This is a genomic window from Rhizobium sp. GN54 (assembly GCF_021026345.1).
Lineage (GTDB): Bacteria > Pseudomonadota > Alphaproteobacteria > Rhizobiales > Rhizobiaceae > Mycoplana.
In genome coordinates this window covers 843,557-956,830 of record NZ_JAJNCZ010000001.1, presented here as the reverse complement: position 1 = coordinate 956,830, position 113,274 = coordinate 843,557, and the positions used below count along the sequence as shown (strand labels likewise).

Below are 113,274 nucleotides of genomic sequence, written 5' to 3'. Positions count from 1 at the left end.
GACTTCAAGGGCCGGACCCGAAACCGCAAGCTCGAAGATCCGACCATGCTGGCCGACCGGATCTTCCGGATCGGCCTGGAGCTTCTGAAGAAGGAGGCGGACGGGACGAAGTTCCGCCTGATCGGCATCGGGGTCAGCGATCTCTGCGACCCGCAGCGCGCCGATCCGCCGGACCTCGTCGATCCGCAGGCCGGCCGCCGGGCGGCCGCGGAGGCCGCCATCAACACGCTGCGCGACAAGTTCGGCAAGAAAAGCGTGGAGACGGGCTACACCTTCGGCAAGGACCGCCGATAGCGCGCCCTGCCGGGCATAAAAGGATTCTTAAAATCCAGGGCCTATCCTCGGCGCCTTCCCATGTATTGCGTCAGGGACGGGAAACATGCTTTTGCGCCTCGCAGCCGGGTTCGGCCTTATCGCCCTCCTCTCATCCACGGCACTTGCCGGAACGATCGAGGGACCGCTGCAGATCATCGTCTCGCGCGACCGGCAGACGCTGAAGGTCTATGACGGCGACACCGTCGTCGCGAGCTCGAACGTGTCCAGCGGCAAGGAGGGGCATGCGACCCCCACCGGCATCTTCTCGATCCTGGAGAAGAAGCGCATGCACCATTCCAACATCTACGACGACGCCCCGATGCCGTTCATGCAGCGGCTGACCTGGTCCGGGATCGCCCTGCACGCATCCGGCCACGTGCCGGCCTATCCGGCCTCGCACGGCTGCGTGCGCATGCCGGACAACTTCGCCAGGATGCTCTATCGCCTGACCCGGCGCGGCGGCCATGTCCTCGTCAACAGCGCCGACGTCGCACCGCACCGGGTGGAGCACCCTGCCCTCTTCCAGCCCGAAGGCGCCGAGCCGGAAAGGCAACTGCTCTCCGATGCTCCCCTGCGCCCGACGATCCTGGGTCCGACGATCCTGGGTCCGACGATTCCGGACCTGACGATCCCGGGCCCGACTCTGCCTGACCCGACCGGCGACAGCGTCGAGGTGGCGATGCGCGTCGCCGCACCGCCGGTGCAGGCAAAGCCGATGTACCGGCCGTCCGGAGACCCAATCCGCATCCTTATCACGCGGGCGACGCCGCGCGATACCATGAAGGACCTGCAGGCCCTGCTCGGCGAACTCGGCCATGACGCCGGCCCGGCCGATGGCGTGGCGGGCCAGCAGACCGCTATTGCCATCAAGGCTTTCCAGACCGCGGAAGGGATGACCGCCGACGGGGCGGCGAGCCCTGCCCTGATCGAGGCCGTCTTCCGCAAGGCCGGCCGCGACCTGCCGGCAAACGGCCAGCTGTCGGTGCGCAAGGACTTCGTCACCCTGCTGGAGGCGCCGGTGACGATCCGCGAGGAGCGCGCAGAACTCGGCACGCATTTCCTGCTCGCCCGCACATCCGCCGGCGGCGACGATCTCGACTGGTTCGGGGTGACGATGGACAATGCGCTTTCGACCCCGGCGCGCAAGCGCCTCGGCATCGCCGAGCCCGGATCATTCTCGGCACGCGCGTCGGATCCGATCCTGGAAGCGCTGGGGCGGATCGACATTGCCGCAGAGGTGCGCGGCGAGATCGAGGGCCTCGTCGGCGACGGCGCCTCGCTGACGATCACCGACACCGGCACCGAAGGCGAGACGGGCAAGGGCACCGACTTCATCACGCTGACGCGCCCGGGCCCCGCCGGATCGGGATACGCATCCTCGAGCGCCCGCTGGAAGAAGGAATCCTCGATCGTCGTGATCGAGTGAGGCGGGCGGGCACGGCAGCGCTCCGGCCGCCGTCTCAGGCCTTCGGGTGGTTCGGCGCGAACTCCGCGACCAGTTCGTGGCTCTCACCCGGATAGGTCAGACGCACATGCGTCACATAGGCGCCGCCGCTCCAGGTCCGGCGCTCGATGACGAGGCAGGCCGCGCCGTCGGCGATGTGCAGCAGGTCGGCGACGCGCCGGTCGGCCGCCACGGCGCGGATGCGATGCTCGGCAGCGCTCCACGGCACCTGGCTCAGCAGCCATTGCCCCGGCGGCGCCTGCTCGAATTCTTCCGCCGCCGCCTCCGGCACCGCCGAAAGGCTGATCGTGCGCTCCTCCAGGCAGAAGGGGCGCGCACCGGCATGGTGGACCACGACGAGATCGACGACCCGGGCGCCGGCCGGCAGGTCCAGCAGCTTGCGGTCCGCCGCCCGCACCGTCCGCTCCGAACGGGAAAGCCGCTGGTAGCGGTATGGCAGGCCCAGCGAGCGGACCTCCGCCTCGATGTCGTGGATCTCCAGGATCGCCGACTGCGCATGCGGGCGGGTGACGAAACTTCCCGACTTGCGCCGGCGCTCGATCAGGCCGCGCTTGACCAGTTCCGTCAGCGCCTTGTTGACGGTCATGCGCGAGCAGCCGTATTGCGCGGTCAGTTCATGCTCGAAGGGGATGCGATACCCCGGCGGCCATTCGCCCGACATGATCCGCCCCTCGACGTCCTCCATGATACGCCGGTGCAGCGAGGGCTCCTTCGGCGTCAGCGCAGGATCGGTGGTGTTGTCCATGCCCCTGTTCCATCCGCATTCTTCGGGCGCGCCACGCTCGGCGTGAGATCTCCGGCGGCCGCAACGACGGACGCCGCCGTCGCCGGCCATCGTATCCGCGCGAGGCCACCGAACGAAGCATCACGATTCTGGGCCGGCCTGCAACCACGGCGGTGCAAAACGGCGCTCAGTCGAGGCGTCTTGCGGTGCCGGGAGGCATCAGATAGAGGTGAACCCTTCTTTTTCAGGCATGAGGTCATCGGCATGGGAGCCGGCAAGTCAGCAGACAAATAGGCCGCAACGACATTTTTGTTGTTGCGGCGTTCTGTGAAGCCAGTCACATCCGATTGCTGACGAGCAGACGCCGCCGGTTTTTCCAATCGAGCGGATGATTCGTCATGACTATCACGCGCCCCAGGTGGGCCTATACCTTGCCGGCAGCGCTGCTGCTGATGGCACCCTTCGACATCCTCGCCTCTCTGGCGATGGATATCTATCTCCCCGTCGTTCCAGCGATGCCCGACATCCTCGGCACGACGCCATCCGTGATCCAGCTCACGCTCAGCCTCTATATGGTGGTGCTGGGCCTGGGTCAGGTGATCTTCGGGCCGGTCTCGGACCGCATCGGCCGGCGGCCGGTCCTGCTTGCCGGCGCGGCGATCTTCATCGTCGCCTCCCTTGGCGCTGCCTCGTCGTCTGGCGCCGCAGTCTTTGTCGGTTTCCGCATCCTCCAGGCAATCGGCGCGTCGGCGGCGATGGTGGCAACGTTCGCGACGGTTCGGGACGTCTACGCCGATCGGCCGGAAGGCGTCGTCATCTACGGGCTCCTTGGTGCCGTTCTGGCGTTCGTGCCCGCACTCGGCCCCGTCGCCGGAGCGCTGATCGGGGCGTATTTCGGCTGGCGCGCGATCTTCGTCACGCTGGCTGCGCTGGCGCTGGTCGCCATGGCGAACGCCGGGATCCGGTGGCACGAAACGGTTACTCCGGACCGGGCGAGCCCGCGTCGATCGGTGCTGCCGATCTTCGCCAGTCCGGCCTTCTGGGTCTACACAATGGCGTTCAGCGCCGGGATGGGCACCTTCTTCACCTTCTTTTCGACGGCGCCCCGCGTTCTCATCGGACGCACGGGCTTTTCGGAGATCGGTTTCAGCATGGCGTTCGCCACCGTCGCGCTCGTCATGGTCGCGACGACACGCTTCGCCAGGGCTTTCGTCGCCAGATGGGGCATCGCCGGATGCGTGGCGCGCGGGATGCTTCTGATCCTTTGCGGTGCGGCCCTTCTGGGCATCGGCGAGCTTTCCGGATCGCCGTCCTTCGTCAGCTTCATCGTTCCAATGTGGGTCGTCTGCATCGGGATCGTCGTGACCGTCTCGGTGACGGCCAACGGCGCGCTGGCGCAGTTCGATGATATCGCCGGCTCGGCGGTCGCCTTCTATTTCTGCATCCAGAGCCTGATCGTCGGCATCGTCGGAACGCTGGCGGTGACGATGCTGGATGGCGACACCGCCTGGCCCATCATCGGCTATGCTGCGACGCTGGCCGCGCTGGTGCTGCTCGGCCTGCGGCTGCTCCGGTCGCGCAGGCCGGATCCGGCGAGCCCATCGGCCTGACAGGCAGGTCGGCCAGGCGACGGGCGGACACATACGGGCCTATGCCGCAAGCTCTCGCATGACTTTTGCGAACCGGTCTGCGATCGCCGCGCGTGCGGCATGGTGGCCGTTTTCGACCAGCTTCTTCCCCGCCACCCAGACGGTGTCGGGGAAGGCGCCGCCCGAGAACACAAGCGCGTCGAGCAGCCTGTCGCCGGCAAGGTCGAGGTCGTGTCGGGCACGGAGGCTGACGAAATCGGCCGGCGCGCCGGCTGCGAGCCCCGTCCCGACGCCGAGGGCGGCCGCACCGCCGGCGGCCGCCCCGTCGAACAGGGCGCGGCCGGTGGAGCCGCCCGGCGCGGCGATCATGTTGCGGCCCCGGTGCAGCAGGCGCTGCGAATATTCGAGCTGGCGCAGTTCGTCGCCAAGGCCGATCAGCACGTTCGAATCCGAGCCGATACCGAAGCGGCCGCCACCGGCGACGAAGCGGATCGCGGGGAACGTCCCGTCGCCGAGATTGGCCTCGGTGATCGGGCACAGCCCGGCGATCGCGCCCGACGCCGCCATCCGGTCGGTCTCCGCGTCGCTCATGTGGGTCGCATGGATCAGGCACCAGCGGCCGTCGACCGGGGCATTGTCCAGAAGCCATTCCACCGGCTGCCGGCCGGACCAGGCGATGCAGTCCTCCACCTCCTTCACCTGCTCGGCGATGTGGATGTGGACGGGAGCGTCGCCGGCCATCGCGACGACGGCGGCCAGTTCCCCGGGGGTGACGGCCCGCAGGCTGTGCGGCGCCACGCCGGTGATGCCGCCCGGCAGCGCGGCGGTCAGGTCCCGGCAGCGGGCCAGAAGGCGCGCATAGGCATCGGGATCGTTGACGAAGCGGCGCTGGCCTTCGCCGGGATCGGCGCCGCCGAAGCCGGAATGGGCGTAGAAGACCGGCAGCAGCGTCAGGCCGATGCCGGTCGCCGACGCGGCGGCCACGATACGCGCCGCCAGTTCGGCGATGTCCGCATAGGGCCGGCCGTCGGCATCGTGGTGCAGATAGTGAAACTCGCCCACGCGGGTGAAGCCGGCTTCCAGCATCTCGACGTAGAGCTGCGCCGCCACCGCCTCGACCTGCTCCGGGGTCATCGACAGCGCGAAGCGATACATGACGGTGCGCCAGCTCCAGAAGCTGTCGCCGCCGGGCCCGCGCGTCTCGGCGAGGCCCGCCATCCCGCGCTGGAAGGCGTGGCTGTGGAGGTTGGCCATCCCCGGCACGATCGCACCATGGCGCTCGTCGTCCGGTTCGGCCGCAACGCCCTTCTCGACCGATGCGATCAGGCCGTCCTTCAGCGTCATGCGAACATTGCTGGCCCATCCCTCAGGCAGCAGCGCCTGCCCGGCGAAAATTGCTGTCACGGCATCGTCCTCCATCCTCGGGCGCAAAATCAGCCTTGCGTGATGATTAATATGTATATACATTATCTAGCATCAAGGAAAGAGCGAAACGATGTCCCAGATGCCCGCAGAGACGACATCAGCGAACGGCAGCGACACGGCGAAGCTGTGGCGGAACGCGAAGCTCGCGACCTTTTCCCCCTCCCTTCCGGGCATGGGGATCGTCGAACGGGGCGTGATCGCCGTGCGCGACGGACAGATCGCCTATGCCGGCCCCGAGGCGGAGCTTCCCGCGGCCCTGCGGCTGGCAGAGACGGTCGATTGCGAGGGACGCTGGATCACCCCCGGCCTGATCGACTGCCACACCCATCTCGTCCATGCCGGCACCCGCGCCAACGAATTCGAGATGCGCCTCGAAGGGGCGTCCTACGAGGAGATCGCCCGCGCCGGCGGCGGCATCGTCTCGTCCGTCAGCGCATTGCGGGCGTCCTCCGAGGACCGGCTGGTCGAGGAGAGCCTGCCGCGGCTCGACGCGCTGATCGGCGAAGGCGTGACCACGGTCGAGATCAAGTCCGGCTACGGGCTGGACCGCGACAACGAAACGAAGGCGCTGCGCGCAGCGCGCCGCCTGGGCGCGTTGCGCGACGTCACCGTGCGCACGACGTTCCTCGGCGTGCATGCGCTGCCGCCGGAGATGAAGGGCGACAAGGCCGGCTACATCGAGAAGGTCGTCTCCGACATGCTGCCGGCCATCGCCGAAGCGGGACTGGCCGACGCTGTCGACGGCTTCTGCGAGGGTATCGCCTTTTCGCCGGCGGAGATCGCCCGCGTCTTCGATGCCGCGAGCGCACTCGGGCTGCCGGTGAAGCTGCATGCCGACCAGCTTTCCAATCTCTCGGGTGCGGCCCTTGCCGCCTCCTATGGCGCGCTTTCGGCCGACCACCTAGAATATACCGACGCCGACGGCGCCATGGCCATGGCGCAGGCGGGCACCGTCGCGGTGATCCTGCCCGGCGCCTTCTATTTCATCCGCGAGACGAAGAAGCCGCCGATCGCGCTGTTTCGCGAACATGGCGTCCGGATGGCGATCGCCACCGACAACAATCCCGGCACCTCGCCGCTGACCTCGCTGCTTTTGACGATGAACATGGCCGCCACCCTGTTCGGCATGACGGTCGAGGAATGCCTCGCCGGCACCACGCGCGAGGCAGCGCGTGCACTGGGACTGCTTCATGAAATCGGGACGCTCGAGGCCGGCAAACGGGCCGACTTCGCGCTCTGGGACATCGGCCAGCCGGCCGAGCTCGTCTACCGCATGGGCTTCAACCCGCTTCACCGGCGCGTCTATCGCGGCCGCTGAGATCGAATGGCGGCCCTTCCGCCGCACCGGAGAGAACGCAATGACCATCATCCTGCACCCCGGCTCCGTGCCGCTGAAGGATCTCGAGACCATCTACTGGACGGGCGAACCCGCCCGCCTCGATCCCACCTTCGACGCCAGGATCGAGAAGGCCGCCACCCGCATCGCCGAGATCGCCGCCGGCAATGCGCCGGTCTACGGCATCAACACCGGCTTCGGCAAACTCGCCTCGATCAAGATCGACGCCGCCGACGTCGCGACGCTGCAGAAGAACCTGATCCTGTCGCATTGCTGCGGCGTCGGCGCGCCGCTGCCTGACAACATCGTCCGGCTGGTCATGGCGCTGAAGCTCGTCTCGCTCGGGCGCGGCGCCTCGGGCGTGCGCATCGAGATCGTCCGGCTGATTGAAGCGATGCAGGACAAGGGCGTCATCCCCGTCATTCCCGAGAAAGGCTCGGTCGGCGCCTCGGGCGATCTTGCGCCGCTCGCGCACATGGCAGCCGTGATGATGGGTCACGGCGAGGCCTTCTTCGACGGCAGGCGGATGGAGGGCGCGGCGGCGCTGGCCGCAGCCGGCCTCGTCCCGGTCGAACTCGCGGCCAAGGAGGGGCTGGCGCTGATCAACGGCACGCAGGCCTCCACCGCACTGGCGCTCGCCGGCCTCTTCCGCGCCCACCGCGCCTCGCAGGCAGCCCTGATCACCGGCGCGCTTTCGACGGATGCGGCGATGGGCTCGTCCGCGCCGTTCCATCCCGACATCCACACCCTGCGCGGCCACCGCGGCCAGATCGACACCGCCGCCGCCCTGCGCGCGCTCTTGGACGGCTCGCCGATCCGCCAGAGCCACATCGACAACGACGAGCGCGTGCAGGACCCCTATTGCATCCGCTGCCAGCCGCAAGTGGACGGCGCCTGCCTCGATCTCTTGCGCTCGGTCGCCCGCACGCTGGAGATCGAGGCCAATGCGGTGACCGACAACCCGCTGGTGCTGTCGGACAATTCGGTCGTCTCCGGCGGCAACTTCCATGCCGAACCGGTCGCTTTCGCCGCCGACCAGATCGCGCTCGCCGTCTGCGAGATCGGCGCGATCTCGCAGCGCCGCATCGCGCTCCTCGTCGATCCCGCCCTCTCCTACGGCCTGCCAGCGTTCCTGGCGAAGAAGCCCGGGCTCAATTCCGGCCTGATGATCGCCGAGGTGACCTCGGCCGCGCTGATGAGCGAGAACAAGCAGCTTTCGCACCCCGCCTCGGTCGATTCCACGCCCACCTCCGCCAACCAGGAGGACCACGTCTCCATGGCCTGCCACGGCGCGCGGCGCCTGCTGCAGATGACGGAGAACCTGTTTTCGATCATCGGCATCGAGGCGATCACGGCGGCACAGGGCGTAGAGTTCCGCGCGCCGCTTTCCACGAGCCCGGAACTGCAGAAGGCGATCGACGCGCTGCGGGCCGTGGTGCCGACGCTGGAGGTGGACCGCTACATGGCGACCGATCTGGCAGCGGCGGGCGAACTGGTGAGGACCGGGGCGCTGAACGGCGCTGTCTCCGCCGGCATCCTGCCGGCGCTGGAGGGGTGAGATGGTTGCCGTTGTGCCGTCAGGCCCCCCTCATCCGACCCTACGGGCCACCTTCTCCCCGCCGGGGAGAAGAGGGAACGGGCTGCACCGGCCCATTCCAATGCACCCGCTCGATGCGCAAGACGGCGATCTCATGCGCAGCCGCTCCGGCAAGCACCCTCTTCTCCCCAGCGGGGAGAAGGTGGCCGCAGGCCGGATGAGGGCGACTTTCCTCCACCGGTTCGCCAAGGAGACTTCCGCATGACCACCCCCGTCGTCGAAACCCGCCGGGGCACCTCTCCCGTCATCCTCGGCTTTCCGCATACCGGCACGGAGGTCCCCGCCGACATTTGGGCGCGCCTCAACGGCACCGGCAAGATCCTCGCCGATACCGACTGGCACATCCACGACCTCTATGACGGCCTGCTGGACGGCGTCACGACCGTCCGCGCCACCTTTCATCGCTACGTCATCGACGCCAACCGCGATCCGGCGGGTGCGAGCCTCTATCCCGGCCAGAACACCACCGGCCTCGTGCCGGAGACCGACTTCGACGGCAACGCGATCTGGAACGAGGGTCAGGCGCCGACGAGCGAGGACATCGTGGCGCGGCTCAGCGCCTTCCACGCGCCCTACCACGCGGCGCTCGCGGCCGAGATCGAACGGGTGAAGGCCATCCACGGCGTCGCCATCCTCTACGATTGCCACTCGATCCGCGCGCACATTCCCTTCCTCTTCGAAGGCAGGCTGCCGGACTTCAACATCGGCACCGACATGGGCCGGACCTGCGCGCCGGAGGTCGAAACGGCCGCCGTGGAAGTCGCAACGCGCGCAGAAGGTTACACCGCGATCCTCAACGGCCGATTCAAGGGCGGCTGGACGACGCGGCACTACGGAAAGCCGGAAACGGGCGTCCACGCCATCCAGATGGAACTGGCCCAGTCGACCCATCTTGCGGCGGAAGCACCGCCCTTCGCCTACGACGCGGGCAAGGCGGAGCGGCTTCGCGGCCACCTTCAAACCATTCTCGAGCGGATCGCGCGGATCGCGCCCGACCTCAAACCCTGAGCCGGAGGAAATGATGACCAATCCCCGACACAACATTCGCGACGTGCGCGCCCCGCGGGGCAACGAACTGAACGCCAGAAGCTGGCTGACCGAGGCGCCGCTGCGGATGCTGATGAACAATCTCGATCCGGACGTGGCGGAGAACCCGCATGAACTGGTGGTCTATGGCGGCATCGGCCGGGCGGCGCGGACATGGGACGATTTCGACCGGATCGTCGCGACGCTGAAGGACCTGAACGAGGACGAGACCCTGCTCGTCCAGTCCGGCAAGCCGGTCGGCGTGTTCCGCACGCACAGGGACGCGCCGCGCGTTCTGATCGCCAATTCCAACCTCGTGCCGCACTGGGCCACCTGGGACCACTTCAACGAGTTGGACAAGAAGGGGCTTGCCATGTACGGCCAGATGACGGCCGGCTCGTGGATCTATATCGGCACCCAGGGCATCGTGCAGGGCACTTACGAGACCTTTGTCGAGGCCGGCCGCCAGCATTATGAAGGCAATCTCAAGGGCAAGTGGATCCTGACCGGCGGCCTCGGCGGCATGGGCGGCGCGCAACCGCTTGCCGCCGTCATGGCCGGGGCCTGCTGCCTTGCGGTGGAATGCGACGAGACCCGCATCGATTTCCGCCTGCGCACCCGATATGTCGACGAGAAGGCCACGTCGCTGGACGAGGCGCTCGCGATGATCGACCGCTGGACGAAGGCCGGCGAAGCCAAATCCGTCGGCCTGCTCGGCAACGCCGCCGAGATCTTCCCCGAACTGGTGCGCCGTATGAAGGCCGGCGGCCCGCGGCCCGACATCGTCACCGACCAGACCTCGGCCCACGATCCGTTGAACGGCTACCTGCCGATCGGATGGACCGTGGCGGAGGCGAAAGCCAGGCGCGAGAGCGATCCGAAGGCGGTGGAGGCCGCGGCACGCGCATCGATGAAGACCCATGTCGAAGCCATGGTCGCCTTCTGGGATGCCGGCGTGCCCACCCTCGACTATGGCAACAACATCCGCCAGGTCGCCAAGGACGAGGGACTGGAAAACGCCTTCGCCTTCCCCGGCTTCGTGCCGGCCTATATCCGTCCGCTGTTCTGCCGCGGCATCGGTCCGTTCCGCTGGGCGGCCCTGTCCGGCAATCCGGAGGACATCTACAAGACCGATGCCAAGGTCAAGGAACTCTTGCCGGACAACAAGCATCTGCACAACTGGCTGGACATGGCGAAAGACCGCATCGCCTTCCAGGGCCTGCCGGCGCGCATCTGCTGGGTCGGTCTCGGCGACCGCCACAAGCTCGGCCTCGCCTTCAACGAAATGGTGCGAAACGGGGAACTCTCCGCCCCTGTTGTCATCGGCCGCGACCATCTCGACTCAGGCTCGGTCGCCTCGCCCAACCGCGAGACGGAGGCGATGCAGGACGGCTCGGACGCCGTCTCCGACTGGCCGCTGCTGAACGCGCTGCTCAACACGGCCTCGGGCGCCACCTGGGTGTCGCTGCACCACGGCGGCGGCGTCGGCATGGGCTTCTCCCAGCACTCCGGCATGGTGATCTGCTGCGACGGCTCTGATGATGCCGACCGGCGGCTGGAACGCGTGCTCTGGAACGACCCGGCCACCGGCGTCATGCGCCACGCCGATGCGGGCTACGACATCGCACTCGATTGCGCCAGGGACAAGGGCCTGCGCCTGCCCGGTATCCTCGGGAACTGACTGAAAACCGCGATCGTGCCGGGCCTCAGATCGTCATGAGGCCCGGATATCAAGGATCGAGCATGTATCAAGCGGAACCGAAAATCCTCGCCAGCGCTCGTCATCGCCGCATGCCGTGGAAGAACGGCGGCGGGGAGACGGTGGAGGTGGCCGTATACCCGGAAGACAGCGACCTTGCGGGCTTCGGCTGGCGGGTCAGCATGGCAACGGTTGCAAGCGACGGGCCGTTCTCCCTCTTTCCCGGCATCGACCGGACGCTCGCGCTCCTCTCCGGCGACGGCATGGAACTAGAGATCGAGGAAACGGGGCGGCATTTGCTGGTGCCGGACAGCACGCCCCTCGCCTTTCCGGCCGACGCGCCGACATCGGCGCGACTGACCGGCGGCGCGATCACCGACCTGAACGTGATGACGCGACGTGGGTTGTTCCGCCACACGCTCGGGCGCATTCGGCCCGGATCGGGGCCGAAGCTGGACACCGCGCATGACTGGACCCTCGTGCTTGCCCTCGCGGATCTGGAGATCGTGGCCGCGGGCACGCCGTTCAGGCTGGAACCGCTGGACGCGCTTCTCATGGAAGGCGGCCGCGAAACCGCCATCGACCGCCCCGGAGGCGATGCCTACCTGATCGGCATCGACAGGGTCTGACCGAAGCCTTTCGATCTGGCCCGGCTCCCGGGCTTGTCGGCCGGATGCGACGGCGCTACACCGGCGCATCGAAAGATGGGAGACGAGAGATGAGACACCGGCAGTTCGGACGCACCGCCTTCACCACCACGGATATCGGCTTCGGCGCCTGGCAGATCGGCGGCGCCTGGGGCGACGTCAGCGAGGCGGACGGGCGCTCCGCCCTCAACGCCGCGCTCGACGCCGGCATGACCTTCATCGACACCGCCGACGTCTACGGCGACGGCCGCTCGGAAAAGATCATCGCCGACGTCCTGAAGGCGCGCGGCGGCACGCGACCGATGGTGGCGACCAAGGCGGGCCGCCGGCTGTCGCCGCACATCGCCGACGGCTACACCAAAGCCAATCTCGAAGGCTTCATCGATCGCAGCCGCCAGAACCTGCAGGTGGACCGGCTGGACCTCGTCCAGCTTCATTGCCCGCCGACCGAGGTATTCTACCGGCCGGAGGTGTTCGAGGGGCTGGAGGAGATCAAGGCTTCCGGCAAGATCGCTGATTACGGCGTCAGCGTCTCGACGGTCGAGGAAGGGCTGAAGGCGATCGAATATCCGGGCGTCGTCAGCATCCAGATCATCTTCAACATCTTCCGGCAGCGCCCGGCGCACCTGTTCCTCAAGGAGGCTGCGCGCCGGAACGTCGCGGTGATCGCCCGCGTGCCGCTCGCAAGCGGCCTGCTGTCCGGCAAGATCACCCGCGAAACCGCGTTCGCCGCTGACGATCATCGCGCCTTCAACCGCCACGGCGAAGCCTTCGACGTCGGCGAGACCTTTGCCGGCGTTCCCTTCGAGGTGGGGCTGCAGGCGGTCGAGGAGGTTCGCAAGCTGGTGCCGGCGGGTGCGGGCATGGCCGCCTTTGCGCTTAAATGGATCCTGATGAACGATGCGGTCGGCGTCGTCATCCCCGGCGCCCGTAACGCGGCGCAGGCGGAGGCCAATGCGAGGGCCGCCGATCTGGCGCCGCTCTCCGCCGAGGTGATGGCCGCGACCGCCGACATCTACGACCGGCTCGTGGCGCCGCACGTCCACCATCGCTGGTAGGCGATCGATCCCGGTTCCCGCAAGGTCCACAGGGGCGGAATGCGGGTCCGGCCCTGCACGAGGCGCATAAACGTGAATGATATCCGCTATCATGCCTATCTATTTCGTTTATACTTCGTGCAGCGCTAGGCTCGCCTCACCCGTTCAAAAAAGCACTGGGAAAAGGGGAACGATCATGAACATGAGCATTGCCGCGCTGGCGCTTGTCGCTGCCAGCCTTCTCGCCACGACCGCATCCGCCGAGACACTGACGATCGGCACGGAGGGCGCCTATCCGCCCTTCAACTACCAGGAACCCTCCGGCAAGCTCGGCGGCTTCGACGTCGATATCGGCCTTGCGCTCTGCGAGAAGATGAAGGTCGAATGCGAGGTCGTGGCGCAGGACTGGGACGGCATCATTCCCGGCCTGCAGGCGAAGAAATACGACATGATCATCGCCTCGATGTTCATCACCGACGAGCGCAAGAAGCAGGTGTCCTTCACCGACCCCTACTATCTCGCCGCCATGACCCATGCCGCACCGAAAGGCGCGGGCATCACCGACTTCACCAACGAGGGCATGGCGGGCAAGACCATCGGCGCCCAATCCGGCACCACGCAGGCCGACTACGTCGCCGCCGTCTATCCCGATGCCGACATCAAGCTCTATCCGACCCAGGACGAGGTCAACCTGGACATGGCGAACGGCCGCCTGGATCTGCAGGTGGGCGACATGATCCCGCTGCTCGACTGGGTGACGAAGAACGACGACGGCAAGGCCTGCTGCGAACTGATCGGCGAGCCGATCACCGACAAGAAGTTCGTCGGCGAAGGCGTCGGCATTGCCGTGCGCCAGGAAGACACCGCGCTCCGCGAGCGGATCAACCAGGCGCTGAAGGATATCCGCGCCGACGGCACCTACCAGAAGATCAACGAAAAATACTTCAGCATCGACGTCTATACGATGAAGTAGAGGCCGCTTCGGGCCGCCATCCTCCTGACGCACGGGAGGATGGCCGCCCGGCGCCCGCCACCAGATCGGGCCTCTGTCTCCATGCCGACCAATCGCCTCGAACGCTTTGCCCATAACCTCGACTGGAACCTGCTCCGCACCTTCATCGTGGTGGTCGAGGAAGGCAGCATCACGCGGGCGGCAAACCGGCTCCTGCTGCAGCAGCCGGCCGTCAGCATGGCCTTGAAGCGGCTGGAGCAGACCGTCGGCCACAAGCTGATCGACCGCCGGCCGGGGCGCTTCGAACTGACCGAAGCGGGCGAGCGGCTGCATGCGCTGTGCCGCGACATCTTCACCGCCGTCGTGCGCCTGCCCGAGGCGATGGAGCCGACTGGCCACGACGTCACAGGCCACATCACCATCCACACCGTCAGCCACGCACTGAACCCGGACTGGGACCGGGCGCTCGCCGCCTACTTCCGGCTGCATCCGCGGGTCACCGCGGGCGTGAAGGTGGAAACCACCTCCGACGTGATCCGGTCGGTGGAACGCGGTATTGCCACGCTCGGCATCTCCGACGGCATCATCCCCGCGGGCCTCGCCTGCACGCCGTTCTGCATCGAGACCTACGCGCTCTACTGCGGCCGCGACCACCGGCTGTTCGGCAGCGAGGACGTGCGCATGGAGGCCCTGCGCGGCGAACCCTATGTCAGCTTCATCTCCGACGTCCTCGGCGGACCGCACATGGGGCCGGTCACGGCCGTGCGCGCGGTGGGTTCGTTCGGCCAGCAGGTCCGGGCGATCGCCTTCAACGTCGAGGAGGTGCTTCGGCTCGTCATCGCCAATGCCGGCATCGGCATGCTGCCGGTGCATCTCGCCCGGCCGGCGCTGTCGGCCGGCGAACTCTGGCAATTGCCGCCCTACCACGACCTGCCGCAGACGGAGACCTTCCGCATCACCAATCCGGGCGCGGCCCTCAACCCGGCCGAACGCGCATTCCTGGCGCATATCGCAAGCGTGCCGCCCTTCCGGCACCCGTCTTCATAAACGAAATCGATAACCGCCTTCATCCCTATAAATTTGAACGGGGGTAAAAGCTCGCGTAGATCAGGCCCGACACAGCTGGCCGGACGTCCGGCGACCTCACTCCAAGGGGATCAGGAACATGCAGCACCATGACGTAGCCATCATTGGCGGCGGGATCGCCGGCCTGTCGCTGGCCTCTTTCCTGGCGCCGCATCGTTCGGTCGCCGTGCTCGAGCGGGAGGCGGCGAACGGCTATCACAGCACCGGGCGCTCGGCGGCCGAGTTCACGCTGCGCGACAACGCCCCGCCGGTGAACGCGCTCGCCCGCGTCAGCCATGCCTTCATGGCGGAGCCGCCGGAGGGGTTCGCCACCGTTCCGCTGCTGACGCCCCGCGGCAGCCTCTGGATCGGCACGACCGGCAAGGAGGACGCCGTGGAGCGCGCCCGGCTGGCTGCGGAGGACGCCGGCGTCGCTGTCGTGCCCTTGACCATCGAGGAGGCCGTCCGGCGCGTGCCCTTCCTCGACCCCGCCTATCTCGGCGCCGCCTATTTCGATCCCGACTACTGGGACATCGACGTGGACCAGCTGCTGCAGGGCTATGCGCGCTCGGCCCGCCGGGCGGGGGCGGTCCTGCTCTCCGGCGCCGAGCTACTGAATGCGCGCCACGACGGACGGCGATGGAGCCTCGAGACTTCGGCGGGCGCGATCACGGCCGATCTCGTCGTCAATGCGGCGGGCGGCTGGGCGGACACCGTTGCTGCCCTTTGCGGCGTCAAGCCTGCCGGCATCGTCCCGCACCGCCGGACCGCCGTTACCGTGGAGCTGCCGGCCGGGATCGACGCGGGCGCGCTGCCGGAGATCAACGAGATCGACGACACCTATTATTTCAAGCCGGATGCCGGCCGCCTGCTGGTCTCGCCGGCGGACGAAACGCCCTGCGAGCCCGCCGACGTGCAGCCGGAGGAACTCGACGTCGCCTATGCCGCCCACTATCTCGAGGAGGCGACGACCCTGACGGTCGGCCGTATCGCCAGCAGCTGGGCCGGGCTGCGCAGCTTCGCAGCCGATCGCCTGCCCGTCATCGGCCCGGCCAGAGACAATGCCACCTTCTTCTGGCTCGCCGGCCAGGGCGGCTTCGGCATCCTGACCTCGCCCGCGATCGGCCAGCTCGCCGCCGGCCTGATCGCCGGCCTGCCGCTTCCGGACGCCTTCGCCCAGGAGGGTATCGATCCGGCCGTCTTCTCGCCCCGCCGCCTCGATTGAGGCCGGGCACGCGGCAGAGCCGAAAATGCGAAGGGGCGCCGAAGCGCCCCTTTCTTATTTCTGCCCGATGGCCTGTCCCTCGGGACCGGCCGCGGCCGGAGCGCGGGCGCCCTCGCGGTCCTTCCACCAGCGCGACAGGAACAGCAGGATCGGACCGCCGATATAGATCGACGAGGACGTGGCGACGACGACGCCGAAGATCATCGGCCAGGCGAACGGCTTGACCGTGTCGCCGCCCCAGATCGCCATCGGCAGCAGCGAAACAGCGACGGCGACCGAGGTGAAGATGCATCGCATGATCACCTGGTTGATCGACAGGTCGATCAGGTCGGAGAACGGCATCGACTTGTACTTGCGCAGGTTCTCGCGCATGCGGTCGTAGACGACGACCTTGTCGTTGACCGAGTAGCCGATCAGCGTCAGCACGGCGGCGATCGCCGTCAGGTTGAAGTCGATCTGCATCAGCGCGAAGAAGCCGATCATCTTCGTGATGTCCAGGATCAGCGTCGCGATCGCGCCGACGGCGAAGTGCCATTCGAACCGCCACCAGATGTAGATCAGGATCGCCAGCATGCCGAGACCGACGGCGATGAAGCCGGAGCGAGCGAGCTCGGTGCTCACTGTCGGGCCGACGACTTCGGTGCGCTCGAAGCTGGCGTCCGGGATGACGTCGACGACGCCCTGGCGGATCTGGTTCAGGGCCGCGGTCTGCGCTTCCTCGCTGCCGGGCTGCCGCTGGACGCGGATCAGCACCGAGGCCCCGTGGCCGAATTCCTGCAGCGCCACCTCGCCGAGGTTCAGCCCCTCCAGTTCCTCGCGCAGCGTGCCGAGATCGATCGGCGTCTTCGAGGTCGCCTCGACCTGGATGCCGCCGACGAAGTCGATGCCGTAGTTCAGGCCGGGGGTGAAGAACAGGATGATCGAGCTGATCGACAGGAAGGCCGACACGCCGATCGCGATGAAGCGACCGCGCATGAAGGAGAAGCTCGGAATGCTGCGCACCGCGCCGATGATCGAATGGATCTCGATCTTCTTCATCTTGCGGCGGACAACCGCCTCGCGCATCAGCAGTCGGACGACGGTGATCGAGGTGAACATCGAGATCGCGAGACCGATGATCATGGTGATCGCGAAGCCGCGCACCGGGCCGCTGCCGAACATGAACAGCAGCAGCATACCGACCATCGTCGTCATGTTGCCGTCGACGATCGTCGCATAGGCCTTGTTGAAGCCGACGTCGAGCGCCTTCATCGCGCCTGAGCCGGAAGCGGTCTCCTCGCGGATACGGGCATTGATGAGGATGTTCGCATCCACCGCCATGCCGATGCCGAGGATGATGCCGGCGATGCCGGGCAAGGTGAGCGTCGATCCGAGCAGGCCGAGGACACCGATGGTCATGACCGTGTGCAGGACCAGGCCGACGACGGCGATGATGCCCCAGGCGCTGTAGAGGCCGACCATCAGGGCGATGACGAAGGCGAGACCGGCGAGACCGGTGTAGAGGCCCATGCGGATCGAGTCGCTGCCGAGGTTCGGGCCGACGGTGCGCTCCTCGATGATGGTCAGCGGCGCCGGCAGGGCGCCCGAGCGCAGCAGTGCGGAAAGAACCGTCGCCTCCTGCGGGGTGAAGTTGCCGCTGATCTGGCCCTGACCGCCGAGGATGGGCTCGCGGATAACGGGCGCGGTCAGCACCTTGCCGTCGAGGACGATGGCGAAGGGCCGGCCGACATTGGCCTTGGTAATCTCGCCGAACTGACGCGCGCCGGTGGTGTCGAAGGTGAACGAGACGATCGGCTCGTTGGTGCGCTGGTCGAAACCGGCCTTGGCGTCGGCGAGGCGGTCGCCCGAGATCGCCACGCGATCCTCGACCGCGTATTTCTGGCCGTCATTGGCGCCGGGCAGGATCGACACGCCGCGCGGCGGCACGCTGTTCGGATCGGCGGAGGCATCCAGCATGTGGAAGCTCATCTGCGCGGTCGAGCCGAGAAGCTGGCGGAGCCGGGTCGGATCCTGCAGGCCGGGCAGCTGGACGAGGATGCGGTCGCCGCCCACGCGCTGGATCAGCGGCTCGGCGACGCCGACCTGGTCGACGCGGCGGCGGATGATCTCGAGGCTCTGGTCGACGGCCGCGGTCATGCGGTCGGCGACCCCGGCCTCGGTCAGCGTCACGGCGACGGTGTCGCCCTGCTGCTGGACGTCGATGTCGGCGGCGGTCGCGCCGAAGCCGAGCGTGCCGGCGGGGGCTGCGAGATTGCGGATCTCCGGCAGGATCTTGTCGCGCGCTTCCGGCGAGGTCGGCGTCACAACGATGGTGGTGCCGTTCAGCCGGGCGGCCGAGGCGCGTTCGCCGGCGGTGCGCAGGATGCCGCGGACGTCGTTGAGCAGGACGTCCATGCGCGCCTTGGTCAGGGCGGCCGAATCCACCTCCAGCACGAGGTGCGAGCCGCCCTTGAGGTCGAGGCCGAGCGTCACGGGCTTGGCCGGCAGGAAGCTGCCGAAGCGCTCGAGCTGCGAGGGCGTCAGGATGTTCGGGACGGCCGTGAGGACGCCGAAGATGATGATGACGAGATAGGCCGCGAGGGCCCATTTGGATGTGCGCATGGAAAAATCCGCTTCAGGTGCGAGGGAGCGTCGGGCCGGGGGCCGCAAGGCTCGGGTATCGTCGGAAATGCGGCGCGCCATGGCGCCGGATGCGGCCCCGGGGGGGCCGTCAGAGGACGCCTTGCGGGGGCGCCCGCCCGTCAAAATGATGCCGGGGCGTGGCGGCGTGGACTGCCTCGTCCGGCAATAGGCGGCCTGCGACGTCGGCGAGCTTTGCCGAAGGCGACGGCCGGCTGGAGAGCGGCAGGCCGAATTCCGGCCACGGATCGCCGCCGCCGGACGCCTTTGCCTTGGCGGCGCGCCGTTCGGTGGCGCTTGCCGTCACATGCCAGCTGTCGCTGCTGCCCGATCCGCCGCCGGCGGACAGCGGGCGCGACCCGGCATTGCCGGAAGCCTTGTCGGCCGCCGTGCGCGACACCGCCGGATCGGCGGCGGAGCGGACGGAAACCTTGCGTTCGAGGGTGACGAACTGGCCGACGACGAGGGCGAGCATGAGCAGGAACGCCCCGAGGAAACCCCGCTGCCGTTCCGTCACGCCGCTCGAATGTCCAACCGTCATGGCCCTCGCCCGTTGAAGCTCCGGCACCGGGCCGAAGCACCGTGCCAAGAACCATCGGCGTTGCGTCAAGTCAACCCCGACGGCCGAGATTGCATGCGGGACCGGCATTCTTGCCGGTGCCGCAGTCCGATGCATGTAGGCCGCAGACCCCTGCCCTGCCGGACAGGTCCGACCCCGGCCAGAATCCTCCTGTTGGCCCGGAAATGCAAGAAGGACCAGCACGGACGACGACGCAAGCTTCCGCCGGCGCTGTTACACGCGGGTCATTTTGGCCACGTAGCGTCCCGTCACGGCCAACGATTCCCCGGAGGCAGGTCCGCATGATCGACGAGCGCCAAGACGAGGACCGCCCCGGCAGCTCGGCATTCGACGATGCGTCCGCCCGCCGGCGGTTCTCCACCATCCTCGCCGAGCTTGCCGACGATACGGCGCGCGAGCGCATCAGCGTCGGCGACATTCTTGCCGCCATGGGCGACCGTGCGTTCGGCGCGCTGATGTTGATCTTCGCGCTGCCGAACATCCTGCCGACGCCGCCGGGCACGTCCGCGATCCTCGGCGCTCCCCTGGTGGTGCTCACCGCCCAGATGACGCTCGGACTGAAGCCGTGGCTGCCGAAGATCATCGCCGCTCGGTCGATGACGACGAAGGACTTCGCAACCATCGTCGGCCGGCTGATGCCGCTGCTTGTGCGCGCCGAGCGCCTGCTGCGCCCGCGGCTTGCCTTCCTGGCCGCGCCACCGGCGGAGTATGCGGTCGGCGCGGTCTGCTTCGTCCTCGCCGTCGTGCTGTTCCTGCCGATGCCGCTCGGCAACATCCTGCCGGCGCTGGCGATTTCGCTGGCCGCCTTCGGCATCTTGGAGCGCGACGGGGTCTGGGTCGTCGCCGGCCTCGTCTGCGCCGTCGTCGCCCTGACCGTGGTGGGCGGGGCCGTCGTCGCCGCCACGCTCGCCTTCATGCTGGTCGTGCAGCATCTCCTGCTCTGAGCTGGGGCCTAGAGCTCGTGCACGGTCACCCCGGGGCAGGCCCGCCTTGCGATGTCGCACAGGTGCTGGTGGTGCGTCAGGTAGACGACCTGTCCGACCGTCGCCATCTCCGCCATCAGCCGGAAGGCGTTGAAGGCGCGGCCGTCATCGAAGGTCTCCATGATGTCGTCGGCGACGAAGGGCAGGATCTCGCGGTTCGCCGCGACCTCGTGATAGCCGGCGACGCGCAGTGCCAGGTAGAGCTGGAAGCGCGTTCCCTTGGAAAGCTCGCGCGCGAGCTTCGATCCGCCGGCGGCCGCGGCCGCGACGAGGATCTCCTGGTCCTTCTCCACCACAGTCGCGAGTCCCGCATATTCGCCGCCGCTGATCGTGCGGAAGGCGTCCGAGGCGTGGCGCATCATGGCGCTGCGATGGCGTTCGCGATAGAGCCGCAGCGCCGCCTCCGCCGCCTGGATGCCGGCGCGGGTGGCAAGATAGCCCCTCGCCCGCTCGGCGAGATCGACGATCAGCGTCCGCCGCCGCTCCTCGATCGCCGCGACCGTTCCGTCCGCGCCGATCGCCGCCAGCGCATCGGCGGCCTTGATCCTTGCCGCATGCGCCTCGCGCAGCTCCCCATCCTGGTCGTCGTGCAGGGCCCGCAGCCGCTCGCGCTCGACGCGCAGTTCCGCCTCGTCGCTTCCGGCAAGCGCCGCCTCGGCCTCGTCGGCGGTGGCGGTCAGCATGGCGCGCGCGAGGTCGAAGGCGATCTCGTCGGCACGCTGGCGCAGGTCCTCGCGCTCGCGCAGCCTCTCCAGCACCCGTGCCGCCTCCGCCAGCGTGTCGCAGCCGAGTGCTGCGCAGATGTCGCCCGTCTGCCGGCGGTGCACCGACAGCCGGTCTTCGAGAGCGCTGCGCTCCGCCTGAAGCCGCTCCAGATCGGCGCGCAGGCTTTCGCCGCGGGCGTCGACATCGCGCGCACGCTGCAGCCGTTCGCCCGCGCGCCGCAACAGCGCCAGCGGATCGTCGGCCTCCTCACCGAGCCTTTCGGCAAGATCGCCGGCGATGCGGCGGAAATGGGCCTCGTCGCGGCGCATGGCCTCGATCCGGCGGTCCAGTTCGCGTTTCGCATCGACGAGCCGGGCAATGTCGTGGACCACGGGCAGGAGCGCGCCGGCGCGCGCCGTGTCGGCGGCGGCGCCAGTGGCCGCAAGCCAGGTGCCTTCGCAGGCTGCGTCCCATTCCGCCTGCCAGGCAGCAATCGCCGCCTCAGCCTCCGCCCGGCCCGCCTCGCGCTCGCGGTGCCTGATTTCCGCCGCCGCAAGCGCCGTCCGCGCATTGCGCCCGCCGGCGATGGCCTCGCCGAGGGCGGCGGCGCGATCGTCGGCGCCGAGCAGCAATTCCTCGAGGACGGTCGCGGAAACGTCCGCCGGTGCCGCCCGCCCGAGCGCCGAAGACAGCCGGCCGGCGCCCTCTGTCGCCTCCTGCTTCGTCACCGACAGGGCGGCGCGGCGGCCGGCCAGAAGGTCGGCGGCGGCGATCGCATCGTGCCACTGCTCCACGGCACGCTCGATACCCTCGATTTCCGCAAGCGCGCCCGCAAGCCAGGCCGCGGCCGGCTCGCCATCCGGCTCCGGCAGCGCTACTTTCCGTGGCGCCGAGGCGGCTGCGCCCAGCGAGACGGCGGCAAGACCCGTAGCGGACGGCCTTGCCCGGCCGGCGCCGGCGTTGCGGCCGGTCGCGGCTGCGCGCCCTCCGGGTCCTACCCCGTCGGACAACGTCCTGATCCGGTCGTCCAGCCCGACACGATTCCTGGCCGCGCGTTCGAGGTCGGCCTCGAGCGTTTCCAGCCGCGCCTCGTTGCCGGCAAGCATGCGCTCGGTCAGGCGCAGCTCGGAAAGCTGCCCCGCCTGCGCCAGCCGCTGGTCGGCGGCGTGGTCACCCTTGCGGAGCAGGGCCTCGAAGCGCTCGGCCGTCCCGGCATCGAGCGCCGCCCGATGCGCCTGCCATGCCTCGTCGCGGGCGCGGCGCAAGGCGCCGGCCTCGTCGTCGCCCACCAGCGTCTCGTTCCGGCGCATGCGCTCCAGGCCGGCGCGCTGGCCGGCAAGTTCGCGGACGAGATCGCGCGCCTGCGCCTCCATCCTTTCCGCAGCCTCGGCATGGCGGCGAACGGCGGTCTTGAGGCTTTCGATTGTGTCCCGACCGGGAATGTCCGCCGCCCGCACGGCTTCGACGTCGTCGCCCCAGCCGAGATGGTCGAGGCTTGCCGCCAGCGTCGCCTGCGCGGTCGAGACCTCGCGCTCGCCGTCGCGCAGCCTGTTCGCAAGGCCGTTGGAGCGCAGGGTGCGGGTCAGCGTCACAAGACGGTCGCGGGTCCCGGTGGTTTCGTCCTCCTGCCCGCCGTCCCCCAAGGCGGCAAGCGCGGCCGCTGCGGTCTGCCGGCTGCCGTCTGCCTCGACCTCCTCGCGCCGTGCCGCCAGCAGCCGCTCGTCCAGCCCCGCGCGCGCAGCGACCAGCCCGGCGAGCGTCGCGGCGCGGTCGGGCGGCAGCACGAGATCGGCAGCCTCCGTGCCGGTCGGCAGGGCGATGCGGGCGAGCTTCCCGGCAATCTCCCCCTCCAGCCGATCGCGCTCGGCGATGCGGCCGTCGAGATCCATGCCGGCGGTGTGGTAGCGCGCCTCCAATGGCGAGCCGGCGAGTGCGGCGATATCCGCCTCCACGCCGCGGATCGCCGGATCGCCGACAAGCGCCTCCAGCGCCTCCTGCCGCTGGCGGCTCTCCGTGGCGATCCGCTCGCTGCGGGCGGCAAGCTCGGCCTCCTCGCGCATCAGCGTTGCGACGAGGCCGTTCCATTCCTTCGGCGGCGCATCGCCGGAGGCGAAATCCGCAAGCTGCGCGCGCACGCCGCGAAGCCGCTCCAATAGCGGGATCGCAGCCAGCCTGCGCTCCAGCGCATCGAGCCCCGCCCCGGTCGCGGAGCGGGCACGCAGCGCCTCGTCATAGCGGGCGGTCGAAGCCTCCAGCTGGCGGGTCAGGCCGGCATAGTCGCGCGCGGCGACGTCGAGCGTCCGGCGCTCCTCGCGCAGCGCCTCCATCTCGGACTTGAGCGTCGCCAGTTCGTGCTTGCGCGCCTGCGGGCGGAAGAAGGCGTCCGCCTCGGCCTTCATCTTCTCCAGCCCGGTCGCAATCCCCGAAAGCCCGGAGCTGGCGGAAAACAGCAGCGCGCCGAGTTCCCCCTCGCTCTTCAGGATGCCCTCGCCGCCGCGCTCGATGCTCTCGTCGTCGAGCGAGAACATCATCTGGTAGGCCTGCCGGTCCATGCCGCCGAGAACGGACGCAAAGAGCGTATCCGGCAGGACCCGGTCGTCGGGATCGACGAGCGATCCCTGCCGCCGCTTCAGCCGCACCACCTCGTGGCGCTCGGCACCGATCGTCACATCCGCGCCGATCCGCATGGTCGGATGGGGATGCAGGAAATTGTAGGTGCTGTGCAGCTCGATGCCGAAGAGCAGGTCGAGATAGGCCGAGAACAGCGTCGACTTGCCGGCCTCGTTGGGGCCGTAGACGAGATGGAAGTCCGGCACGCCGGCGCGCGCGGTGCCGAAATCGAGGCGCCGGTCGGTGAACTTGCCGTAGCGCGCGAGGTCGAGGCGGTTGAGACGCATCAGGCGCGATCTCCTTCCCGCTCGGCGGCAAGCCTGGGGATGACCTCGGATGCGCCGCGCAGGGCGGCCGCTGAAAGCAGCGCCTCCTCCTCCGCCTCGTCGGTCCCGAGCAGGTCGCGCACCTCGCGCGGCAATTGCGACATCAAGGCCGACAGCGTCTCGCGCAGTTCGGCGCGATAGGCGTGCGAGGCCAGCACGTCCTGTTCCATGATGGCGGCAAGCTCGGCGAGCGCGCCGAGATCGTCCTGCCCACCCGCCTGCGCCGCCGGGCGGACGTCGAGTTCCACCGCCTCGATCCAGCAGGCGCCCACGCCCTCGGCCACGGCCTGCAGTTCGGCGGCCAGCAGGTCGCGATCGCGCTGCAGCCGCCAGGCAAGCGCGGTCGCGCCGGACAGCGTGACGCGGCAGACGATCTGGTCGGCCGACAGTTCCTGCCTCGCCTGCTCCAGCGCGGCCCGGACGGCGCCCAGCATGGCGGTCCAGTCCTCCATGCCTGCGACATCGACCGAGAGACGCTGGAATGCCGCCACCGCCAGGAAATGTTCCTCCAGGCCGAACGTGCCGTCGTCGCCGACGGTCACGAGCGTGACGGATTTCGACCCGGCCTCGTTGATGTCGCGCCCCTGCGGAATGCCGGGCATGACGACCGGCGGGTTCCGGCTGTGGACCGCGCGCTGGTGGATGTGGCCGAGCGCCCAGTAGTCGAAGCCATGGGCAAGGAGATCGGCGAGGCCGACGGGAGCGTAGTTGTCGTGCCGGCTGGAGCCGGCGAGGCTCGTGTGCAGCATGCCGATGTTGACGGCATCGGCAACCGGCGGCTTGTAGCCCGGCAGCAGGCTCGCCGGTGCGTGCGGCTGGCCGAAGCTGATGCCGTGCACATGCACCTCGCGGCCGTTGCCGAGCGCCCCTGCCCTGACGGGGCGGCCGCGGCCGTCGAAGACATGAACGTTCGGCGGGAAGGTCAGTTCGCGCGTGATCTGCGACTGGGCGTCATGATTGCCGCGGATGATGAAGGCGCGGATGCCCGCGGCCTCCAGCCGTCGCATCTGGGCCGAAAGAAACAGCGCCGTCGCCATCGACGTCTGCGCGCCGTCGTAGAGATCGCCGGCGACCAGCAGCGCATCGACCTCCTCGGTGATCGCAAGATCGACGATGCGCTCGAAAACCCGGCGCGAGGCGCCGCGCACGAGATCCGCCAGGTCGCCGTTGCGCAGGGCAAGCGACGCGATCGGCGAATCCAGATGCAGATCGGCGGTATGCAGGAAGCGGAAAGGCATGGCCGACCTTTCCGCGCAGGGGCACCCCGGTCAATGCTCTTTCAGGCCGTCCCGGCGCTTATTCACCAATGAATTTCGACAGGCCGTTGAAGAAAGCGAAATGATTGTTCAATAAATGAAGCCGGTTCCCAAAAAGAACCTTCAAATCTTTTGACATGGTACCTCAATATAACTATATTGGACCTCATGACCGATACGCTCGAAATCGCCCAGGGCATGTTCAAGATCTATCACCAGGTGAGCCGCCTGGTGAATGAATGCATGATGGACGAAGGCGTGTCGCTTGCACGCAGCAAGTTCCTCTTCCTTTTGTCCTGCGAAGGCCCGCAGCGCTCGACCGACATCGCCGCAGCACTCGGCTTCGCGCCGCGGACGGTCACCGAAGCGATCGACGGGCTGGAGCGCGACAAGCTGGTCGTGCGCGAGCCGGATCCGAAGGACCGCCGCGCCAAGATCGTATCGATCACGGAGACAGGGCTTGCGGTCATGAACGCGGCCATGGAGCCCAAGCACAAGATCGTCAAGGCGATCTTCGAGGTGCTGGACGAGGAGCAGAAGGCGCAACTCGCCGAGATTCTCGAATGCCTCAGCGCGCAGACGCTGGAGCTCCAGCGGGCGCGGGACGAGGCCGAAGAGGTCCCGGGCCGCCAGGCGAACTGATCCCGCCAGACCGCGGCTGTCGCCAGCCGGAGCTTTTCATCCACTCCTTCCGTCACCCCGGACTTGATCCGGGGCCTAGCTGCGTCGCGTCTGCGGCGCCGGAAATGCTTTATCGCGCAAGGACTTGCGCGGGCTGGATACCGGCTCGGGGCCGGTATGACGGGAGTGCTGGTAGCGGCCCATCCGAGGACATGGACGCCGAGACAAGCCCGTGTCAAAAAGCCGAAAAGGCCGGGAGCGGTGCCCCCGGCCTCTTTCATTTCGCGTCCGGCCGATCACATGGCGTTGACGGGGCCGATGCTGAAGAACAGGGTCTCGCCGGAGGAGTCGTCGACGCCGTCATTGTCGGTCACGACATAGCCGTTGCCGGCGGCGTCGATGGTGAAGCCTTCGACCTTGTCGACGACGTAGCCGTTCAGCGCCTTCAGGTCGGGGATGAGGTCGCGGACCTCTTCCTTCTTCACCGTCGGCAGCGTTTCGCCGAGCTTGCCCGGCTTCAGGTCAGCGAGCGCGACGCGGTAGAGCTTCTTCAGCTTCGCGTCCTTGCCGAGAAGATTGTCGCGCTCGATGATGTAGGCGTAGTCGCCGTTGACGGTGATCTCCGACAGGCCGACCCAGCCGGCCTCAGCCTTTTCCAGCGGATAGCGGACGGCACCCCATTCCTCGGTCGAAGGCTTGTAGGAGACGAGCTTGACGAAGCCCTTCTCGTCGTCCTTCCACTCGCGCTGGACGGCCATCCACAGCACCGTGTCGTCGCCCTCGCCGACCGTGGTGATGCCCTCGAAGCCGAAGCGGATCTCGTGGGCGCGCAGTTCGGCCGGGATCGCGATCTCCTTCTTGATCTCGCCCTTCTTGTTCACATGCAGAATCGCATGGGAATAGAGCTTGTCGGAATTGCCCTCGGAAGCGAGCCAGAAACCGCCCTCCCCGTCATTGGCGATGCCTTCGATATCGAGCTTCTGCGCCGGAGCGCCGTCGCGGGTGATGCCGAGCTTTTCGGTGATCAGGGCCGGCTTCTGGGTGGCGTCGATCGTGAAGATCGCCGGATCCGATGAATAGACCGAGTCGCTGACGGCAAAGAGCTTGCCGGGTTCGTCCTTCGCCGCGGCGAGGCCGGAGAGCGCGCCGAAGCCGACCGGCAGGCCGTCCTTGTCGGCGGACTTGATCTGCGGATAGGCGGCCGTGCCTTCGGCCCGCTCGTAGATCATGACGTGCGAACGCGCCAGGTTGTCCTCGACGAGATCGGTCTCGTTCGCGGTCACCAGCAGGTTGCGGGACGGGATCGCGACGGCGCCCTCCGGGCCGATGCCCGACGGGAGGAGCTGCAGCAGTTCCGGCTCGGCGCCGGTGTCCTTGTAGACGCCGACGATCGATGCGCGCTCGGCGAGCACGAAGAAGAGGTTGTCTTCGCCGAAGGTCGCAGCCTCGAGGCCTTCCGGCTCGACGCCCTTGGAGTTGCGCTTGTCGGGGTAGTGGCCGATCGAGGCGATCGCGTATTCGAGCGACGGGCCGCTCTCGTGGACGACCTTGCCGGTCGTGTCGAAGATGGTGAAGCCGCGGCTGCCGCCTTCCCAGTCGCCCTCGTTGGCCACGACCAGCCGGTCGTCGCCCAGCCACTTCACGGCGTCGGGCTCCCGCTTCTGGCCTTCCTTCTTGCCGGTGAAGGCAATCTTGCCGTCCCGCTTGGTGTCGATCTTGTCCAGGTCGACGGCGCCGGCGGAGAAGTGCGACTTCACCGTGCCGGTCTTGCCGTCGAGGATGACGATGTAGTTGTTTTCCTGCAGCGTCAGCGCGATCTCGTCATTGCCGTTGAAGGAGACGAATTCCGGTTCCGGATCGTCGCCGGCGATATCGGCAAGCCCCGTCAGCGCGACGTGCTTGACGCTCGCGCAGTCCGGCGCGCCGTCCTTGAGCGAGACGAGCACCAGGTCGCCCGCCGGCATCTGCGGGATCGCGCCGTCGTTCACCTCTTCGTCGCGTTCGTTCTCGATCGCAATGGCGGCGATCGTCCTGTCCTTGTTGAGCGCGATCGAATCCGGCTGACCGCCGAGGTCGCAGGTCGTCTCGATCGCCTTCGTGGCGATGTCGACGACCGCGAGGAAGCCCGACGGCTTGACGTAACTCTCGCTGGTGTTGACGGCGACGAGCGCCTTGCCGCCGGCGACGCCGACCGAGGTCGGCTCGCCTTCGAAGGCGACGGTGCCGGCCGCCTTCGGCGCCTTCGCATCGGTGATGTCGATGAAGCCGATCGCCTTCAGCGGGCTGTCGGAATAGACGAGCGTGTTGCCGTCCTCGGTCGCCGCGATGATCTCGGAGGACGTCGGCGTCTTCGGATCGGTACCATCAGGCATGTTGTCGGCGACGGCAAAGGAAGCAATGCGATTGAAGACGGGCTCGGCCTGTGCCGCGGTCGCGACCGAGGCGGCCAGCACGGCTGCGAGGCCGGCAATGATGGAACGGGATTTCATCTGATCCTCCGGAGTGTGCGTCAAGGAATGCCGGGGTTTGTGGTCCCCGCCCGTTACAAGGCGATGACGATCAGATGACAGATTGACGACAGTCCACGGCAACGAAAAAGGGCCCGGAAAACCGGGCCCTTCCGTCGGCACGAAGCCGAAATGATCGCTGGAGGATCAGCCGTTGACGGCGTCCTTCAGGCCCTTGCCGGCCGAGAACTTCGGCACGTTGCGGGCCGGAATGTCGATCTCTGCGCCGGTCGAAAGGTTGCGGCCCTTCGATGCTTCGCGGCGGGAGACGGAGAAATTGCCGAAACCGACGAGGCGGACGTCGCCACCGCTCTTCAGTTCGCCCTGGATCGTCTCGAATACAGCATCGACAGCCGATGCGGCATCCGTCTTCGACAGGCCGGACTTCTCAGCGACTGCGGAGACGAGTTCGTTCTTGTTCATGTTTCCACCCCTTTCAATACGGTTCGAAACGACTCATGTACAAGTCGAGGGCAGAATACGCATCGACCCTTCCGCCGCAACCGGATTTCGTCCGTAAATGCTGATATTCCGGGCTTTTCACAGGCTTTTTCGACAGAAAAGAGGCCGGCATTGCTGCCGGCCTCCCGAAACTCCCCTCTATGGGGAGAATTTCTTCCTAGCTGTCGACCGTCAATGGGCCACCGCGGAACCCGCTTCGTCGGTCGATTCGACCGCGACCGGCTTCGTCTCGGCCGCCGCCGCATCCCATTCGATCGGCTCGGGCGTGCGGACGAGCGCATGCCGGATCACCTCGCCCATACGCGAGACCGGGATGATCTCCATGCTGTTCTTCACGTTGTCCGGAATGTCGGCCAGGTCCTTGGCGTTCTCTTCCGGGATCAGCACCTTCTTGATGCCGCCGCGAAGGGCCGCGAGCAGCTTTTCCTTCAGGCCGCCGATCGGCAGCACGCGGCCGCGCAGCGTCACCTCGCCCGTCATCGCCACATCCTTCGAGACCGGGATGCCGGTCATGATGGAGACGATGGCGGTCGCCATGGCGATACCGGCCGACGGACCGTCCTTCGGCGTCGCGCCTTCCGGCACGTGCACGTGGATGTCGGTCTTGTCGAAGCGCGGCGGCTCGATGCCGAAATCGATGGCGCGCGAGCGGACATAGGAGGCCGCCGCCGAGATCGATTCCTTCATGACGTCCTTCAGGTTGCCCGTGACCGTCATGCGGCCCTTGCCGCCCGGCAGGCTCACGCCCTCGATCGTCAAGAGTTCGCCGCCGACCTCGGTCCAGGCCAGACCCGTGACCACGCCGACCTGATCGTCGCGTTCGGCTTCGCCGTGGCGGAAGCGCGGAACGCCCAGGAAGTCGTGGATGTTGTCCGCCGTCACCTCGACCTTGGTCGTCTTGCCCTTGATGATCTCGGTGACCGCCTTGCGGGCGAGCTTCATCAGTTCGCGCTCGAAGTTACGGACACCAGCCTCGCGGGTGTACTGCTGGATCACCGCCATCAGCGCGCCGTCGGTCACGGAGAATTCCTTCTCCTGCAGCGCATGATCGCGGATCGCCTTGGGCAGCAGGTGACGCTTGGCGATCTCCCGCTTCTCGTCCTCGGTATAGCCGGCGATGCGGATCACCTCCATGCGGTCCATCAGGGGTGCCGGGATGTTCAGCGTGTTCGCCGTCGTCACGAACATCACGTTCGACAGGTCGTATTCGACCTCGAGGTAATGGTCCATGAAGGTCGAGTTCTGTTCCGGATCGAGCACCTCGAGCAGGGCCGAGGACGGATCGCCGCGGAAGTCCATGCCCATCTTGTCGATCTCGTCGAGCAGGAAGAGCGGGTTGGACTTCTTCGCCTTCTTCATCGACTGGATGACCTTGCCGGGCATCGAGCCGATATAGGTGCGGCGGTGACCGCGGATCTCGGCCTCGTCGCGCACGCCGCCAAGCGCCATGCGGACATATTCACGGCCCGTGGCCTTGGCGATCGACTTCGCAAGCGAGGTCTTGCCGACGCCGGGAGGACCGACGAGGCACAGGATCGGACCCTTGATCTTGGTGGACCGGGCCTGCACGGCGAGATACTCGACGATGCGCTCCTTGACCTTGTCCAGGCCGAAATGATCCTCGTCGAGGATCTTCTCGGCGTTGTTGAGGTCGGTCTTGATCTTCGACTTCTTGTTCCACGGAATACCGGTCAGCCAGTCGAGATAGTTGCGCACGACGGTGGCTTCCGCCGACATCGGGCTCATCTGGCGCAGCTTCTTCAGCTCGGCGTCCGCCTTCTCGCGGGCCTCCTTGGAGAGCTTGGCCTTGGCGATCTTCTCTTCCAGTTCGGCCATCTCGTCGCGGCCGTCCTCGCCGTCACCGAGTTCCTTCTGGATCGCCTTCATCTGTTCGTTCAGGTAGTACTCGCGCTGGGTCTTCTCCATCTGGCGCTTGACGCGCGAGCGGATGCGCTTTTCGACCTGCAGGACCGAGATCTCGCCTTCCATGAAGCCGAGCGCCTTTTCAAGGCGCAGCTTGACGCTGGTCGTCTCCAGCATCTCCTGCTTCTCGACGATCTTGATCGACAGGTGCGAGGCGACGGTGTCGGCCAGCTTCGAGTAGTCCTCGATCTGGCTTGCGGCACCGACGACTTCCGGGGAGATCTTCTTGTTCAGCTTGACGTAGTTCTCGAACTCGGAGACCACGGAGCGCGACAGGGCCTCGATCTCGACCGGATCCTCTTCGGGCTCCGGCAGCACATGCGCCATCGCCTCGTAGAAGTCCTCGCGGCCGGTATATTCCTCGATCTCCGCGCGGGCGCGGCCTTCGACCAGCACCTTGACGGTGCCGTCGGGCAGCTTCAGCAGTTGCAGCACGTTTGCGACCGTGCCGACCTTGTAGATCGCATCGGGTTCCGGATCGTCGTCGCCGGCATTGATCTGGGTGGCAAGCATGATCTGCTTGTCCGTGCCCATCACTTCCTCGAGCGCGCGAATGGACTTCTCGCGGCCGACGAACAGCGGCACGATCATGTGCGGGAACACCACTATGTCGCGCAGCGGCAGAACCGGGAAGGCCAGGTTCTCTTGCGCGCCAGACGTTTTCTTCGTCATGTCATGTCCTTTCCAACTTCCCGTTGCCGGGAGCTGATGCCGGAGCGCCCTGTTGCGCCGAGCCGGCTAACTTTCTTCCACCCTCAAGTGGATTTCAATCGACCACTTTTCAACCCCGCGCACCCCGGGGCCCCTGTCGCCCGGTGACGCCGGGCGCCTCATGCAAGGGAAGCCACACTAGGCCCGCCCCTGTCGCGAAGCTTGCCTGTCGCGCACCCCGTGCGCCGGGCATTCCTCAGTAAAGTCCTGAAATCCCGTTCGATTCCCGGCGCCCGGTACCACCGTCCGGGACACCGCCCACGGGCTGCCTGCATTCCTGTGCCGAGAAAGATCGCGCCAGCCGAGCGGCAGGCGCAGCCATGCCATGCGATATTGCCGCATCCTCCCTGCTGCCGGGCCGTCTGCCCGCCTGCCGAAGCCGGAGCCGGCAGACCGGACCTGCGGCGAGAGGACCCGCCCCTGGCGGATCCCCGGTAAGCGAAATCCCGATCAGGCCGAAACGTTCGCCTTTTCCTCGGAACGGTCGGAGTAGATGTAGAGCGGGCGGGCGGAACCCTTGACCACCTCGTCGGAGATGACGACCTCGCGCACGCCTTCCAGCGTCGGCAGCTCGAACATGGTGTCGAGCAGGATCTTCTCCATGATCGAGCGCAGGCCGCGCGCGCCGGTCTTGCGGATGATGGCGCGGCGGGCGATCTCGCGCAGCGCGTCCTCGTGGAAGGTCAGTTCCACGTCTTCCATTTCGAACAGGCGCTGGTACTGCTTGACGAGTGCGTTCTTCGGCTCCGACAGGATCTGGATCAGCGCGTCCTCGTCGAGGTCCTCGAGCGTCGCAAGAACCGGCAGACGGCCGATGAACTCCGGGATCAGGCCGAACTTGACGAGATCCTCCGGCTCCAGCTCGCGCAGCACCTCGCCGACGCGGCGGTCTTCCGGGGCGCGGACCATGGCGCCGAAGCCGATCGAGGTCTTCTCGCCGCGGGCGGAGATGATCTTGTCGAGGCCGGCAAACGCGCCGCCGCAGATGAACAGGATGTTGGTCGTGTCCACCTGCAGGAATTCCTGCTGCGGATGCTTGCGGCCGCCCTGCGGCGGAACCGAGGCGACCGTGCCTTCCATGATCTTCAGCAGTGCCTGCTGCACGCCCTCACCCGACACGTCGCGGGTGATCGACGGGTTGTCGGACTTGCGCGAGATCTTGTCGACCTCGTCGATATAGACGATGCCGCGCTGGGCGCGCTCGACATTGTAGTCGGCTGCCTGCAGGAGCTTCAGGATGATGTTCTCGACGTCCTCGCCGACATAGCCGGCTTCGGTCAGCGTCGTCGCATCGGCCATGGTGAAGGGAACGTCGATGATGCGGGCGAGCGTCTGGGCAAGGTAGGTCTTGCCGCAGCCGGTCGGGCCGACCAGCATGATGTTGGACTTCGCCAGTTCGACGTCGGAGCCCTTGGCGGCATGCGCCAGGCGCTTGTAGTGGTTGTGCACCGCGACGGAGAGGATGCGCTTGGCCTGCTGCTGGCCGATCACATATTCGTCGAGGACCTTGATGATGTCCTGGGGCGTGGGGACGCCGTCGCGGGACTTCACCATCGAGGTCTTGTTCTCCTCGCGGATGATGTCCATGCACAGTTCGACGCATTCATCGCAGATGAACACCGTCGGTCCGGCAATCAGCTTGCGGACTTCGTGCTGGCTCTTGCCGCAGAATGAACAATAGAGAGTGTTCTTCGAGTCGCCGCCGTTGCTGCCGCTGACCTTGCTCATATCACTTTCCTTCCGGCACTTCGCACAAACGAAACGTCTGCGCGGACCACTCAACCCGCCCCGCGGTCCGGCTCTTATGCCGGCCCATCCGGGCCCTTCGGGGTACTGACCGGTCGAGACGATCGACCGGTGGCAACGAAACCCCCACCCTACCGTCCGCCGCATCACGATATGTGACCACGGCGTGACGGCCATTATTAACGTCTTTGGCGCGCGGATAAAGCCCTTGGACCATTACAAATGCGTCATTGCAGATCCGACCCACGCCCAATCCCCCGCAATCAGTCGGCCTGCGCGCCCTCGACGGCCTCGCGCGTGGTGATGACCTTGTCGACGAGACCCCAGTCGAGCGCTTCGTCCGCGCTCATGAAATGGTCGCGATCCAGCGTCTGCTCGACTTCCTCGTAGGTGCGGCCGCAGTGCTTGACGTAGACCTCGTTGAGGCGGCGCTTCATCTTGATGATGTCCCTGGCGTGGCGCTCGATGTCGGAGGCCTGGCCCTGGAAGCCGCCGGAGGGCTGGTGCACCATGATGCGCGAGTTCGGCGTGGCGAAGCGCATGTCCTTGTGGCCGGCAGCGAGCAGCAGCGAGCCCATCGAGGCCGCCTGGCCGATGCAGAGCGTCGACACGGCCGGCTTGATGAACTGCATGGTGTCGTAGATCGCCATGCCGGACGTGACGACGCCGCCCGGGGAATTGATGTAGAGCGCGATCTCCTTCTTCGGGTTTTCGGCCTCGAGGAAGAGGAGCTGCGCGCAGACGAGGGTCGCCATGCTGTCTTCCACCGGCCCGGTGAGGAAGATGATGCGTTCCTTCAGCAGGCGGGAAAAGATGTCGTAGGAGCGCTCGCCGCGGTTGGTCTGCTCGACAACCATGGGCACGAGGCCCAGCGCGGTATCAACGGGATTTCTCATATCAACCCTTTTCAATGTGCCCGAAACCTTTGCGAAGCGCCGGGAATCAACAGTTCTTCATAGTCCCTACATAGAGTGTCCCGGTGCCCTACTTCAAGACGCGCAGGAACTTTGGGTCCGGTCAATGGCAGATTGGGGTTAACCGGCGAAACCCTTTGGCCGATATCCACAGCGCAATGGGCCCGGAGCGTAAAGGAAGCCTGCCTTCCGCCGCTTCGCCGCTCGCAACCTGATGCCCCTGTCCCGGGTGCTGTCGATTGCCACGCGGGTCGCACGGAGCCATAGTATTGCGGCCATTTCGAGGGGGATTCCATGCCGAGGAAGCTTTTCGCCTACGCCGTCGCCGCACTCGCGTTTGTTGCCGCTCCCGCCACATCGCAGCAGGCCTCGGATGCGACCGCACCGGAGGCTGCGACGCAGGCCCCGACCCAGGCGACGACGGCCAGGCTCGTCACGGCGAAATCCTACATGGTCGCCGCCGCCAATCCGATCGCAGCCGCTACCGGCGCGGAGATCCTGAAGCAGGGCGGCAGCGCCATCGACGCGGCTGTCGCCGTCCAGACGGTGCTCGGCCTCGTCGAGCCGCAATCCTCCGGCCTCGGCGGCGGCGCGTTCCTGGTCTATTACGACGCCGGCCGCAAGCGGCTCGTGACACTCGACGGCCGCGAAACCGCGCCGCAGCGGGCGACGCCGAAGCTCTTCCTCGACAAGGACGGCCAGCCGATGGAGTTCATGGACGCGGTCGTCGGCGGGCGCTCCGTGGGCACGCCCGGCACGGTGCGGCTGCTGCAGGAGGCCCACAACCGCTACGGCCGGATGGACTGGAGGCGCCTGTTCGAGCCGGCGGCGGCCCTTGCGGAGGCCGGTTTCGCGGTCTCCCCGCGCCTCGCAGCCCTGATCGCCGAAGAGGGCGACGGGCTGAAGACGTTCGAGGCCACGCGGGAGTATTTCTTCGACGCCGCCGGAGCGCCGCTGAAGGCCGGCGCCATCCTGAAGAACCCCGCCTATGCCGCCACGCTGCGCGCGATCGCGGACGGCGGCGCGAACGCCTTCTATTCCGGCCCGATCGCCGAGGCGATCGTCGATACCGTGCGGATGGCGCCGGGCAATCCCGGCGTGCTGGTGCTGAACGACCTTGCCGGCTATCGCGTGCGTACGCGCGAACCGGTCTGCATCGCCTATCGCGCCTTCGACGTCTGCGGCATGGGACCACCGTCGTCCGGCGCCGTCGCCGTCGGCCAGACGCTCGGCATGATCGAGAACTTCGACATCAAGGGCCTCGGCCGCGACAATCCGCAGAGCTGGCGCATCATCGGCGACGCGCAGCGGCTCGCCTTTGCCGATCGCGGCCGCTATCTCGCCGATACCGATTTCGTGCCGGCCCCGATCAAGGGCCTGCTTCAGAAGGACTATCTCGGCAAGCGTGCGGCCCTGCTCGACGGCGACAGGGCGCTGGCCGGCGACGCGGTGAAGGCGGGCGAGCCGGAATGGGACCACGCGCTCCTGTTCGGCCGCGACACGGCGCTGGAATTGCCCTCCACCAGCCACTTCGTCATCGTCGACCGCGATGGCAACGTCGTGTCGATGACGACGACGATCGAGAACGGTTTCGGCTCGCGGCTGATGACGGGCGGCTTCCTGCTCAACAACGAACTGACCGACTTCTCCTTCACCACCCACGACAACGGCGTGCCGGTCGCAAACCGGGTCGAGCCGGGCAAGCGGCCGCGCTCGTCGATGGCGCCGACGATCGTGATGAAGGACGGCAGGCCGCTGCTTGCGATCGGCTCTCCCGGCGGCAGCCAGATCATCGGCTATGTCACCCAGGCGCTCATCGCCTATATCGACTGGGGCATGGACGTCAGCCAGATTGTCGCAATGCCGCACCTGCTCAACCGCTTCGGCCCCTTCGAGATCGAGGCCGGAACGGATGCGGAAAAGCTGGCCGGGCCGCTTCAGGCGCTCGGCTATGAGGTGAAGACCGGCGACATGAGCTCCGGCCTGCACGCGATCGAGATCACCGCGGACGGCCTGAAGGGCAGCGCCGACCCGCGGCGCGAGGGCGTGGCCGTGGGCGAATAGCGGGAGACGCCGTCCCGCCGGTCGCCGCTCTCTAAGACGCGCTTTTCACCTTGCGCGAAATCGACTAGGTCTTGGCGCATGTCCAAGCCGTTCGCCTTCCTCTCCATCGACGCCGCCAGCCGCCGCGTCTCCCTCGATGCCCGCGACCCCGCCTTCTACCGCGATCCGAACCCGGTCTATGCGGCGCTGCACGCCCATTGCCCGACCTTCTACTGGGAAGAGCAGAAGCAGTGGTATTTCACCGGCTACGACCAGGTGAACGCGCTCCTGCGCGATCGCCGCTTCGGCCGGCAGATCCTGCATGTGGCGAGCCGCGAGGAACTGGGCATGGCCGCGCCGATGCCGCATCTGAAGCACTTCGATGCGGCCGAGGCCTGGTCGCTGCTGGAACTGGAGCCGCCGGAGCACACGCGGCTGCGCACGCTGGTCAACCGCGCCTTCGTCTCCCGTCAGATCGATCGCCTGCGACCGGAGATCACCGCGCTCGCCAACGGGCTCATCGACCGTTTCGAGACGGACGGCAAGGTCGAACTGCTCTCCGCCCTGGCCGACATCGTGCCGGTGACGATGATCGCCCGGATGATCGGCATCCCCGATGCTATGGGGCCGCAGCTCCTGAAATGGAGCCATGCCTATGTGCGCATGTACATGTTCGGCCGCACCGAGGCCGACGAGCGCGCCGCCGACAGGGCAGCCGAAGAATTCGCCGACTACGTCCGCACCGTCATCGCCGAGCGCCGCGCCGAGCCGCGCGACGACCTTCTGAGCCACATGATCCACACCGAGCACAAGGGCCAGTTGCTGACCGACGACGAGCTGATCTCGACGACGATCGTGCTGCTCAATGCCGGCCATGAGGCGACCGTGCACCAGATCGGCAACGCCGTCCGCGTCATCCTCGACAGCGGGCTGCCGCCGCAGTCGATGTTCGCCGACGAGACGGCGACCGGGCGGACGGTGGAAGAGTGTCTGCGCATCTGCGCTCCGGTGCACATCTTCCAGCGCTATGCGCTCGAGGACGTCGAAGTCGAGGGCATCCCGTTCCGGCGCGGCGACAAGGTCGCGCTCATCCTTGCGGCCGCCAATCTCGATCCACGGAAGTTCGACGATCCGCTCGCCTTCCGCCCGGACCGCGACGAGGGCGCCAACCTCTCCTTCGGCGCCGGCATCCATTTCTGCATCGGCGCGCCGCTCGCCCGGCTGGAGCTGAACATCGTGCTGCCCCTGCTCTTCCAGCGCCTGCCGGGACTGCGGCTGGCGCAGACGCCGACCGTGAAGGACGTCTATCACTTCCACGGACTGGAGCGGCTGGATCTCGAATGGTAGGCGCCCTCAGGGCGGGCCGGCAGAATTTCTCCGGATGCTCGGTGAATATGCGGCGCGCCGTCACCACGCCCCGTGCGGTCGATCCGAAATTGGACCGATCGCGAACCCCACGACGCTTCCGGTCAACCGGGCCTCACCCTAAAGCCGGATCACATAGTCCTTGCGAGTCGTTTCAACGACTTCCCAGGTTCCCTTGAAGCCCGGTCTGAGGATCAGCCGGTCGCCGGCCTGCAGGTCGAACACCTCGCCCGTCTCCGAGGTGACGATCGAACGACCCTCGAGGAGGTTGAAATACTCCCACTCGTCATATTCGATGCGCCACTTGCCGGGCGTCGCCTCCCACACCCCGCAATAGAGCCCGCCCTCCGCCTCCTCGAGGTTCCAGGTGCGAAACTGCGGGTCGCCCGCGATCAGCCGGTCGGCGGCCGGGCGGCCAACCTCGGGCTCGATGGCGGAAAGGTCGAAGGCAAGGGCGTTGGTCATGTCTTCTCCTGTCCCGAACGGCGGATCTTCATTCCACCATCCCCGTTCTTAATCTCGAAGCTGCCGGTACCGCGAACGAGATCACTCAACTTGCGATAGCCGAAGGTGCGTGGATCGAAGTCCGGCGCAAGGTTTGAGAGCTGGCTGCCGACGGCGGCCAGCGCCAACCACCCGTCTTCATTGGCCGCCTCCGACAGGACTTTGCGGATCAGGGAAATCGCGACACTGGGCGGCCGGAGGGCCGTCTTCACCGCCTGTTCGCCATTTCCGGGCGGCAGCAGGTTCTCCGTATAGATGAAGCGCCTGCAGGCCTGCCGGAAGCTCTCGGGGGTCTTCTGCTCCCCGAATCCGAAGACATCGATGCCCTGCTCGCGGATTCGGGCCGCAAGACGGGTGAAGTCACTATCGGAGGAGACGAGGCAGAAGCCGTCGAAGCGACTGTTATGCAGAAGGTCCATCGCGTCGATCACGAGCGCAATATCGGCTGCGTTCTTTCCGCTCGTGGTCAAAAACTGCTGCTGCGGTATGATGGCATGTCGCGTCAGGGTCTCCGCCCATCCCTTCATCTGCGTCCCGGAAAAATCGCCATAGATGCGGCGCACGCTCGCCTCGCCGATCTTGGCAATCTCCTCAAAAAGGCCGTCGGCGATCCTGGGCGAGGCATTCTCCGCGTCGATCAGCACGGCCAGGCGAGGTGATCTTTTCTCCATCGACCCGTCCCGCACTACGCCTTCGCCAGCGACTGCTCGATGTCGGCGATGATGTCGGCGGCGTCCTCGATACCGATCGACAGGCGGACGACATCAGGACCGGCGCCGGCGGCGGTCTGCTGCTCGGGCGAGAGCTGGCGGTGGGTGGTGGAGGCCGGGTGGATCACCAGCGAGCGGGTATCGCCGATATTGGCGAGGTGGGAGATCATCTCCAGCCCCTCGACGAAGCGTTTCCCCGCCTCGTAGCCCCCCTTCAATCCGAAGGTAAAGACGGCGCCGGCGCCGCTCGGCGAATAGCGCTTCTGCAGCGCGTGGTTCGGGTCGGCCTCGAGGCCGGAATAGTTCACCCAGGACACCTTGTCGCTGGCCTTTAGCCATTTGGCAACGGCGAGCGCGTTGTCGCAATGGCGCTGCATGCGCAGCGGCAGCGTCTCGATGCCGGTCAGGATCTGGAAGGCGTTGAAGGGCGAGATCGCCGGGCCGAGGTCGCGCAGGCCGAGCACGCGGCAGGCGATCGCGAAGGCGAAGTTGCCGAAGGTCTGGTGCAGCACAATGCCGGCATATTCGGCGCGCGGTTCGGACAGGGCCGGATATTTTCCTGATGCCGACCAGTCGAAGGTGCCGCCGTCGACGATGATGCCGCCCATGGAGTTGCCGTGGCCGCCGAGGAACTTGGTCAGCGAATGGACGACGATGTCGGCGCCGTGCTCGAACGGGCGGACGAGATAGGGCGTCGCCATGGTGTTGTCGACCACCAGCGGCAGCCCGTGCCGGTGGGCGATCTCGGCGATCGCGGCGATATCGACGAAGGTGCCGCCGGGATTGGCGAGGCTCTCGATGAAGATCGCCTTGGTGCGGTCGTCGATCTGGCTCTCGAAGCTTTCCGGCCTGTCGGTATCGGCCCAGCGCACCTGCCAGTCGAAATTCGCAAACGAATGGCCGAACTGGTTGATCGAGCCGCCATAGAGCTTGCGGGCGGAGACGAAGTTGTCGCCGGGGCGCATCAGCGTGTGGAAGACGAGAAGCTGGGCAGAGTGGCCGGAGGCGACGGCGAGCGCCGCCGTGCCGCCTTCAAGGGCTGCCACGCGCTCTTCCAGCACCGCCTGGGTCGGGTTCATGATGCGGGTGTAGATGTTGCCGAAAGCCTGCAGGCCGAACAGCGAGGCCGCATGCTCGGCATCCTCGAAGACGAAGCTCGTCGTCTGGTAGATCGGCGTGATGCGCGCGCCCGTCGTCGGATCGGGGGCAGCGCCCGCGTGGATCGCGAGCGTGGCGAAGCCCGGCTTGTTTTTCGTCATGTCATCCTCCTCCGGCACGCGCCTTCCTCGGCATCCGTGCCCCTGTGATTCCGCGTCTTTTTTCAAAGCCTTGCGTGTCCGGCCGCTCTTCTCGCGCCCGTCATCGGCATGCGCCCCGAACTATTCCAGAGCCGGCGGAGACGGTCAAAGAAAGTTTTCGCTATCCGGCGGGTTCAACCGGAAATGGCTGTGCGCATTTCCCTTTCGCGACGAAAAGTCGCGCGCCGCGAGACCGGGAAACTCGGAAACGGTCAGCCGATCAGCCGGGGATGTTCGATCGCCGGACAACGGTCCATCACGACCTTGATGCCGGCAGCCTCGGCCTTCGCGGCGGCCACGTCGTCGCGGACGGTCAGTTGCCCCCAGATCGCCTTCGGCGGCGGGTCCAGCGCCAGCACCTCGTCTACGAGGGCCGGAAGCGCATGGGCGGCGCGGAAGACGTCGACCATGTCGACGGGATCGGGAATGTCGGCAAGGCGGGCATAGACCTTCTGGCCGTGGATCTCCTTGCCTGCCTGCCCCGGATTGACGGGGATGACGCGATAGCCCTTGCGCAGGAGGAAGGCCATGACGCGGTTGCTGGGGCGCTCGGGATTGGGCGATGCGCCGACCAGCGCGATCACGCGCGTCTGCCGCAGGATTTCGGCCAGGTAGAAGTCGCTGTAGCTGTCGTGATTCATGCCGCATCCTCGTTTAAGCCGAAAGGATGGGAAGACTGCGGCTCTTGTCAATACGCGACTGACGTAAGGTCAGGCCGGATCAGGACGCGCGGTGGGTCAGGCGCGGAAATTCGGTGACGGGGCAGCGGTCCATCACCACGCGCAGGCCGGCGGCCTCGGCCTTCTCGGCCGCGGCATCGTCGCGCACGCCGTATTCGCCCCAGATCACCGCCGGCCGCGGATCCAGCGCCAGCACCTCGTCGACGACGGCCGACAGCTGCGACGGCGCGCGGAACACGTCCACCATGTCGACCGGTTCGCCGATGTCGGACAGGTGGGCGACGACGGTCTGCCCGAGGATCTGCTTGCCGGCATGGCCGGGATTGACGGGAATGACGTGGTAGCCCTTGGCGATCAGGAAATCCATCACGCCGTGGCAGGGGCGCGAGGGGTTGGGCGAGGCGCCAAGGACGGCGATCGTATGGACCTGGCGCAGGATGTTGCAGATATAGGCGCTGGCATAGTGATCGTGGTTCATCGATGCCTCCCTGCGGCAACCGCAAGGCCGGCCCCGCCTTGCGCTCCCGATCCGTATCAATCGTTCATGATACGTCATTTCGTTCGCGATGGCGAATACGGCGGCCAGGCCGGCTCCGGACGGATCCGCGGCAGGGAGATTTTCCCGGGGGCGAGGCAGGCGCCCGATTGCCAAGGGCGGAATTTCGGAAGATGTAGGGTTCGGGTCGCAATGCCCGCGTACCCGCCATCCGAACCGACCGAGGTATGTCGTGCCGATAGACGTGATTGCGCTCGTGCTTCTCGGCGCGGCCCTGCATGCCACCTGGAACGCCATGGTGAAGGCGGGTAGCGACAAGTCGCTCGATGCGGCGATGATCGCGCTCGGCGCCGGCGTGTTCGGGCTGGCGTTCCTTCCCTTCGTGCCGCTGCCCGCCCCCTCGGCCTGGCCCTTCATCGCCGTCTCGGCGCTGTTCCAGTTCGCCTATTTCCAGCTTGTCGCCGCCGCCTACCGGGCCGGCGACATCGGCCTCGTCTATCCCCTGATGCGGGGTGCCGCCCCGCTCATCGTCGCCTCCACCAGCGGCATCGTGCTCGGTGAGCATCTTTCCACCGGCGCACTCGCCGGCATCCTGATCATCTGCGCCGGCGTGCTGACGCTCGCCTTCGAGAGCCGCCACGGCAGCCGCCGCGCCTTCCTCCTGGCGCTGGCGAACGCCTGCGTCATCGCCTGCTACACCTTCATCGACGGCGCCGGCGCGCGCCTTTCCGGCAATGCCATATCCTATACGCTGTGGATGGCGCTGCTGCCGCCGGTTCTGCTGTTTTCGTGGGCCATCTGGCAGCGCGGGCTCGACGTCGTCACCAACCACGTCCGGCGCAACTGGCAGCGCGGCCTGATCGGCGGCGGCGGCTCGATCGCCTCCTACGGACTGGCGCTGTGGGCGATGACGAAGGCGCCGGTCGCAACCGTGGCAGCACTGCGCGAGACCGCGATCCTGTTCGCACTGGTGATCTCGGTCGTGTTCCTCAAGGAGAAGGCCAGTATCTGGCGCTACATCGCGGGCGCCACGATTGCCGCGGGCGTTCTGGTGCTGCGGCTGGGGTGAGATATCGGCGAGCAGATCATTGAACTCTCCGCCTCGCTCCGCTAATGTACAGAGATCCGTACAGGAGCCGAGAGATGAAAATCGTCAGCCTTTCCGATTTGCGCGCCAACATGGCCAGGCACTTCGACCAGATCGAAAGCGACCATGACGAACTGATCGTAACGCGGCAGAACCGCGAACCGATGGTGGTGATGTCGCTGGCCGACTTCGAGAGCTGGAAGGAAACGATCTATCTGCTGGCAACCCCGGCGAACCGCGATCGCCTGCTCCGATCGGTCGAGGAACTCGACGCGGGCAAGGGCACGACCAGGACGATGGACGACCTGCTGGCGGCGTCGCGCAAGTGAAGCTGACCTTCTCGTCGCAAGCCTGGGACGACTTCACCTACTGGGTCGAAGGCGACCGGAAGACGCTCGCAAAGCTTCTCGCCCTGATACGGGACTGCCAGCGCACACCCTTTTCCGGCCTCGGCAAGCCGGAACCGCTCCGGGGCGAACTGAAGGGCTTCTGGTCACGCCGCATCACGCAGGAACACCGGCTGGTCTATCGTCTCACCGGTACAGGTGAGACGCAGCAACTCGAAATCGCCGCCTGCCGCTATCACTACGAATAACTCATTCCCCCTTCCACTCCGGCATCCGCTTGTCCAGAAAAGCGCCGATGCCTTCCTTGGCGTCGTCCACCAGCATGTTGTCGATCATGATCGAAACGGCCTTGTCATAGGCTTCCGGCAGCGGCAGGCCGGCCTGGGCGCGGTAGGCGGCCTTGCCGATCCGCAGCGCCTGCGGCGACTTCGAGGCGATGACGGCGCAATACTTGTCGACCACCTGGCGCAGGTACTGCTTGGGCACGATGCGGTTGACGAGGCCGAAGTCCTTGGCGGTGGAGGCGTCGATCGTCTCGCCGGTGAGCAGCATCTCCATCGCCTGCTTGGGATGGGCGGCCCGCGTCACCGCCACCATCGGCGTGGAGCAGAAGAGGCCGATATTGACGCCCGGCGTGCAGAAGGCGGAGGTATCGGTGCAGATCGCAAGGTCCGCGGTCGCGACGATCTGGCAGCCGGCCGCCGTCGCGAGCCCGTCGATCTCGGCGAGTACGGGCTGCGGCAGTCCGGCGATCTTCAGCATCAGGTCGGCGGCCATACGCAGGGTCTTGTCGTAGAAGGCGCGGCCGCCATCGGGGTCGCTGCGGTGCGCCGTCATCTCCTTCAGGTCGTGGCCGGCGGAATAGAGGTTGCCGCCCGAGGCCAGGACCACGACGCGCACCGTCTCGTCGGCCGCGGCCTCGTCGAGGGCTGCCGACAGCGCCTCCATCAGGGCGATCGAAAGCACGTTCGCCGGCGGGTTGTTGAGCGTCAGCCGCAGGACCGCGTCGTTGCGCTCCTTCAGCACCAGGCCTCCCGCCTCCCCCTTGTGCAAATGGACCACGTCAGCCATGGCGGCATTCTCCCTGTTCGTCGTTCCTGCTCCCGTGGTAGACGTGCCGCAGGCGGCTTTCAAGGGCGGGCTCGCCCCATCACGGCCGAAACGAAAGGACGACGAGAGGATGGCGACGCACTTCACCCCGGTCATGACGGTCGAGGACCTCAACCGCTTCCTGGAGACGGACTTTCCGGAGATCCACACCGACGGCAAGCTGTTCGAGGTGACCGCCGTCGGCCCCGGCACCGTCGCGATGCGGCTCTCTCCTTCGCAAAAGCACCTGCGCCCAGGCGGCACCGTCTCCGGGCCGACGATGTTCGCGCTTGCCGACGTCACCGCCTATTGCGCGGTGCTCGCCCATATCGGGCCGGTGGCGCTGGCGGTGACCACCAATCTGAACATCAATTTCCTGCGCAAGCCGGAGCCGGGGCCGCTCGCCTGCGACTGCCGGTTGTTGAAACTCGGCAAGCGGCTGGCGGTGATCGAGGCCGCAATCTCGGCCGGAACGGAGGGCGAACTGGTGGCGCACGCGACCGCGACCTATTCGATTCCACCGAGATAATTTGTGGTATTGAGGCACCACAATACTAAGTAATTGATTTTAATATATCTTTATCGCCGCCATCAAAACAGCCTCGCTTGACGCCCGGATGCGCTTCGCCTATAAGCCGCCGCAGATCGCGGTCCCTTCGGGACGCTTTCGTTTTGGCACGGCCCTGCGCCTGCCGACCAAGCAACAAGAAACGCCCGGGCGTTCGCGCCTCGGGTCCCAAACGAAAAGAGCTTTACCATGGCAACCTTCTCACAGAAGCCCGCCGAGGTGGAAAAGAAGTGGATCCTCATCGACGCCGAAGGGCTCGTTGTCGGTCGCCTCGCCACCATCATCGCAAACCACCTGCGCGGCAAGCATAAGGCCACCTACACCCCCCATGTCGACGACGGCGACAACGTCATCGTCATCAACGCGGAGAAGGTCGTCCTGACCGGCAAGAAGTACTCCGACAAGACGTACTACTGGCACACCGGCTATCCCGGCGGCATCAAGGAGCGCACCGCGCGCCAGATCATCGAAGGCCGCTTCCCGGAGCGCGTTCTCGAGAAGGCCGTCGAACGCATGATCCCGCGTGGCCCCCTCGGCCGTCGCCAGATGAAGAACCTGCGCGTCTATGCCGGTTCGAACCATCCGCACGAAGCACAGCAGCCGGCCGTCCTCGACGTCGCCAAGCTGAACAGCAAGAACGTAAGGAGCGCCTGAGTATGGCTGACCTCTCTTCCCTGAAGGACCTCGGCACGGCTGCGGCCGAAACGGCTTCCTCCGCCCCGGTTCACGTCAAGAAGGTTGACGCCCAGGGCCGCTCCTATGCCACCGGCAAGCGCAAGGACGCCGTCGCACGCGTCTGGGTCAAGCCCGGCTCCGGCAAGATCACCGTCAACGGCAAGTCCTTCGAGGCCTACTTCGCCCGTCCGGTCCTGCAGATGATCCTGCAGCAGCCGATCGTCGCAGCCGCCCGCGAAGGCCAGTTCGACATCGACGCCACCGTTGCTGGCGGCGGCCTCTCCGGCCAGGCCGGTGCGGTCCGTCACGGCCTGTCCAAGGCGCTCACCTACTTCGAGCCGGGCCTGCGCCCGGTCCTGAAGAAGGGCGGCTTCCTGACCCGCGACTCGCGCGTCGTCGAACGCAAGAAGTACGGCAAGGCCAAGGCCCGCCGTTCGTTCCAGTTCTCCAAGCGCTGATCGCTCTACGAACTTCGCATCTATCGGAAAAGCCGGGCTCGTCCCGGCCTTTCTCGTTATGGGGTTTGTTTTTGGAGGCTTCGCGTCGCGATACGCGCGCAGTGTCGTCATCCTCGGGCTCGTCCCGAGGATCCGACCACGCCGCCATCCTGCGCCAACATTCCCATCAACTGATTGATATCTTTAACGCACCAGATCCTCGGGACAAGCCCGAGGATGACGTCGAGCATGGGGGCACCTCGGCGGCCAGCCGCCAGCGACAACCGTGCCCACAATTTTCCCCTGCGCGAGCGGAGACCGCCCGCTCGCATCCCCCCTGCCGTCATGCCGGACTTTACATCGGGGCCGGCATCCAGCAGCGCCGCGTCCGCGGCGCGAGGGAATCCTCATACGAGCCGACATCGGCACACGTCGTGCCCTCGCCCACCATGCACCCAAAAACCGCCTCAGATCGGCAATTCCGTCGAGGCCTTCATCTCGCGCAATACGAAAGATGAAACGACGTTGCGGACATGCGGGTTGCGCAAGAGGTGACGGGTCATGAAGGCCTCGTAGCTTTCCACGTCTGCGGCGCGGATCTTCAGCATGTAGTCGAAGGCGCCGGAGAGCGCGTAGCACTCCATGATCTCGGGATGGGTCCTGACGACGGCGGAGAAGGATTCGATCGCCTCCTCGTGGTGGTCGTCGAGCGTCACATGGGCGATGACGCAGAGCTTGAGGTCGAGCCGGCGCGCGTCGAGCAGCGCCACCCGCCTGCGGATCACGCCCGCCGCCTCCAGGTCCTGCACCTTGCGCCAGGCGGTGCTCTGCGACATGCCCGCGCGCTCGGCGAGGTCGGCGAGCGCCAGGCTGCAATCCTGCTGCAGCAGACGGAGAAGCCGCAGGCCGGACTGATCAATTTCTTTCATGAATATCGCCCTCCCCGCGATTTTCATTCAGCATCGCAGTATCCGGCCGCCAGATTGAAAAGTCTATCCGCCGACTTCGCCTACAATTTTCCGAAGAGGATGCGGACCTGGTCCGCAGCGATGGGAGGCGAGGATGCCGAAGGAAAGCACATACACAGCGAAACTGCCCGACGATAACGGCACCTACCCCTACACCGCGGAGGAGGATGCGATTTGGAGCGAGCTCTACGCCCGCCAGATCGCGCTTCTTGCCGACAAGGCCTGCGACGAATATCTCGCCGGCGTGAAGACCCTCGGCCTCGACGCGCCGCGCGTGCCGCAGTTGCGCGACGTCGATCAGCGGCTGAAGCGGGCGACCGGTTTCGGCGTCGAGGGCGTGCCGGCGCTGATCGCGCCGTCGAAATTCTTCCAGCTCCTGTCGGAGGGCAAGTTTCCGCTCGCCACTTTCATCCGCCGGCGCGAACATATCGACTATATCGAGGAGCCGGATATCTTCCACGAGGTCTTCGGCCATTGCCCGCTGCTGACCAACGCCGCCTATGCGCGTTTCGTCCGCCGCTTCGGCGAAAACGCCGTCGCCCTCGGCAAGGATTACTCCTGGCACCTGTTCCGCATCTTCTGGTTCACCGTCGAGTTCGGGCTGATCAACACGGAGAAGGGTCGCCGCTGCTACGGCGCCGGCATCGTCTCCTCCCCGAACGAGACGCGGGCGGCGATGGTGGAGAAAGCCTGCGAATTCCGCCCGTTCGACCTGATGACGGTGCTGCGCACGCCCTACCGGATCGACATCGTCCAGCCGATCTATTACGTGATCGACAGCTTCGCCGACCTCGACGCCATCAACGACCAGGACATCGGCGCGGCCATCCGCGAGGCCAGGGTGCTCGGCGATTTCCCGCCCGCCTTCGCCGCCAAGGCGTCGTGAACGGGTGAAACGCGCGGTGGAAATTGCCACCGCGCCCCCTTGTCTTCCCGGCGCCGATTGGCCAACGTCCTGCGATCCAAGGAGGACGGCGGATGGCAAACAGGACGATCGATCACGCGATCACGGCGAAATCGCTGAAGGCTGCGGCCTCGGACCCGACCCATGCGGGCATCCTCTCCTTCATGCGCCGGCGCTACACCAAGAACCTGAAGGACGTCGACGCAGTCGTCTGGGGCATTCCCTTTGACGCCGCCACCTCCAACCGTCCGGGCGCGCGCTTCGGGCCGCAGGCGATCCGCCGGGCGTCGGCGATCATGGACAACGATCCGCAATATCCCTTCGAGCAGGACCTGTTCGAAAACATGGCGGTGATCGACTACGGCGACTGCCTGCTGGACTACGGGAACCACCAGAAGACGCCGGCTACGATCGAGCGCGAGGCCGCGAAGATCCTCAAATCCGGCGCTTTCCTGCTCACGCTCGGCGGCGACCATTTCGTCACCTGGCCGGTGCTGAAGGCGCATGCGGCAATCCACGGGCCGTTGTCGCTCGTGCAGTTCGACGCCCACCAGGACACCTGGCCGGACGAGAAGGGCCGCATCGACCACGGCTCCTTCGTGGCGCGCGCGGTCAGGGACGGCGTCATCGACCCGGATACCTCGATCCAGGTCGGCATCCGCACCCATGCGCCGGAGGATTGCGGCATCCGCATCCTCTATGGTTACGAGGTGGAGGACATGCCCGCGTCCGCGATTGCCGATACGATCGTCCGCCATGTCGGCGACCGGCCGTGCTACCTGACCTTTGACATCGACTGCCTCGACCCGGCCTATGCGCCCGGCACCGGCACGCCGGTGTCCGGGGGACCGTCGAGCGCCAAGATCCTCTCGGTCCTGCGCCATCTCGGCGCGCTGCACATCAAGGGCGCAGACGTCGTCGAGGTGGCGCCCGCCTACGACCACGCCGACATCACCGCCATCGCCGCCTCGACCATCGCCATGTACATGCTGGGCCTGCGCGCCGGCTGGCTGGCGGAACGACGCTAGCCTGCCGCGCAGCCCCTGTCCTTCTCCCCGCCTGCGGGGAGAAGGTGCCCGAAGGGCGGATGAGGGGCAGTTGCCTGAGTGTGCCCGTAGCCGTCTGAAGCTTTGCCCCTCACCCTAACCCTCTCCCCGCAGGCGGGGAGAGGGAACGTGCCTCAAGCCGGCCTTGCCCCCGGTTCGAACCTGTGCCGGCCTTGTCCCCGGCCTGAACGGCCTTGATTATCCGGCGATACGGCCACGGCACCCGTCCTTCTCCCCGCCTGCGGGGAGAAGTTGCCCGAAGGGCGGATGAGGGGCAGTTGCCTGAGTGTGCCCGTAGCCGGCCGGAGCTTTGCCCCTCACCCTGACCCTCTCCCCTTTGCCCCTCACCCTACCCCTCTCCCCGCAGGCGGGGAAAGGGAACGTGCCCAGCCTCCAACCCTCTGCTCCGGCCCGCCCCACGCTTTGCATTGAAAGCGTCATGCCGAGGCGCTATAGGCAGCCACAGACCGTCCGGCCCTGCGCGACGCAGCGCGCCGGCCGCGACCGGCGTCCGGCAGAGCGAAAGGCAGTCCCATGAAACCGAAGATCTTCATCGATGGCGAACACGGCACGACGGGCCTGCAGATCCGGACGCGCATGGCCGGGCGCGCCGATGTCGAGCTCCTGTCGATTCCCGAGGCCGAGCGGCGCAACAACACGATGCGCGAGGATCTGCTGAACGCCGCCGACATCGCCATTCTCTGCCTGCCCGACGATGCGGCGAAGGAAGCGGTCGCCATGGTCGCCGGCAACAATTCCGTGCGCATCATCGACACCTCGACCGCCCATCGGATCGATCCGAATTGGGCCTACGGCTTTGCCGAGATGGACGGGGCGCAGGCGAAGAAGATCGCCTCGGCCCGCCACGTCGCCAATCCCGGCTGCTATCCGACTGGTGCAATCGGCCTGATCCGCCCCTTGCGCGCCGCCGGCCTCCTGCCGGAGGACTATCCGGTCACTGTCAACGCCGTCTCCGGCTATACCGGCGGCGGCAAGCAGTTGATTGCGCAGATGGAGGATGCCGGCCATGCCGATCCTATCGACGCTCCGCACTTCCTCTACGGCCTGCCGCTGAAGCACAAGCACGTGCCGGAGATGCAGGTGCACGGGCTTCTCTCCCGCGCACCGCTGTTCTCGCCCTCGGTCGGCAAGTTCGCGCAGGGCATGATCGTGCAGGTGCCGCTCTACCTGGCCGACCTCAACGACAACGCCTCGCTGGGCTCGATCCACGCCGCCCTTGCAGACCACTATGCCGGCCAGGACATCGTCGAGGTGGTCGACCTGAAGGACAGCGCAGCGCTGCCCCGCGTCAACGCGGTGGAACTCGCCGACACCGACCGGATGAAGCTCTTCGTCTTCGGCACCGCCGGCGCCCCCCACGTCAACCTCGTCGCCCTGCTCGACAATCTCGGCAAGGGCGCCTCGGGAGCCGCGGTGCAGAATATGGATCTGATGTTGAGGCAATAGCCAATAGGCAATAGGCAGTACAGAAGGGCGCGTTCCCGGAATCGGGACGCGCCCTTTCATTGTCCGGGCCAGGCTTTCGTCGCGAGGCCAGTCCCCTATTGCCTATTGCCTATTGCCTATTGGCTATTGCCTACTGCCTCCCCTACTCCCTCACCTCGATCGCCACCGGCTTCGGATACTCCCCGACGAAGCCGCGCCAGTGGGCGATGGCGAAGCCGAGGACGACGAGGGCGCCGCCCTGGTGCGCCAGCGCCCAGCCGAGCGGCACCTGCCAGATCAGCGTCAGGATGCCGATCAGCGCCTGCAGACAGACGAGGATGAAGAGCAGCACGGTGCGGCGGGCGTGGGTGGTCCCGGGTGCTGCGCGCAGCGAGGCGATCATGTGCACCAGTGCCATGGCAAAGAGCAGATAGGCACCGCAGCGGTGCAGGAACTGCACCGTCTTGGGGTTCTCGAACAGGTTGATCCACCAGGGCTGCTGGACGAAGAGACCGCCCGGCACGACGGCGCCGTCCATCAGGGGCCAGGTGTTGTAGGTCAGCCCTGCGTCGAGGCCGGCGACCAGTGCGCCGAGATAGATCTGGAAGATCGCCATGCAGGCGATCGCCGCCGCCCATCTCCTGGAATTGCCGGCCGGGGCCGGATCGTCGCTGTGCGGCGACAGCCCGCGCATGATCCAGACGCAGGCGGCGAAGATCAGACAGGCGATGACGAGATGGGTGGCAAGCCGGTACTGGCTGACCGAGACGAGCTTCGTCAGGCCCGACGACACCATCCACCAGCCGATGAAGCCCTGGAAGCCGCCCAGCGCCAGCAGGCCGACCAGCGGCCAGCGCAGCCGGCGTTCGATCCGGCCCGTGACCCAGAAGAAGACGAGCGGCAGGGCGAAGACGATGCCGATCGAACGGGCGAGCAGCCGATGCGCCCACTCCCACCAGAAGATCGACTTGAAGCTCTCCACCGTCATGTCGCTGTTGAGCTCCGAATATTGCGGGATGCGCTTGTAGAGGTCGAACTCCTCCTGCCACTCCGCCTCGGTCAGCGGCGGGATGACGCCGTGGATCGGCTTCCATTCCGTGATCGACAGGCCGGATCCGGTCAGCCGCGTCGCCCCGCCCACGAGGACGAGCGCAAACAGCGTCAGGAGGACGATACCAAGCCACAGGCGCACGGCCCGGCGGTTGCGGTCGACGCGGTCGATGTCGCTCAAGAGCTGTCGTTCGGTCGCGGAGGTGATGGTCATGGCTGCTCCTGTCTTGTCGCCGTTGATTTGCAACACGATGCCATGCAAAACAAGTCCGATATGCCTTTGCGGCATCCGGTCGCGGGGTCCCGCCGATGCGGATGCCGTGCAACCATACGGGACCCTTCATGCCCCCTCGCCTGCGCAAACTGATCGGGACGATCCTGATCATCATCCTCGTGATCGTCTACGCGCTGGTCGCCACGACCATCGCCTCGCTGACGCTTGGGGCCTCGCCCTGGTGGGTGCACATGCTCTACTTCCTCTTCTCCGGGCTCCTGTGGATCCTGCCGGCGATGCTGATCATCAAGTGGATGGAAAAGCCGGCCAAGCCGCGAAAGTAGACGTCATGCGGCTCGTTTCGACTGTCCCGTTAGCCGACCGGTAACCGTAGTTGCGGATTTCGCCGGCGCCCGCGGCGCATGGGCACGGGAAATAAACCGGTTGGCGGCCATGGCGATGTAAGGTCCGCCGATCCCGGTGTGGCCCCGGCAGGAGCACGATGGCATCGAAAGCGCGGGCAATGCAGCTTGATTTCCAGATCATGCCTGCGGACGGAGACGTCCTGGGCAAACTGGCGCGGTATGTTCCCGGTGGCGAGCGTCGCTCTGCCGCGGTCCCTTTCGCCATCCAGTTGCACGACCGGATGGAGGCGCTGGAGGCGACCTGGCGGACGCTCGAGGCCGGCAACGCCCTGTCGCTGCACCAGGGCTACGACTGGTGCCATGCCTGGGCCTCCACCCACGACAGCCGGCTCCTGATCGTCGAAGGGGTGCATGCCGGGCGGACGGAAATGATCCTGCCGCTGGAGATCGTGCGGCACGGGCCGGTCCGGATCGCCCGCTTCCTCGGCTCGCGCTTCAGCAACATCAATACCGGCCTCTACACCGAAGCCTTCAGCACGCTGGCCCCGCCGGCGGTATTGCGCCAGGCGCTCGACCAGGCGCGCGGCCAGTTCGCCCGCTATTTCGATCTCATCATGCTGGAAAACATGCCACTCGACTGGCGCGGACAGGAGCATCCCTTCTCGCACCTGCCTGCGGTCCTGAACCAGAACGCGGCCTTCCAGCTCACGCTTCACGCCGATTTCGACCGCACGCTCGCGCAGGTAAACGCCAAGCGCCGGCGCAAGAAGTTCCGCCAGTGCGAACGGCGGCTGGAGGCGTTCGGCGGCCATGAGCACGTGATTGCCGAAGGCCGCGCCGAGGCCTGCCGCATGCTCGGCCTGTTCTTCCAGCAGAAGGCGGCGCGCTTCGAGGCGCTTGGCCTGCCGAACGTCTTCCGGGACGCGCAGACGCAGGCCTTCTTCCGCACCCTTGCGGCCATTCCCGCCGGGCCCGACAGCTATCCGCTGCAACTGCATGCGCTCCGGATCCGCAGCGGCAGCGAGGCCGGCCGGGTCATCGCGATTGCGGGCCTGTCGCGCAAGGGCGACCATGTCATCTGCCAGTTCGGCTCCATCGACGACGGCTTTGCGCCCGAGACGAGCCCCGGCGAAACCCTGTTCCACCTGATCATCGAGAAGCTCTGCGGCGAAGGCGTCGCCCTGTTCGATTTCGGCATCGGCGACCAGGCCTACAAGCGCTCCTGGTGCAACATCGAGACGGCGCAATACGACCTGCTCTGGCCGACGACGCTTTCGGGAAGCGCCGTCGCAGCGCTGCACCGGGCGCGGGCGGCCGCCAAGCGCTCGATCAAGCAGAACCCGAGGCTCTACGGCTTCGTGCAGCGATTGCGCTCGGGCAAGACCGAATTCGTCCGGCCCGCCGCGACCAACGACGAATAGCCTCGGCGGGGCCGGTTCAGGCCGCGCGCCGGCCGGGGCGCGGCGGTGTACCTGTCCCGGTCATCAGCACGATCTCGCTGTAGCCGGCGTCGGCGAACCTGCCGATCGTCTCGACGACGCGATCCTCGTCCGCGCCCGGGATGGAGAGGATGATCTCGGCCTGTCCCGACGGCGTCAGCCGGTGCACGCCGGCGACATCGGCCGGGCCGCATTCGACGATGACGGTCTCGTAGGCATCCGAAAGCGCATCGACGATCATCGACAACCGATCGATGCCGCGCATCGCGCGCTTGATGTCGGCATTGCCGCGCGCGACGACGTGCGCGTCGGAAGCCTCGTCGCCGTGAAGGATATCGGCGAAGGCCGCATCGCTGACGAGCAGGTCCGTCACGCCGGCAAGGCGGGTCGTTCCCGTCATCAGCCGCGTCGGCAGGGCCGATCCGGTCAGGTCGACCAGCACGGTCTTGCGGCCCCTGTCCGCAATCGTGCGGGCCAAGGCCACGGTCGCGGCCGACCCGGCATCGCCGGACGGGGAAACGGCGATCGCGACGGCGACATCGTTCTCGGTCATGTTCCGCGCCACGGCGGCGACTGTGAAGTCGTCCTCGTCGTCGCCATCGTCCACGACAGGGGACGCTGCGAGGGACGCCGCATCGTCCTCCTCCTCGGCATCATACGCGGCCGGAACCGACCGGAAGTCCGGCGTCTGCGCCTCGGCGTAGGCGGCGATGCCCGCTCCGGCCACGGTCTGCCGTGCCGCGGCAACATCCGCACGAACAAGCGGTCGGCGCTCGACCTCCGCCTCGTCGGTGAAATCGCCGTCCGGCGCCGGATTGCCGGGCAAGACGGGCCGCAATCCGCGGCCGCTGAAGAGCTCGGCGAGCAGGATCGCCACCGAGGACAGAAGGAAGCCGGCGAGCCCGCCGACGATGGTGATCGGCAGCACCTTGGGGAACTGGCGCTCGGTCGGCGGAACGGCTGCGGAAATGATCCGCGCATCGGCCGGCGTCGAGCTGGCATCGGAACGGGACGTCGCCTCGCGGTAGCGGGCGAGATAGGTCTCCAGCAGCTGCCGCTGGGCCGTGGCCTCGCGCTCCAGCGCCTTCAGCCCGACCTCGTCCTCGCCGGCGCGGGCGCTGTCGGCCTTGACCGCGTTGAGCTGCTGGATCAGCTGCTGCTCGCGCAGGCGGGCGACCCTCGCGTCGTTTTCGAGGCTGGCGAGGATCTTCGAGGTTTCGGCGGTGATCTGGGCGCGGATCCCGGCAAGCTGGGAGCGCAGGCCCTTCAGGCGCGGATGCTGCTCGAGTAGGCTCGTCGAAAGGTCGGAGACCTGACCCTGGATCTGCGCCTCGCTTTCCTTCAGCCGCTGGATCATCTGCGAGCCGACGACGTCGCTCAGCGTATCGGGGGCGCCGCCGCTCTTCAGCACCGCGCGCACGCTCTCCGCCCTCGCCTCGGCCGTCGCCTTCTCGGTGCGGACGCGGGCGAGCTCGCCCGATACGTCGTTCAGCTGCTTGACGGCGAAGGTGGCGTTCTCCCCGGTCGGCAGGAGATCGGAGCTCGAGCGGTACTGCGCCACCTTCTCCTCCGCCTCGCGCACCTTCTCGCGCAGGTTGGCGATCTCGGGCTCGAGCCAGCGGCTCGCCTCGGAATTGGTGTCGAGCTTGGCCCCGCTCTGCAGCGACAGATAGACCTTGGCCATCTCGTTCGGAATGGCGGCGGCGAGCAGCGGGTCCTCCGAGGTGAACTGGATCGCGACCACGCGCGACTTCTCCACCTGATAGACGACGAGCTTGTCCTCGAACTCCTTGAGCACCCGCTCCTCCGGCGGCAGATCGAGCGGGTTCTTCTTCAGGCCGAAGGCGACCAGGATATCGGAGAGCGCGGACGGATTGGCGGCGGGATCGAACTCGGCAAGCTCATAGAGCTTCATGTCGCGGGCGACCTGCTTGATGAGGTCCGCCGACTTCAGGAGCTGGACCTGGCTGACGACGTCGAGTTCGTCGAACGCCGGCTCGCGCACGGCGCTGCGGTCGACGCCCGTCGTATAGGCCGGCTCGCGCGCCTCGATCAGCAGGCGTGTCTCGCTGCTGAAGGTTGGCGCGATCATGCTGGAAGCGGCAAACGCCAGGCCGGCGGAGACGACAGTCGCAAGCAGCACCTGCCCGCGCCTGTTCCAGATCGCACGGACCAGCCCGCCGAGGTCGATATCGACGTCGTCCTGTGCCCCATATCCGCCTGACATCTGCATACTCCGTGAACGCGCAGTTTCTTCGCACGGTAAACAATCATGGTAACCCAAGCGTTAATGCGGGCCACGCCTGCAACCCTGCATTCAAAAAACTGCCGCCGAACGCAGGAAACAGCATCCACGCGTTGCAACATTTACCGGCCATTAACCCTAACAGGAGGATAACGGCTGCAGACAGGAACCAATCCCGACAGGCAAGGCGAATGGCATTCGCAATTACAACCAGAGGCGCTGCGCTCGCAATCGCCGCCATTGCGACGGTCGTGATGACCGGTTGCAGCGGCTATCGCCCGGCACCGAAGTCGTTTCAGGAAGCGACGATCCAGCCCTACCGCCTCGACAGCGGCGACCGCCTGCGCGTGACCGTGTTCGAGCAGCAGAGCCTCAGCAACACCTATCTCGTGGACCAGGCCGGCTACATCGCCTTCCCGCTGGTCGGCTCGGTGCCCGCACGCGGCAAGACGATCCAGGAGATGGAGAGCATCATCGCCGGCAAGCTCAGGCAGGGCTACCTGCGCGATCCGGACGTATCGATCGAGGTGGCCAACTACCGCTCGATCTACCTCATGGGCGAGGTCGGCCAGGCGGGGCAGTACAGCTACGTGGCCGGCATGACGGTGCAGAACGCGATCGCCGTTGCCGGCGGCTTCTCACCGCGGGCGAACCAGTCGAACGTCGACGTGACCCGCAAGGTCAACGGAAGGATCATCACCGGGCGCATATCGATCTCCGAACCGATCCTCGCCGGCGACACCATCTATGTCCGCGAACGCCTGTTCTGATTCCGATGACCGACCAGGGACCGTTGCGCATCATCCATTGCTTCCGGTCTCCGATCGGCGGGATCTTCCGTCACGTGCGCGATCTCGCCGAGTATCACGCCCGCCAGGGCCACGAGGTCGGCATCGTCTGCGACAGCAGCACCGGCGGAACCTACGAGGACGCGCTGTTCGACGAGATCCGCCCCTTTCTCTCGCTCGGCGTCTTCCGCCTGCCCATCCGCCGCTCGGTCAACCCGGGCGATCTGCGGGCACTGTGGAAGAGCTATCGTGAAATCAGAAACTTGCGGCCGGATGTGCTTCACGGTCATGGCGCCAAGGGCGGCGCCATCGCCAGGCTCATCGGCTCAGTGTTGCGGGTCAACAGGTATCGCGTAGCCCGCCTCTATTCCCCGCATGGCGGCAGCCTGCACTTCACCCGCCAGACGATCGCGGGAAGGACGATCTTCCGCCTCGAACGCCTGTTCGAGTCCTTCACCGATGCCATCGTCTTCGTCTGCGACTTCGAGCGCGACACCTATGTCGCCAAGGTCGGCAAGCCGCGCTGCCGCAGCGAACGCATCTATAACGGCATCAGCGACCGCGACTTCGACACGGTCTACCCCCGGGAAGGGGCAGCGGACTTCCTCTATATCGGCATGCTGCGCGACCTGAAGGGGCCGGACGTGTTTATCGACGCCTTCGCCCGGGCCGAGCGCCGGGTCGGACGGCCGCTGTCGGCGCTGATGATCGGCGACGGGCCGGACGAGGACAAGTACGAGCGCACCATGCTGCAGCTCGGGCTTGGAAGGCGGATCGCCATGATGCCGGCGATGAAGGCGCGCGATGCCTTTGCCATGACGCATGCCGTCGTCGTTCCCTCCCGCGCCGAGGCCATGCCCTATATCGTGCTGGAGGCGCTGGCGGCCGACGTGCCCGTGATCGCCAGCCGTGTCGGTGGCATTCCCGAGGTCCTGGGCGAGGACAGCATCGCGCTCGCCGCCCCCGCCGACGCCGATGCGCTCGCCACCTGCATGGCGCTGTCGGTCACCGAGCCGAAATGGCGCTGCCGGGCCATGCCCGATCCCGAACGCTTCAAGGCCACCTTCTCGGCCTCGGTGATGGCCGCCACGACGATGACGCTCTATCGCGACCTGCTGCCGCCGGCAGGACGCAGCGCAGGTTGTACCGCTACATCACAACTCGCGTAAGCGTTTTCTTAGGAGCTCTGTGCTATCCGGTCGGGATTAACGTCCCGGGTGGAACCATGAACCATATCGACAAGCCAGATGCCTTCGATCCCGAGCAGATCCGGCGCAAGGTGTCGGAGGTGCGCACCATTGCCCAGGGCGTGCAGCCGGACCAGGAGGACGGCGGCAAGACGGTCGAGCTGAATGCGCTCGCGCAGCAGATCGCCCTGCAGTTCCGCGCCGAGAGCTATTCGCCGAACATGATTACCGGACTGCTGCGGCTTTTGGAGTTCAGCGTCCTGTTCCTGATCGGCTATGCGACCACCACCTTCTACGTCGCCCCGCCGATGGACCTCGTGCTGTTCTATGTCGGCGTGGTCGCCGGCGGGTCGGCGCTCGGGGTTCTCCTGCTGCATCTCGTCGACGCCTACCAGATCCCCTCGCTGCGCGCCGCCTGGCGGATGATCCCACGGATCCTCGGCGCCTGGGCGGTCGCCTTCGCGGCCATGGCGCTGGCGCTGTTCTTCTTCAAGACGGCGGAGGCGACCTCCCGCGTCTGGTTCGTGCTGTGGTTCGTGCTTGGCGCGCTCTATCTCGTCACTGAACGGCAGCTGATCGCCTATTCGATCCGGCGCTGGGCCCGCAACGGCACGATGGAGCGGCGCGCGGTGATCGCCGGCGGCGGCGAACCCGCCAAGGAGCTGATCCGGGCGCTGGAACGCCAGCCGGAGAACGACATCCGCATCTGCGGCATCTTCGACGACCGCGACGAGCGCCGTTCGCCCTCGGTCGTGGCGGGCTATCCGAAGCTCGGGACGATCGCCGAGCTGGTCGAATTCGCGCGGCTTGCCCGCATCGACATGCTGATCATCTCGCTGCCGCTTTCGGCCGAGGCGCGTATCCTGGCGCTTTTGAAGAAGCTCTGGGTGCTGCCGGTCGACATCCGGCTTGCGGCGCATTCGAACGGCCTGCGCTTCCGTCCGCGCAGCTATTCGCAGGTCGGCGCCGTGCACATGCTCGACATCTTCGACAAGCCGATCGCCGACTGGGACAAGGTCGCCAAGCGCATCTTCGACATCGCCTTCAGCGTGGTGGCGCTGCTCTTGCTCTGGCCGGTCATGATCGGGGCGGCGCTGGCGGTGAAATTCACCTCCAGGGGGCCGATCATCTTCAAGCAGAAGCGCCACGGCTTCAACAACGAGGTGATCGAGGTCTACAAGTTCCGCTCCATGTACACCGACATGGCCGACCCGACGGCGAAGGCCGCCGTCACCAAGGGCGATCCGCGCGTCACCCCGGTCGGCCGTTTCATCCGCAAGACCTCGATCGACGAGCTGCCGCAGCTCTTCAACGTGCTGAAAGGCGAGCTGTCGCTCGTCGGCCCGCGCCCGCACGCGATCCAGGCGCAGACGAACGACCGCAAGTATGTCGACGTGGTCGAGGGCTACTTCGCCCGCCACCGGGTCAAGCCCGGCGTCACCGGCTGGGCACAGATCAACGGCTGGCGCGGCGAGATCGACCATGACGACAAGATCCGCTACCGCACTGAGTTCGATCTCTATTACATCGAGAACTGGTCGCTGCTGTTCGACCTGAAGATCCTGTTCCTGACGCCGATCCGGCTGCTCAATACGGAAAACGCATATTGAGTACCGCCGCGATCCCGATGCGCCAGCCGATGCGGCCGCAGCTTGCGACCGTCGGCCTCATCGCCTCCTCCCTGGTGACGCTCGGGGTGTTCCTGTCCGGCTTCGTGATTTCCGAGCCGGCGCCCTACGAGCTCTTCATGGTCGGGCTGATCGGGATCTGGGCCGTCCTAGGCCTGCGCATCTCGCGCAGCGTTGCACCGCTGCTCGCGCTCTACCTCGCCTTCAACGTCGGCGGCATGCTGTCGCTCACCGTCATGCAGGACATGGCGGGCGGGCCGATGTATGTCGCCGTCTCGCTGTTTCTGGCGCTCTCCGCCGTCTTCTTCGCCGCCATCATCGAGGCGAAGCCGCAGCGGCTGCAACTGATCTTCCGAGCCTGGGTCGCCAGCGCGCTGATCACCGCATCTCTCGGCATCCTCGGCTACTTCAACGCCTTTCCCGGCAGCGAGGCGTTCACGCTCTACGACCGCGCCAAGGGCGCCTTCCAGGATCCCAACGTGTTCGGCCCCTTCCTCGTGGCCCCTGCCCTCTACCTGATGCACGGCCTGCTCGCGAACCGGCTGAGCCAGGCGCCGCTGAACGTCGCCGGCCTCCTGGTGATAGCGCTCGCGCTCTTCCTGTCGTTTTCGCGGGCCGCCTGGGCGCTGTTCCTGTTTTCCGCCTGCGCCATGGTCTTCGTGATGCTGCTCAAGGAGCGGACCGGCGCCTTCCGGCTGAAGATCCTCACCCTCAGCATCGTCGCGGTCGGCGCGATGGCGCTCGCCCTCATCGTGGCGCTGCAGATCCCGCAGGTCGCCGACCTCTTCTCCAGCCGCACCCAGCTCGTGCAGGACTATGACGGCGGCCATCTCGGCCGCTTCGCCCGGCACAGGCTCGGCTTCTTGATGTCGATGGAGCATCCGCTCGGGATCGGCCCGATGGTGTTCAGCACGATCTTTCCCGAAGACGAGCACAACATCTGGCTGAAATCGCTGACGAGCTACGGCTGGCTCGGCTTCCTCTCCTACCTGACGCTGGTGGCCTGGACGCTCTGGGCCGGGTTTCGCAACCTGCTGCTCAACCGGCCCTGGCAGCCCTACCTGATGATCGCCTACATCGCCTTTATCGGCCATACCGCCATCGGCTTCGTCATCGACACCGACCACTGGCGCCACTTCTATCTGATCGTCGGCATCATCTGGGGCTGCCTCGCGCTCGAGCACCGCCACCGGCGGCAGCACCTTGCCGCGAGGCGGGTGCCATGAAGCGGGCCGGCGACCGGGCCACGCGCCCCCTGCGGCTGATGCAGGTGCTGGAACCGAGCGGCGGCGGCTCGGGCCGGCATTTCCTCGACCTCTGCCGCGGCCTGAAGCAGCGCGGCCACATCGTCCACGCCGCCTATTCGCCACGCAGGGCGGAGGAGCGTTTCGTCGGCGAACTGCTGTCGCTCGGGCTCGATGGCATTCATCCCATCGACATGGCGCGCGCGCCCGGGCCATCGGATTTCGGCGCCTGGCGGCGCCTGCGCGGCCTGATGCGCGAACACGGGCCGTTCGACGCCGTCCACGGCCACAGCTCCAAGGCCGGCGCGCTGACGCGCCTCCGCCTGCCCGGCCCGCACGTGCCGCGGATCTATACCCCGCATGCCTTCCGCACCATGGATCCGGGCCTGGGACCGGCGGGTTACTTCGTCTACGGCCTGATCGAGCGCTGCCTCGCCCGCTTCCTGACCGACCAGCTGATCTGCGTCTCCGCCGACGAATACGCCCATGCGCGTGCGCTCGGCATGTCGCGCAGGAAGCTCTCGATCATCGTCAACGGCGTCGAGGAACCCGCCCACGGCCTGCGCCGGCGCATCCGCGCCGAACTCGCGCTCCCCGACAATGCGCTCGTCTTCGGCTTCGTCGGCAGGCTCTCGGCACAGAAGGCGCCGGAACGCCTGATCGACGCCTTCACCATCGCCGCCCGCATGCTGCCGCACGCCTATCTGCTGATGGTCGGCTCGGGCGAACTCGAGCGGCAGGTGCGCGAGAGGATCGCCAAAAGCCCCGCCGCCGACCGCATCCGGCTGACCATGCACTATACCGGCCGCCAGGCGATGGACGCGATCGACGTGCTGGCGATGCCGAGCCGCTACGAGGCGATGTCCTACGTGATGCTGGAAGCCGCCGCCGCCGGCAGGCCGCTGGTGCTGACCGAGGTCGGCGGCGCCTCGACGGTGCTGGAGGACGGCCGCAACGGCATCCTCGTCGCCAATGTCGACGACCCCGCCCAGTTCGCCCGCGCCCTGGTCAAGGCCTCCGACCCCAAGCGCCTCGCCCGCTACGAGACCGAAGCGGCGCGGAAGCAGGGCGACTACGGCCTGCCGCGGATGATCGCGGAGACGGAGGCGGTGTATCGGCGGATGGTAAAGTAGGAGAAGGGCCTACGCTGTCAGCTTCCCAAGCTGAACGTCTGTTGCCACGGCAACTGCACGGTTCCAATAATAGATTCTGAGCTTGGGGAGATTCGGCGTGGCGAGAAAACTCATAGGCAACATCAAGACCGCGGTAAGATGGATCCAACTCATTCTCTTCAATGTGATCGCGGTAATTTTTCTAGCCCTATCCTTCTTGTTGCTTTTTGAAGATCGGGCCGCAGCCGCAACTGTTGCGGCCTCCGTCGCTGTCGGCCTGTTGGTGATTTGCTACATTCCAATCCTGGATAGTTTCGAAATATTCGGTCTGAAGGCAAAGCTACGGCTGCAGGTGAGCGAGGCCGATAGAGCACTCGAAGCACTCAGAAACTACGCCACGGTATCCTCCAAAATTCTATCCGACCAGTTCAAATGGTCTCGTATTATGGCTGCGCCAACTCTGGACCAGACCGCCGATTGGTATGAAAGCCTCAATCGAAGCCTTGAAGAAATGCATGTTGATGAGGCGCAGTTGAGGCGAAACCAGCAGCCATTTCTCGACTATCTATCCTGGCAGCTCTTCAATATTTTCGAGAGGGTGGCGATCGAGAGAACTCAGGAGCGCATGACGGAGTTGCGGAAGGAAATGCAATCTACAAATAGCGTTCATCTGGCAACTGAGATCGACGCACTTAGTAGTTCCTTGGAGACTGATGTCCGGCACTTTGATGACCCGGCTTTGAGAAGCCTTTCAGTAAAAATCGAGCACCGTATCGGCCAGTTAAGGCTCGATCAGGATGATGTCCGCAAGCTTAGGGAGTTCGCCAGGGATCTGATCCGCCTATCTGACGAACTGCAAGCCACAAGAAGCGTGGGCGCGGAGACCCGCCGTTTGCTGGACGAGTATGAGATGGATGTCTTTCGCTGGAAACGGGATTTCTATCGGGTTTTCGGGCGCGAGGCGTAAGGACCCGTTCGCGAGGATTCCGTTCGGGCTCGGTGCGGTCCGCCATGTTGCGAGCTAAGTGCTAGGAAATCTGCAGGATGGCATCCTGTCTCGACCCGGTGCGACGGGTGCGCATCCAGGCTATTTTTTGCAAGACGAACACAGCAAGAACATCCGTGGGACTCTCGTGGGACTTTCTGTACCCTAACCTGCGTTTCCCCACCGTTTGTTCTTTTTCCGTTTGACCACCCATTTTTGCCCTTGCTTCCAAATGCCCGAGACTATAGGGCTTTCCTCGGTTCGGAGCGTAGCGCAGCCCGGTAGCGCACTTGACTGGGGGTCAAGGGGTCGTGGGTTCGAATCCCGCCGCTCCGACCATTTTCCCTTCCCCTTCACCGAGATATCGCCGGCAGTTGTTCCCGAGACAGGGTGACACCTTCGTGCGGAACGGGCTGTCCGTGGCCTGCAGCCCTCCTGCGTCGGATGGATTTGCCGAGATCGCCTTGCCTGAGGCTGGCGAACCGGAAGCCGTCGTCGGCCCGCCTCTCCATCTCGATGGCCTCCGGACAGTCCCGGCGTTTGCGCGTCAGGCGCCGGCGAGGGCGTGCGCCATGCGGGTGGTGGCGGCGATGCCGCCGTCGGCCGGGGTGAACGGGGCGCGGAGCGCGGCCTGCCGCTGGCGGTTGCGGCGGTCGCCGGCGACCGGCATGCCGGCCTCGAGGCAGGCGAAGGCGAAGGCCTCGCGGGCGACCGGCGCGGGCAAGGAGCGCCCCAGCACCTCGCGGCACTGGCGGATCGCCCGCTCGTAGAGCGCGCCGTCACGGGTCGGCCATTCGTTTTCAAGGAAATCCAGCGCGTCGTAGATGCAGGAGAAGGTGCGCGTCAGTCCGGATTGCAGATGAACGCGGACCGGATCGGTCCAGCGCGGATAGAGGCTGTTCATTTCGGGGTCTCCTGGGCCCTGCATGCTTCTGTGCGCATCCGATAGGTGAGTCGCATGACGATAGCGCGACGGCTGCCCGTCGCGCTTCCCCGGCTGCTCCCCTGGCGGCATCCCTTGACGGCATGGCCTGACGGCTGCGCGGACGGGGAACGCCGAGCGCTTCGGCTTGTTCCGCCCCGATGGGAATTTGGTCGAAGACGACGGGCTGCGGTCCCGGGATGCGGGCGCTGGCGTCGGCCATGCGGTCGAGCCTGCGGGTTCCGCCTCAGCCCGGCGGCGAGAAGACGAGTACGCTCGCGCCGGGCGCGGTCACCTGTTCCTGCGCTTCCGTCTCCTCGAACGGTGCCGCGGCGCCAGTGTCGAGAAGGCGCCGCCAGCGCGTCACGCCATTCGGCGACGGCAGCCGGATCTCGCTGTCGCCGCCGGCGTTGAACACGAGCAGGAGGTGGTCGGCGATCTGCTGCCCGTCTTCGACCTGGACCGTCTTCGCCAGATAGAGCATGACGAAACGGCGGCCGGCGTCGCTCCAGGCTGCCTCGTCCATCGGATGGCCGTCTTCCCGGTACCAGGCGATCTCCACCGGGCCGTCGCCGCTGTCGCCGTCCGCGAACCGCTCCGGCCGCAGGCAGCCGTGCTCCTTGCGCAGCGCGATCATCCGGCGGCAGAAGTCGAGGAAGGGGTCATCGAGGCCGCTCCAGTCGGTCCAGCCGATCTCGTTGTCCTGGCAGTAGGCGTTGTTGTTGCCGCCCTGGCTGTTTTTCGCCTCGTCGCCGCCGAGGATCATCGGCACGCCCTGGCTGAGCAGCAGCGTCGCCATCATGTTGCGGCGGCGGCGGGCGCGCGCCTCGGCGATGCCGGGATCGTCCGTCGGCCCTTCCCATCCCATATTGTGCGAATGGTTGGCCGAATGGCCGTCGCGGTTGTCCTCGCCGTTCGCTTCGTTGTGCTTGCCGTCATAGGAGACGGTGTCGGCCAGGGTGAAGCCGTCATGGGCGCTCAGCAGGTTGACCGAGGTGGTCGCGCCGCGGTCGGAATGGTTGAACTGCACGGCCGATCCGGTCAGGCGCTGCGCCAGGCCGGAGACCAGCCCCTCGTTGCCCTTCCAGTAGCGGCGCACGTCGTCGCGGTACTTGTCGTTCCACTCGCGGAACGGATGCGGGAAGCCGCCGACCTGGTAGCCGCCGTCGCCGACGTCCCACGGCTCGGCGATCAGCTTGACGCCGGCGAGCACCGGATCCTGCCGGATCGCGTCGAAGAAGCCGCCGTCGCGGTCGAACTCGACGTGGCGGGTGCGGCCGAGTGTGCTGGCGAGATCGAAGCGGAAACCGTCGACATGCATGACGCCGACCCAGTAGCGCAGGCTGTCGAGCACCATGCGCAGCACCATCGGATGGGCGACGTTCAGCGTGTTGCCGGTTCCGGTCGTGTCGTAGCTGTGGCGCTTGTCCTCCGGCGACAGGCGGTAGTAGCTGAGATTGTCCAGTCCACGGAAACTCAGGGTCGGGCCGCGTTCCGAGCCTTCGGCGGTGTGGTTGTAGACCACGTCCATGATCACCTCGATGCCGGCCTTGTGGAAGCGCTTGACCATCGTCTTGAACTCGGTGATCCGGTCGCCGGACATGAAGCGCGGCTGCGGCGCGAAGAAGCCGAGCGTCTGGTAGCCCCAGTAGTTCTTCAGCCCCTTTTCGAGCAGGTAGCGATCGTCGGGGAAATACTGGATCGGCAGGACCTCGACCGCGGTGATGCCGAGTTTCACCAGATGGTCGACGATCGGATCGCTGCACATGCCGAGGAAGGTGCCGCGCAGGTCCCCGGGCACGTCGGGGTGCAGCATTGTCATGCCGCGCACGTGTGCCTCGTAGATGATCGTGTCGGTCCAGGGCCGGCGGATCGCCTCGTCGCCGTCCCAGTCGAAATTCGGGTCCTGCACCACGCCCTTCAGCGCAAACGGCGCGCTGTCGCGCTCGTCGAAGGAGAGATCGCCCTCCTCCGCCCCGATCCGGTAGCCGTAGAGCGCGTCGTCCCAGACGAGTTCGCCCTTGATCTGCTTGGCATAGGGATCGAGCAGCAGCTTGTTCGAGTTGAAGCGGTGGCCGGCGGAGGGGTCATAGGGGCCGTGCGCGCGGTAGCCGTAGACGGTGCCGGGCTTCAGCCCCGCGATATAGCCGGACCAGATGTCGCCCTCGCGCTTGGGCAGCGCCATCCGCGCCGTCTCCTCCTGGCCGTCGGGCGAGAAGAGGCAGAGATCGATGCTCTCGGCATGGGCGGAGAACACCGCGAAATGCACGCCGTCGCCGGTGAACTCGGCACCCAGTTCCGGCTTGAGGAAGTCGAGTTCGGAGAAGGTCATGGCCATGGTCGTGCCGCCCCATCGGTTCGTTTGGTTTTGAGATCTGCCCTCGGGCCCTTGCCAGTGCGACATGGACTGTCGCTACATGGGCCGGCGTGACATTTCGGGTGTGACATTGCCGATGCCCCTGCGCCGATGTCCCCTGTGCCGATGTCTCCTGTGCCCGGCCAGCCTGCCCCGGCCGGCGTGCTGACGCCGTGCCTGCAACGCGGCACCGGGGCGAAAGTTCCGTGCGGGTGCATCCGGCAATGCAAAATTCCCTCACGACCGGGGGCGGAACTTTCCCCCTTCCCCGTCATTTCCCGAGGCAGAAAGGCAGGTTGTCATGATCCCCTCCCATCCTCCATTGAACGTGCATTACGATCCGGCGAGCAAGACCGCCCTGCTCCAGTTCGGCAGGCGCAGCACCGTGCTGCACGATCTTCCGACCCTGCAGAAGGCCGAGGACGCGGCCCGCGCGTTCGCCTCGAGCAACTGGGGCTATGTCGAAGAGAAAGCGGGCGCGCCACCGGAAGACCACCCTGCGGCCGGCAACGCCTGAGGCGGATCGTCATCCCGTTGCGATCCGGTCCCCGGGATGGCACAAGGCGGAGATGGACCAGGGTGACATAGACCTGAATGATGCGACGGGCTGGCAGGACTTCTTCGATCGCGACGCGCAGGCCGTTGCGCCGGACCTGATCGGCGTGCAGCTTGCGATCGACGGCGTCGGCGGCGTGATCGTGGAGACGGAAGCCTATGCGCCCGATGACCCCGCCTCGCACAGCTTCCGCGGCGAGACCCCGCGCAACCGCGCGATGTTCGGCCCGCCCGCCCATGCCTATGTCTATCGTTCCTATGGCATCCACTGGTGCCTGAACCTGGTCTGCCGTCCCGGCAGCGCGGTGCTGATCCGTGCGATCGAGCCGACGACGGGGATCGAGGCGATGCGCAAGCGGCGCGGGCTGGACGATCTGCGGCGGCTTTGCGCCGGTCCCGGCCGGCTCTGCCAGGCGCTCGGCGTGACGGACGCGCTCGACGGCCTGCCCGTCACCCTTCCGCCGTTCCGGATCGCGCCCGCGACGGCGCCTGCAGCCGTAGGCTCCGGGGTTCGCATCGGGTTGACCAAGGCGGTCGACGTTCCCTGGCGGTTCGGGCTGGGCGGCTCGCCGTTCCTGAGCCGCAAGCTCTGAGGGGTATTTCGGCCGGGGCCGGCCGGCGTTCGCCCGCCGGACGCGGCTTCTACTATCTCACCTGATCGAGCAGGCGCTTGCATTCCAAGAGGTCGTAGAGCGCTTCCTGGAGAAGGGCGCGGTCCTCCTTGCCGACACTGCTCTTGCCGATCGAGATTTCCGGCGCATCCTCGTTGCCGCCGCCGACGAAGGAGAAGAAGCGACGGCTGGTCGGCGCCTTGGCGCGGCCGACGATCTGGTCGTCGTCCGCCGTCTTCGGCGCCGCCGGCTCTTCCTGGCTGGCGGCGGCCAGCGCCTCGACGGTGGCAAGGTCGCCGCTGGCGATGGCCGCCACGAACTTGTTGCCGTTGTTCTTCAAAAGCTTCTGGACGCCCTTGATCGTATAGCCGTGATCGTAGAGCAGGTGGCGGATGCCCTTCAAAAGCTCGACGTCGTCGGGGCGGTAGTAGCGTCGCCCGCCGCCGCGCTTCATCGGCTTGATCTGGGAAAACCGCGTCTCCCAGAAGCGCAGGACATGCTGCGGCAGGTCGAGATCGTCCGCGACCTCGCTGATGGTGCGGAAGGCGTCGGGGCTCTTCTCCATCGAAACTCCTCACCGAAAAGCTTTTTCGACTCACGTTCCGGGCGCGCCGGCTGAGTCTTTGCATTTCAGCGGGTTGTCACACTTTTTTCAAGCGGAGAATCGGGGCCGTCCCAAGGCGATCCGCGATCAGGGCGCCGGCGCCTGCACCTTCTGCCTGGTCTTGCGGGCGGTGTGGGCCTTGAGAACGCGCTGCTTGAGCACGTTGGAGGCCTTGAACGTCATGACCCGGCGCGGCGAGATCGGCACTTCCTCGCCCGTCTTCGGGTTGCGGCCGATGCGCTCGTTCTTGTCGCGGACCTGGAACGTCGCGAAGGATGACAGCTTCACGCTTTCGCCACGGACGATGGCGTTGCAGATCTCATCGATCACGGTTTCGACGAGTTCCGCCGATTCTGTCCTGGAGAGACCGACCTTCCGAAAAACGGATTCGGCCAAATCTGCGCGTGTCACGGTTTTGCCGCTCATCTTCTCCCACCGTTTTCTTATTGAAAGCGCTTGCTTATCCGGCAAGAGTATTGCCCTTGCCGCTGTCGGTCAAGCACCGTTGAAGTAGGGGGCCGGGGCATTTTTCCTACCAGCGAAGCAGCACCGCGCCCCAGGTGAAACCGCCGCCCATCGCTTCCAGGAGCACCAGGTCGCCCTTCTTGATACGACCGTCGGCGGCAGCGGATGCGAGCGCCAGCGGGATGGAGGCGGCGGACGTGTTCCCGTGCAGGTCGACGGTGACGACGACTTTCTCCAGCGGAATGCCGAGCTTCTTGGCCGATCCGTCGATGATGCGGCGGTTGGCCTGGTGCGGAACCAGCCAGTCGAGGTCCTCGATCGACAGGCCGGTGGCGTCGAAGGCGGCGACGATCACGTCGGTGATCATGCCGACGGCATGCTTGAAGACCTCGCGGCCCTCCATGCGCAGATGGCCGACGGTGCCGGTGCTTGACGGACCGCCGTCGACGTAGAGCTTTTCGAGATGGGCGCCGTCGGAACGGAGCTGGGCCGTCAGCACGCCGCGGTCGGCCACCGTCCCCTCGCCCTCCTGCGCCTCCAGCACGATCGCGCCCGCGCCGTCGCCGAAGAGCACGCAGGTCGTGCGATCGGTCCAGTCGAGGATGCGCGAGAAGGTCTCCGCGCCGATGACCAGCACCCGGCGCGCCAGTCCGCCGCGGATATAGGCGTCGGCCGTCGCCATGCCGTAGACGAAGCCCGAACAGACCGCCTGGAGGTCGAAGGCGTAGCCATGGTGCATGCCGAGGCGGTTCTGGATGTTGACGGCGGTGGCCGGGAAGGTGTTGTCCGGGGTGGAGGTCGCGACGATGATGAGATCGATGTCGGCCGCCGTCAGCCCTGCCCTGTCGAGCGCCTCGCGCGCCGCCGCCTCGCCGAGCGAGGCCGTCGTCTCGCCTTCGCCGGCGATGTAGCGCTGGCGGATGCCGGTCCGCTGCACGATCCACTCGTCGGACGTGTCGACCATGCTCTCCAGCTCACGATTGGTGAGCACCCGCTTCGGAAGCGACGTCCCGAAACCGCGAACCACTGAACGGATCATCTTTGTTCCTATATCCCGTCGCTCATGCTGCCGGCCGCGCCTTCGACGGGTCTGTCTGCATGATACCTCTTGAGGTCTTCTTCTATCTTTTCCTTCAGGCCGTTGCGAGCCATGTCGTAGCCGACGTCCACCGCCGCCGCGAAGCCCTCGGCATCGGTGCCGCCATGGCTCTTGATGACGATGCCGTTGAGGCCGAGGAAGACACCGCCGTTGACCTTGCGCGGGTCCATCTTCTCGCGCACGCGGTCGAAGGCGCTCTTGGCGAGGATGTAGCCGAGCTTAGCCATCCAGGTCCGCGACATCGCCGCGCGCAGGTATTCGGCGATCTGCCGCGCCGTGCCCTCGGCCGCCTTCAGCGCGATGTTGCCGGCGAAGCCTTCGGTGACGACGACGTCGACCGTGCCGCGGCCGATATCGTCGCCCTCGACGAATCCATAATAGTCGATCGTGTCAAAATTGGCCTCGCGGATGAGCTGGCCCGCCGCCTTGACCTCTTCCTGGCCCTTGATCTCCTCGACGCCGACATTCAGCAGGCCGAGCGTCGGGCGTTCGATCTCGAACAGCGCGCGCGCCATGGCCCCGCCCATCAGGGCGAAGTCGAACAGTTGGTTGGCGTCGGCGCCGATCGTGGCGCCGATATCGAGCACGATGCTCTCGCCCTTCAGCGTCGGCCAGATGCCGGCGATCGCCGGCCGCTCGATGTCGGACATCATCCTCAGGCAGAACTTCGCCATCGCCATCAGCGCGCCGGTGTTGCCGGCGGAGACCGCGACGTCCGCGTCACCCTTCGCGACCGCGTCGAGCGCCATCCACATCGACGACTTGTTGCGGCCGCGGCGCAGCGCCTGGCTCGGCTTCTCGTCCATGGCGATCGCGATCTCGCAATCGGTGAACGTGCTCGCTTCCTTGAGCTTGGGATAGCTGTCGAGCAGCGGCAGGCATTGGGAAGCGATGCCGAACAGGCAGAAACGAATGTCGGGGTGACGTTCGAGCGCCTTGGCTATGCCAGGGATGACGACCTGCGGGCCGTAATCGCCACCCATGACATCGACGGAAATTCTGACCACGCGAGTCCAGTCCTTGTTCTCCAGCCCCGGGGGCGGAATTTCGGTCAAAATACCGCTTTTCATCCGGGTGACAACTGAATTGTCGAGGGCCCGAAAGCCCATTCAGCTCTTTTTCCAGTCCTTCAATGCGGCAAACGGCGACGGCTTTGCGTCATCGGCTTCCGCACTCTCCACGTGAGCGGAAAAGGCGACACCCTCCTTGCGCGGATAGGGGTCGATCGCCATCGCGGCATATTCGGCGGCGACCGCGCCGGCGTCGATCGTGTCGCCGTGGAAGGTCTCGGGACTGTCGGGCCCGTCCGGGTCCAGCAGCATCTCGCCGCTGTCGGTCAGGGCCGCCCGGGCGAGCTTGGAGCCCTCCGGCACGAAGATCGCATCCACCGGCTCGTCGATCTTCGAGGCGACCGGCTCGAGCGTGACGACGCAGGTCTGCACGATCTCGGTCGCGACCCGGCCCTTCAGCCGGACGCCGTCCTTCTTCCAGCGCCGGACCTCGAATTCGGCTGCGAACGCCTTGACCTCGACGACGCCCCACTGCCGCGCCAGAACCCGGCATTCCGCCGGGTCGGCGGCGATTTTCACCGTCACCGGGTTGGAGGAGATATGTCCCACCTTCACGAGATAGGAGAACGGCTGGTCTTCGATGTTCTTCATGGTCCTGTCCTTGGCGGCCTGCCGTCTCAGGTGGCCGGGCCCGCCGGAGGCAGCAGCGCCTCACCGGCTTCGACGGTCGCCTCATCCAGCGCCGTCAGATGAGCCTCGGCGGCAAAGAGATAGCGCGCCAGTTCCTGCATGTCTGGGCCGTCTTCGCCCGTTTCCGGATAGATATTGCGTTTCAGCGCCTGCGCAAGGGCCGTCTCGTCGCCGGCATCGAGGGCGGCTGCATAGGATTCCAGCCGGCCGTAGAAGCGGGCGGCGAGCTTCTTCATCCGCTTCGGCACGCCGACGTCGCTGATGCCGAGTTCCCGGATCGAATGATCGATGTCCTGGAAGAAGGCGTCGACGATCTGCTGGGCGATCTCCTGGCCCGACGTCGCCGATGCACGGGTGCGGCGGAAGTAGACGATCATCACCGCCGACAGCATCTCCAGCCGTCCCATCACCGTGTCGGGTACATCGAGGCGCTCGTAGAGATAGGGCTGCCGCGCGGCCGCGGTCAGGTGGCCGTACTGGCGCTCGACGATCCGCTGGTTTGAGTTTTTTTTCTTCAGCAGGCCGAAAATCATCATAACGCCCAGTTTTGGCTGATTGAAGGAGCGAGCGCTGCCAGTGTCGTGTTGCATGACAGCCGAAGCTGGTTTACCGAAGCACCCACGAATTGCAATGGCTTGCCGGCCATCTTAGGCTCAAGGGGATTGTCGTTGAAGAGACGCTATTTTGGGACTGACATGAAATTGCTACGCAACGCAGCCATTGCCATCGGCCTTTCCACCACCGTGCTTGCAGGATGCCAGACCGGCGAGATCCTGAACCAGGGCTATGTCGTCGACGAACAGACGCTGGCGCTCGCCCCGGTCGGCTCCTCGCGCGAACAGGTGCTGCTGTCGCTCGGCACGCCGTCGACGACGGCGACCTTCGACACCGAGGTCTTCTACTACATCTCGCAGAAGCGTTCGCGCCCGGTCGCCTTCATGAAGCCGAAGCTGATCGAGCAGAGCATCCTGACGGTCTATTTCAACAAGGAAGGCAACGTGGATCGCCTTGCCAACTATACGATGAAGGACGGCGTGCCGTTCGACATGATCTCGCGCACCACGCCGACCGGCGGCGTCGAGCAGACCTTCCTCGGACAGCTCCTGAAGGGCGGCGCCGATCCGAACGCAGCGATCCGCAACGCGCTCAGCCAGCCGCAATAGCGGCGCCCACGATCCCCATGCAAAAGGCCGCGGAGCTTGCGCTCCGCGGCCTTTCTCGTTTCCCTGCCCTCAAGCCAGGACGGCCAGGAGCAGAAGTGCGACGATGTTGGTGATCTTGATCGCCGGGTTCACAGCCGGGCCGGCCGTGTCCTTGTAGGGATCGCCGACCGTGTCGCCGGTGACGGACGCCTTGTGGGCTTCGGACCCCTTCATGTGGCGATGGCCGTCCTTGTCGACGAAGCCGTCCTCGAAGCTCTTCTTGGCATTGTCCCAGGCGCCGCCGCCGGAGGTCATCGAGATGGCCACGAACAGGCCGTTGACGATGACGCCGAGCAGCGAGGCGCCCAGCGCCGCAAAGGCCGAGGCCTTGGAGCCGGAGATCAGGAGCACGCCGAAATAGACGACGAGCGGCGCCAGCACCGGCAGCAGCGAGGGCACGATCATCTCGCGGATCGCGGCCTTGGTCAGAAGGTCGACGGCGCGGCCGTAGTTCGGCTTGTCCGTGCCCTGCATGATGCCGGGCTTCTCCTTGAACTGCCGGCGCACCTCCTCGACGATCGCGCCTGCGGCCCGGCCGACGGCGGTCATGGCGATGCCGCCGAAGAGGTAGGGGATCAGCCCGCCGAAGATCAGCCCTGCCACCACATAGGGATTGGAGAGATCGAAGGAGATCTCGCCCATGCCGGCAAAGTATGGATAGCGCTCCGGATTGGCGGCGAAATAGGCGAGGTCGTTCGAATAGGCGGCGAACAGCACGAGCGCGCCGAGGCCGGCCGAGCCGATCGCATAGCCCTTGGTGACGGCCTTGGTGGTATTGCCGACCGCGTCGAGCGCATCCGTGGACTTGCGCACCTCCGGCGGCAGGTGCGACATCTCGGCGATGCCGCCGGCATTGTCGGTCACCGGACCGAAGGCGTCGAGCGCCACGATCATCCCGGCAAGCCCCAGCATGGCGGTGACCGCGATGCCGGTGCCGAACAGTCCGGCGAGCTGGTAGGTGGAGATGATGCCGCCGACGATGACGATCGCCGGCAACGCGGTCGATTCCAGCGAGACCGCCAGGCCCTGGATGACGTTTGTGCCGTGGCCGGTCACCGAAGCCTGCGCGATCGAATTGACCGGCCGCTTGTTGGTGCCGGTGTAATACTCGGTGATGACCACGATCAGCGCGGTGACGACGAGGCCGAGCAGGCCGCAGACGAACAGGTTCGCCCCCGTCACCTCGACGCCGCCGCCCATGCCGATCGAACCCCAGCCGACCGTCAGCGAGGTCGCGGCCGCAAGGCCCAGGATCGACAGCAGGCCGGTGGCGATCAAACCCTTGTAGAGGGCGCCCATGATCGAGTTGTTGGTTCCGAGCTTGACGAAGAAGGTGCCGATGATCGAGGTGATCACGCAGGCCGCGCAGATCGCCAGCGGATAGACCATCGCCGCGGCCAGCACCGGCGTTCCGGCGAAGAAGATCGCCGCCAGCACCATGGTCGCCACGACCGAGACGGCATAGGTCTCGAACAGGTCGGCCGCCATGCCGGCGCAGTCGCCGACATTGTCGCCGACGTTGTCGGCGATCGTGGCCGGGTTGCGCGGATCGTCCTCGGGAATGCCGGCCTCGACCTTGCCGACGAGGTCGCCGCCGACGTCCGCACCCTTGGTGAAGATGCCGCCGCCGAGACGGGCGAAGATGGAGATGAGCGAGGCGCCGAAGCCGAGTGCCACGAGCGAATCGATGACCTCGCGGGCGGCCGGATCATGGCCGAGGATCGCGGTCAGGTACCAGTAGTAGATCGAGACGCCGAGGAGCGCCAGGCCCGCCACCAGCATGCCGGTGATGGCGCCGGACTTGAAGGCGATCTCGAGGCCGGCCGCCAGGCTGACCGAAGACGCCTGCGCCGTGCGCACGTTGGCGCGGACGGAGACGTGCATGCCGATGAAGCCGGCGACGCCGGACAGCACCGCGCCGATCAGAAAGCCGATGGCGGCGGTGGATGACAGAAGAAGCCAGGCGGCGATGAAGACGACGATCCCGACGATTGCAATGGTCTTGTACTGGCGGGTGAGATAGGCCTGAGCCCCCTCCCGGATATAGCCTGCAATTTCCTGCATGCGGGCGTTCCCCTGATCGGCGGCAAGCACCGACCGCGTCGCCCAGATGGCATAAACCACCGAGAGCAACCCGCATGCGATAACGCCCAACAATATGGCCATTTCGCTATTTCCTCCTGTGAGGCCGCAGTTCCCAGAGCTACGGCCATAAAAAACGCCAGCGACCCGATTGCCTCCTCACAAAACGGGCGGTTGACGACAGGGGCAGAGTGCAAGTGCGAATCGCCCGCGTCAAGACGCAGGCGCCAGATCACAATGATCGGCAGGGCTTATCCTGCCAAAGGCGCAGATCAGCGGGCCCTTGCCCGCGTGCGGTAGAGCAGCATCAAAACGAGGAAGAGGCTGATACCCGTCACCGGCCAGAAGACGAGGTTGATGGTCTGCCAGCCATAGGCGGTGAAGACCTTGCCGGAGGAGAAGGACGCGAGCGCGACCGTGCCGAAGAGGACGATGTCGTGGAAGCCCTGGACCTTGTCGGCCTCGTGCGGGCGGTAGCTGGAGGCGACGATCGCAGTGGAGCCGATGAAGCCGAAGTTCCAGCCGACGCCGAGCAGGATCAGCGCCCCCCAGAAGTTCCAGAGCGCGATGCCCATATGGGCGATCGCCGCGCAGGCCATCAGGATCAGGAGGCCGGCCGCGACCACCTTCTCGGTGCCGAAATGCTGGATCAGCATGCCGGTGAAGAAGCTCGGCGCGAACATGGCAAGCACGTGCCACTGGATGCCGAGGGTGGCGAGTTCCGGCGAGAAGCCGCAGCCGATCACCATGGCGAGCGGCGCACCGGTCATCATGAAGGTCATCAGCGCATAGGTGGCGATGCCGCAGACCATGCCCGTCAGGAAGCGCTGGGTGAGCACGATCTCGGCCAGCGGCCGGACGGGCGCCGCCTGCACGCCTGCCGAAATCCTGGTCTCCGGCAGGCGCAGCATCAGAAACAGCACGATCGCCGACAGGCACAGCGGGACGAGCGCCACGAAGGCACCGGCGAAGAGCACGGGCTCGAAGAGATCCTTGGTGAAGATGACGAGCTGGGGACCGAGGATGGCGGAAACGACGCCGCCAGCAAGGATCCAGGAGATCGCCCGCGGCTTGTAGAACGAAGGCGAGGCGTCGGCTGCGGCAAATCGGATCTTCTGGGCAAAGCCGCTCGAGACCCCGATCATCAGGAAGCCCGCCGCCATCAGCCAGAAATCGGAGCGGAACAGGGCGATCGCCGAAAGCAGGCCGCCGGCTGCGCCCAGCAGCGCGCCGACGATGAAGCCATTGGCACGGCCGAGCGCGCGCGCGAGGATGGCGACGAGGACGGCGCCAAGGGCGACGCCGACGTTGAAACCCGTCAGCGGCGCGGTGGCGAGCGACTTGTCCTCGCCCAGCAGCTGGTAGCCGGCAAGCCCGCCGACGGCGAAGACGATCGGTCCCGCGGAGGCGAGGATCGCCTGCGCCGCCGACAGCAGAAACACGTTGCGGCGCGCGGCAGCCAGTTCGCCTTCCAGACCTTGCGCCGCAACCGTCATCGCAGGAACCTCTAGGCCTTCCGCTCCGTGCGGACCTGCTTGGCGATCCGGTCGAGCACGGCGTTGACGAGCTTCGGCTCGTCGTCCTCGAAGAAGGCCTTGGCGATCTCGACATATTCGGTGACGATGACCGCCACCGGCACGTCCTTGCGCTCGATGAGTTCGAAGACGCCGGCGCGCAGGATCGCGCGCACCGTGGCGTCGAGCCGCGACAGCGCCCAGTCGTCCTGCAGCGCGCCGCCGATCAGCGGGTCGAGCTTGCGCTGGTCGCGCACGACGCCGGAGACGATCGAGCGGAACCAGGCGGGATCCGCCTTCAGGTAGGTCTCGCCGTCGATCTCCTGGCCGAGACGGTGCGCCTCGAACTCGGCGACGATCTCCAGGACCCCGCTGCCGCTGATGTCCATCTGGTAGAGCGCCTGAACGGCCGCAAGGCGGGCCGCCCCGCGCTGGTTCGCCTGTCTTACCGGCTGGTCCGATTTGTCCTTGGTCACGATACGCCGCCCAGTTTCTTCTTCAGTTCGATCATCTTGAGCGCCGCGCGCGCAGCGAACCCGCCCTTGTCGCCCTCGGATCGGCGGGCGCGCGCCCAGGCCTGCTCGTCGTTCTCGACCGTCAGGATGCCGTTGCCGATCGGCAGGCTTTCGCTGACGGTCAGGTCCATGATGGCGCGGCTGGATTCGTTGGCGACGATGTCGAAGTGATAGGTCTCGCCGCGGATGACCATACCGAGAGCGACGAAACCGTCATATTCGGTGCCGCCGTAGTCCATGCCGTCGAGCGCCATGGAGATGGCGCCGGGGATCTCCAGCGCGCCGGGAACCGTCACGATGTCGTAGGTCGCCCCCGCAGCGTCGAGCGCCGCCTTGGCGCCGTCGAGCAGCGCGTCCGCCATGTCGTCGTAGAAACGTGCCTCGACGACGAGGAGATGTGGGGTTTCAGCATTTGCCATGGGTCACCCGAACGTTGGAAAAATGGCACGCGGATCGTCGCGGCAGAGGCGCGGTCAAACCACGACGGGCCGGCGATGGCAAGGAAATTCGCACACATCTGTGCGAATCCCGCAAACCATGCGCAATGTGTCGCAGGCGCGATCCGGACACGTGTCCCGATCGCTGTCGCTGAAGTCGCGGCGAGAGCGTCACAGCCGCCATCGGAGGAACCGGATCATGGAAAAGCTCCCAAAACCCGTCGTCAACCCAGGCCGGTCGAAGCTCGATCACTGGACGAGAGGCAGCCTCTACGAATCGCGCGACATCGCATTCGGCCGGCTGCTCGGGCTGAAGAACCTCGGGATCGGCTACAGCGAGGTGCCGCCGGGCAAGTCCGGCTGTCCGTTCCATAGCCACCATGTCGAGGAGGAACTCTTCGTCATCCTCGAAGGGACCGGCACTTACCGCTTCGGCGAGACCCGCCATCCGGTCGGGCCGGGCGATGTGCTCGGTGCGCCGGCCGGCGGGGCGGACACGGCCCATCACCTGGTCAATACCGGAGAGGTGCCGCTGAAATACCTGTCGATCTCGACCATGGCGGCAACCGAGATCTGCGAATATCCGGACTCCGGCAAGTTCCTCGCCAAGACCCGCAAGGAAGCCGGCGGCCCCGTCGAGTTCCGCTACCTCGGCCGGCTGGAGAGCGCGGTCGACTACTGGGAGGGCGAGCCGGGAGCGGACGAGAGCTGATTGAACGCTCCCCTCCCCGACACAGATGGCTCTGCGCCCGCCGAGGCAGCAAGGCGCGAAACTGTCTCGCCCCCGGTTTGCTGCAATCCTTGTCGGGAGCGCCCGTCATTTGTCACCCCGAACCTGATCCGGGGCCAGCAGCGCCGCGTCTGCGGCGCGAAAGATCGCTTTTTCGCGCAAGGACTTGCGCGCGCTGGACGCCGGATCAAGTCCGGCACGACGGCACCCGTGGTGACTGCTCGAACGATTGCCCGGCACAAGGCCTTGCCCGGTCGGAGTCGCGGACAGCGGCTGCTTCCGGGACAAGCGGGCTCCCGCGGGGGAGCCCGGGCCGGTTCAGGCGAGCGTTCTTGCGCGCTCGGCAAGCCGCACATGGGCGTCGCCGATCGGGTCGTCCCTCTTGGCGAACGGCATCACGACCGTCCGCAGCAGGGCCTTGAGGTGATCGCGGCCGCGCTGGTGCATGACCGGGGCGAAGGACGCCATGGTGAGCGTGGCCGCATCCGGCATGACCTTGGTCACTTCGGCGAAGTTCGCGAAGATCTCGTAGTTGGCCGCCTCGATGCGGAAGGTCTCGGCCGGCGCACCCTCGGCCAGCACGATCTCGTGGCTGTCCAGCAGGATGTGGAAATAATCGGCCGTATCGTGCCCCTTCGGCATTGCCGGAACGATCGAACGACCGTTGGCCAGGTCCTTGGCCTGGATCAGCACGCCGTCCACATGCAGGTGGTGGTAGGGCGAAAGATAGAGGTCCTTCGCCGGAACGCCATCGGCGAGCGCATCGCGCGCGATGCGGATCGGCATCACGTTCCTCGTCCAGGCGGAGCCCGTCCGCTTGAAGGTCTGCCGGCCGATCCAGCGAACGGCCATGCTCTTGCCGGTCACCGTGGTGATATGGTCGCCGACGCGAAGGTTCTCGACCAGCACTTCCCCCTTCGGGGTCGCGATCGCAGTGCCGCGCAGGAAACAGCGCGGCCCCCAGCCCGGCTTGCCCTTGCGTCCGCGATGGGCGAGCGCGCTGCCGGGAAACATGCTCGTCGCCGCGACACCGATGGCCGCTGCCTTCGCGCCCGCGGCCACGGCCGCGCCGAGGAAATTCCGTCGAGCCCGGTTGAACTCGGAACGTTGCTTACCGTTCGTAGACATAGCTTCCTCCTTGCACCGCTATCCGCTACCGTACACACCACATCCTGCCGCAATCAGGGATGTTAAGGAACATGCGTCCACCCGCTCCGCGCCCCCGAATACGGTGGCGCCGGGTACCCCGGAGGGGATAGCGATCGGTCTTCAGGAGGAGGGCGTACCGCTAAAGTGGATATCCGCCAGCGGAGCTAGACCTCGAACGAACGATCTAGATCGTCTTTGAGGTTGGGAATTCGGCGAGGCGGGCGGCATAGCGCGCCATGGTGTCGACCTCGAAGTTGACGAAATCGCCAGCCTTGCGCTCGCCCCATGTCGTCACCTCGAGCGTGTGCCGGATCAACAGGACGTCGAACACGTCGCCCTCGACCCGGTTGACCGTGAGCGAGGTGCCGTCGAGCGCGACCGAGCCCTTCGGCGCGACGAAGCGCTCGAGGCCAGCCGGGGCGCGCAGCGTATAGCGGGTGGCGTCGCCCTCGGCCTCGACGGACAGGATCTCGGCCTTGCCGTCGACATGGCCGGAGACGAGATGGCCGCCGAGTTCGTCGCCGATCTTCAGCGAGCGTTCGAGATTGACGCGCGTGCCCGCATTCCAGGCGGCGATCGTGGTCAGCCGCAGCGCTTCTTCCCAGGCCTCGACCTCGAACCAGCGTTCATTGGAGCCTGCCGTGGGCAGCGCCGTCACCGTCAGGCAGGTGCCGGCATGGGAGATCGAGGCCCCCATGTCGATCGTCGAGGGGTCATAGGCCGTGCGCACGCGCAGCCGCACGCCCTCGTTCATGGGTTCGACCCGCTCGACCGTGCCGACATCCGTTACGATTCCAGTGAACATGACCAGTCTCTTTCGTATTCTTCCAACAAATCGGGGCCGAACCGCAGGGTACGCACGAGCGAGAAGCCTGCGGGCGCCGTTCCGGGCACAAGTGGGGATCGGATCCCCCCTTCGCCAATGGGGACCGCTCCCGCGTAGAGATGGATGCGGTCGACGAGGCCCGCCGAAAGGAAGCTCGACGCGACGGACGCGCCGCCTTCCACCAGAAGCGAGGCAATGCCGCGCGACGCCAGCGCCGACAGGAGAACCGGCAGCTTGTGCGGATCGCACTGCACGACCTCGACGCCCGCCTCGTCCAGCACCGAGCGGCGGGCGAGAAACGCCTGGTCCTCGGCCTCGTCGAAGCGCGGCGGCTCGGTCGCGATCGCCATCACCGGCACCGTGTTTGCGGTGAGCGCCAGCTTCCCATAGGGCGGCAGCCTCAGGTCGCGATCCAGCACGATGCGGATCGGCGAACGGTCGCCGAGCCCCGGCAGGCGGCAGGTCAGTTCCGGATCGTCCGCCTCGGCCGTGCCGACGCCGATCAGGATCGCATCGCTCGCAGCCCGCAGGACCTGTACCTGCCCGCGCGCGACGGGGCCGGTGACGACAAGCTGGCCGGCGCCGAGCCGACCGATCATGCCGTCCGGAGAAACCGCCAGCTTGAGAGTGATATAGGGGCGTTTCTTCACCTGCCGCATGAGATAGGCGGCCAGTGCCCGGCGCCCGTCTTCAGCCAGCACGCCGGTCTCGACCGCGATCCCCGCCGCTTCGAGCATGGCAAATCCCCTGCCCGAGACGCGCTCGTCCGGATCGCGCACGGCCACCACCACCCGCGCAACCCCCGCCTCGATCAGCGCATCGGCGCAGGGCGGCGTCCTGCCGTGGTGGGAACAGGGCTCGAGGGTGACGTAGGCGGTTGCCCCGCGTGCCGCCTCGCCTGCCTCGCCGAGTGCCATGCGTTCGGCATGCGGGCGGCCGCCGATGTCGGTAACGCCGGTGGCAAGCACGCGCCCGTCCTTGACCAGCACGCAGCCGACGGACGGATTGGTACCGGTGCGCCCGAGATTGCGCAGGCTCAGCCGGATCGCTGCGGCCATGAAGCGCTCGTCTTCCGCCGCATCCGCCATGCTCAGCCCTCGTCGCCAGGGTCGCGCGCGATCTTCGCGGCGACCTCGCTGAGCGTCTTTTCGAAATCGTCCACATGGGAGAAGTCGCGGTAGACGGAGGCGTAGCGGACGAAGGCCACGTCATCCAGCGCCTTCAGCGCCTCCAGCACCTGCAGGCCGATCTGCTCCGAAGAGATCTCGGTCTCGCCGGAGCTCTCCAGCCTGCGGACGATGCCCGAGACCGCCCGCTCGATCCGGTCGCGATCGACCGGCCGCTTGCGCAGCGCGATCTCGAACGACTTCATCAGCTTCTCGCGCTCGAAGGGGGCCTTCTTGCCCGTCTTCTTCAGCACCATCAGGTCCCGCAGTTGCACCCGCTCGAAGGTGGTGAAACGGCCGCCGCAATCCGGGCAGATGCGGCGGCGGCGGATGGCGGTCCCGTCCTCTGCAGGACGGGAATCCTTCACCTGGGTATCTTCCGAGGCGCAATAGGGGCAGCGCATGCCGCCTCCTTACATGTAGGGATACATCGGGAAGCGGTCGGTCAGCTTGACCACCTTCTCCCGGACCGCAGCCTCGACGGCAGCATTGCCCTCGTCGGAATTGGCGACCTTCAGGCCATCGAGGACCTCGACGATCAGGTTGCCGATCTCCTTGAACTCGGCCTCCTTGAAGCCGCGCGTGGTGCCTGCCGGCGTGCCGAGGCGGATGCCTGACGTGACGAAGGGCTTTTCGGGGTCGAAGGGGATGCCGTTCTTGTTGCAGGTGATGTAGCCGCGGCCGAGTGCCGCCTCGGCGCGCTTGCCGGTGGCGTTCTTCTTGCGCAGGTCGACCAGCATCAGGTGGTTGTCGGTGCCGCCGGAGACGATGTCGAGGCCGCCTGCGATCAGCGTCTCGGCCAGCGCCTTGGCGTTCTTGACGATCTGGGCGGCATAGTCCTTGAAGTCCGGCTTGAGCGCCTCGCCGAAGGCCACGGCCTTGGCGGCGATGATGTGCATCAGCGGGCCGCCCTGCAGGCCCGGGAAGACGGCCGAGTTGATCTTCTTGGCGATGTCCTCGTCATTGGTCAGGACGACGCCGCCGCGCGGGCCGCGCAGCGACTTGTGCGTCGTGGTGGTGGCGACGTGGCAATGCGGGAACGGCGAGGGATGCTGGTCACCGGCGACGAGGCCGGCAATGTGGGCCATGTCGACCATCAGGTAGGCGCCGACCGAATCGGCGATCTCGCGGAAGCGCTTCCAGTCCCAGATGCGCGAATAGGCGGTGCCGCCGGCGATGATGAGCTTCGGCTTGTGCTGCTCGGCCTTGCGCGCAACGTCGTCCATGTCGAGCAGGTTGTCGCCTTCGCGCACGCCGTAGGAGACGACGTTGAACCACTTGCCGGACATGTTGACCGGCGAGCCGTGGGTCAGGTGGCCGCCCGAGTTCAGGTCGAGGCCCATGAAGGTGTCGCCCGGCTGCAGCAGCGCCAGGAACACCGCCTGGTTCATCTGCGAACCGGAGTTCGGCTGGACGTTGGCGAAGTTGACGCCGAACAGCTTCTTGGCGCGCTCGATCGCCAGTTCCTCGGCGATGTCGACGAACTGGCAGCCGCCGTAATAGCGCTTGCCCGGATAGCCCTCGGCATACTTGTTGGTCATGATCGAGCCCTGGGCCTCGAGCACGGCGCGCGAGACGATGTTCTCGGAAGCGATCAGCTCGATCTCATGGCGCTGGCGGCCGAGTTCCTTCTCGATCGCGCCGAAAATATCCGGATCGGTATCGGCAAGCGAGCGGGAGAAGAATGCTTCGGTGTTGGAAGAAAGGCTCATCCTCGAGGCTCCTGTAAGACGGTGGCACGGTGTTTATCGTCCTCGCATGGCAAGGGCAATATCCGCTGTGCCGATTGCGGCATTTCGAGCCGGGCTTTGGAACAATTACGACGCCGGCCGACGGCCGCAACGGAAAGGGCCGCGCAACCTTCCGATTGCACGGCCCTGCGAAAGTCGCGGCGGGCAGGCTTACTGCGGCAGGAAGTCCCTGTCGATCGGGCCGGCGGCCTGTTCGACGCCGATATTGGTCTGCAGCGCCAGTTCGGCCACGCCGTCCTGCTCGTAGATGTCGTCGCGGAACTGCACGACGCGGTCGGTCGCCGACCAGGCCGTGACGTAGACGATGTAGACTGGCACTTCCTGGGCGAGCTTGATCGGGGTGTTCTGGCGGGTGGCGATGACGCGCTCGATCTCCTGGCGCGACCAGCCCTGCGTATCGCGCAGCAGCCAGGTGATGAGGTCGCGGACGTTCTGCACGCGCACGCAGCCGGAGGATTCGAAGCGCATCAGCTTGTTGAACAGGCCCTGCGAGGGCGTGTCGTGCATGTACTCGTTGTTCGGATTGTGGAAGTTGATCTTCGTCGAGGCCATGGCATTGATCTTGCCGGGGTCCTGCCGGAACATCAGGTTCGGCGCCTTGTCGGCGTACCAGTCGATCGTCTCCGGCGCCACCTCGTTGCCCTTGCCGTCGAGCAGACGGATGGCGTTGTCCTTCAGGTAGCTCGGATTCTTGCGCATCAGCGGCACGATATCCTTCTCGATGATCGAGCGCGGCGCGGTCCAGTACGGGTTCAGGATGACTTCGTAGATCTTGGAGTTGATGGCATGCGTCGGGCGGTCGATCTTGCCGACGATCGCGGCGTGGCGGAGCGCCACACGATTGTTCTCGACAGCCTCGATATAGGCGGCCGGGATATTGACCATCACGAAGCGGTGGCCGAGGTCGCCGGACATGGCCTGGATGCGGATGAGGTTGGTCTGGAGCTGGCCGAGACGGACATTCGCCGGAACGTTCATCGCCTTCAGCGTGAACTCGCCGAGCACGCCGTCCGCGGGCAGGCCGTGGCGGGCCTGGAAGCGCTTGACCGCGCCGTCGACGTAGGAATCGTAGGCGTTCGAGATGCCGGCAGAGCGCGGCAGGTCGCCCGAGACGATCAGGCGCTGGCGCAACTGCTGGACGGAGCCGTCGCTGACGCCGAGCTCGAGCCTCTGCGAGGCATTGACCATCGGCCAGCCGCCGCTGGAGACGATGTTCTGGTAGTCGAAGATCGCCTGCTGGATGTGGCCGGCCGAGCCGGGGCCGAAGATCGGATTGTTGGAGACGACAGCGGTCGCGGTGCGCGACGCCTTGGCGTCGAACTGGTCGTCCCAGTTGCCCCGCCCCGTGGCGTTGAGGATGTCGTCGATCGCGGTCTGGGCGGCGGCCGATCCGGCAACGGCGGCAGCGCCGACAGTGGCTGCGGACCGCAGGAAGGCGCGGCGCGAAAACACATCAATTCCGATCTTGCGAGACATCTATCCTACCATTCTCTGCCCGGCCGCAAGCGACCATCGCCCGTACGAATCTTGCGCCACACGGCCCATATCCCACGGAACCTAATACGAACAGGGTTAACAAACGGAGACCGGCCATGCCGAACCTGCATGGCTGGAGCCATCCTCTCGCTGTCACAGTAATATGGCCAAAGCGTGTCTGGCGCGAACACGCCGGCCTCACGCAGGCGTGATCGCGGGGTGATGTCCGGTGCTGTATCCAGCCTCTCAGCCAACACATTCCGATTGATCGTTTACACTTCGGGAAAAGCTGAAATAATCTCCAGGCACGGCTTTCTCGTCATTCGCTTGCGACAAGAGCAGATCGATGACCTCGGACCGCCCCGTTTCCACGCCCTACACCGACCTCCCCCCGTCCCGATACTGGCGCAGCGCCGTGGCGGATAGGCACCCTCTGGATATGGAGGACCTCTATTCGCCCCGTTTCCCGATCGGCCCCGCGGACCGGATCGCGGTGGCGGGCAGCTGTTTTGCACAGCATGTCGGCCGGGCGTTGAAGGCGAGCGGCTTTTCCGTCATCGACCAGGAGCCGCCGCCAGAGGACCTTGATCGCCGGTTCGCCGAGACCTATGGCTACGGGATCTATTCCGCCCGCTACGGCAATATCTATACAGCCCGCCAGTTGCTGCAATTGCTGAAGGACAGCCAGGCGGGAACGGTTCGGGAGGGCGATTTCTGGACGCGCGACGGGCGCTACTACGACGCGCTCCGGCCCTCCGTGGAGCCCACCGGGCTCGACAGCCTGGCAGAAGCCATGGCCCATCGCTCCAAGCACCTCGGGAAGGTGCGGGCGATGCTGGAGAGGACGGATATCTTCATCTTCACGCTCGGCCTCACCGAGGCCTGGCGCGCGACCGGTTCGGGCGTCGTCTACCCGACCTGCCCCGGCGTCGTCGCCGGGCAGTTCGACGACGAGACGTTCGCCTTCGTCAACTTCGATTTCGTGGAGATCCTGCAGGACATGATCGAGGTGCGGACAATCCTCAAGGCGATCAATCCCGCAATGCGCTTCCTCTTCACCGTCTCGCCCGTGCCCCTGGCGGCGACAGCCTCGGGGCAGAACGTGCTGGTGGCGACGACCTATTCGAAATCCGTCCTGCGTGCCGTATGCGGCTCGCTCTGCAACCGGTTCGACGATATCGACTATTTCCCCTCCTACGAGATCATCGCCTCTCCTTCCACCCGCGGCTTCTTCTACGAGCCGAACATGCGCTCCGTGAACCCGCACGGCGTCAAGCACGTCATGCAGACGTTCTTGAAAGCACATGGCGTGAAGGCTGGCGCTGGTGCCGGCAAGGACGGGAAACGCCAAAAGGCGAAAGGCAAGCGCTCTGCCGGGAAGTCTTCCGACAACGTGATCTGCGAAGAAGCGCTGCTGGAGGCGTTTGCCTGATGGCGAGGGCGATCTGCGTCATCGGAAACTCCCATATCGGAGCACTGAAGCTCGGCTGGGAAAGACTGAAAGGAAATTACGACCACCAGCTTTCGTTCCTGGGGGTGCCAGGTGCCCATTTTCGCAAACTCGCCGTCCAGGACGGCAAAGTCGTCGCGACCACACAGATTTCCCAGCGATATTTCTCAAAGACCATGGATACGGAAGCGATCGCGCTGGAATCTTACGATGCGATCATCGTGGTCGCGGCGGGGCTCGGACTGCTCAAGACCATGGAGTTGACGGATCGCTGGCGGCCATACTGGCTGCTGGACGACGGAGCACTTGGCGCGTCGGCGGAATTCGATCTGGTCTCGACCAAGGTGTTCGAGGAACTGGTTGCCGCGAAGGTTCGCAAGAGCTTCGCGCACAAGTTCGTCAGCCGGATTTCACAGCAGGGCGCGGCAGCCGTTCTCTACATGCCCACGCCGCTGCCATCCTCGGACGCCAAGCTTCGGACGCAGTATACAAATCCCGTCCTTGGCCTTCTGACAGGCGCAAAGGGGCGGGAACTTGCCTCGGTCTATTTCGACGCGGTCGAGAAGGTAATGAGGAGCGAGCGGGTCATGCGTCCGCCGGCGCACATCTTGGTGGACGGGGCGATGACCGATAGCCGGTACAGCCGGGGTTCGGTCCGTCTCGACAGCGAAAGCGACCATCCGGAGCACGACCTGCAGCACATGAATGCCGACTATGGCGCGTTGATCCTGGAAGCGGCGCTCGACCGCCTCGCCGGAAATTCCGACTGGCGCTGATTTCAGTTCAGGGGCGCGCGCGCCTGCATCGGACAGGCGTCAGCGCAGCGCTACGGGCGGTCGCCGTTTCGCGTTCCGGCATACGGCGACCGCGCCTTTCCGGCGCCATCACAGGCGGTACAGGATGCTATCGTTCCAGAAGCGATCGAGGCGCTGCAGCAGGCGGTTCATCTCGGTGAACTCGTTCTCGCCGATGCCGCCGACCTGCTGGATCGAGCCGATGTGGCGCTCGTAGAGCCTGGCGACCGTCTCGGCCACTCCCTGGCCGCTCTCGGTCAGGCTGATGCGGACCGAGCGGCGGTCGACGCGGGAGCGCTGGTGGTTGATGAAGCCGAGGTCGACCAGCTTCTTGACGTTGTAGGAGACGTTCGAGCCGAGGTAGTAGCCGCGCGAGCGCAGTTCGCCGGCGGTCAGTTCGGAGTTGCCGATGTTGAAGAGCAGCAGCGCCTGGACGGCGTTGACGTCGGAACGGCCGGCACGGTCGAATTCATCCTTGATGACGTCGAGCAGGCGACGGTGCAGGCGTTCGACGAGGTGGAGGGATTCCAGATAGAGATTGCGGATCGCAACTTCCTGCTGGTCGATGGCGGGTGCCTGCGGCTTAAGCTTCGTGTTCATTTTCTGCCTCACTGTTTTGGTGGCGGTGTCTGTTCCCGCCTTGAGTGAGACCCTATCGAATGCGTCTAAAATTCTACTTAAACCGCAGCCTTAACAGCGCCTTACCGGAACGCGACCCTGTCTCAGGGTAAATCAGTCCTTACCTGACGCGCCTGCTTGCGCCGCTGCAGGAACAGGGCAAGCTGGAAAAGCACGTAGACGGCGGCCACCGCGAGATGGGCGATGACGAGCAGCGGCTTGATGCCGAAGATGGAGGGATAGAACGCGTGCATGGCGATCTCGGTCGCCGCTGCGAGCACCCAGATGACAGCCCCCCAGGGCGCCAGCAGCCACAGGCCGACGGCGGCCACGGGGAACATGACGGCCAGTGCCGTCGAGGCCGCCTTCCAGGCCGACGGCAGGAGGTCAAAGCGCCCCCTCCCCTCCAGCGAGAAGCCGGTCAGCATCGCCCAGTACTGCAACGCGAACCACAGGCACAAGATGGCCATCATCCGCAGGAACAGCATGTACAGCGTGTCCGTCAGCGTCCATCGCGGCACGTTTGGAGAATCAGAAGCCATGGGCGGACAATAGCAGCCCGCCACCGCCCATAAAGCGTCAATGTCCGCAACAAGGGCTTCGTGCCGCATTCGCGCGGGCGCCGCATTCTGCTATGGAGCGATCGGCATGCCATGAGCACACAGAACCTCGCAAGGACAGGACCCATGACCAACATCGTCGACCAGATCACCGGCCACCGGCGTATGCGCCGCAATCGCAAGGCGGACTGGACGAGGCGCCTCGTGCAGGAAAGCAGGCTGACGGTCGACGACCTGATCTGGCCGGTCTTCGTCGTTCCCGGCGCGAACGTCGTGGAGCCGATCCCCTCGATGCCGGGCGTCAACCGCATGAGCGTGGACCGCCTGGTCGAGGCGGCGAAGGAGGCGGCCGACCTCGGCGTGCCGGCGCTCGCCACCTTCCCCAACATCGAGATGAGCCTGCGCGATGAGACGGGGTCGAACAGCCTCGCCGCCGACAATCTCATCAATCAGGCGACGCGGGCGCTCAAGCAGCACGTGCCGCAGATCGGCGTGATCACCGACGTGGCGCTCGATCCCTTCACCAGCCACGGCCATGACGGCATCCTGCGCGGCAGCGAGATCGTCAACGACGAGACGGTGGAACAGGTGGCGAAGGCTGCCGTCGTCCAGGCGGACGCCGGCTCGGACATCATCTCGCCGTCCGAGATGATGGACGGGCGGATCGGCGTGATCCGCCAGGCGCTGGACGAGGCCGGCCACCAGAACGTCGGCATCATGTCCTATGCGACGAAGTTCGCCTCCGCCTTCTACGGGCCCTATCGCGAGGCGATCGGCACCGGCGGGCTGCTGAAGGGCGACAAGAAGACCTATTATATCGATCCCGCCAACGGCACCGAGGCGATCCGCGACGCGGCACTCGACGTCGAGGAGGGGGCGGACATGCTGATGGTCAAGCCGGGCCTGCCCTATCTCGACATCTGCTGGCGGATGAAGGAGGCGTTCGGCCTGCCGGTGTTCGCCTATCAGGTGTCCGGCGAATATGCGCAGATCAGGGCCGCGGCGATGAACGGCTGGATCGACGGCGACCGGGTGATGATGGAGACGCTGCTGGCCTTCAAGCGCGCGGGCTGCGACGGCATCCTGACCTATTTCGCCGTCGAGGTGGCAAGGGCGCTGGCGAAGAAGGGCTGACGGCCCGAACAGGTCGTCGCATCGGCTTTCCGGAGGATACCGCGTGCGTTTGTTGCATTCGCACCGGCAATTCCCATATCAGGAACATGATTGAACGTAGGAGCCATTCGATGAGCAATATTGACGAGGTTCGTCTGCCGAGCACGGACTGGCGCGCCTACCGCGGCGTGCTGTCGCGACGGATCTTCGCCTTCCTGATCGACTATGCGATCGTGGCGCTCCTCTGGGTGCCGGCGGCGGTGGTCGTCTTCTTTCTCGGCATCATCACGCTGGGGCTCGGCTGGATGCTCTATCCGGCTCTGTTCGTCATTGTCGCCATGCTCTATTTCGGCCTGACGGTCGGCGGGCCGAACCAGGCGAGCGTCGGCATGAACGTGATGGATCTCGTCGTCATGCGCACCGACGGGCGGCCGATGGATTTCCTCACCTCCGTCGTCTACCTCGTGCTGTTCTGGATCGGCAATGCGCTTTTGACGCCGTTCATCCTGCTGATCGGTCTCTTCACCGACCGCAGCCGCCTCTTGCATGATCTCCTGCTCGGCACCGTCGTCGTCAGGCGATCGAGCACCTAGCACCGTTTGCATCCGGTGCGCCCGCCGAAGCCGCGCCTCAGCCATTGCGCTGTCGGCATTCTTCGAAAGGAGGCTCCGGGTGCCCTTCATTTGTAATGTTTCGCCCGGCCCGGACCGGTTGACCTTTTGCTCAACTGCGCCATGCTAATATTGATCGTCAGGCCCGGTTGGAGTCGCGCGCCGAAAACATGAATACCCAAACAACCCCTGCTCCCCAGTTCTATCTGACGGCTCCGGCTGCTTGCCCGTACCTGCCGCATGAAATGGAGCGGAAGGTGTTCACCCATCTGGTCGGCGAGCGCGCGCCCGAACTCAACGACCTCTTGACCCAGGGTGGCTTCCGCCGTTCGCAGAACATCGCCTACCGCCCCGCCTGCGAAACCTGCCGGGCGTGCATCTCGGTGCGCATCCTCGTCAACGAGTTCCGGCCGACCCGCTCGATGCGGCGCGTGCTCGCCGGCAATGCCGATCTCGTGGGCTATGAGTATCCGGCCGAACCGTCGAGCGAGCAGTATTCCCTGTTCCGCAGCTACCTCGATCGCCGCCACCAGAAGGGTGGCATGTCCGACATGTCGGTGCTCGACTATGCGATGATGGTGGAGGATACCCATGTCCACACCAAGATTATCGAGTACCGCAAGCGCGCGGAGGGATCGGGCCTGGAGGAGCGGCCGCGCGGCGAACTGGTTTCGGTGGCGCTGACGGACCGGATGGGCGACGGGCTGTCGATGGTCTACTCCTTCTTCGATCCCGCCCAGGACCAGCGTTCGCTCGGAACCTTCATGATCCTGGACCACGTCCGGCGCGCCAAGGCGCTTGGCCTGCCCCATGTCTATCTCGGCTACTGGGTCAAGGGATCGCGGAAGATGGACTATAAAACAAAGTTTTTGCCGCAGGAGCACCTGATGGCACGCGGTTGGGAACGCTATGATGGCGAAACCTCTGACTGAGAATCGGATTTTCGCTTGTCGTACCTCCAAGACCCCGCCCTGCACCGCAAGGGCCTGCTGATCACCGCCATCGGCGGCCTCGCGCTCTCCTTCGACATTCCTCTGATCCGCTCCGCGCAGGGCGAGGTGTGGTCGGTGCTGGCGGTGCGCAGCCTTGCGACCTGCACCGTCGCCTTCGTCGTGTGGTCGATCGTGCGCCTCCTGCTCCGGCGTCCGCTCACGCTCGTTCCGGGCCGCGCGGGCATCCTGGCCGGCGCGCTCTACGGCATCGGGTCGATGACCTTCATGCTCGCGGTCTTCAACACGACGACGGCGAACGTGGTCTTCATCCTCGCCTTCACCTCGATGTTCGCGGCATTGCTCTCCTGGATCTTCCTCGGCGAGCGGCCGGCCAACGCGACGCTGCTCGCCATGGCCGCCATGGTGTGCGGCGTGGCGCTGATCGTGCAGGACGGACTGGTCAGCGGCAATCTCTTCGGCGATGTGATGGCAGCCCTGAACGCGTTCGTGCTCGCCAGCGCGATCACCGTCAGCCGCAAGAGCGGCGCCGACATGGGGTTCGTGCCGCTCGTCGCCGCCGTCATCCCCGCCGCCGTCGCCCTAACCATGCTGCCGGGCGGGGCGTTCCAGATCGAACAGCCCGGCTTCATCCTTTTCAACGGGCTCGTGATGATCCCGCTGGCGTTCTGGTGCCTCGCCACCGGCCCGCGCTATCTCTCCGCGCCCGAGGTCGGCATGTTCTACCTGCTGGAGACCATCCTTGCGCCGATCTGGGTGTGGATCATCTTCACCGAGCGCCCCTCCGGCCAGACGCTTGTGGGCGGATCGATCCTGATTGCGGCGCTGTTCGCCCATTCGCTGTGGCAGATGCACAGCAAGGCCAGGGCGGCACGCCGGCTGAAAGGCTGCCCGGAGATCGCCGCGACACAGGCCTGACCGCTCGAATTGCGACGGCTCGCGATCCATGTTATAACACCGTTGCAACATGAGGACACTGCCATGAACGTCACCATCCGCAAGATCGGCAACTCCGAAGGCATCATCATCCCGAAAGAGGTGCTGGAGCGTCTGGGATTGAAGGCGGGGGACGAATTTTCCGTGACGGAAGAAAACGGCCAGCTCACGCTCGTTCCGCAAAATGCCGGGCTCGCCGAACAGCTCCGCGCCGCGAGCATCGGCATGGAGAAATACCGTGTCGCCCTGCGCGAACTCGCCAAATGAACCAGCTGAAGTGGCTCACTCGCGAGGCCATCGAACTCGTCCATGGCGACCAGTTGCGAGAACATGGTGGCCTGCCGGGACTGAAGGACGAAAACGCGCTGGAAGCGGCGCTCGCGCGGCCACAGCACAAGGCGGCTTACGGCGAGGATGACCTGTTCGTACTCGCCGCCGCCTACCTCTACGGTATCGTCCGCAACCATCCCTTCTCGGACGGCAACAAGCGCACCGGATTCCTGGCGGCCTTCATGTTTCTCTACATCAACGGCCACCTGATCCGGGCGGATCAGGGTCTGGTGATCGAACTCGTGCTCGGCGTGGCCGCCGGCGAGATCGATGAGGACGGGGCGACACGCTTCCTGCGTGACTTCACCGCCCCCCTGCCCTCCAGGTCCTGAACACCAAAGCGTGTTGCGATCCTCCGGATTCGCTCTGCACGCTTTGGCCTCCTTTTTTGCATGTCGTTATCGCAAAACCGCTGCACACTTTTGCGCGACATGCTTCAGCCGCTGAACTTGCCGCTACGCGGGAAGCCCTTCGGCACCGTGCGGCCGGCGCTGGCGCGGTCGCCCATCCATTCGGTGAGCTCTTCCCGGGTGCGGACGAAGGTGCGGCCGGCGCTGTCGTCCCAGCTGAGCCCCTCGGCCATCGCAAAGCAGCGGAGGTCGGAAACGCCGCCGTCCTTGTAGCGCTGCAGGCGCACGCCCTTGCCGCGCGACATTTCCGGCAGTTGCACGAGCGGGAAGATCAGCATCTTGCGGTTCTCGCCGACGACGGCGACGTGATCGCCGCGCACCGGCACCACGAGCCTCGCCTCGTCCGGCATGCCGACGTTCATGATCTGCTTGCCCTTGCGGGTGTTGGCGACCATCTCGGTCTCGGCGACGACGAAGCCGTTGCCGGCCTGCGAGGCGAGGATCACCTTGCGGGCGGGGTCGTGGACGAAAGCCGTCAGCACGTCCTGGTCGTTTTCCATATCGACCATGATCCGCAGCGGCTCGCCGTGGCCGCGGCCGCCCGGCAGCTTGTCGGCGCCGAGCGTATAGACCTTGCCGCCGGTGGTGACGATCAGGATCTTGTCCGTCGTCTGCGCCGGGAAGGCGACGTTGAGCGCATCGCCCTCCTTGAACTGCAGGCCGGAGGTGTCGGCGATATGGCCCTTGAGCGCGCGGATCCAGCCCTTCTCGGAGATGACGACCGTCACCGGCTCCTTCTCGATCATGGCCTGCTGGATCGCCTCGATATCGGTCTCCGGCGCATCGGAGAACTGGCTGCGACGGCGGCCGATCTCGGTCGCCTTGGCGAACTTCTTCTTCACCTCGCCGATCTGCCAGGCCACCGTCTGCCACTGCTTGGCTTCCGAGGCGAGCAGGGATTCGATCTCAGCCTTCTCCTTGGTCAAGCCGTCGAACTCCGTGCGGATCTCGAATTCCTCGAGCTTGCGCAGCGAGCGCAGCCGCATGTTGAGGATCGATTCGGCCTGCAGGTCCGTGAGCGTGAAGCGCTCCATCAGGGCGGGCTTCGGCTCGTCCTCCTCGCGGATGATGCGGATGACCTCGTCGATGTTGAGATAGGCGACGAGGTAGCCGCCGAGGATCTCCAGCCGGCGCTCGATCGCCGCCAGCCGGTGACGCGAACGGCGCAGCAGCACCTCGCGGCGATGCGCCAGCCATTCCGACAACACCTCGTTCAGCGCCATCACCCGCGGCACGCGGCCCATCGACAGCACGTTCATGTTGAGCGGAATGCGGCTTTCCAGTTCCGACAGCTTGAACAGCGATTCCATCAAGAGAGCCGCATCGACGCTGCGGCTCTTCGGCACCAGCACGATGCGCACGTCCTCGGCGGATTCGTCGCGGATGTCCTCCAGGAGGGGAACCTTCCGCGCGATCAGCAGTTCGGCGATCTTCTCGATCAGCCGCGACTTCTGCACCTGGTAGGGGATTTCGGTGACGACTATCTGGTAGCCGCCGCGGCCGAGGTCCTCGGTCTCCCATTTCGCCCGCACGCGGAAGCCGCCGCGGCCGGTGCGGTAGGATTCCAGCATGCTCGCGCGGCTCTCGACGATCACGCCGCCGGTCGGGAAATCCGGTCCCTCGATGCCGCCCTTCTGCGGGTTGGCCGGATCGAACATCAGTTCCTCGACCGTCGCCTGCGGGTTCTTGATCAGGTAAAGTGCTGCGTCGCAGAGTTCGTGCGCATTGTGCGGCGGGATCGAAGTCGCCATGCCGACCGCGATGCCGGAAGCACCATTGGCGAGCAGGTTGGGGAAGGAGCCCGGCAGCACGACCGGCTCGTCGTCCTCCTCGTTGTAGGTTGGGCGGAAATCGACCGCATCCTCATCGATCCCCTCCAGGATCAGTGTCGCGACGTCGGTCATCCGCGCTTCGGTGTAGCGCATCGCGGCCGCGTTATCGCCGTCGATGTTGCCGAAATTGCCCTGCCCGTCGACGAGCGGATAGCGGATGGCGAAATCCTGCGACAGGCGCACCAGCGCGTCGTAGATCGAGGCGTCGCCGTGCGGGTGGAACTTACCCATCACGTCGCCGACGATGCGGGCGCATTTCTTGTAGGCCTGTCCCGGATCGAGCCTGAGCACGCGCATGGCATGGACGATGCGGCGGTGGACCGGCTTGAGGCCGTCGCGAACGTCGGGCAACGCCCGGTGCATGATGGTCGACAGCGCATAGGCGAGATAGCGCTCTTCGAGCGCCGCCTTCAGGTCGACCGGAAGGATGTTGTCGTCGTCTCCGCCACCGGGCGGCAAAATCTCTTGTCCCATGGGACTTGACTAGCGAACTAGCCGATTCGCGGCAAGAAATCCGGGCGATTGCGCTGTGGATAGCCGCGCGGGTGCAGGTCACATTTCCGGGCCCTTCGCCCACTAGACTGGCCTTGCACGGATGCTTAACCGCGCGCGAATATTGTCCGCGCGCCACACGTATAAGTGCGGGGACGGCACCCGTCATCCTATTGCCAGATAAGAGGAATTCCGATGTTTCATTACCGCACTCTCCGCACGACGCTGACAGGCGTTGCGCTTGCAGCCCTTGCAGGCCCCGCCTTCGCGCTGGACGGCGCCGACCTCGTCGCCAAGCTCAATGCGGCGAACGGCGCAAGCGGGCTGACCGTCTCTTTCGCCAGCATCGCCACCGACGGCGACACCCTGACCCTCCAGGGCACGAAGGTGACGTCGACCGGCGGCGAGCCGGCGGAGATCGGCGACGTCAGGCTCGAGGGCGTGGCGGAAAGCGGCGACGGCGGCTATACGGTCGAGACGGTCCGGTTCGCCGACGTCAACCGCACCGAGGGCGACACGACCATCACGGCGAGCGGCATGGAGCTCGGCGGGCTCGTCATCCCGGCGAAGGCCGACGGCACCTCGCTCGACACCATGCTCTTCTACGAGCGCGCCAGCTCCGGCCCGATCACCGTCATAAACAAGGGCACCGAGGTCTTCTCCCTCTCCGGCATGGAGGGCAACGTCGTCCGCCGCGCCGGCAATGTCGGGCTCGACTATGACGGCACGGTCTCCGGCATCAAGGCAGACCTCACCCAGGTCGACGACCCGAAGAGCCGCGAGACGATCCAGAAGCTGGGCCTGACCACGATCAGCGGCAAGGCCAGCATGAAGGGCGGCTGGGCGCTCGACACCGGCCTGATGACGGTCGACGAATACGCGCTCGACTTCGACGATATCGGCCGGCTCGACCTCACCTTCGCCATTTCCGGCTATACGCTGGACTTCATCAACGCGATGCGCGAGGCGATCGAGGCGAGCCAGGCCAACCCCAAAAGCGATGAAGCCAACAACGCGCTCGGCATGTCGATGCTGGGGCTGATGCAGCAACTGACCTTCAACAGCGCCAAGGTCAGCTTCGTCGATGCCTCGCTGACGAAGAAGGTGCTGGACGTCGTCGGCGCCGAACAGGGCGTCAGCGGCGAGCAGATGGCGCAGTCGCTGAAGGGCCTTGCGCCGCTGATGATCGCGCAGCTCAACATGCCCGAGTTGCAGAACCAGATCGCCCAGGCGGTCAATACCTATCTCGACGACCCGCGAAGCCTGACGATCACCGCGGCCCCGGCAGCCCCGGTCCCCTTCCCGATGATCATGGGCGCCGCCATGGGCGCGCCGAACACGATCCCGCAGGTGCTGGGCGTGACGGTGACGGCGAACGACTAGCAACGGCCCTGCGACCGACGATGAGCGACCCGGCGGCGATCCCGCCGGGTTTTCCATGCCCGATTGGACCACTCAGTGCGATGCAGGCAGTGCTGCGCCGTCCTTGTCGTGCACCGCGAAGCGGTCGAGCATGTGGGCACTCGCCTCGTTCAGGCCGCGCACCTCGACGTCGATGCCGTGACGGCGATACTTCAGCACAACCTTGTCCAGCGCACCGACGGCGCTGATGTCCCAGAGGTGGGCGCCGGAGACGTCGATGACCACCTTCTCCACCGCCTCGGCGAAATCGAAGGCGGCGACGAAGCTTTCCGTTGAGGCGAAGAAGACCTGGCCCTCGACCACATAGGTGCGAACGCTGCCGCCGGCATCGATCCCGGTGCGTACTCGGAAGAGCCGCGCGACCTTGCCGGCGAAGAAGACGCCGGAGAGAAGCACGCCGACCAGCACGCCCTTGGCGAGATCATGCGTGCCGACCGTCGTCACCACCGTCGCCAGCATCACGATCGAGGACGACAGCGGATTACGGCGCAGGTCGAGCACCGAGCGCCAGGAAAACGTGCCGATCGAGACCATGATCATCACCGCCACCAGTGCGGCCATCGGGATGATGCGGACGAGGTCGTCGAGGACGAGGATCAGGAACAGCAGAAAGGCGCCGGCGACGAAGGTCGACAGCCGCCCGCGGCCACCTGACGTGACGTTGATCACCGACTGGCCGATCATGGCGCAGCCGCCCATGCCGCCGATCAGGCCGGAGGCGATGTTGCTGGCGCCCTGGCCGATGCACTCCTGGCTCTTCGAGCTCGTCGTGTCGGTCATGTCGTCGACGATCTGCGCCGTCAGGAGCGATTCCAGCAGGCCGACCGCGGCGAGCGCCACCGAATAGGGAAAGATGATCTGCAGCGTCTCGAAGGTCAGCGGCACCTGCGGCAGGGCGAAGACGGGGAGCGCTGCGGGTAGCTCGCCGAGATCGCCGACGGTGCGCAGGTCCAGCCCGCCCCACCAGGCGATCGCGGTCAGAACGAGGATCGCCACGAGCGGCGACGGCACGGCCTTGGTCACGTAGGGGAAGAGGTAAATGATGGCGAGGCCGGCGGCGATCATCACATAGGTCAGGTGCGGCACGCCGACGAGCTCGGGCATCTGCGCCATGAAGATCAGGATCGCCAGCGCATTGACGAAGCCTGTTATGACCGAGCGCGAGACGAAGCGCATCACCCGGCCGAGCTTGAACATGCCGGCCAGAATCTGGATCGCGCCCATCAGGAGCGTGGCGGCGAAGAGGTATTGCAGCCCGTGCTCCTTGACGAGCGTCACCATCAGGACGGCGGTCGCCGCTGTCGCAGCCGAGATCATGCCGGGCCGGCCGCCGGCAAAGGCGGAGACGCAGGCGATGGCGAAGGAGGCGAACAGGCCGACCTTGGGATCGACGCCGGCGATGACGGAGAAGCCGATGGCTTCGGGAATGAGGGCCAGGGCGACGACGATCCCTGAGAGAATGTCGGCACGAATGTTGCAGAACCATTCGCGCCGGTAGGCGGATAGCGTGGTTTTCATGGAGAACTTCGCAAAATGAGAGCATCCAGGCCGGGGCTTGGTCCGGCATGCGACTGGTCTGATGCTTTTGCGTTGTCTGGCGGATCGGCGGCCAGAAGAGCCACCCGGGGTTTCACCGGGTCCGGGGTGAGTTCCCGCTGTATAGACGCCGATCCGTTGCATGGCAACATCGCGCCGGTGACAGGGTAACGGGCGAGCCCGTCAGGGATCTGCCGCGGCCCGCAATCCCGGGCAGGCCGCGGCAGGGCGAGCGGGGCCGGCCGTTCAGCCCGCCTGTCGGGAAAACCGCAGGATCCGACGCTGCGCGTCGGCGACGTCGTCGCGCGCCTCGGTCGCTTCCGGCAGCCGGAATGCGGCGACGAGGTCGCGCAGGCGCTCGGCCTGGGCGGCGAGGACGGCGCTGGCGGCGTTGTTCTCCTCCACCATGGCGGCGTTCTGCTGGGTGCCCTGATCCATCTGGTTGACGGCCTGGTTGACCTCCTTCAGGCCCAGAGACTGCTCGCGGGCGGAGACGGCGATCGCCTCCATGAGGGCGTGGATCGCCTTGACCTCGCTGCCGATCGCCTCCAACGCCGTGCCGGTGTTGCGGACGATGCCGACGCCGTCCTCGACCTCGCTGCTCGACTGGCGGATCAGGTCCTTGATTTCCCTTGCGGCCACCGCCGAACGCTGGGCGAGTTCGCGCACCTCCTGGGCCACGACGGCGAAGCCGCGGCCCGCCTCGCCGGCACGCGCCGCCTCGACGCCGGCGTTGAGCGCCAAAAGATTGGTCTGGAAGGCGATCTCGTCGATGACGCCGATGATGCTGGAGATCCGCCGCGATGATTGCTCGATCCGCTCCATCGCGCCGACCGTGCCGCCGACGAGCTCGGCGGTGCGCTCGGCATTGGCGTTGGCGCGGGTGGCGACGTCTCGGGCCTCCTGCGCCCGTTCCGCAGCCTGGGTGACGTTGGCCGTGATCTCGTCGAGCGCGGCCGCCGTCTCCTCCAGCGCCGCTGCCTGCCGCTCGGTGCGGCCGGACAGCGTCTCGGCGCTGGCGCTGATCTCGCGGCTGCCGCCGTCGATGGTGATGCCGGCGGTGGCGATCTGCGCCAGCGTCCCGCCGAGTTGCCGGAGCGCCTGGTTGAGATCGTGGCGCAGCCCCTCGAATTCGGGGGAGAAAGGCTCGACCAGGGCGAAATCGAGGTCGCCGTCGGCGAGACGCCGCAGGCCGCCGGCAAGCCCGCCGGTCGCCTGCATCAGCCGCTCATTCGCCTCGGCCTCGGCGGCCGCCTGGATGGCGACGCGCTCGGCCTCGGCCCGGCCACGCTCGGCCGCCGCCTGCTCCTCCAGCCGCCGGTTGTCGATCGCGGCCTGCCGGAACACTTCCAGCGCCGCCGCCATGGCGCCGATCTCGTCGCGCCGCTCCAGTCCCGGCACGGCGATCTCCGTGCGGCCGCCGGCAAGCGTGCGCATCGCCGCCGTCATCTGGCCGATCGGGCGGACGATCGAGCGGCCGACGAGCCAGACGGCCAGCAGCAATGCCGCCACCGCACCGGCAATGAGCGCGGCGACCACCGCGATCGTGCGGGCCGCCGAGGCGTCGGTTGCCCTGACGTGGTCGGTGCGGCCTGCCGCCAGGAGCGCGGTCGCGCGGTCCTTCGCCGGTTCGATCGCCGCATGGGCGGCGCTCACCGCCGCACGGGCGGTGGTTTCCCTCAGGCTCGCCTCGGCATAGAGGCGGAAGGCGTTACGGTAGACGTCGAGCCGCTCCATCACCCGCTGGCGCTGGGCGCCGGGCCGGTAGAGCTTGCGCACCAGGCCGGTGAAGGTTTCGGCCTCCTCGGCGTGGCGATCGATGTATTTCGGGTCGCGGCGCAGGATGAAGTCCTTCTCGTGGCGGCGCAGCATCAGCATGCTGGCGAGCACGCCCATGTCCTCGACGCCCTGCAACTGTTCCTCGATGTCGTGGACGGCCGAGCGCATGGCGCCTTCCAGCCCGGTGGACTGGTCGAGGCCCAGTTCCCCGTTGACCGCGACGAGACCGGCAAAGGCTGTGCGATAGGCGGCAAAGCGCGCCTCGATCTCCTCAAGTTCGGCCGAGAGCGCCGGTTCGGCGGTGGAGCGGAGCGTCTCCAGGCGCGCCGTCGCGGCATCGGCGGTCGCTTCGAAGGCGGAACTTGCGGCCATCTCGCGGGCGAGCAGGAAATCCTTCTCGTTCAGCCGGGCGGCGAGGAAATCGGCGGAGAGGCTGGCGAACTCGGCCTCGCGGGCGGCGAGCCGGTAGCCGACCTCGCGGCTCTGGGCCTCGACCTGCCGCTGGACGAGCAGGATTCCGGCGATCACGGCGATGCCAGTGACGGCGAGTGCGCCGAGCAGCATCACGCGGTGGGCGATTTTGAGCTTTGACAACAGGAACATGGTGCGGTGCCATCGAAACGGGAACGGAGCCCGACCTATGGCTTTGCGAGACTTAACGGATATTCAAGCATTTATGAATGTTTTGTGACATTTCACAGGAGCACGCACCGGTCAGTCTTCCCGCTTGTTCCTGAAGAACATAACGGCCACCGTGACGCCGATCACCACGCCCAGGATGACGTCGAGGAAACGGGCGAGGCCTGCGGATTGCGGGCCCATCAAGAGGACGAGCATGGCGGAGACGCCGGCCTGGATGGGGACGACCGGCGCGGGGCCGAACAGCGAGGCGAGGATCATCGCGACAAAGGTGGCGCTGGCGAGCCGGACTTCGCCCCATTCGTAGGGGATCAGGAACGCCAGTTCGCCGACGAGGATGCCGACCGTCACGCCGAGGAGCAGGTTGGCGCCCTGCTTCAGGTGATCGGGAATGCCGGGCGCCAGGCAGATCAGCGCGCTGATCGCGGCGAAGAGCGGTTGCGGCTGGCCGAACAGCAGATGCGCCAGCCAGTAGGCCAAGGCGGCGGTGAGCGCCGCCGCCAGGGCACGGGAGAAAGCTGCGCGGCCGCGTTCGAACAGCGTCCGCAGCAAGGTCCTAGTCCTTCTTCGGCGTCGGGGTCACGCGCAGCGCCAGTTCGCGCAACTGTGCCGGGCTTGCCGGGCTCGGCGCGCCCATCAAGAGGTCCTGCGCCTGCTGGTTCATCGGGAACAGCGAGATCTCGCGCAGGTTCTTGGCGCCGACGAGCAGCATGACCACGCGGTCGATGCCGGCGGCCATGCCGCCATGCGGCGGCGCGCCGTACTGGAAGGCGCGGTAGAGGCCGCCGAAGCGGTCTTCCACGTCCTGCTGGCTGAGGCCGACCTTCTCGAAGGCCTTGACCATCAGTTCCGGCGACTGGTTACGGATCGAGCCCGAGGCGATCTCGAAGCCGTTGCAGACCATGTCGTACTGGTAGGCCTTGATCGAAAGCGGATCCTGGCTTTCCAGCGCGTCCAGCCCGCCCTGCGGCATGGAGAAGGGGTTGTGGGCGAAGTCGATCTTCTTCTCGTCCTCATTGTATTCGAAGAATGGGAAGTCGACGATCCAGCACAGCTCGAAACGGTCGCGGTCGACGAGGTTCAGCTCCTCGCCGGCGCGGGTGCGGGCTTCGCCTGCGAATTTGTAGAACTTGGCCGGGTCGCCGGCGACAAAGAAGCAGGCGTCGCCGTCGTCGAGGCCGAGCTGGGTGCGGATCGCATCCGTGCGCTCCTCGCCGATGTTCTTGGCGAGCGGGCCGGCGCCCTCCAGCTTGTCGCCTTCCTTGCGCCAGAAGATGTAGCCGAGGCCCGGCTGGCCGGTCGACTGCGCCCAGGCGTTCATGCGATCGCAGAAGGCACGCGACCCGCCGGTCCTGGCCGGGATCGCCCAGACCTCGACCTTCGGGTTGGAGGCGATCATGTTGGCGAAGACCTTGAAGCCGGAGCCGGCGAAGTGCTCGGTGACGGCCTGCATCTCGATCGGGTTGCGCAGGTCCGGCTTGTCGGAGCCGTACTTGCGGATCGCCGTGTCATAGGGAATGCGCGGGAACTGCTGCGTCACCGGCTTGCCGTTCGCAAACTCCTCGAAGATGCCGCGGATGACCGGCTCCATCGTGGTCCAGACGTCCTCCTGCTCGACGAAGCTCATCTCCAGGTCGAGCTGGTAGAATTCGCCCGGCAGACGGTCGGCGCGCGGGTCCTCGTCGCGGAAGCAGGGGGCGATCTGGAAGTAGCGGTCGAAACCGGCCACCATCAGGAGCTGCTTGTATTGCTGCGGCGCCTGCGGCAGCGCGTAGAACGTGCCCTCGTGGATACGGCTCGGCACCAGGAAGTCGCGGGCACCCTCCGGCGAGGACGCCGTCAGGATCGGCGTCGAATATTCGGTGAAGCCGACATTGGTCATCTCGCGGCGCATGGCGGCGATGATCTGGGTGCGCTTGACGATGTTCTTGTGCAGCGTCTCGCGGCGCAGGTCGAGGAAGCGGTACTTCAGGCGCACATCTTCCGGATAGTCCGGTTCGCCGAAGACCGGCAGCGGCAGTTCCTTGGCGGCCGAGAGCACCTCGATCTCGTGGGCATAGAGCTCGACCTCGCCGGTCGGCATGTTCTTGTTGACCGTCTCGTCCGTGCGCGCCTTGACGAGGCCGTCGATGCGGATGACCCACTCGCCGCGAACGGTCTCGGCGACCTTGAAGGCGGGGCTGTCCGGATCGGCGACGACCTGGGTGATTCCGTAGTGGTCGCGCAGGTCGATGAAGAGCACGCCGCCATGGTCGCGGACGCGGTGGACCCAGCCGGAAAGACGGACCGTCTGGCCGACGTCGGACTTGCGGAGGGCGGCGCAGGTATGGCTGCGGTAACGGTGCATTGTTCTATCCTGGAATGCTGCGCGGCCAGACCCGGAAAGCGGGGCCGCGCGTCTTCAAAATCGGGCGGAAAAGCGCATGACCGGTCCGATTTGTCAAGGCTTGCGGCGGGAACGCCCGGGGCGCTTGCCCGGGAACGAGGCTCGCCCTCCATCCTCGCCGCAAGGGGGAGGCTTGGCCCGGACGCTTCACCGAGGCTTCATCCGATCAGGCGAGCGCGACCTGCCCTCTCCGCCGAACATGATGAAAAAATGACACGCGACCGGCAAATCGGCATGTGAACAACTTCTTAAGGACTTGCCCGGCGCCCGCAGAACGAGCATGAAGAATTTGTTAACCCTGCCCGCGCGGCTTCGCAATCCGATTCGAAGCGCGGGAGGAGCCTGACGGAAGAAAAGCGCCCTCATGCCTGAACTCGTCCATCTTTGGCCCCTGCTCGTCACCTCGGTCGCGATCTATTATTTCTATCGGTGGGTGGTCACCGACATGAACCGCCGATAGGTCGGCAGCCCATCCGTCTTCGAGGCTCTGGAAGCCAGCGGGCAGCAACGGGCGTTCGCGCGACGGAAACTCCGCCCGCGTTATTCGCATGGTTCGGACGGGGCGCTGGAAGCTGCCTCATCTGAGTTTGGTTATGTGACACCTTTCAGCGCCCCGTTCGACGGTTATTGTCCGCAACTTCGCCCTGCTGCTCCAGCCGCAGGCATTTGCGCCGGCAACTGACCTGTGTGCCACCCGGACACGTCCGGAGCGCAACTCGGGACTTGTCCCGCCGTCTCCAGAGGAAGGCCTTTCTGCGAACCCCTCGGTGCGGGGAAACGCGTCCCTCCCCCGCACAAGGCGTCGGCTCCGCCTCGCCGCGACGCCTCGCGGTGCATCCGTGACGGAACGGCGACCAGTATGACCCGACGACGGTCAGCGGGCATGGCCGACGGAGCGTGCCCTTGATTCGATTGCCGAAATTCCGTCCGTCGTCCCGCAGACAGCGCTTCATTTCCCGCCCGCGGCCAGCAGGACCGTGAGAACGGCATGAAAGACGACGGCGGGCCACAGGAAGATGCCGGCGAAGGTGCCGGCGAGGCCGAGCCAGGCCAGATAGAGCGTGGCAGCGGCGCTGTAGAAGAGCATGGCCTGCAGCGGCGAGCCGCGCCAGCAGGCGATCGCCAGCGCGATCAGGGCAAGGCCGGCCACCCGCGCCGCCGGAACGCCCGCGCCACTGATCTCCGCGCCGAAGAGAAGCCGCCCGACGAAGGACGGCGTGGCCAGCAAGGCCAGCCCCGTCGCCGCTTCGCCGGCGGCTGCGACCATCAACGTCGAGCGTCTCGACAGGATCACCGCGATTGCCTTTCACCCTGTCCGTTCGGCCATCGGTCCGTCACGGGGCCGCCTTCGGCTGCTCCCCGAGCTTGAAGGTCAGCCGGTCGATCTTACCGGTGAAGCGGAACGGCACGTCATAGCGATATTCCAGCATCGCCACGCCGGAGCGCGTGTCGAGGCCGACGTCGAAGCTCTCGTCTTCCGGGAAGGTGACGGGCGTGCCGTGCTCCAGGACGTTGCTCGCGACCTCTTTGCCGTCGACCGACAGCGTGCCCTTGCCGCCCTTGCCGAGTTCCGGACCGTCCGAGACGAACTCGAAGACGATCGTGTGCCGGCCGGCGTCGAGCGTCGGCCCCTCCCAGGCGGTGCGCTTGAGATCGAGAAGATTGTAGAGGAAGACGACCTTGCCCTTGCCGAACCCGAGTTCGCCCTTGCTGAGCAACAGCGCGTAGCCGCCGAAGCGGCCGCCCTCGGTGACGATGACGCCCTCGGCGCCGCCATCCGGGATCTCGACCTCGGCGGTGATGGTGTAGGACCTGTTCAGGATGCTGGGCGCGGCACTCTTCGGCACGCCGCTGAGTTCGCCCGAATAGGCGAATTCCGTGCGGCCCGCCGTCAGGCTCGGACGGGCGGCGTTCCAGCGCGCCAGCGTCGAATTGTCGAGCGGCAGCACGTCGTACTTCGCGGCTTCCGAATAGAAGAGCGCCTGCATCTCCTTCAGCTTGTCCGGCATCGATGCGGCGAGGTCGTTGGACTGGGTGGGATCCTCGGCGACGTTGTAGAGCTCCCACGCATAGCCGGTGATCACGTCCGGCGGCGCCTTGGTGCTCAGTTCCCATGGCAGCGTCGCCGGCGTCGTCGCCGCCACCCAGCCCTCGTCATAGATGGCGCGGTTGCCGAGCATCTCGAAATATTGCGTCTTGCGGGCAGACGGCGCGGTCTCGTTCGCCTTGTCGAAGGCATAGGCCATGCTGACGCCGTCCATCGGGCGCTGCCTGATGCCGTCGATGGTGTCCGGCTGGGCAATGCCGGTCACCTCCAGGATGGTCGGCGCGATGTCGATGAAGTGATGGAACTGCCGGCGGATGCCGCCGGCATCGGTGATGTGGCCGGGCCACGACACCGCCATGCCCTGCGCCGTGCCGCCGAAATGGGACGGCACCTGCTTCATCCACTTGAACGGCGTGCCCATGGCCCAGGCCCAGCCGGCGGAGAAATGCGGGAAGGTGCGGTCGGAGCCCCAGAACTCGTACCAGAGATACTGGTCCTTCACCGGCACCGGGATGCCGTTGAAGGTGGTGAACTCGTTCGGCGTGCCGTTGACCATGCCCTCGGCGCTCGCGCCGTTGTCGCCGCTGATGTAGAGGATCAGCGTGTCGTTCCATTCGCCGAGATCTTCGACCGCCTGGATCACCCGGCCGATCTCGTGGTCGGTATAGGCGAGATAGGCGGCATAGATGTCCGCCTGCTTGACGAACAGTTTCTTCTGCTCGATGTCCAGCGTATCCCACTGCGGCAGTTCCTTCGGCCAGGGTGTCAGCTGCGCGTTTTCGGGCATGATGCCGAGCTGCTTCTGGTTGGCGAAGATCGTCTCGCGCAGCTTGTTCCAGCCCTCGTCGAAGAGGTGCATGCCGGAGATCCTGTCGATCCATTCCGGCGTGGGATGATGCGGGGCGTGGCTGCCGCCGGGCACGTAATAGACGAAGAACGGCTTGTCGGGCGCGATCTCCTTCATCTGCTTCATGTACTGGATCGCGTCGTCCGCCATGGCCGTCGTCAGGTTCCAGGAGGGATTGCCCTCGAAGGGGTAGATGGCCGTGGTGTTGCGATAGAGGTTCGGCTGCCACTGGCTGGCGTCGCCGCCGACGAAGCCGTAGAAATAGTCGAAGCCCATGCCGTTCGGCCACTGGTCGAAGGGCCCCGCCTGGCTCGCCTGGTAGAAGGGCGTGTTGTGGTCCTTGCCGAACCACGAGGTGGCGTAGCCGTTTTCCTTGAGGATCGTGCCGATCGTGCCGCATTCCTTGCGGATGATCGAATCGTAGCCCGGATAGCCGGTGGCGATCTCGCCGACGACCCCGAAGCCCGCCACGTGATGATTTCGCCCGGTGATCAGGGCGGCGCGCGAGGGCGAGCAGAGCGAGGTGGAGTGGAAATTGGTGAACCGCAGGCCCTCCTCCGCGATGCGGTCGAGTGCTGGCGTCGGAATGACGCCGCCGAAGGTGGACGGCGCTCCGAAACCGACGTCGTCGGTCATGATGAGCAGCACGTTCGGCGCGCCTTTGGGCGGCACGATGCGCGGCGCCCACCAGGGTCTGGAGTCTGCCGCCTTCTCCTTGATGACCCCGCCGAAGGCCGGGTCCGGCGGTGGAAGCTGCCGGCCCTCGATCGTCGTCGTGGCGCTTGGCGTGCCGGGCACGCCGCTGACGTCCTGCGCCCAGCCGAAGGTGCAACCGAGGGCGAGGAAGCCTGCGCCCGCAAGCAAGGTGCGACCGATGCTCATTTCGCAATCCCCCCGAATACAAAGACCCCGCATTATTAGTATATACTAATAATAAGGTTATTGCCGAGTTCGGCCACGATGGCTTTCCTGCGGCGGCGGCAAATATTTCTCCGGTGCCCGGAATTGCCCTGTCGCGGGCACGGTTTCGCCTGTAGACATTGCTATCCCCGTGCGGCGCCCCGATTCCCCTCCCCGGCAGCAGAATGAGCCACATCCGCCCCCTCGTTCCCCTTCTGATCACCGCCGGCATCCTGATCGGCGGCAACGGGCTGCAGGGGACCTTCATCTCGCTGCGCGCCTCGCACGAGGGATTTTCGACCTCGCTGATCGGCCTCGTCGGCGCCGGCTACAACATCGGGTTTGCGGTCGGCTGCATCTACGTGACCCGGGTGCTGCGGGCGATCGGACATATCCGGACGTTCTCGGCGATGGCGGCGATCGCCTCGGCCTCGGCGATCGCGATGCTTCTGGTGATCGACCCGACCTTCTGGTTCTTCATGCGTCTGCTCGCGGGGCTCTGTTTCGCCAGCCTGTTCGCGACCGTCGAGAGCTGGCTGAACGCCAGCGTCACCAATGCCAACCGGGCGCGCACGCTCTCGCTCTACCGCCTCGTCGATCTCGGCTCGGTGACGGCGGCGCAATACCTGATCCCGGGCGTCGGCATCGGCGGCTTCCAGCTGTTCGCGATCATCTCGATGGCGCTGACGCTGTCGCTGGTGCCGATCTCGCTCGCCGACCGCTCCGCGCCGGTAGCGCCCGAGGCGATCCGCTTCGACGTCAAGAAGCTCTGGAACATCTCGCCGCTGGCGACGATCGGCTGCATCGTCGTCGGCCTGACGAACGCCGCCTTCCGCTCGCTCGGGCCGATCTACGGCGAGGAGATCGGGCTGTCGGTGACCGAGATCGCGAGCTTCATGAGCGCCGGCATCATCGGCGGCGTGGTGCTGCAATACCCGCTCGGGCTCTATTCGGACAAGCTCGACCGGCGCGTGATCATCCTCGTCGCCACGCTCGGCGCCACGCTCGCGGCCCTGTTCCTGGCGATCTTCGCCGGCGGCGACGAATGGATGAACCTCGCCGGCATCTTCGTCTTCGGCGCCTTCGCCATGCCGCTCTACTCGCTCTGCTCGGCGCATGCCAACGACCATGCCGGCGAAGGCGAGCATGCGCTGGTCTCCGCCGGCATGCTGTTCTTCTGGTCGATCGGCGCGATCATCGGTCCGCTGTTCGCCTCGGTGCTGCTCGACATCTTCGGCCCCGACGCGATGTTCATCTACATGGCCGTGGTCATGGTGATGTTCATGGCCTACACGGTGCTGCGCATGGGCACGCGGCCGGGCGTGCCGGCCGAAAAGCGGCACGGGCGCTTCCGCAACCTCCTGCGCACCTCGGCCTTCTTCAACAAGCTCGCCGGCGCGGAGCGCAACGGCAAAGGGTCCGGCGGCAAGCGGCGGTGAGCCTGCGACATCAGGTTCCGGCCCGCCATATTGATGAGTGCGCCGATCAGGATTATGCAGGGGCATCTTCCAAGACCGGGACCCGCCCATGCCGATCAGCCGCCGCACGCTTCTGAAGAGTTCCGCGATCGCCGCCGGCGCCTACGGCGCGGGGCTGGCCCTGCCTGCGGTGCGCCGCGCGCTCGCCGGCGCCCCGGAAGACCTCGTCGCCTACGAGTCCAGCGCGCTCCTCACCGGCGAGGCCGCGACCGGGGGGATGATGTCCTACGGGCTCGGTGCTGCGGGCGAAGGGGCGCCGCCGGTGCTGCGGATGCGCAAGGGCGAGGAATTCTCGGCCAGGCTGGTGAACCGGCTGAACGAGCCGACCACCGTGCACTGGCACGGTCTCAGGATCGCCAACGCCATGGACGGCGTTCCGGAGATGACGCAGCCCTATGTCTATCCCGGCGATACGTTCGACTACCGCTTCACCCCGCCCGACGCCGGCACCTTCTGGTATCACCCCCACTGCAACACGCTGACGCAGATGGGGCGCGGGCTGACCGGCGTCATCGTCGTGGAGGACCCGGCCGATCCGGTGTTCGACGCGGAGATCGTGCTCAACCTGCGCGACTTCCGGCTCGGCGGCGACGGCCAGTTCATCGCCCCGTTCAAGCCGCGCGACGCCGCCCGCAGCGGCACCTTCGGCACGGTGCGCACCACCAACTGGCGCGCCGCGCCCGCCTATGACGCGCCGGCGGGCGGGCTGGTCCGCGTCCGCATCGCCGCCACCGACGTGACCCGCATCTACAGGCTCGCCCTTGCGGGCGGGGCGGGCAAGGTGATCGCCCTCGACGGCAATCCGCTGCAGGCGCCCATCCCGCTCGACCTGCAGGACGTCGGACCCGGCCAGCGGCTGGACTTCGTGCTGCGCATGCCGGATGGCGAGGGCGAGATCGCCACGCTCACCAACGTCAAGGGCAGTACCCCCTGGACGATCGCGACGTTCCGTGCGGTCGGCGCGAGTGCGAAACGGTCGCTCGGGGACGCCGGGCCGCTGCCGGCAAACCCGATCCCGGTGGCCGACCTCAAGGCTGCCGAGATCATCCCGATGGAGTTCACCGCCACCGCCGAGCACGGGGCGAGGGAAAGCATCTGCGGCTCGCTGGGCTACACGTTCTGGGCGATCAACAGGATCGCCTGGCCGGGCGACACGGCAGACGGCGTGGCGCCGCTCGCCGAACTGAAGCTCGGCAGGAGCTACGTCTTCCGGGTCGCCAACCGCACGCCGCATGCGCATCCGGTCCACCTGCACGGCATGAGCTTCCACATCGTCGCCTCCAACCAGCCGCGGCTTCTCGGTCACGCCACCGACACGATCCTGCTGCAGCCTGACGAGACCGCCGACCTCGCGCTCGTCGCCGACAATCCCGGCCAGTGGATGCTCCATTGCCACATCATCGAGCACCAGAAGACCGGCATGAGCAGTTACGTTACGGTAACCTGAGCGCCGTCCGCAGTTTTTGATTGTGGCAAAATGGTGGAGCGGGTAAATCATCTGATCTTTGAAACCAGCCGTCGCCCGAGCAGATTGATGCAGATCATCGAAACAACCGCAGCCCTGGCCGAAGCCTGTGCGCTGCTCGCAAAGTCCGACTACCTGACCATCGATACGGAATTCCTGCGCGAGACCACCTTCTGGCCGGAGCTCTGCCTGATCCAGATGGCGGGCCCCGAGACGGCGGTGATCGTCGATCCGATGGCCAAGGGTATCGATCTCGCCCCCTTCTTCGCGCTGATGGCCGACAGCAGCGTCGTCAAGGTGTTCCATGCCGCCCGGCAGGACCTGGAGATCATCTACAATCTCGGCAAGCTGATCCCGCATCCGATCTTCGACACCCAGGTCGCCGCCATGGTCTGCGGCTTCGGCGACAGCGTCTCCTACGACCAGCTGGTGCAGAAGACCAAGGGCGTGCAGATCGACAAGTCGTCGCGCTTCACCGACTGGAGCCGCCGACCGCTGACGGACAAGCAGCTCGAATACGCGCTGGCCGACGTCACCCACCTGCGCGACGTCTACCAGTTCCTGAAGGCCAGGCTGGAACAGGACGACCGCAGCCTCTGGGTCGCCGAGGAGATGGCGGTCCTGGAGGCGCCCGGCACCTACGACATCCACCCTGATGACGCCTGGCGGCGGCTGAAGATGCGGGTGAAGAAACCGATGGAACTGCTTGTCCTGCAAAAGGTCGCGGCCTGGCGGGAACGAGAGGCGCGCGGGCGCAACGTGCCGCGCTCGCGCATCATCAAGGACGACACGATCTACGAGATCGCCCAGCAGCAGCCGGCCGACGCCGAGGCGCTCGGGCGGCTTCGCACGATTCCCAAGGGCTGGGAACGCTCGCAGTCGGGTTCAGCGCTGCTGGAGGCGATCCGCGACGCGCTGGACACGCCGAAGACGGACCTGCCCCGCCTGCCCCGCCAGCCGCACGTGCCCGAGGGCGCCGCCGCCGCGAGCGAGATGCTCAAGGTGCTGTTGAAACTCGTCTCGGAGAAGCAGGGCGTCGCCGCCAAGATCATCGCCAACAGCGACGACCTGGAGAAGATCGCCATCGACGGCGAGGACGCCGAGGTCCCCGCGCTGCACGGGTGGCGGCGGGAACTGTTCGGCAACGTCGCCCTCGACCTGATCGGCGGCAAGGTGGGCCTGCGCTTCGTCAACAAGAAGATCGAGGCGGTCGAGCTTTAGGGACCGGTTTCGCTTCCTGACGGCACGGCTTTCGTCCGCTCGCCCCGACCGCGCTCGTGCGAACTGCCATGGGCGGGCGCCGATGGCTTCGCGATCAGCGTTTCGCGACATCCGGCAAACGCGTACAATACCGTCATGGACACGGTGGAACCCTTCAGGATCGCGACCGTAGCGCTTGCGGACGGCGGGCGGATCGGCATCAGCCGCATCCCGGGCCGCAACGACGCCTATGACGGCGACCTGCAGGCGATCTCGGACTGGGGCGCGCGCACGGTCGTCTCCATGACCGATCGCAGCGAGATGGTGGCGCGCGGCTGCGAGGACCTCGGTCTCAGGCTCGCCGCCCGCGGCATCGGCTGGTTCCATTTCCCGATCCGCGACTTCGGCGGGCCGACCGGCGGCGGGCTCGTGGAATGGCCCGGCCTGTCGGCGCAGTTGCACGAGATCCTCGACGAGGGCGGCGCGGTCCTCGTCCACTGCCATGGCGGCCACGGCCGCGCCGGCATGGTGGCGCTGCGGCTTCTTGTCGAGCGTGGCGAGGCGCCCGAGGTGGCGTTGAAGCGCATCCGAGCGGTCCGGCCGGGCGCCGTGCAGACCGACGCGCAGTATCGCTGGGCGGCGTCCGCGGCCGGGTGAAGGACGCCGGCCGGCGATGATCCGGTGGGGATGTGGAAAACCTCCCCACAAGGGGGAGGGATTAATCTGGATGCGTCGCCGAGATTCCCATTCGGCGGGCCCGTGCAGCGGACCTTCCCCCATTTGTCGGAGATGCCCAGCGGGGCAGAAGCGTGCTTGCATCGGCGATTGCCCCGGCAGACACCTGACCCGGCCCCGCCTCTGGGGACGGTCACGAAAGCTTCAAGCAACTGTCAAGCCGCGTTCACGCGGTCCTCCTATCGGGTTGCTCGCAATGCCAACCCAATGGGGACCCTTCGATGACCAGAACCTTGCTGACCACCGCTGCCCTTTCGCTTCTGATGGCGGGCGCCGCCCTTGCCGAGGAGAAGGAATTTCCGGCCACGCTGAAGGCGCACGCGATCCTGCCGGCCAACACGATCATTGCCGCCCCGGCAGACGCCGCCGACTACCTGAAGACGTCCGGCAAGTTCTCCACCGCCGACCGCAAGCGCGCCGAGACGCCCGGCACCGTCATGGGCAAGGACGGCGTGCGCGAGACGGGCCTGGCGCTTCCCTTCGACGGCCAGCCGATGCAGGGCTTCTCCGGCATCAAGACCATGGACGACGGCACCTTCTGGTCGCTGTCGGACAACGGCTTCGGCAGCAAGCTCAATTCCTCCGACGCCATGCTGATGATCCACAACATCCGCCTCGACTGGGACAAGGGCACGCTGGAACCGGTCAGGACCGTCTTCCTCTCCGACCCGGACCGGAAGGCGCCCTTCCCGATCGTCATGGAAGGCGCCGGGAAGCGCTACCTCACCGGCGCCGACTTCGACGTCGAATCGATCCAGCCGGTCACCGACGGCTTCTGGATCGGCGAGGAATTCGGTCCCTACATTCTGAAGTTCGACCTCGAGGGCAGGCTGACCGATGTGATCGCCACGGAAGTCGACGGCAAGCCGGTCGCCTCGCCGGACAATCCGACGCTCACAGTCCAGGCCGATCCCTCCAAGAAGATGCCGGCCTTCAACCTCAAGCGTTCCGGCGGCTATGAGGGCCTTGCCCTGTCGAAGGACGGCACCAAGCTCTACGGCCTGCTGGAAGGCCCGATCTGGACCGACAACGAGAGCGTCGAGGAGGCGGACGGCCGCCCGGCGCTGCGCATCATCGAGCTCGACGTCGCCTCCAAGGCCTGGACCGGCCGCAGCTGGCTCTATCCGCTGGCCGAGGGCGGCGAGGCGATCGGCGATTTCAACATGCTGGACGAGACGACGGCGCTGGTGATCGAGCGCGACAACGGCGCCGGCACGGCCGACAAGGCCTGCGCCGATCCGAAGGAGCCTAAGCCCGACTGCTTCGCCGTCGCCTCCAAGGTGAAGCGGATCTACAAGATCGCCATGACCGGGGAGAACGTCGGCAAGGCCGTGCGCAAGATCGGCTATATCGACCTGCTCAAGATCGCCGACCCCGACAACAAGAAGCGCCAGGGCGGCGGCGACGGCTTCTACGACATGCCGTTCGTCACGATCGAGAACGTCGACCGGGTGGACGAGACCCACATCGTCGTCGGCAACGACAACAACCTGCCCTTCTCCGCCGGCCGTTCGCTCGACAAGGCCGACGACAACGAGTTCGTGCTTCTGGAAGTGGGCGAGTTGCTGAAGGCTGAGTGACCGTCCTGCTACAGATGTCGGCGGCAACCGCCGCCGACATCGGCCACGATCCTTGCAACGTCCTGAAGTGGCCATGCAGCGCCGGCGTCTTCTCTGCCGCGACCTGCTTCAGTAGCCTGCTTCTTTCTGGTGGCGAAATGCCAGGATATAAACGGTATCGTCAGCCGGCTCGTAGCGATAGAGCGCGACATACCCTGCGTCCCCGAAGGGAACGAGGAGCCCCCGCAACACGGGGTTTTCCGGAAGTGGACGACCGATCGCCGGCGTGGTTTCAAGAAGCCGCAAGTGGCGCGCGATCGCCTGGCCGGCCCGTCGCGCCGCTTCGGGCACCTTGGCATTCAGGAACCGGCGGCAGCGTTCCAATCCCTGCGCCGCGCCGGCGGTGACGATCACTCGTGGCAATCAGGGATCTCTTTCTCGCTGGCTGTTCCCCAACCGGTCAACCACTCGGCCACTTCCTCGCCGGTCAGGTGACGTCCCGTCTGCCGGTAGGCCTCCCAGGATGCCTCGGCCTCCTGCCTGAAGCTCTCGCGGGCCTCCTCGCGCTCGACATACTGCTGGATCGCCTCGAGCATGATCCAATGAGCCGAGCGGCGGCGCTGATTGGCAAGTTGTTGAACGCGGCCCTTGAGCGCGTCGCCGATCTTGAGGGAGGTTGCCATGAACAGTCCCGTATTAAAAGGTAATACCTTTTACTAAGGTAGGCGCCTCCCTCCCCGTTGTCCAGCCGTGGCTCCGCCCATCTCAGGGTATTTCCAGCGACAGCATCGGCAACAAAGGCGATATCAGGACCCAGCCTGGAAGCCGTAGTCTCCGTTCTCATCCCTGTCGAACGCCCCGATGGCGTCGAGGCACTCCGGTTCTGGATCCGGTTGCATGATGGGCCTCGTAGAGCCGTTCGGCAGAAGTTCGATGGCCGTAGCCGTGGAAACGGGGATCGCTTCGCCACTGGCGGCGAGGCGGTAGCTGCCGAACCTATCGGTCATGACGATCCGACGTTGCGCATCCCGGCACAGCGCGAGGCGGCCGGCGCCCCCGGTATCCAGGTCGAGTTCGGTCTTGACCTCTGCGCCTGTTGTGTCGACCACCGTCAGGATGCGCTTGTATTCCGCCAGAAAGGGGTGGACGGCATAACGTTCGAGCCGGATTTTGCGGCCGTCGATCATGGCCTCGGAGCTGTCGGCCAGCGGGTAGTCGCCTGCCTGCATCCGGCGCATCTCCAATACAATGCCGACGACGAACATGACAAAGAGGATCAGGAACAGACCGACGGTAGCGAAAAATGCAATCGCCAATGCCTTGACGGCCCGCCGCACCGTCACTCGAACCTGAACGCCAGCTTCAGCCCCGTGAGCTTGGCCAGTTGCTGCAGCCGGCCCTCGATGCGTTCGCCGGAGAAATCGGCGTATTCGGCGGGGACGACGAAGTCGAGGTCGGTGTCCGGGGCGGTCGACGGGCCGACCTGCAATCTGGGGACGACGCCGGGCATGGAGGCGGAGAACAGGTAGACGATGCGCAGGAGGCCGCCGAGCAGCTTGGAGAGCATCAGCATGCGCGGCGTGGCGATCGCCGCCAGCGGGCTGGTGGCGCCGTCGTCGTAAAGGCCCTCGAAGCGGTAGTAGTTGGCCAGCGCGATATAGGCGCGGCCGGGATGGGTGATGCCGGTGAAGGTGCCGTGCGAGATGATGTTGAGCGCCTGCAGGCCGCGGTAGTCGGGATGGGCGCGCCAGCTGATATCGGCGAGCAGGCAGGCGGCCCGACGGTAGCGCGCCTCCTGCGCGGTCTCCTCGATGCCGAACTGCGGCATGACGCGGCCGGTCCAGTCCGCCAGTTCGCGGGCATGCTCGGGCGAGCGGGCGCGCAGGATCGCCAGTTCCTCCGCCGCCGCCAGCAGCGGATCGCGCTGCTTCTCCCTCTCGGGCAATAGCGAATAGAGATAGCCCTCGCGCACGCCTTGCGAGGAGAACGACACTTTCGACGGGCGCATCAGCGCGATCGTCTCCTGCATGGCGACGGCGC

The 113,274-nt window shown here is 66.2% G+C and carries 102 protein-coding genes, 1 tRNA gene and 1 other annotated feature (2 of these 104 only partly in view); of the genes, 52 read left to right on the top strand and 51 right to left on the bottom strand.

Annotation, left to right across the window (positions count from 1 at the left end; all coding sequences use genetic code 11):
* Together LQK81_RS04545 and LQK81_RS04540 are read left to right on the top strand one after the other, a co-directional pair.
* Window positions 1–294, top strand: the final stretch of a protein-coding gene (locus LQK81_RS04545) for a DNA polymerase IV (protein ID WP_230803795.1). The gene continues 993 nt to the left of window position 1, outside the view; only the last 294 of its 1,287 coding nucleotides appear in the window; the start codon falls outside the window, past its left edge; the stop codon is at window positions 292–294.
* An 85-nt stretch (window positions 295–379) separates the two neighbouring features.
* Window positions 380–1,741, top strand: coding sequence for a L,D-transpeptidase family protein (locus LQK81_RS04540; RefSeq protein WP_230803794.1), 1,362 nt, complete (start codon window positions 380–382; stop codon window positions 1,739–1,741).
* A gap of 34 nt (window positions 1,742–1,775) precedes the next feature.
* On the opposite strand, the gene hutC is transcribed toward LQK81_RS04540, so the two are convergent.
* A complete protein-coding gene (gene hutC / locus LQK81_RS04535; RefSeq protein WP_230803793.1) occupies window positions 1,776–2,525 on the bottom strand; it encodes a histidine utilization repressor in 750 nt (249 codons plus the stop codon).
* Window positions 2,526–2,902: 377 nt separating this feature from the next.
* Between hutC and floR the strand changes: the two genes are divergently transcribed.
* Window positions 2,903–4,114: a chloramphenicol/florfenicol efflux MFS transporter FloR gene (gene floR, locus LQK81_RS04530; RefSeq protein ID WP_230803792.1), complete on the top strand. Its 1,212-nt coding sequence runs from the start codon at window positions 2,903–2,905 to the stop codon at window positions 4,112–4,114.
* Window positions 4,115–4,153: 39 nt separating this feature from the next.
* Here floR and LQK81_RS04525 read toward each other — a convergent pair whose 3' ends face one another.
* Window positions 4,154–5,497, bottom strand: a complete 1,344-nt coding sequence (locus LQK81_RS04525; RefSeq protein WP_230803791.1) for a formimidoylglutamate deiminase — start codon at window positions 5,495–5,497, stop codon at window positions 4,154–4,156.
* Window positions 5,498–5,690: 193 nt separating this feature from the next.
* Between LQK81_RS04525 and hutI the strand changes: the two genes are divergently transcribed.
* From hutI to LQK81_RS04480, 9 genes are all read left to right on the top strand, one after another.
* Complete coding sequence (gene hutI, locus LQK81_RS04520) at window positions 5,691–6,836, top strand: imidazolonepropionase (RefSeq protein WP_442967075.1); 1,146 nt, start codon at window positions 5,691–5,693, stop codon at window positions 6,834–6,836.
* A gap of 40 nt (window positions 6,837–6,876) precedes the next feature.
* Window positions 6,877–8,412 (top strand): histidine ammonia-lyase, encoded by a 1,536-nt coding sequence (gene hutH / locus LQK81_RS04515; RefSeq protein WP_230803790.1) that lies wholly within the window; start codon window positions 6,877–6,879, stop codon window positions 8,410–8,412.
* Window positions 8,413–8,652: 240 nt separating this feature from the next.
* The gene (hutG, locus tag LQK81_RS04510) at window positions 8,653–9,459 is read left to right on the top strand and encodes an N-formylglutamate deformylase (protein WP_230803789.1); all 807 of its coding nucleotides are present in this window, start codon (window positions 8,653–8,655) and stop codon (window positions 9,457–9,459) included.
* A 13-nt stretch (window positions 9,460–9,472) separates the two neighbouring features.
* Complete coding sequence (gene hutU / locus LQK81_RS04505) at window positions 9,473–11,158, top strand: urocanate hydratase (RefSeq protein ID WP_230803786.1); 1,686 nt, start codon at window positions 9,473–9,475, stop codon at window positions 11,156–11,158.
* 62 nt (window positions 11,159–11,220) lie between these two features.
* Window positions 11,221–11,805 (top strand): HutD/Ves family protein, encoded by a 585-nt coding sequence (locus LQK81_RS04500; protein ID WP_230803783.1) that lies wholly within the window; start codon window positions 11,221–11,223, stop codon window positions 11,803–11,805.
* Window positions 11,806–11,894: 89 nt separating this feature from the next.
* On the top strand, window positions 11,895–12,881 hold the full coding sequence (locus tag LQK81_RS04495) for an aldo/keto reductase (protein WP_230803776.1): 987 nt from the start codon (window positions 11,895–11,897) through the stop codon (window positions 12,879–12,881).
* 175 nt (window positions 12,882–13,056) lie between these two features.
* A complete protein-coding gene (locus LQK81_RS04490) occupies window positions 13,057–13,833 on the top strand; it encodes an ABC transporter substrate-binding protein (protein WP_230803775.1) in 777 nt (258 codons plus the stop codon).
* Window positions 13,834–13,914: 81 nt separating this feature from the next.
* On the top strand, window positions 13,915–14,859 hold the full coding sequence (locus tag LQK81_RS04485) for a LysR family transcriptional regulator (RefSeq protein ID WP_230803774.1): 945 nt from the start codon (window positions 13,915–13,917) through the stop codon (window positions 14,857–14,859).
* A 118-nt stretch (window positions 14,860–14,977) separates the two neighbouring features.
* Window positions 14,978–16,102, top strand: coding sequence for an NAD(P)/FAD-dependent oxidoreductase (locus LQK81_RS04480; RefSeq protein WP_230803773.1), 1,125 nt, complete (start codon window positions 14,978–14,980; stop codon window positions 16,100–16,102).
* A 54-nt stretch (window positions 16,103–16,156) separates the two neighbouring features.
* On the opposite strand, the gene secD is transcribed toward LQK81_RS04480, so the two are convergent.
* Both secD and LQK81_RS04470 read right to left on the bottom strand, forming a co-directional pair.
* Window positions 16,157–18,703 carry a protein translocase subunit SecD gene (secD, locus tag LQK81_RS04475; RefSeq protein ID WP_230803772.1) on the bottom strand — a complete coding sequence of 849 codons (2,547 nt, stop codon included), beginning with the start codon at window positions 18,701–18,703 and terminating at the stop codon, window positions 16,157–16,159.
* 109 nt (window positions 18,704–18,812) lie between these two features.
* Entirely contained in the window at window positions 18,813–19,262 is a 450-nt protein-coding gene (locus LQK81_RS04470; protein ID WP_230803771.1) for a hypothetical protein, read from the bottom strand.
* Window positions 19,263–19,582: 320 nt separating this feature from the next.
* Here LQK81_RS04470 and LQK81_RS04465 point away from each other — a divergent pair, with 320 nt between their 5' ends.
* Window positions 19,583–20,245, top strand: a complete 663-nt coding sequence (locus LQK81_RS04465; protein WP_230803769.1) for an exopolysaccharide biosynthesis protein — start codon at window positions 19,583–19,585, stop codon at window positions 20,243–20,245.
* A gap of 8 nt (window positions 20,246–20,253) precedes the next feature.
* On the opposite strand, the gene LQK81_RS04460 is transcribed toward LQK81_RS04465, so the two are convergent.
* Together LQK81_RS04460 and LQK81_RS04455 are read right to left on the bottom strand one after the other, a co-directional pair.
* Window positions 20,254–23,886 carry an AAA family ATPase gene (locus LQK81_RS04460; RefSeq protein WP_230803768.1) on the bottom strand — a complete coding sequence of 1,211 codons (3,633 nt, stop codon included), beginning with the start codon at window positions 23,884–23,886 and terminating at the stop codon, window positions 20,254–20,256.
* Window positions 23,886–25,163, bottom strand: a complete 1,278-nt coding sequence (locus LQK81_RS04455; protein ID WP_230803766.1) for a metallophosphoesterase family protein — start codon at window positions 25,161–25,163, stop codon at window positions 23,886–23,888. The genes LQK81_RS04460 and LQK81_RS04455 overlap by 1 nt, the downstream gene beginning before the upstream one ends.
* A gap of 186 nt (window positions 25,164–25,349) precedes the next feature.
* On the opposite strand from LQK81_RS04455, the gene LQK81_RS04450 reads away from it, so the two are divergent.
* Window positions 25,350–25,823 carry a MarR family winged helix-turn-helix transcriptional regulator gene (locus tag LQK81_RS04450; RefSeq protein WP_230803764.1) on the top strand — a complete coding sequence of 158 codons (474 nt, stop codon included), beginning with the start codon at window positions 25,350–25,352 and terminating at the stop codon, window positions 25,821–25,823.
* A gap of 275 nt (window positions 25,824–26,098) precedes the next feature.
* Here the strand turns inward: LQK81_RS04450 and LQK81_RS04445 are convergent, their stop codons facing one another.
* From LQK81_RS04445 to LQK81_RS04425, 5 genes are all read right to left on the bottom strand, one after another.
* Window positions 26,099–28,291, bottom strand: a complete 2,193-nt coding sequence (locus tag LQK81_RS04445) for an esterase-like activity of phytase family protein (RefSeq protein WP_230803762.1) — start codon at window positions 28,289–28,291, stop codon at window positions 26,099–26,101.
* 165 nt (window positions 28,292–28,456) lie between these two features.
* Window positions 28,457–28,732, bottom strand: coding sequence for a DNA-binding protein HupB (gene hupB, locus LQK81_RS04440; protein ID WP_097138904.1), 276 nt, complete (start codon window positions 28,730–28,732; stop codon window positions 28,457–28,459).
* 210 nt (window positions 28,733–28,942) lie between these two features.
* Complete coding sequence (lon, locus tag LQK81_RS04435; RefSeq protein WP_230803750.1) at window positions 28,943–31,366, bottom strand: endopeptidase La; 2,424 nt, start codon at window positions 31,364–31,366, stop codon at window positions 28,943–28,945.
* Window positions 31,367–31,855: 489 nt separating this feature from the next.
* Window positions 31,856–33,133: an ATP-dependent Clp protease ATP-binding subunit ClpX gene (clpX, locus tag LQK81_RS04430; RefSeq protein ID WP_112599613.1), complete on the bottom strand. Its 1,278-nt coding sequence runs from the start codon at window positions 33,131–33,133 to the stop codon at window positions 31,856–31,858.
* A gap of 281 nt (window positions 33,134–33,414) precedes the next feature.
* The gene (locus LQK81_RS04425; RefSeq protein WP_230803748.1) at window positions 33,415–34,047 is read right to left on the bottom strand and encodes an ATP-dependent Clp protease proteolytic subunit; all 633 of its coding nucleotides are present in this window, start codon (window positions 34,045–34,047) and stop codon (window positions 33,415–33,417) included.
* 312 nt (window positions 34,048–34,359) lie between these two features.
* On the opposite strand from LQK81_RS04425, the gene ggt reads away from it, so the two are divergent.
* Window positions 34,360–36,129, top strand: coding sequence for a gamma-glutamyltransferase (gene ggt, locus LQK81_RS04420; protein WP_230803745.1), 1,770 nt, complete (start codon window positions 34,360–34,362; stop codon window positions 36,127–36,129).
* Between the two features lie 78 nt (window positions 36,130–36,207).
* On the top strand, window positions 36,208–37,455 hold the full coding sequence (locus tag LQK81_RS04415) for a cytochrome P450 (RefSeq protein ID WP_230803743.1): 1,248 nt from the start codon (window positions 36,208–36,210) through the stop codon (window positions 37,453–37,455).
* Window positions 37,456–37,593: 138 nt separating this feature from the next.
* Here LQK81_RS04415 and LQK81_RS04410 read toward each other — a convergent pair whose 3' ends face one another.
* From LQK81_RS04410 to LQK81_RS04390, 5 genes are all read right to left on the bottom strand, one after another.
* Window positions 37,594–37,938, bottom strand: a complete 345-nt coding sequence (locus LQK81_RS04410) for a cupin domain-containing protein (RefSeq protein ID WP_230803740.1) — start codon at window positions 37,936–37,938, stop codon at window positions 37,594–37,596.
* Window positions 37,935–38,648, bottom strand: a complete 714-nt coding sequence (locus LQK81_RS04405; RefSeq protein ID WP_230803737.1) for an NYN domain-containing protein — start codon at window positions 38,646–38,648, stop codon at window positions 37,935–37,937. Before LQK81_RS04405 ends, LQK81_RS04410 begins: the two co-directional genes overlap by 4 nt.
* A gap of 14 nt (window positions 38,649–38,662) precedes the next feature.
* Complete coding sequence (locus LQK81_RS04400; RefSeq protein ID WP_230803734.1) at window positions 38,663–39,946, bottom strand: O-acetylhomoserine aminocarboxypropyltransferase; 1,284 nt, start codon at window positions 39,944–39,946, stop codon at window positions 38,663–38,665.
* 251 nt (window positions 39,947–40,197) lie between these two features.
* Entirely contained in the window at window positions 40,198–40,626 is a 429-nt protein-coding gene (locus LQK81_RS04395; RefSeq protein ID WP_230803730.1) for a CoA-binding protein, read from the bottom strand.
* A 79-nt stretch (window positions 40,627–40,705) separates the two neighbouring features.
* Window positions 40,706–41,143, bottom strand: a complete 438-nt coding sequence (locus LQK81_RS04390; protein ID WP_230803728.1) for a CoA-binding protein — start codon at window positions 41,141–41,143, stop codon at window positions 40,706–40,708.
* A 250-nt stretch (window positions 41,144–41,393) separates the two neighbouring features.
* On the opposite strand from LQK81_RS04390, the gene LQK81_RS04385 reads away from it, so the two are divergent.
* From LQK81_RS04385 to LQK81_RS04375, 3 genes are all read left to right on the top strand, one after another.
* Window positions 41,394–42,230 carry an EamA family transporter gene (locus LQK81_RS04385; protein ID WP_230803725.1) on the top strand — a complete coding sequence of 279 codons (837 nt, stop codon included), beginning with the start codon at window positions 41,394–41,396 and terminating at the stop codon, window positions 42,228–42,230.
* Window positions 42,231–42,304: 74 nt separating this feature from the next.
* Window positions 42,305–42,577: a type II toxin-antitoxin system Phd/YefM family antitoxin gene (locus LQK81_RS04380; protein WP_230803722.1), complete on the top strand. Its 273-nt coding sequence runs from the start codon at window positions 42,305–42,307 to the stop codon at window positions 42,575–42,577.
* Complete coding sequence (locus tag LQK81_RS04375) at window positions 42,574–42,843, top strand: Txe/YoeB family addiction module toxin (RefSeq protein ID WP_230803721.1); 270 nt, start codon at window positions 42,574–42,576, stop codon at window positions 42,841–42,843. Before LQK81_RS04380 ends, LQK81_RS04375 begins: the two co-directional genes overlap by 4 nt.
* Window position 42,844: 1 nt before the next feature.
* On the opposite strand, the gene LQK81_RS04370 is transcribed toward LQK81_RS04375, so the two are convergent.
* Window positions 42,845–43,666, bottom strand: a complete 822-nt coding sequence (locus LQK81_RS04370) for an enoyl-CoA hydratase (protein WP_230803720.1) — start codon at window positions 43,664–43,666, stop codon at window positions 42,845–42,847.
* A 109-nt stretch (window positions 43,667–43,775) separates the two neighbouring features.
* On the opposite strand from LQK81_RS04370, the gene LQK81_RS04365 reads away from it, so the two are divergent.
* The 3 genes from LQK81_RS04365 (at window position 43,776) to rpsI (ending at window position 45,385) form a co-directional block, all read left to right on the top strand.
* The gene (locus LQK81_RS04365) at window positions 43,776–44,213 is read left to right on the top strand and encodes a PaaI family thioesterase (protein WP_230804434.1); all 438 of its coding nucleotides are present in this window, start codon (window positions 43,776–43,778) and stop codon (window positions 44,211–44,213) included.
* 228 nt (window positions 44,214–44,441) lie between these two features.
* Window positions 44,442–44,906 carry a 50S ribosomal protein L13 gene (rplM, locus tag LQK81_RS04360; RefSeq protein WP_230803719.1) on the top strand — a complete coding sequence of 155 codons (465 nt, stop codon included), beginning with the start codon at window positions 44,442–44,444 and terminating at the stop codon, window positions 44,904–44,906.
* Between the two features lie 2 nt (window positions 44,907–44,908).
* On the top strand, window positions 44,909–45,385 hold the full coding sequence (gene rpsI / locus LQK81_RS04355) for a 30S ribosomal protein S9 (RefSeq protein ID WP_230803718.1): 477 nt from the start codon (window positions 44,909–44,911) through the stop codon (window positions 45,383–45,385).
* A gap of 446 nt (window positions 45,386–45,831) precedes the next feature.
* Here rpsI and LQK81_RS04350 read toward each other — a convergent pair whose 3' ends face one another.
* A complete protein-coding gene (locus LQK81_RS04350; RefSeq protein ID WP_230803717.1) occupies window positions 45,832–46,293 on the bottom strand; it encodes an Lrp/AsnC family transcriptional regulator in 462 nt (153 codons plus the stop codon).
* 133 nt (window positions 46,294–46,426) lie between these two features.
* Here LQK81_RS04350 and LQK81_RS04345 point away from each other — a divergent pair, with 133 nt between their 5' ends.
* The 3 genes from LQK81_RS04345 (at window position 46,427) to argC (ending at window position 49,749) form a co-directional block, all read left to right on the top strand.
* Window positions 46,427–47,218 carry a phenylalanine 4-monooxygenase gene (locus LQK81_RS04345; RefSeq protein ID WP_230803716.1) on the top strand — a complete coding sequence of 264 codons (792 nt, stop codon included), beginning with the start codon at window positions 46,427–46,429 and terminating at the stop codon, window positions 47,216–47,218.
* Window positions 47,219–47,310: 92 nt separating this feature from the next.
* On the top strand, window positions 47,311–48,264 hold the full coding sequence (speB, locus tag LQK81_RS04340) for an agmatinase (RefSeq protein WP_230803715.1): 954 nt from the start codon (window positions 47,311–47,313) through the stop codon (window positions 48,262–48,264).
* A gap of 552 nt (window positions 48,265–48,816) precedes the next feature.
* Window positions 48,817–49,749, top strand: a complete 933-nt coding sequence (gene argC / locus LQK81_RS04335; RefSeq protein WP_230803714.1) for an N-acetyl-gamma-glutamyl-phosphate reductase — start codon at window positions 48,817–48,819, stop codon at window positions 49,747–49,749.
* A 142-nt stretch (window positions 49,750–49,891) separates the two neighbouring features.
* On the opposite strand, the gene LQK81_RS04330 is transcribed toward argC, so the two are convergent.
* A complete protein-coding gene (locus tag LQK81_RS04330) occupies window positions 49,892–50,992 on the bottom strand; it encodes a COX15/CtaA family protein (RefSeq protein WP_230803713.1) in 1,101 nt (366 codons plus the stop codon).
* Between the two features lie 128 nt (window positions 50,993–51,120).
* Between LQK81_RS04330 and LQK81_RS04325 the strand changes: the two genes are divergently transcribed.
* Window positions 51,121–51,336, top strand: a complete 216-nt coding sequence (locus LQK81_RS04325; protein ID WP_230803711.1) for a DUF2842 domain-containing protein — start codon at window positions 51,121–51,123, stop codon at window positions 51,334–51,336.
* A 158-nt stretch (window positions 51,337–51,494) separates the two neighbouring features.
* Window positions 51,495–52,778 (top strand): GNAT family N-acetyltransferase, encoded by a 1,284-nt coding sequence (locus LQK81_RS04320; RefSeq protein ID WP_230803708.1) that lies wholly within the window; start codon window positions 51,495–51,497, stop codon window positions 52,776–52,778.
* A 16-nt stretch (window positions 52,779–52,794) separates the two neighbouring features.
* Here the strand turns inward: LQK81_RS04320 and LQK81_RS04315 are convergent, their stop codons facing one another.
* Window positions 52,795–55,023: a GumC family protein gene (locus tag LQK81_RS04315; RefSeq protein WP_230803706.1), complete on the bottom strand. Its 2,229-nt coding sequence runs from the start codon at window positions 55,021–55,023 to the stop codon at window positions 52,795–52,797.
* A 209-nt stretch (window positions 55,024–55,232) separates the two neighbouring features.
* On the opposite strand from LQK81_RS04315, the gene LQK81_RS04310 reads away from it, so the two are divergent.
* From LQK81_RS04310 to LQK81_RS04280, 7 genes are all read left to right on the top strand, one after another.
* Window positions 55,233–55,811: a polysaccharide biosynthesis/export family protein gene (locus LQK81_RS04310; RefSeq protein ID WP_230803704.1), complete on the top strand. Its 579-nt coding sequence runs from the start codon at window positions 55,233–55,235 to the stop codon at window positions 55,809–55,811.
* A gap of 5 nt (window positions 55,812–55,816) precedes the next feature.
* Complete coding sequence (locus LQK81_RS04305; RefSeq protein WP_230803700.1) at window positions 55,817–56,998, top strand: glycosyltransferase family 4 protein; 1,182 nt, start codon at window positions 55,817–55,819, stop codon at window positions 56,996–56,998.
* A gap of 56 nt (window positions 56,999–57,054) precedes the next feature.
* A complete protein-coding gene (locus LQK81_RS04300) occupies window positions 57,055–58,626 on the top strand; it encodes an undecaprenyl-phosphate glucose phosphotransferase (RefSeq protein ID WP_230803699.1) in 1,572 nt (523 codons plus the stop codon).
* Window positions 58,627–58,643: 17 nt separating this feature from the next.
* Window positions 58,644–59,870, top strand: coding sequence for an O-antigen ligase family protein (locus LQK81_RS04295; protein ID WP_230804426.1), 1,227 nt, complete (start codon window positions 58,644–58,646; stop codon window positions 59,868–59,870).
* Window positions 59,867–61,021, top strand: coding sequence for a glycosyltransferase (locus tag LQK81_RS04290; protein ID WP_230803698.1), 1,155 nt, complete (start codon window positions 59,867–59,869; stop codon window positions 61,019–61,021). The genes LQK81_RS04295 and LQK81_RS04290 overlap by 4 nt, the downstream gene beginning before the upstream one ends.
* Before the next feature lie 97 nt (window positions 61,022–61,118).
* A complete protein-coding gene (locus LQK81_RS04285) occupies window positions 61,119–61,967 on the top strand; it encodes a hypothetical protein (RefSeq protein ID WP_230803697.1) in 849 nt (282 codons plus the stop codon).
* 280 nt (window positions 61,968–62,247) lie between these two features.
* Window positions 62,248–62,324 (top strand) — tRNA-Pro (locus tag LQK81_RS04280).
* A gap of 208 nt (window positions 62,325–62,532) precedes the next feature.
* On the opposite strand, the gene LQK81_RS04275 is transcribed toward LQK81_RS04280, so the two are convergent.
* Both LQK81_RS04275 and glgX read right to left on the bottom strand, forming a co-directional pair.
* Window positions 62,533–62,889, bottom strand: coding sequence for a DUF982 domain-containing protein (locus tag LQK81_RS04275; protein WP_230803695.1), 357 nt, complete (start codon window positions 62,887–62,889; stop codon window positions 62,533–62,535).
* Between the two features lie 265 nt (window positions 62,890–63,154).
* The gene (glgX, locus tag LQK81_RS04270) at window positions 63,155–65,245 is read right to left on the bottom strand and encodes a glycogen debranching protein GlgX (protein ID WP_230803694.1); all 2,091 of its coding nucleotides are present in this window, start codon (window positions 65,243–65,245) and stop codon (window positions 63,155–63,157) included.
* Between the two features lie 319 nt (window positions 65,246–65,564).
* Here glgX and LQK81_RS04265 point away from each other — a divergent pair, with 319 nt between their 5' ends.
* Both LQK81_RS04265 and LQK81_RS04260 read left to right on the top strand, forming a co-directional pair.
* On the top strand, window positions 65,565–65,780 hold the full coding sequence (locus LQK81_RS04265) for a hypothetical protein (RefSeq protein WP_230803693.1): 216 nt from the start codon (window positions 65,565–65,567) through the stop codon (window positions 65,778–65,780).
* A 52-nt stretch (window positions 65,781–65,832) separates the two neighbouring features.
* Complete coding sequence (locus tag LQK81_RS04260; RefSeq protein WP_230803692.1) at window positions 65,833–66,411, top strand: DNA-3-methyladenine glycosylase; 579 nt, start codon at window positions 65,833–65,835, stop codon at window positions 66,409–66,411.
* A gap of 52 nt (window positions 66,412–66,463) precedes the next feature.
* On the opposite strand, the gene LQK81_RS04255 is transcribed toward LQK81_RS04260, so the two are convergent.
* From LQK81_RS04255 to LQK81_RS04230, 6 genes are all read right to left on the bottom strand, one after another.
* Window positions 66,464–66,994: a MerR family transcriptional regulator gene (locus LQK81_RS04255; RefSeq protein WP_230803690.1), complete on the bottom strand. Its 531-nt coding sequence runs from the start codon at window positions 66,992–66,994 to the stop codon at window positions 66,464–66,466.
* Window positions 66,995–67,120: 126 nt separating this feature from the next.
* On the bottom strand, window positions 67,121–67,459 hold the full coding sequence (locus tag LQK81_RS04250; RefSeq protein ID WP_230803689.1) for an integration host factor subunit alpha: 339 nt from the start codon (window positions 67,457–67,459) through the stop codon (window positions 67,121–67,123).
* A gap of 106 nt (window positions 67,460–67,565) precedes the next feature.
* Complete coding sequence (locus LQK81_RS04245; RefSeq protein ID WP_230803688.1) at window positions 67,566–68,537, bottom strand: beta-ketoacyl-ACP synthase III; 972 nt, start codon at window positions 68,535–68,537, stop codon at window positions 67,566–67,568.
* 8 nt (window positions 68,538–68,545) lie between these two features.
* Window positions 68,546–69,604: a phosphate acyltransferase PlsX gene (gene plsX, locus LQK81_RS04240; RefSeq protein WP_230803686.1), complete on the bottom strand. Its 1,059-nt coding sequence runs from the start codon at window positions 69,602–69,604 to the stop codon at window positions 68,546–68,548.
* Between the two features lie 102 nt (window positions 69,605–69,706).
* Entirely contained in the window at window positions 69,707–70,258 is a 552-nt protein-coding gene (locus LQK81_RS04235; protein ID WP_230803684.1) for a YceD family protein, read from the bottom strand.
* 26 nt (window positions 70,259–70,284) lie between these two features.
* Window positions 70,285–70,887, bottom strand: a complete 603-nt coding sequence (locus LQK81_RS04230) for a ubiquinol-cytochrome C chaperone family protein (RefSeq protein WP_230803682.1) — start codon at window positions 70,885–70,887, stop codon at window positions 70,285–70,287.
* A gap of 78 nt (window positions 70,888–70,965) precedes the next feature.
* On the opposite strand from LQK81_RS04230, the gene LQK81_RS04225 reads away from it, so the two are divergent.
* Window positions 70,966–71,460 (top strand): outer membrane protein assembly factor BamE, encoded by a 495-nt coding sequence (locus LQK81_RS04225; protein WP_230803679.1) that lies wholly within the window; start codon window positions 70,966–70,968, stop codon window positions 71,458–71,460.
* 69 nt (window positions 71,461–71,529) lie between these two features.
* On the opposite strand, the gene LQK81_RS04220 is transcribed toward LQK81_RS04225, so the two are convergent.
* The 4 genes from LQK81_RS04220 to ribH form a co-directional block, all read right to left on the bottom strand.
* The gene (locus LQK81_RS04220; protein WP_230803678.1) at window positions 71,530–73,665 is read right to left on the bottom strand and encodes a sodium-translocating pyrophosphatase; all 2,136 of its coding nucleotides are present in this window, start codon (window positions 73,663–73,665) and stop codon (window positions 71,530–71,532) included.
* Window positions 73,666–73,853: 188 nt separating this feature from the next.
* Complete coding sequence (locus LQK81_RS04215; protein WP_230803676.1) at window positions 73,854–75,077, bottom strand: MFS transporter; 1,224 nt, start codon at window positions 75,075–75,077, stop codon at window positions 73,854–73,856.
* An 11-nt stretch (window positions 75,078–75,088) separates the two neighbouring features.
* Window positions 75,089–75,571: a transcription antitermination factor NusB gene (gene nusB / locus LQK81_RS04210; protein WP_230803674.1), complete on the bottom strand. Its 483-nt coding sequence runs from the start codon at window positions 75,569–75,571 to the stop codon at window positions 75,089–75,091.
* Window positions 75,568–76,029 carry a 6,7-dimethyl-8-ribityllumazine synthase gene (gene ribH, locus LQK81_RS04205; RefSeq protein ID WP_230803672.1) on the bottom strand — a complete coding sequence of 154 codons (462 nt, stop codon included), beginning with the start codon at window positions 76,027–76,029 and terminating at the stop codon, window positions 75,568–75,570. Before ribH ends, nusB begins: the two co-directional genes overlap by 4 nt.
* A 217-nt stretch (window positions 76,030–76,246) precedes the next feature.
* On the opposite strand from ribH, the gene LQK81_RS04200 reads away from it, so the two are divergent.
* Entirely contained in the window at window positions 76,247–76,759 is a 513-nt protein-coding gene (locus LQK81_RS04200; protein ID WP_230803670.1) for a cupin domain-containing protein, read from the top strand.
* A gap of 336 nt (window positions 76,760–77,095) precedes the next feature.
* Here LQK81_RS04200 and LQK81_RS04195 read toward each other — a convergent pair whose 3' ends face one another.
* The 6 genes from LQK81_RS04195 to LQK81_RS04170 all read right to left on the bottom strand — a co-directional run bounded on the left by LQK81_RS04195 (window position 77,096) and on the right by LQK81_RS04170 (window position 83,145).
* Entirely contained in the window at window positions 77,096–77,905 is an 810-nt protein-coding gene (locus LQK81_RS04195) for a Hint domain-containing protein (protein ID WP_230803662.1), read from the bottom strand.
* Window positions 77,906–78,110: 205 nt separating this feature from the next.
* A complete protein-coding gene (locus tag LQK81_RS04190; protein WP_230803661.1) occupies window positions 78,111–78,731 on the bottom strand; it encodes a riboflavin synthase in 621 nt (206 codons plus the stop codon).
* The gene (gene ribD, locus LQK81_RS04185) at window positions 78,713–79,840 is read right to left on the bottom strand and encodes a bifunctional diaminohydroxyphosphoribosylaminopyrimidine deaminase/5-amino-6-(5-phosphoribosylamino)uracil reductase RibD (protein ID WP_230803660.1); all 1,128 of its coding nucleotides are present in this window, start codon (window positions 79,838–79,840) and stop codon (window positions 78,713–78,715) included. Before ribD ends, LQK81_RS04190 begins: the two co-directional genes overlap by 19 nt.
* Window positions 79,841–79,842: 2 nt before the next feature.
* Window positions 79,843–80,322 (bottom strand): transcriptional regulator NrdR, encoded by a 480-nt coding sequence (nrdR, locus tag LQK81_RS04180; RefSeq protein ID WP_230803659.1) that lies wholly within the window; start codon window positions 80,320–80,322, stop codon window positions 79,843–79,845.
* Window positions 80,323–80,331: 9 nt separating this feature from the next.
* Entirely contained in the window at window positions 80,332–81,630 is a 1,299-nt protein-coding gene (glyA, locus tag LQK81_RS04175) for a serine hydroxymethyltransferase (RefSeq protein WP_230803658.1), read from the bottom strand.
* 189 nt (window positions 81,631–81,819) lie between these two features.
* On the bottom strand, window positions 81,820–83,145 hold the full coding sequence (locus tag LQK81_RS04170; RefSeq protein ID WP_230803656.1) for a L,D-transpeptidase family protein: 1,326 nt from the start codon (window positions 83,143–83,145) through the stop codon (window positions 81,820–81,822).
* A 346-nt stretch (window positions 83,146–83,491) separates the two neighbouring features.
* Here LQK81_RS04170 and LQK81_RS04165 point away from each other — a divergent pair, with 346 nt between their 5' ends.
* Together LQK81_RS04165 and LQK81_RS04160 are read left to right on the top strand one after the other, a co-directional pair.
* The gene (locus tag LQK81_RS04165) at window positions 83,492–84,577 is read left to right on the top strand and encodes a GSCFA domain-containing protein (RefSeq protein WP_230803654.1); all 1,086 of its coding nucleotides are present in this window, start codon (window positions 83,492–83,494) and stop codon (window positions 84,575–84,577) included.
* Complete coding sequence (locus LQK81_RS04160; RefSeq protein WP_230803651.1) at window positions 84,577–85,371, top strand: hypothetical protein; 795 nt, start codon at window positions 84,577–84,579, stop codon at window positions 85,369–85,371. Before LQK81_RS04165 ends, LQK81_RS04160 begins: the two co-directional genes overlap by 1 nt.
* A gap of 108 nt (window positions 85,372–85,479) precedes the next feature.
* On the opposite strand, the gene ldtR is transcribed toward LQK81_RS04160, so the two are convergent.
* Both ldtR and LQK81_RS04150 read right to left on the bottom strand, forming a co-directional pair.
* Entirely contained in the window at window positions 85,480–85,989 is a 510-nt protein-coding gene (gene ldtR, locus LQK81_RS04155) for a transcriptional regulator LdtR (RefSeq protein ID WP_230803648.1), read from the bottom strand.
* A gap of 122 nt (window positions 85,990–86,111) precedes the next feature.
* Window positions 86,112–86,549: a DUF6163 family protein gene (locus tag LQK81_RS04150; RefSeq protein WP_230803646.1), complete on the bottom strand. Its 438-nt coding sequence runs from the start codon at window positions 86,547–86,549 to the stop codon at window positions 86,112–86,114.
* Window positions 86,550–86,693: 144 nt separating this feature from the next.
* On the opposite strand from LQK81_RS04150, the gene hemB reads away from it, so the two are divergent.
* The 6 genes from hemB to LQK81_RS04120 all read left to right on the top strand — a co-directional run bounded on the left by hemB (window position 86,694) and on the right by LQK81_RS04120 (window position 90,839).
* On the top strand, window positions 86,694–87,701 hold the full coding sequence (gene hemB / locus LQK81_RS04145; protein WP_230803644.1) for a porphobilinogen synthase: 1,008 nt from the start codon (window positions 86,694–86,696) through the stop codon (window positions 87,699–87,701).
* Between the two features lie 110 nt (window positions 87,702–87,811).
* Entirely contained in the window at window positions 87,812–88,273 is a 462-nt protein-coding gene (locus LQK81_RS04140) for an RDD family protein (protein ID WP_230803642.1), read from the top strand.
* A gap of 188 nt (window positions 88,274–88,461) precedes the next feature.
* Window positions 88,462–89,223: an arginyltransferase gene (locus LQK81_RS04135; protein ID WP_230803640.1), complete on the top strand. Its 762-nt coding sequence runs from the start codon at window positions 88,462–88,464 to the stop codon at window positions 89,221–89,223.
* A 15-nt stretch (window positions 89,224–89,238) separates the two neighbouring features.
* Window positions 89,239–90,159: a DMT family transporter gene (locus LQK81_RS04130; protein ID WP_230803636.1), complete on the top strand. Its 921-nt coding sequence runs from the start codon at window positions 89,239–89,241 to the stop codon at window positions 90,157–90,159.
* A gap of 63 nt (window positions 90,160–90,222) precedes the next feature.
* Window positions 90,223–90,444: an AbrB/MazE/SpoVT family DNA-binding domain-containing protein gene (locus tag LQK81_RS04125; protein ID WP_230803632.1), complete on the top strand. Its 222-nt coding sequence runs from the start codon at window positions 90,223–90,225 to the stop codon at window positions 90,442–90,444.
* Window positions 90,441–90,839 (top strand): type II toxin-antitoxin system death-on-curing family toxin, encoded by a 399-nt coding sequence (locus LQK81_RS04120; RefSeq protein ID WP_230803629.1) that lies wholly within the window; start codon window positions 90,441–90,443, stop codon window positions 90,837–90,839. Before LQK81_RS04125 ends, LQK81_RS04120 begins: the two co-directional genes overlap by 4 nt.
* Before the next feature lie 104 nt (window positions 90,840–90,943).
* On the opposite strand, the gene parC is transcribed toward LQK81_RS04120, so the two are convergent.
* Entirely contained in the window at window positions 90,944–93,223 is a 2,280-nt protein-coding gene (parC, locus tag LQK81_RS04115; RefSeq protein WP_230803626.1) for a DNA topoisomerase IV subunit A, read from the bottom strand.
* 213 nt (window positions 93,224–93,436) lie between these two features.
* On the opposite strand from parC, the gene LQK81_RS04110 reads away from it, so the two are divergent.
* The gene (locus tag LQK81_RS04110) at window positions 93,437–94,624 is read left to right on the top strand and encodes a hypothetical protein (protein ID WP_230803624.1); all 1,188 of its coding nucleotides are present in this window, start codon (window positions 93,437–93,439) and stop codon (window positions 94,622–94,624) included.
* A 72-nt stretch (window positions 94,625–94,696) separates the two neighbouring features.
* On the opposite strand, the gene LQK81_RS04105 is transcribed toward LQK81_RS04110, so the two are convergent.
* The 6 genes from LQK81_RS04105 to LQK81_RS04080 form a co-directional block, all read right to left on the bottom strand.
* Entirely contained in the window at window positions 94,697–96,181 is a 1,485-nt protein-coding gene (locus tag LQK81_RS04105; RefSeq protein WP_230803621.1) for a SulP family inorganic anion transporter, read from the bottom strand.
* A gap of 70 nt (window positions 96,182–96,251) precedes the next feature.
* Window positions 96,252–96,307: a sequence feature (sul1 is cis-regulatory element that is thought to sense ions involved in sulfur or methionine metabolism; They are found in Alphaproteobacteria), on the bottom strand.
* A 138-nt stretch (window positions 96,308–96,445) separates the two neighbouring features.
* Complete coding sequence (locus tag LQK81_RS04100) at window positions 96,446–98,581, bottom strand: methyl-accepting chemotaxis protein (RefSeq protein ID WP_230803619.1); 2,136 nt, start codon at window positions 98,579–98,581, stop codon at window positions 96,446–96,448.
* Window positions 98,582–98,692: 111 nt separating this feature from the next.
* The gene (locus tag LQK81_RS04095; protein WP_230803616.1) at window positions 98,693–99,169 is read right to left on the bottom strand and encodes an FUSC family protein; all 477 of its coding nucleotides are present in this window, start codon (window positions 99,167–99,169) and stop codon (window positions 98,693–98,695) included.
* A gap of 4 nt (window positions 99,170–99,173) precedes the next feature.
* Complete coding sequence (aspS, locus tag LQK81_RS04090; RefSeq protein WP_230803613.1) at window positions 99,174–100,964, bottom strand: aspartate--tRNA ligase; 1,791 nt, start codon at window positions 100,962–100,964, stop codon at window positions 99,174–99,176.
* A 988-nt stretch (window positions 100,965–101,952) separates the two neighbouring features.
* Complete coding sequence (locus tag LQK81_RS04085; protein ID WP_330166532.1) at window positions 101,953–102,297, bottom strand: hypothetical protein; 345 nt, start codon at window positions 102,295–102,297, stop codon at window positions 101,953–101,955.
* Between the two features lie 40 nt (window positions 102,298–102,337).
* Window positions 102,338–104,779, bottom strand: a complete 2,442-nt coding sequence (locus tag LQK81_RS04080) for an arylsulfatase (RefSeq protein WP_230803611.1) — start codon at window positions 104,777–104,779, stop codon at window positions 102,338–102,340.
* 203 nt (window positions 104,780–104,982) lie between these two features.
* On the opposite strand from LQK81_RS04080, the gene LQK81_RS04075 reads away from it, so the two are divergent.
* The 5 genes from LQK81_RS04075 to LQK81_RS04055 all read left to right on the top strand — a co-directional run bounded on the left by LQK81_RS04075 (window position 104,983) and on the right by LQK81_RS04055 (window position 111,255).
* A complete protein-coding gene (locus LQK81_RS04075) occupies window positions 104,983–106,236 on the top strand; it encodes an MFS transporter (RefSeq protein ID WP_230803608.1) in 1,254 nt (417 codons plus the stop codon).
* An 88-nt stretch (window positions 106,237–106,324) separates the two neighbouring features.
* Window positions 106,325–107,722: a multicopper oxidase family protein gene (locus tag LQK81_RS04070; protein ID WP_230803606.1), complete on the top strand. Its 1,398-nt coding sequence runs from the start codon at window positions 106,325–106,327 to the stop codon at window positions 107,720–107,722.
* 93 nt (window positions 107,723–107,815) lie between these two features.
* A complete protein-coding gene (rnd, locus tag LQK81_RS04065) occupies window positions 107,816–108,961 on the top strand; it encodes a ribonuclease D (protein ID WP_230804422.1) in 1,146 nt (381 codons plus the stop codon).
* A gap of 135 nt (window positions 108,962–109,096) precedes the next feature.
* Window positions 109,097–109,597: a phosphatase domain-containing putative toxin gene (locus LQK81_RS04060; RefSeq protein ID WP_230803604.1), complete on the top strand. Its 501-nt coding sequence runs from the start codon at window positions 109,097–109,099 to the stop codon at window positions 109,595–109,597.
* 299 nt (window positions 109,598–109,896) lie between these two features.
* Window positions 109,897–111,255, top strand: a complete 1,359-nt coding sequence (locus LQK81_RS04055; protein ID WP_230803602.1) for an esterase-like activity of phytase family protein — start codon at window positions 109,897–109,899, stop codon at window positions 111,253–111,255.
* Between the two features lie 108 nt (window positions 111,256–111,363).
* On the opposite strand, the gene LQK81_RS04050 is transcribed toward LQK81_RS04055, so the two are convergent.
* The 4 genes from LQK81_RS04050 to ppx form a co-directional block, all read right to left on the bottom strand.
* A complete protein-coding gene (locus tag LQK81_RS04050; protein WP_230803600.1) occupies window positions 111,364–111,648 on the bottom strand; it encodes a type II toxin-antitoxin system RelE/ParE family toxin in 285 nt (94 codons plus the stop codon).
* The gene (locus tag LQK81_RS04045; RefSeq protein WP_230803598.1) at window positions 111,645–111,917 is read right to left on the bottom strand and encodes a CopG family ribbon-helix-helix protein; all 273 of its coding nucleotides are present in this window, start codon (window positions 111,915–111,917) and stop codon (window positions 111,645–111,647) included. The genes LQK81_RS04050 and LQK81_RS04045 overlap by 4 nt, the downstream gene beginning before the upstream one ends.
* A 123-nt stretch (window positions 111,918–112,040) precedes the next feature.
* Window positions 112,041–112,571, bottom strand: a complete 531-nt coding sequence (locus tag LQK81_RS04040) for a hypothetical protein (protein ID WP_230803596.1) — start codon at window positions 112,569–112,571, stop codon at window positions 112,041–112,043.
* Between the two features lie 2 nt (window positions 112,572–112,573).
* On the bottom strand, window positions 112,574–113,274 hold the final stretch of the coding sequence (gene ppx, locus LQK81_RS04035; protein WP_230803595.1) for an exopolyphosphatase. It continues 820 nt past the right edge of the window; the window shows 701 of its 1,521 coding nt (coding positions 821–1,521); the start codon falls outside the window, past its right edge; it ends in the stop codon at window positions 112,574–112,576.

What these genes read in the sequence shown, in the direction of transcription:
- LQK81_RS04540 (WP_230803794.1), top strand. Translation starts at nt 380, where the DNA reads ATGCTTTTGCGCCTCGCAGCCGGGTTCGGCCTTATCGCCCTCCTCTCA.
- hutC (WP_230803793.1), bottom strand. Translation starts at nt 2,525, where the DNA reads ATGGACAACACCACCGATCCTGCGCTGACGCCGAAGGAGCCCTCGCTG.
- floR (WP_230803792.1), top strand. Translation starts at nt 2,903, where the DNA reads ATGACTATCACGCGCCCCAGGTGGGCCTATACCTTGCCGGCAGCGCTG.
- hutI (WP_442967075.1), top strand. Translation starts at nt 5,691, where the DNA reads ATGGGGATCGTCGAACGGGGCGTGATCGCCGTGCGCGACGGACAGATC.
- hutH (WP_230803790.1), top strand. Translation starts at nt 6,877, where the DNA reads ATGACCATCATCCTGCACCCCGGCTCCGTGCCGCTGAAGGATCTCGAG.
- hutG (WP_230803789.1), top strand. Translation starts at nt 8,653, where the DNA reads ATGACCACCCCCGTCGTCGAAACCCGCCGGGGCACCTCTCCCGTCATC.
- hutU (WP_230803786.1), top strand. Translation starts at nt 9,473, where the DNA reads ATGACCAATCCCCGACACAACATTCGCGACGTGCGCGCCCCGCGGGGC.
- LQK81_RS04500 (WP_230803783.1), top strand. Translation starts at nt 11,221, where the DNA reads ATGTATCAAGCGGAACCGAAAATCCTCGCCAGCGCTCGTCATCGCCGC.
- LQK81_RS04495 (WP_230803776.1), top strand. Translation starts at nt 11,895, where the DNA reads ATGAGACACCGGCAGTTCGGACGCACCGCCTTCACCACCACGGATATC.
- LQK81_RS04490 (WP_230803775.1), top strand. Translation starts at nt 13,057, where the DNA reads ATGAACATGAGCATTGCCGCGCTGGCGCTTGTCGCTGCCAGCCTTCTC.
- LQK81_RS04485 (WP_230803774.1), top strand. Translation starts at nt 13,915, where the DNA reads ATGCCGACCAATCGCCTCGAACGCTTTGCCCATAACCTCGACTGGAAC.
- LQK81_RS04480 (WP_230803773.1), top strand. Translation starts at nt 14,978, where the DNA reads ATGCAGCACCATGACGTAGCCATCATTGGCGGCGGGATCGCCGGCCTG.
- secD (WP_230803772.1), bottom strand. Translation starts at nt 18,703, where the DNA reads ATGCGCACATCCAAATGGGCCCTCGCGGCCTATCTCGTCATCATCATC.
- LQK81_RS04470 (WP_230803771.1), bottom strand. Translation starts at nt 19,262, where the DNA reads ATGACGGTTGGACATTCGAGCGGCGTGACGGAACGGCAGCGGGGTTTC.
- LQK81_RS04465 (WP_230803769.1), top strand. Translation starts at nt 19,583, where the DNA reads ATGATCGACGAGCGCCAAGACGAGGACCGCCCCGGCAGCTCGGCATTC.
- LQK81_RS04460 (WP_230803768.1), bottom strand. Translation starts at nt 23,886, where the DNA reads ATGCGTCTCAACCGCCTCGACCTCGCGCGCTACGGCAAGTTCACCGAC.
- LQK81_RS04455 (WP_230803766.1), bottom strand. Translation starts at nt 25,163, where the DNA reads ATGCCTTTCCGCTTCCTGCATACCGCCGATCTGCATCTGGATTCGCCG.
- LQK81_RS04450 (WP_230803764.1), top strand. Translation starts at nt 25,350, where the DNA reads ATGACCGATACGCTCGAAATCGCCCAGGGCATGTTCAAGATCTATCAC.
- LQK81_RS04445 (WP_230803762.1), bottom strand. Translation starts at nt 28,291, where the DNA reads ATGAAATCCCGTTCCATCATTGCCGGCCTCGCAGCCGTGCTGGCCGCC.
- hupB (WP_097138904.1), bottom strand. Translation starts at nt 28,732, where the DNA reads ATGAACAAGAACGAACTCGTCTCCGCAGTCGCTGAGAAGTCCGGCCTG.
- lon (WP_230803750.1), bottom strand. Translation starts at nt 31,366, where the DNA reads ATGACGAAGAAAACGTCTGGCGCGCAAGAGAACCTGGCCTTCCCGGTT.
- clpX (WP_112599613.1), bottom strand. Translation starts at nt 33,133, where the DNA reads ATGAGCAAGGTCAGCGGCAGCAACGGCGGCGACTCGAAGAACACTCTC.
- LQK81_RS04425 (WP_230803748.1), bottom strand. Translation starts at nt 34,047, where the DNA reads ATGAGAAATCCCGTTGATACCGCGCTGGGCCTCGTGCCCATGGTTGTC.
- ggt (WP_230803745.1), top strand. Translation starts at nt 34,360, where the DNA reads ATGCCGAGGAAGCTTTTCGCCTACGCCGTCGCCGCACTCGCGTTTGTT.
- LQK81_RS04415 (WP_230803743.1), top strand. Translation starts at nt 36,208, where the DNA reads ATGTCCAAGCCGTTCGCCTTCCTCTCCATCGACGCCGCCAGCCGCCGC.
- LQK81_RS04410 (WP_230803740.1), bottom strand. Translation starts at nt 37,938, where the DNA reads ATGACCAACGCCCTTGCCTTCGACCTTTCCGCCATCGAGCCCGAGGTT.
- LQK81_RS04405 (WP_230803737.1), bottom strand. Translation starts at nt 38,648, where the DNA reads ATGGAGAAAAGATCACCTCGCCTGGCCGTGCTGATCGACGCGGAGAAT.
- LQK81_RS04400 (WP_230803734.1), bottom strand. Translation starts at nt 39,946, where the DNA reads ATGACGAAAAACAAGCCGGGCTTCGCCACGCTCGCGATCCACGCGGGC.
- LQK81_RS04395 (WP_230803730.1), bottom strand. Translation starts at nt 40,626, where the DNA reads ATGAATCACGACAGCTACAGCGACTTCTACCTGGCCGAAATCCTGCGG.
- LQK81_RS04390 (WP_230803728.1), bottom strand. Translation starts at nt 41,143, where the DNA reads ATGAACCACGATCACTATGCCAGCGCCTATATCTGCAACATCCTGCGC.
- LQK81_RS04380 (WP_230803722.1), top strand. Translation starts at nt 42,305, where the DNA reads ATGAAAATCGTCAGCCTTTCCGATTTGCGCGCCAACATGGCCAGGCAC.
- LQK81_RS04370 (WP_230803720.1), bottom strand. Translation starts at nt 43,666, where the DNA reads ATGGCTGACGTGGTCCATTTGCACAAGGGGGAGGCGGGAGGCCTGGTG.
- LQK81_RS04365 (WP_230804434.1), top strand. Translation starts at nt 43,776, where the DNA reads ATGGCGACGCACTTCACCCCGGTCATGACGGTCGAGGACCTCAACCGC.
- rplM (WP_230803719.1), top strand. Translation starts at nt 44,442, where the DNA reads ATGGCAACCTTCTCACAGAAGCCCGCCGAGGTGGAAAAGAAGTGGATC.
- rpsI (WP_230803718.1), top strand. Translation starts at nt 44,909, where the DNA reads ATGGCTGACCTCTCTTCCCTGAAGGACCTCGGCACGGCTGCGGCCGAA.
- LQK81_RS04350 (WP_230803717.1), bottom strand. Translation starts at nt 46,293, where the DNA reads ATGAAAGAAATTGATCAGTCCGGCCTGCGGCTTCTCCGTCTGCTGCAG.
- LQK81_RS04345 (WP_230803716.1), top strand. Translation starts at nt 46,427, where the DNA reads ATGCCGAAGGAAAGCACATACACAGCGAAACTGCCCGACGATAACGGC.
- speB (WP_230803715.1), top strand. Translation starts at nt 47,311, where the DNA reads ATGGCAAACAGGACGATCGATCACGCGATCACGGCGAAATCGCTGAAG.
- argC (WP_230803714.1), top strand. Translation starts at nt 48,817, where the DNA reads ATGAAACCGAAGATCTTCATCGATGGCGAACACGGCACGACGGGCCTG.
- LQK81_RS04330 (WP_230803713.1), bottom strand. Translation starts at nt 50,992, where the DNA reads ATGACCATCACCTCCGCGACCGAACGACAGCTCTTGAGCGACATCGAC.
- LQK81_RS04325 (WP_230803711.1), top strand. Translation starts at nt 51,121, where the DNA reads ATGCCCCCTCGCCTGCGCAAACTGATCGGGACGATCCTGATCATCATC.
- LQK81_RS04320 (WP_230803708.1), top strand. Translation starts at nt 51,495, where the DNA reads ATGGCATCGAAAGCGCGGGCAATGCAGCTTGATTTCCAGATCATGCCT.
- LQK81_RS04315 (WP_230803706.1), bottom strand. Translation starts at nt 55,023, where the DNA reads ATGTCAGGCGGATATGGGGCACAGGACGACGTCGATATCGACCTCGGC.
- LQK81_RS04310 (WP_230803704.1), top strand. Translation starts at nt 55,233, where the DNA reads ATGGCATTCGCAATTACAACCAGAGGCGCTGCGCTCGCAATCGCCGCC.
- LQK81_RS04305 (WP_230803700.1), top strand. Translation starts at nt 55,817, where the DNA reads ATGACCGACCAGGGACCGTTGCGCATCATCCATTGCTTCCGGTCTCCG.
- LQK81_RS04300 (WP_230803699.1), top strand. Translation starts at nt 57,055, where the DNA reads ATGAACCATATCGACAAGCCAGATGCCTTCGATCCCGAGCAGATCCGG.
- LQK81_RS04295 (WP_230804426.1), top strand. Translation starts at nt 58,644, where the DNA reads ATGCGCCAGCCGATGCGGCCGCAGCTTGCGACCGTCGGCCTCATCGCC.
- LQK81_RS04290 (WP_230803698.1), top strand. Translation starts at nt 59,867, where the DNA reads ATGAAGCGGGCCGGCGACCGGGCCACGCGCCCCCTGCGGCTGATGCAG.
- LQK81_RS04275 (WP_230803695.1), bottom strand. Translation starts at nt 62,889, where the DNA reads ATGAACAGCCTCTATCCGCGCTGGACCGATCCGGTCCGCGTTCATCTG.
- glgX (WP_230803694.1), bottom strand. Translation starts at nt 65,245, where the DNA reads ATGGCCATGACCTTCTCCGAACTCGACTTCCTCAAGCCGGAACTGGGT.
- LQK81_RS04265 (WP_230803693.1), top strand. Translation starts at nt 65,565, where the DNA reads ATGATCCCCTCCCATCCTCCATTGAACGTGCATTACGATCCGGCGAGC.
- LQK81_RS04260 (WP_230803692.1), top strand. Translation starts at nt 65,833, where the DNA reads ATGGACCAGGGTGACATAGACCTGAATGATGCGACGGGCTGGCAGGAC.
- LQK81_RS04255 (WP_230803690.1), bottom strand. Translation starts at nt 66,994, where the DNA reads ATGGAGAAGAGCCCCGACGCCTTCCGCACCATCAGCGAGGTCGCGGAC.
- LQK81_RS04250 (WP_230803689.1), bottom strand. Translation starts at nt 67,459, where the DNA reads ATGAGCGGCAAAACCGTGACACGCGCAGATTTGGCCGAATCCGTTTTT.
- LQK81_RS04245 (WP_230803688.1), bottom strand. Translation starts at nt 68,537, where the DNA reads ATGATCCGTTCAGTGGTTCGCGGTTTCGGGACGTCGCTTCCGAAGCGG.
- LQK81_RS04235 (WP_230803684.1), bottom strand. Translation starts at nt 70,258, where the DNA reads ATGAAGAACATCGAAGACCAGCCGTTCTCCTATCTCGTGAAGGTGGGA.
- LQK81_RS04230 (WP_230803682.1), bottom strand. Translation starts at nt 70,887, where the DNA reads ATGCAACACGACACTGGCAGCGCTCGCTCCTTCAATCAGCCAAAACTG.
- LQK81_RS04220 (WP_230803678.1), bottom strand. Translation starts at nt 73,665, where the DNA reads ATGGCCATATTGTTGGGCGTTATCGCATGCGGGTTGCTCTCGGTGGTT.
- LQK81_RS04215 (WP_230803676.1), bottom strand. Translation starts at nt 75,077, where the DNA reads ATGACGGTTGCGGCGCAAGGTCTGGAAGGCGAACTGGCTGCCGCGCGC.
- ribH (WP_230803672.1), bottom strand. Translation starts at nt 76,029, where the DNA reads ATGGCAAATGCTGAAACCCCACATCTCCTCGTCGTCGAGGCACGTTTC.
- LQK81_RS04200 (WP_230803670.1), top strand. Translation starts at nt 76,247, where the DNA reads ATGGAAAAGCTCCCAAAACCCGTCGTCAACCCAGGCCGGTCGAAGCTC.
- LQK81_RS04195 (WP_230803662.1), bottom strand. Translation starts at nt 77,905, where the DNA reads ATGTCTACGAACGGTAAGCAACGTTCCGAGTTCAACCGGGCTCGACGG.
- LQK81_RS04190 (WP_230803661.1), bottom strand. Translation starts at nt 78,731, where the DNA reads ATGTTCACTGGAATCGTAACGGATGTCGGCACGGTCGAGCGGGTCGAA.
- ribD (WP_230803660.1), bottom strand. Translation starts at nt 79,840, where the DNA reads ATGGCGGATGCGGCGGAAGACGAGCGCTTCATGGCCGCAGCGATCCGG.
- nrdR (WP_230803659.1), bottom strand. Translation starts at nt 80,322, where the DNA reads ATGCGCTGCCCCTATTGCGCCTCGGAAGATACCCAGGTGAAGGATTCC.
- glyA (WP_230803658.1), bottom strand. Translation starts at nt 81,630, where the DNA reads ATGAGCCTTTCTTCCAACACCGAAGCATTCTTCTCCCGCTCGCTTGCC.
- LQK81_RS04170 (WP_230803656.1), bottom strand. Translation starts at nt 83,145, where the DNA reads ATGTCTCGCAAGATCGGAATTGATGTGTTTTCGCGCCGCGCCTTCCTG.
- LQK81_RS04165 (WP_230803654.1), top strand. Translation starts at nt 83,492, where the DNA reads ATGACCTCGGACCGCCCCGTTTCCACGCCCTACACCGACCTCCCCCCG.
- LQK81_RS04160 (WP_230803651.1), top strand. Translation starts at nt 84,577, where the DNA reads ATGGCGAGGGCGATCTGCGTCATCGGAAACTCCCATATCGGAGCACTG.
- ldtR (WP_230803648.1), bottom strand. Translation starts at nt 85,989, where the DNA reads ATGAACACGAAGCTTAAGCCGCAGGCACCCGCCATCGACCAGCAGGAA.
- LQK81_RS04150 (WP_230803646.1), bottom strand. Translation starts at nt 86,549, where the DNA reads ATGGCTTCTGATTCTCCAAACGTGCCGCGATGGACGCTGACGGACACG.
- hemB (WP_230803644.1), top strand. Translation starts at nt 86,694, where the DNA reads ATGACCAACATCGTCGACCAGATCACCGGCCACCGGCGTATGCGCCGC.
- LQK81_RS04140 (WP_230803642.1), top strand. Translation starts at nt 87,812, where the DNA reads ATGAGCAATATTGACGAGGTTCGTCTGCCGAGCACGGACTGGCGCGCC.
- LQK81_RS04135 (WP_230803640.1), top strand. Translation starts at nt 88,462, where the DNA reads ATGAATACCCAAACAACCCCTGCTCCCCAGTTCTATCTGACGGCTCCG.
- LQK81_RS04125 (WP_230803632.1), top strand. Translation starts at nt 90,223, where the DNA reads ATGAACGTCACCATCCGCAAGATCGGCAACTCCGAAGGCATCATCATC.
- LQK81_RS04120 (WP_230803629.1), top strand. Translation starts at nt 90,441, where the DNA reads ATGAACCAGCTGAAGTGGCTCACTCGCGAGGCCATCGAACTCGTCCAT.
- parC (WP_230803626.1), bottom strand. Translation starts at nt 93,223, where the DNA reads ATGGGACAAGAGATTTTGCCGCCCGGTGGCGGAGACGACGACAACATC.
- LQK81_RS04110 (WP_230803624.1), top strand. Translation starts at nt 93,437, where the DNA reads ATGTTTCATTACCGCACTCTCCGCACGACGCTGACAGGCGTTGCGCTT.
- LQK81_RS04105 (WP_230803621.1), bottom strand. Translation starts at nt 96,181, where the DNA reads ATGAAAACCACGCTATCCGCCTACCGGCGCGAATGGTTCTGCAACATT.
- LQK81_RS04100 (WP_230803619.1), bottom strand. Translation starts at nt 98,581, where the DNA reads ATGTTCCTGTTGTCAAAGCTCAAAATCGCCCACCGCGTGATGCTGCTC.
- aspS (WP_230803613.1), bottom strand. Translation starts at nt 100,964, where the DNA reads ATGCACCGTTACCGCAGCCATACCTGCGCCGCCCTCCGCAAGTCCGAC.
- LQK81_RS04080 (WP_230803611.1), bottom strand. Translation starts at nt 104,779, where the DNA reads ATGAGCATCGGTCGCACCTTGCTTGCGGGCGCAGGCTTCCTCGCCCTC.
- LQK81_RS04075 (WP_230803608.1), top strand. Translation starts at nt 104,983, where the DNA reads ATGAGCCACATCCGCCCCCTCGTTCCCCTTCTGATCACCGCCGGCATC.
- LQK81_RS04070 (WP_230803606.1), top strand. Translation starts at nt 106,325, where the DNA reads ATGCCGATCAGCCGCCGCACGCTTCTGAAGAGTTCCGCGATCGCCGCC.
- LQK81_RS04060 (WP_230803604.1), top strand. Translation starts at nt 109,097, where the DNA reads ATGGACACGGTGGAACCCTTCAGGATCGCGACCGTAGCGCTTGCGGAC.
- LQK81_RS04055 (WP_230803602.1), top strand. Translation starts at nt 109,897, where the DNA reads ATGACCAGAACCTTGCTGACCACCGCTGCCCTTTCGCTTCTGATGGCG.
- LQK81_RS04045 (WP_230803598.1), bottom strand. Translation starts at nt 111,917, where the DNA reads ATGGCAACCTCCCTCAAGATCGGCGACGCGCTCAAGGGCCGCGTTCAA.